The sequence below is a fragment of the Streptomyces sp. NPDC111507 genome (genome assembly GCF_055638955.1).
Window position 1 is genome coordinate 225,666 of the sequence record NZ_JBVKBU010000003.1, and the last position, 115,343, is coordinate 341,008.

80 protein-coding genes, 1 tRNA gene and 2 pseudogenes (2 of these 83 cut by a window edge) are annotated in these 115,343 nt (G+C 69.6%); 30 read left to right on the forward strand and 53 right to left on the reverse strand.

The window, feature by feature from the left end; translation table 11 throughout:
- Positions 1-486, forward strand: partial view of a sensor histidine kinase gene (locus ACZ7M2_RS13800; RefSeq protein WP_471595402.1) — the 3' portion only. The gene continues 633 nt to the left of window position 1, outside the view; 486 of the gene's 1,119 nt are visible here — the last part of the coding sequence; the start codon falls outside the window, past its left edge; its stop codon occupies positions 484-486.
- Positions 487-616: 130 nt separating this feature from the next.
- Here ACZ7M2_RS13800 and ykgO read toward each other — a convergent pair whose 3' ends face one another.
- The 3 genes from ykgO to rpmG form a co-directional block, all read right to left on the reverse strand.
- Positions 617-739: a type B 50S ribosomal protein L36 gene (gene ykgO, locus ACZ7M2_RS13805; protein WP_054230145.1), complete on the reverse strand. Its 123-nt coding sequence runs from the start codon at positions 737-739 to the stop codon at positions 617-619.
- A gap of 40 nt (positions 740-779) precedes the next feature.
- Entirely contained in the window at positions 780-1,040 is a 261-nt protein-coding gene (locus tag ACZ7M2_RS13810; RefSeq protein ID WP_471595403.1) for a type B 50S ribosomal protein L31, read from the reverse strand.
- A gap of 131 nt (positions 1,041-1,171) precedes the next feature.
- Positions 1,172-1,336: a 50S ribosomal protein L33 gene (rpmG, locus tag ACZ7M2_RS13815; protein ID WP_471595404.1), complete on the reverse strand. Its 165-nt coding sequence runs from the start codon at positions 1,334-1,336 to the stop codon at positions 1,172-1,174.
- 661 nt (positions 1,337-1,997) lie between these two features.
- Between rpmG and ACZ7M2_RS13820 the strand changes: the two genes are divergently transcribed.
- Both ACZ7M2_RS13820 and ACZ7M2_RS13825 read left to right on the forward strand, forming a co-directional pair.
- Positions 1,998-3,809 carry a hypothetical protein gene (locus tag ACZ7M2_RS13820; RefSeq protein WP_471595405.1) on the forward strand — a complete coding sequence of 604 codons (1,812 nt, stop codon included), beginning with the start codon at positions 1,998-2,000 and terminating at the stop codon, positions 3,807-3,809.
- 7 nt (positions 3,810-3,816) lie between these two features.
- A complete protein-coding gene (locus tag ACZ7M2_RS13825) occupies positions 3,817-4,947 on the forward strand; it encodes a serine/threonine-protein kinase (RefSeq protein WP_471595406.1) in 1,131 nt (376 codons plus the stop codon).
- A 103-nt stretch (positions 4,948-5,050) separates the two neighbouring features.
- Here ACZ7M2_RS13825 and ACZ7M2_RS13830 read toward each other — a convergent pair whose 3' ends face one another.
- Both ACZ7M2_RS13830 and ACZ7M2_RS13835 read right to left on the reverse strand, forming a co-directional pair.
- Entirely contained in the window at positions 5,051-6,292 is a 1,242-nt protein-coding gene (locus ACZ7M2_RS13830; protein WP_471595407.1) for a cytochrome P450, read from the reverse strand.
- Positions 6,293-6,490: 198 nt separating this feature from the next.
- Positions 6,491-7,225 carry an SDR family oxidoreductase gene (locus ACZ7M2_RS13835; RefSeq protein ID WP_471595408.1) on the reverse strand — a complete coding sequence of 245 codons (735 nt, stop codon included), beginning with the start codon at positions 7,223-7,225 and terminating at the stop codon, positions 6,491-6,493.
- Positions 7,226-7,362: 137 nt separating this feature from the next.
- On the opposite strand from ACZ7M2_RS13835, the gene ACZ7M2_RS13840 reads away from it, so the two are divergent.
- Complete coding sequence (locus ACZ7M2_RS13840; RefSeq protein ID WP_471595409.1) at positions 7,363-7,953, forward strand: TetR/AcrR family transcriptional regulator; 591 nt, start codon at positions 7,363-7,365, stop codon at positions 7,951-7,953.
- A 57-nt stretch (positions 7,954-8,010) separates the two neighbouring features.
- Here ACZ7M2_RS13840 and ACZ7M2_RS13845 read toward each other — a convergent pair whose 3' ends face one another.
- Positions 8,011-8,553, reverse strand: coding sequence for a nitrobindin family protein (locus ACZ7M2_RS13845; RefSeq protein WP_471595410.1), 543 nt, complete (start codon positions 8,551-8,553; stop codon positions 8,011-8,013).
- 101 nt (positions 8,554-8,654) lie between these two features.
- Here ACZ7M2_RS13845 and ACZ7M2_RS13850 point away from each other — a divergent pair, with 101 nt between their 5' ends.
- Positions 8,655-8,777 (forward strand): hypothetical protein, encoded by a 123-nt coding sequence (locus tag ACZ7M2_RS13850; protein ID WP_471595411.1) that lies wholly within the window; start codon positions 8,655-8,657, stop codon positions 8,775-8,777.
- Between the two features lie 66 nt (positions 8,778-8,843).
- Here the strand turns inward: ACZ7M2_RS13850 and ACZ7M2_RS13855 are convergent, their stop codons facing one another.
- The 4 genes and pseudogenes from ACZ7M2_RS13855 to ACZ7M2_RS13870 all read right to left on the reverse strand — a co-directional run.
- Complete coding sequence (locus ACZ7M2_RS13855) at positions 8,844-9,434, reverse strand: hypothetical protein (protein WP_471595412.1); 591 nt, start codon at positions 9,432-9,434, stop codon at positions 8,844-8,846.
- 212 nt (positions 9,435-9,646) lie between these two features.
- Positions 9,647-10,660: a helix-turn-helix domain-containing protein gene (locus tag ACZ7M2_RS13860; protein ID WP_471595413.1), complete on the reverse strand. Its 1,014-nt coding sequence runs from the start codon at positions 10,658-10,660 to the stop codon at positions 9,647-9,649.
- Between the two features lie 74 nt (positions 10,661-10,734).
- Positions 10,735-11,379 carry a class I SAM-dependent methyltransferase gene (locus ACZ7M2_RS13865; protein WP_471595414.1) on the reverse strand — a complete coding sequence of 215 codons (645 nt, stop codon included), beginning with the start codon at positions 11,377-11,379 and terminating at the stop codon, positions 10,735-10,737.
- A gap of 101 nt (positions 11,380-11,480) precedes the next feature.
- Positions 11,481-12,050, reverse strand: a pseudogene (locus tag ACZ7M2_RS13870) (amidohydrolase family protein); the annotation flags it as partial.
- A 797-nt stretch (positions 12,051-12,847) separates the two neighbouring features.
- Here ACZ7M2_RS13870 and ACZ7M2_RS13875 point away from each other — a divergent pair.
- Positions 12,848-13,132 carry an Atu4866 domain-containing protein gene (locus tag ACZ7M2_RS13875; RefSeq protein ID WP_352044772.1) on the forward strand — a complete coding sequence of 95 codons (285 nt, stop codon included), beginning with the start codon at positions 12,848-12,850 and terminating at the stop codon, positions 13,130-13,132.
- Positions 13,133-13,459: 327 nt separating this feature from the next.
- On the opposite strand, the gene ACZ7M2_RS13880 is transcribed toward ACZ7M2_RS13875, so the two are convergent.
- The 3 genes from ACZ7M2_RS13880 to ACZ7M2_RS13890 all read right to left on the reverse strand — a co-directional run bounded on the left by ACZ7M2_RS13880 (position 13,460) and on the right by ACZ7M2_RS13890 (position 15,871).
- Positions 13,460-14,332, reverse strand: a complete 873-nt coding sequence (locus ACZ7M2_RS13880; RefSeq protein WP_471595415.1) for a helix-turn-helix transcriptional regulator — start codon at positions 14,330-14,332, stop codon at positions 13,460-13,462.
- A gap of 120 nt (positions 14,333-14,452) precedes the next feature.
- Entirely contained in the window at positions 14,453-14,611 is a 159-nt protein-coding gene (locus tag ACZ7M2_RS13885) for a hypothetical protein (RefSeq protein WP_471596007.1), read from the reverse strand.
- Between the two features lie 201 nt (positions 14,612-14,812).
- Positions 14,813-15,871 (reverse strand): DUF429 domain-containing protein, encoded by a 1,059-nt coding sequence (locus ACZ7M2_RS13890; protein WP_471596008.1) that lies wholly within the window; start codon positions 15,869-15,871, stop codon positions 14,813-14,815.
- A 295-nt stretch (positions 15,872-16,166) separates the two neighbouring features.
- Between ACZ7M2_RS13890 and ACZ7M2_RS13895 the strand changes: the two genes are divergently transcribed.
- Both ACZ7M2_RS13895 and ACZ7M2_RS13900 read left to right on the forward strand, forming a co-directional pair.
- On the forward strand, positions 16,167-17,375 hold the full coding sequence (locus ACZ7M2_RS13895) for a L,D-transpeptidase (RefSeq protein ID WP_471596009.1): 1,209 nt from the start codon (positions 16,167-16,169) through the stop codon (positions 17,373-17,375).
- 224 nt (positions 17,376-17,599) lie between these two features.
- Positions 17,600-18,502 (forward strand): RNA repair domain-containing protein, encoded by a 903-nt coding sequence (locus ACZ7M2_RS13900; protein WP_471595416.1) that lies wholly within the window; start codon positions 17,600-17,602, stop codon positions 18,500-18,502.
- 1,055 nt (positions 18,503-19,557) lie between these two features.
- Here ACZ7M2_RS13900 and ACZ7M2_RS13905 read toward each other — a convergent pair.
- Complete coding sequence (locus ACZ7M2_RS13905) at positions 19,558-20,865, reverse strand: hypothetical protein (RefSeq protein WP_471596010.1); 1,308 nt, start codon at positions 20,863-20,865, stop codon at positions 19,558-19,560.
- Between the two features lie 619 nt (positions 20,866-21,484).
- Here ACZ7M2_RS13905 and ACZ7M2_RS13910 point away from each other — a divergent pair.
- On the forward strand, positions 21,485-22,948 hold the full coding sequence (locus ACZ7M2_RS13910; RefSeq protein WP_471595417.1) for a hypothetical protein: 1,464 nt from the start codon (positions 21,485-21,487) through the stop codon (positions 22,946-22,948).
- The gene (locus ACZ7M2_RS13915) at positions 22,945-25,602 is read left to right on the forward strand and encodes a phospholipase D-like domain-containing protein (protein ID WP_471595418.1); all 2,658 of its coding nucleotides are present in this window, start codon (positions 22,945-22,947) and stop codon (positions 25,600-25,602) included. The genes ACZ7M2_RS13910 and ACZ7M2_RS13915 overlap by 4 nt, the downstream gene beginning before the upstream one ends.
- 16 nt (positions 25,603-25,618) lie before the next feature.
- On the opposite strand, the gene ACZ7M2_RS13920 is transcribed toward ACZ7M2_RS13915, so the two are convergent.
- From ACZ7M2_RS13920 to ACZ7M2_RS13975, 12 genes are all read right to left on the reverse strand, one after another.
- A complete protein-coding gene (locus ACZ7M2_RS13920) occupies positions 25,619-26,509 on the reverse strand; it encodes a DUF429 domain-containing protein (protein WP_471595419.1) in 891 nt (296 codons plus the stop codon).
- 85 nt (positions 26,510-26,594) lie between these two features.
- Complete coding sequence (locus ACZ7M2_RS13925) at positions 26,595-27,035, reverse strand: NYN domain-containing protein (protein ID WP_471595420.1); 441 nt, start codon at positions 27,033-27,035, stop codon at positions 26,595-26,597.
- Between the two features lie 841 nt (positions 27,036-27,876).
- The gene (locus tag ACZ7M2_RS13930; protein WP_471595421.1) at positions 27,877-29,637 is read right to left on the reverse strand and encodes an Hsp70 family protein; all 1,761 of its coding nucleotides are present in this window, start codon (positions 29,635-29,637) and stop codon (positions 27,877-27,879) included.
- A complete protein-coding gene (locus ACZ7M2_RS13935) occupies positions 29,634-30,620 on the reverse strand; it encodes a hypothetical protein (RefSeq protein ID WP_471595422.1) in 987 nt (328 codons plus the stop codon). Before ACZ7M2_RS13935 ends, ACZ7M2_RS13930 begins: the two co-directional genes overlap by 4 nt.
- Positions 30,617-32,359 carry a hypothetical protein gene (locus tag ACZ7M2_RS13940; protein WP_471595423.1) on the reverse strand — a complete coding sequence of 581 codons (1,743 nt, stop codon included), beginning with the start codon at positions 32,357-32,359 and terminating at the stop codon, positions 30,617-30,619. Before ACZ7M2_RS13940 ends, ACZ7M2_RS13935 begins: the two co-directional genes overlap by 4 nt.
- Positions 32,359-37,824: a DEAD/DEAH box helicase gene (locus ACZ7M2_RS13945; RefSeq protein ID WP_471595424.1), complete on the reverse strand. Its 5,466-nt coding sequence runs from the start codon at positions 37,822-37,824 to the stop codon at positions 32,359-32,361. Before ACZ7M2_RS13945 ends, ACZ7M2_RS13940 begins: the two co-directional genes overlap by 1 nt.
- The gene (locus tag ACZ7M2_RS13950) at positions 37,821-38,813 is read right to left on the reverse strand and encodes a hypothetical protein (protein ID WP_471595425.1); all 993 of its coding nucleotides are present in this window, start codon (positions 38,811-38,813) and stop codon (positions 37,821-37,823) included. The genes ACZ7M2_RS13945 and ACZ7M2_RS13950 overlap by 4 nt, the downstream gene beginning before the upstream one ends.
- On the reverse strand, positions 38,810-40,870 hold the full coding sequence (locus tag ACZ7M2_RS13955; protein ID WP_471595426.1) for a hypothetical protein: 2,061 nt from the start codon (positions 40,868-40,870) through the stop codon (positions 38,810-38,812). The genes ACZ7M2_RS13950 and ACZ7M2_RS13955 overlap by 4 nt, the downstream gene beginning before the upstream one ends.
- 464 nt (positions 40,871-41,334) lie before the next feature.
- The gene (locus ACZ7M2_RS13960; RefSeq protein WP_471595427.1) at positions 41,335-42,405 is read right to left on the reverse strand and encodes a DUF3644 domain-containing protein; all 1,071 of its coding nucleotides are present in this window, start codon (positions 42,403-42,405) and stop codon (positions 41,335-41,337) included.
- A gap of 122 nt (positions 42,406-42,527) precedes the next feature.
- Complete coding sequence (locus tag ACZ7M2_RS13965) at positions 42,528-44,141, reverse strand: RNase H family protein (protein ID WP_471595428.1); 1,614 nt, start codon at positions 44,139-44,141, stop codon at positions 42,528-42,530.
- 180 nt (positions 44,142-44,321) lie between these two features.
- Positions 44,322-45,155, reverse strand: coding sequence for a hypothetical protein (locus ACZ7M2_RS13970; RefSeq protein ID WP_471595429.1), 834 nt, complete (start codon positions 45,153-45,155; stop codon positions 44,322-44,324).
- Between the two features lie 258 nt (positions 45,156-45,413).
- Positions 45,414-46,646, reverse strand: coding sequence for a ParB N-terminal domain-containing protein (locus ACZ7M2_RS13975; protein WP_471595430.1), 1,233 nt, complete (start codon positions 46,644-46,646; stop codon positions 45,414-45,416).
- A gap of 278 nt (positions 46,647-46,924) precedes the next feature.
- On the opposite strand from ACZ7M2_RS13975, the gene ACZ7M2_RS13980 reads away from it, so the two are divergent.
- From ACZ7M2_RS13980 to ACZ7M2_RS13995, 4 genes are all read left to right on the forward strand, one after another.
- The gene (locus ACZ7M2_RS13980) at positions 46,925-49,081 is read left to right on the forward strand and encodes an N-6 DNA methylase (protein ID WP_471595431.1); all 2,157 of its coding nucleotides are present in this window, start codon (positions 46,925-46,927) and stop codon (positions 49,079-49,081) included.
- 232 nt (positions 49,082-49,313) lie between these two features.
- Positions 49,314-50,573: a protein kinase domain-containing protein gene (locus tag ACZ7M2_RS13985; RefSeq protein ID WP_471595432.1), complete on the forward strand. Its 1,260-nt coding sequence runs from the start codon at positions 49,314-49,316 to the stop codon at positions 50,571-50,573.
- 140 nt (positions 50,574-50,713) lie between these two features.
- Positions 50,714-53,599 carry an SNF2-related protein gene (locus ACZ7M2_RS13990; protein ID WP_471595433.1) on the forward strand — a complete coding sequence of 962 codons (2,886 nt, stop codon included), beginning with the start codon at positions 50,714-50,716 and terminating at the stop codon, positions 53,597-53,599.
- A 23-nt stretch (positions 53,600-53,622) separates the two neighbouring features.
- Entirely contained in the window at positions 53,623-58,713 is a 5,091-nt protein-coding gene (locus ACZ7M2_RS13995) for a class I SAM-dependent DNA methyltransferase (RefSeq protein WP_471595434.1), read from the forward strand.
- 117 nt (positions 58,714-58,830) lie between these two features.
- Here the strand turns inward: ACZ7M2_RS13995 and ACZ7M2_RS14000 are convergent, their stop codons facing one another.
- Both ACZ7M2_RS14000 and ACZ7M2_RS14005 read right to left on the reverse strand, forming a co-directional pair.
- Positions 58,831-59,034: a DUF397 domain-containing protein gene (locus ACZ7M2_RS14000; protein ID WP_471595435.1), complete on the reverse strand. Its 204-nt coding sequence runs from the start codon at positions 59,032-59,034 to the stop codon at positions 58,831-58,833.
- Positions 59,031-59,846, reverse strand: coding sequence for a helix-turn-helix domain-containing protein (locus ACZ7M2_RS14005; protein ID WP_471595436.1), 816 nt, complete (start codon positions 59,844-59,846; stop codon positions 59,031-59,033). Before ACZ7M2_RS14005 ends, ACZ7M2_RS14000 begins: the two co-directional genes overlap by 4 nt.
- A 362-nt stretch (positions 59,847-60,208) precedes the next feature.
- On the opposite strand from ACZ7M2_RS14005, the gene ACZ7M2_RS14010 reads away from it, so the two are divergent.
- The 6 genes from ACZ7M2_RS14010 to ACZ7M2_RS14035 all read left to right on the forward strand — a co-directional run bounded on the left by ACZ7M2_RS14010 (position 60,209) and on the right by ACZ7M2_RS14035 (position 73,472).
- Positions 60,209-61,345: a hypothetical protein gene (locus ACZ7M2_RS14010; RefSeq protein ID WP_471595437.1), complete on the forward strand. Its 1,137-nt coding sequence runs from the start codon at positions 60,209-60,211 to the stop codon at positions 61,343-61,345.
- A gap of 121 nt (positions 61,346-61,466) precedes the next feature.
- Positions 61,467-61,943 carry an ATP-binding protein gene (locus tag ACZ7M2_RS14015; RefSeq protein WP_471595438.1) on the forward strand — a complete coding sequence of 159 codons (477 nt, stop codon included), beginning with the start codon at positions 61,467-61,469 and terminating at the stop codon, positions 61,941-61,943.
- A gap of 212 nt (positions 61,944-62,155) precedes the next feature.
- Positions 62,156-63,391: an AAA family ATPase gene (locus ACZ7M2_RS14020; RefSeq protein ID WP_403357285.1), complete on the forward strand. Its 1,236-nt coding sequence runs from the start codon at positions 62,156-62,158 to the stop codon at positions 63,389-63,391.
- A complete protein-coding gene (locus ACZ7M2_RS14025; protein WP_471595439.1) occupies positions 63,388-64,059 on the forward strand; it encodes a hypothetical protein in 672 nt (223 codons plus the stop codon). Before ACZ7M2_RS14020 ends, ACZ7M2_RS14025 begins: the two co-directional genes overlap by 4 nt.
- A gap of 255 nt (positions 64,060-64,314) precedes the next feature.
- On the forward strand, positions 64,315-71,217 hold the full coding sequence (locus tag ACZ7M2_RS14030; protein WP_471595440.1) for a DEAD/DEAH box helicase: 6,903 nt from the start codon (positions 64,315-64,317) through the stop codon (positions 71,215-71,217).
- On the forward strand, positions 71,214-73,472 hold the full coding sequence (locus tag ACZ7M2_RS14035) for a UvrD-helicase domain-containing protein (RefSeq protein WP_471595441.1): 2,259 nt from the start codon (positions 71,214-71,216) through the stop codon (positions 73,470-73,472). The genes ACZ7M2_RS14030 and ACZ7M2_RS14035 overlap by 4 nt, the downstream gene beginning before the upstream one ends.
- A gap of 33 nt (positions 73,473-73,505) precedes the next feature.
- On the opposite strand, the gene ACZ7M2_RS14040 is transcribed toward ACZ7M2_RS14035, so the two are convergent.
- On the reverse strand, positions 73,506-74,450 hold the full coding sequence (locus tag ACZ7M2_RS14040) for a serine/threonine-protein kinase (RefSeq protein ID WP_471595442.1): 945 nt from the start codon (positions 74,448-74,450) through the stop codon (positions 73,506-73,508).
- 230 nt (positions 74,451-74,680) lie between these two features.
- On the opposite strand from ACZ7M2_RS14040, the pseudogene ACZ7M2_RS14045 reads away from it, so the two are divergent.
- A pseudogene (locus tag ACZ7M2_RS14045) lies at positions 74,681-74,923 on the forward strand (IS701 family transposase); the annotation flags it as partial.
- A 593-nt stretch (positions 74,924-75,516) separates the two neighbouring features.
- Here the strand turns inward: ACZ7M2_RS14045 and ACZ7M2_RS14050 are convergent.
- Positions 75,517-76,284, reverse strand: coding sequence for an IclR family transcriptional regulator (locus tag ACZ7M2_RS14050; protein WP_471595443.1), 768 nt, complete (start codon positions 76,282-76,284; stop codon positions 75,517-75,519).
- 279 nt (positions 76,285-76,563) lie between these two features.
- Here ACZ7M2_RS14050 and ACZ7M2_RS14055 point away from each other — a divergent pair, with 279 nt between their 5' ends.
- The gene (locus tag ACZ7M2_RS14055) at positions 76,564-77,082 is read left to right on the forward strand and encodes a hypothetical protein (RefSeq protein WP_403357270.1); all 519 of its coding nucleotides are present in this window, start codon (positions 76,564-76,566) and stop codon (positions 77,080-77,082) included.
- A gap of 210 nt (positions 77,083-77,292) precedes the next feature.
- On the opposite strand, the gene ACZ7M2_RS14060 is transcribed toward ACZ7M2_RS14055, so the two are convergent.
- Complete coding sequence (locus ACZ7M2_RS14060; protein WP_471595444.1) at positions 77,293-77,613, reverse strand: helix-turn-helix domain-containing protein; 321 nt, start codon at positions 77,611-77,613, stop codon at positions 77,293-77,295.
- Between the two features lie 21 nt (positions 77,614-77,634).
- Here ACZ7M2_RS14060 and ACZ7M2_RS14065 point away from each other — a divergent pair, with 21 nt between their 5' ends.
- Together ACZ7M2_RS14065 and ACZ7M2_RS14070 are read left to right on the forward strand one after the other, a co-directional pair.
- Positions 77,635-78,636: a hypothetical protein gene (locus ACZ7M2_RS14065; protein WP_471595445.1), complete on the forward strand. Its 1,002-nt coding sequence runs from the start codon at positions 77,635-77,637 to the stop codon at positions 78,634-78,636.
- A complete protein-coding gene (locus ACZ7M2_RS14070; RefSeq protein WP_471595446.1) occupies positions 78,633-80,534 on the forward strand; it encodes a hypothetical protein in 1,902 nt (633 codons plus the stop codon). Before ACZ7M2_RS14065 ends, ACZ7M2_RS14070 begins: the two co-directional genes overlap by 4 nt.
- Positions 80,535-80,780: 246 nt before the next feature.
- On the opposite strand, the gene ACZ7M2_RS14075 is transcribed toward ACZ7M2_RS14070, so the two are convergent.
- Both ACZ7M2_RS14075 and ACZ7M2_RS14080 read right to left on the reverse strand, forming a co-directional pair.
- Positions 80,781-80,865, reverse strand: a tRNA-Leu gene (locus ACZ7M2_RS14075).
- Between the two features lie 208 nt (positions 80,866-81,073).
- Positions 81,074-81,523, reverse strand: a complete 450-nt coding sequence (locus ACZ7M2_RS14080) for a MarR family winged helix-turn-helix transcriptional regulator (RefSeq protein WP_471595447.1) — start codon at positions 81,521-81,523, stop codon at positions 81,074-81,076.
- 100 nt (positions 81,524-81,623) lie between these two features.
- Between ACZ7M2_RS14080 and ACZ7M2_RS14085 the strand changes: the two genes are divergently transcribed.
- Complete coding sequence (locus ACZ7M2_RS14085; protein ID WP_471595448.1) at positions 81,624-82,559, forward strand: LLM class flavin-dependent oxidoreductase; 936 nt, start codon at positions 81,624-81,626, stop codon at positions 82,557-82,559.
- Positions 82,560-82,582: 23 nt separating this feature from the next.
- Here the strand turns inward: ACZ7M2_RS14085 and ACZ7M2_RS14090 are convergent, their stop codons facing one another.
- The 3 genes from ACZ7M2_RS14090 to sucC form a co-directional block, all read right to left on the reverse strand.
- Positions 82,583-84,136 (reverse strand): aldehyde dehydrogenase family protein, encoded by a 1,554-nt coding sequence (locus tag ACZ7M2_RS14090; RefSeq protein WP_471595449.1) that lies wholly within the window; start codon positions 84,134-84,136, stop codon positions 82,583-82,585.
- Positions 84,137-84,375: 239 nt separating this feature from the next.
- On the reverse strand, positions 84,376-85,275 hold the full coding sequence (sucD, locus tag ACZ7M2_RS14095) for a succinate--CoA ligase subunit alpha (RefSeq protein WP_471595450.1): 900 nt from the start codon (positions 85,273-85,275) through the stop codon (positions 84,376-84,378).
- A 14-nt stretch (positions 85,276-85,289) separates the two neighbouring features.
- Entirely contained in the window at positions 85,290-86,420 is a 1,131-nt protein-coding gene (sucC, locus tag ACZ7M2_RS14100; protein ID WP_471595451.1) for an ADP-forming succinate--CoA ligase subunit beta, read from the reverse strand.
- A 144-nt stretch (positions 86,421-86,564) separates the two neighbouring features.
- On the opposite strand from sucC, the gene ACZ7M2_RS14105 reads away from it, so the two are divergent.
- The 5 genes from ACZ7M2_RS14105 (at position 86,565) to ACZ7M2_RS14125 (ending at position 94,586) form a co-directional block, all read left to right on the forward strand.
- On the forward strand, positions 86,565-88,250 hold the full coding sequence (locus ACZ7M2_RS14105; protein ID WP_471595452.1) for a thiamine pyrophosphate-binding protein: 1,686 nt from the start codon (positions 86,565-86,567) through the stop codon (positions 88,248-88,250).
- A gap of 10 nt (positions 88,251-88,260) precedes the next feature.
- On the forward strand, positions 88,261-89,520 hold the full coding sequence (frc, locus tag ACZ7M2_RS14110; RefSeq protein WP_054230194.1) for a formyl-CoA transferase: 1,260 nt from the start codon (positions 88,261-88,263) through the stop codon (positions 89,518-89,520).
- A 3-nt stretch (positions 89,521-89,523) separates the two neighbouring features.
- Positions 89,524-91,668 carry an acetate--CoA ligase family protein gene (locus ACZ7M2_RS14115; RefSeq protein WP_471595453.1) on the forward strand — a complete coding sequence of 715 codons (2,145 nt, stop codon included), beginning with the start codon at positions 89,524-89,526 and terminating at the stop codon, positions 91,666-91,668.
- A gap of 124 nt (positions 91,669-91,792) precedes the next feature.
- Complete coding sequence (locus tag ACZ7M2_RS14120; RefSeq protein ID WP_471595454.1) at positions 91,793-93,181, forward strand: OFA family MFS transporter; 1,389 nt, start codon at positions 91,793-91,795, stop codon at positions 93,179-93,181.
- Between the two features lies 1 nt (position 93,182).
- The gene (locus ACZ7M2_RS14125; protein WP_471595455.1) at positions 93,183-94,586 is read left to right on the forward strand and encodes an OFA family MFS transporter; all 1,404 of its coding nucleotides are present in this window, start codon (positions 93,183-93,185) and stop codon (positions 94,584-94,586) included.
- Positions 94,587-94,700: 114 nt separating this feature from the next.
- On the opposite strand, the gene ACZ7M2_RS14130 is transcribed toward ACZ7M2_RS14125, so the two are convergent.
- From ACZ7M2_RS14130 to ACZ7M2_RS14210, 17 genes are all read right to left on the reverse strand, one after another.
- Positions 94,701-95,867 (reverse strand): sugar phosphate isomerase/epimerase family protein, encoded by a 1,167-nt coding sequence (locus tag ACZ7M2_RS14130; protein ID WP_471595456.1) that lies wholly within the window; start codon positions 95,865-95,867, stop codon positions 94,701-94,703.
- Positions 95,868-96,023: 156 nt separating this feature from the next.
- Positions 96,024-97,424, reverse strand: a complete 1,401-nt coding sequence (locus ACZ7M2_RS14135) for a nucleotide pyrophosphatase/phosphodiesterase family protein (RefSeq protein ID WP_471595457.1) — start codon at positions 97,422-97,424, stop codon at positions 96,024-96,026.
- On the reverse strand, positions 97,421-98,590 hold the full coding sequence (eboE, locus tag ACZ7M2_RS14140) for a metabolite traffic protein EboE (RefSeq protein WP_351310958.1): 1,170 nt from the start codon (positions 98,588-98,590) through the stop codon (positions 97,421-97,423). The genes ACZ7M2_RS14135 and eboE overlap by 4 nt, the downstream gene beginning before the upstream one ends.
- Positions 98,591-98,593: 3 nt before the next feature.
- Positions 98,594-99,442, reverse strand: a complete 849-nt coding sequence (locus ACZ7M2_RS14145; protein WP_471595458.1) for a TatD family hydrolase — start codon at positions 99,440-99,442, stop codon at positions 98,594-98,596.
- Entirely contained in the window at positions 99,442-100,152 is a 711-nt protein-coding gene (locus ACZ7M2_RS14150; protein ID WP_471595459.1) for an EboA domain-containing protein, read from the reverse strand. The genes ACZ7M2_RS14145 and ACZ7M2_RS14150 overlap by 1 nt, the downstream gene beginning before the upstream one ends.
- Positions 100,149-101,129, reverse strand: coding sequence for a sugar phosphate isomerase/epimerase family protein (locus ACZ7M2_RS14155; RefSeq protein ID WP_471595460.1), 981 nt, complete (start codon positions 101,127-101,129; stop codon positions 100,149-100,151). Before ACZ7M2_RS14155 ends, ACZ7M2_RS14150 begins: the two co-directional genes overlap by 4 nt.
- Complete coding sequence (locus ACZ7M2_RS14160) at positions 101,126-102,109, reverse strand: SCO3242 family prenyltransferase (protein ID WP_471595461.1); 984 nt, start codon at positions 102,107-102,109, stop codon at positions 101,126-101,128. Before ACZ7M2_RS14160 ends, ACZ7M2_RS14155 begins: the two co-directional genes overlap by 4 nt.
- Positions 102,106-103,239: an inositol-3-phosphate synthase gene (locus ACZ7M2_RS14165; RefSeq protein ID WP_471596011.1), complete on the reverse strand. Its 1,134-nt coding sequence runs from the start codon at positions 103,237-103,239 to the stop codon at positions 102,106-102,108. The genes ACZ7M2_RS14160 and ACZ7M2_RS14165 overlap by 4 nt, the downstream gene beginning before the upstream one ends.
- A 118-nt stretch (positions 103,240-103,357) precedes the next feature.
- The gene (locus tag ACZ7M2_RS14170) at positions 103,358-104,701 is read right to left on the reverse strand and encodes a ThuA domain-containing protein (RefSeq protein WP_471595462.1); all 1,344 of its coding nucleotides are present in this window, start codon (positions 104,699-104,701) and stop codon (positions 103,358-103,360) included.
- Positions 104,702-104,717: 16 nt separating this feature from the next.
- Positions 104,718-107,222, reverse strand: coding sequence for a carbohydrate-binding protein (locus tag ACZ7M2_RS14175; RefSeq protein ID WP_471595463.1), 2,505 nt, complete (start codon positions 107,220-107,222; stop codon positions 104,718-104,720).
- An 80-nt stretch (positions 107,223-107,302) separates the two neighbouring features.
- Positions 107,303-108,307 (reverse strand): sugar phosphate isomerase/epimerase family protein, encoded by a 1,005-nt coding sequence (locus tag ACZ7M2_RS14180; RefSeq protein WP_471595464.1) that lies wholly within the window; start codon positions 108,305-108,307, stop codon positions 107,303-107,305.
- A 13-nt stretch (positions 108,308-108,320) separates the two neighbouring features.
- Positions 108,321-109,625 (reverse strand): Gfo/Idh/MocA family protein, encoded by a 1,305-nt coding sequence (locus tag ACZ7M2_RS14185; protein ID WP_471595465.1) that lies wholly within the window; start codon positions 109,623-109,625, stop codon positions 108,321-108,323.
- Between the two features lie 52 nt (positions 109,626-109,677).
- Positions 109,678-110,736 (reverse strand): substrate-binding domain-containing protein, encoded by a 1,059-nt coding sequence (locus ACZ7M2_RS14190; protein WP_352044747.1) that lies wholly within the window; start codon positions 110,734-110,736, stop codon positions 109,678-109,680.
- A gap of 42 nt (positions 110,737-110,778) precedes the next feature.
- The gene (locus ACZ7M2_RS14195; RefSeq protein WP_099919739.1) at positions 110,779-111,801 is read right to left on the reverse strand and encodes an ABC transporter permease; all 1,023 of its coding nucleotides are present in this window, start codon (positions 111,799-111,801) and stop codon (positions 110,779-110,781) included.
- Entirely contained in the window at positions 111,798-113,315 is a 1,518-nt protein-coding gene (locus ACZ7M2_RS14200) for a sugar ABC transporter ATP-binding protein (protein WP_471595466.1), read from the reverse strand. The genes ACZ7M2_RS14195 and ACZ7M2_RS14200 overlap by 4 nt, the downstream gene beginning before the upstream one ends.
- Positions 113,316-113,514: 199 nt before the next feature.
- Positions 113,515-114,696, reverse strand: a complete 1,182-nt coding sequence (locus ACZ7M2_RS14205) for an ROK family transcriptional regulator (protein ID WP_352044875.1) — start codon at positions 114,694-114,696, stop codon at positions 113,515-113,517.
- A 214-nt stretch (positions 114,697-114,910) separates the two neighbouring features.
- Positions 114,911-115,343 carry the 3' portion of a GntR family transcriptional regulator gene (locus tag ACZ7M2_RS14210; RefSeq protein ID WP_095851607.1) on the reverse strand. Its footprint extends 242 nt past the window's final position, so only the last 433 of its 675 coding nucleotides appear in the window; the start codon falls outside the window, past its right edge; it ends in the stop codon at positions 114,911-114,913.

The following is a 115,343-nucleotide window of genomic DNA, read 5'->3' on the forward strand; positions in this document are numbered from 1 at the left end:
GAGGGCGCCCGCACCATCCGTTCACTGAGCGTCGACACGCTCGACGAACTGCGTCACATGGTCGCGCTGTTGCGGGCCTCCGGGGGCCGCGTCGGCGAACTCACCCCGCAGCCCACACTCGCCGACCTGCACAAGCTCGTGTCGACCAGCGGCATCGAGACGATCCTGACGGGTGAACTCCCCTCCGCCATCGCCACCCCCGCGCAACGCGCCCTCTACCGCACCGTGCAGGAGTCCCTGACCAACGTACGCAAACACGCGCCCGGCGCCGCCGCCACCGTCCGCCTGTGGCATTCCGACGAGCGCTTCGGCGTCACGGTGACCAACAACGCCCCCACCCGCCCCTCCCTGCCCCTGCCCGGCTCACAGCAGGGTCTCGTCGGTCTCCGGGAGCGCGCCGAGCTCCTGGGCGGGGCGTTCGAGTCCGGGCCCACCCCCGACGGCGGCTACCGCGTGACGCTCCGCATCCCGACGGACACGGCCTGAGCCGCGACGCCGCGGCCCAGGCCTGATCCGAACGACAGGCCCTGGGGCAAAGGCTCACGCCCGTACCGCACGCCGGCTTCGGGCGTGCGGTACGGGCGTGGTGTGCGACGCTCGTCTGCCCGGGGCGGCGTCAGCCCTGACGGGCCTTGAAGCGCGGGTTCTTCTTGTTGACGACGAAGACCACGCCCCGTCGACGGACCACCTGAGCCCCCGGCTTGGACTTCATCGAACGCAAGGACTTGCGCACCTTCATGGATCTGTCCTCCTCGTGCTGTGAACTGTCGAACCCGCCGTCAGCGCCGCGGCGAGGCCGTACGGCCGTAACGCCGCTCGAAGCGCTCCACGCGGCCTGCGGTGTCCAGGACCCGCGAGGTCCCGGTGTAGAACGGATGGCTCGCCGACGAGATCTCGACGTCGATCAGCGGGTAGGTGACCCCGTCCTCCCACGCGATCGTCTTCGACGAGTGCGCGGTCGAACGGGTCAGAAACGCCATGTCCGCAGCCCGGTCACGGAAGACGACGGGGCGGGATTCGGGGTGGATGCGAGGCTTCATGAGGTTCCCTCTCTTGTGACGGTCGACGGTTCCGGCTTCGTGACGGCCGACGGTTCCGGTTCCGTGACGGTCGACGGTCCAGTGACGGTCGACCGTCCCGTGACGCTCCGCCCGGTGTCGCCGGGCTCGGCTCAGCGCTCCTCGCGGAACGGAACGTGCTCACCGACCACCGAGTCGTACTTACGCAGGACGAGCCGGTCGGGGTCGTTCCCGCGGTTCTTCCGTGTCACGTAGGTGACACCGGTCCCGGCTGTCGACCTCAGCGTGACGACGGGTCGCGCGCTGTTGCGTGCCATGAGGTCCTCCTTCCGCCCACATCACGCGATCTTGACTCGCGCATGTCAGCTACGTGTGCTGTAACAGCGGACCTGGTCGGCGCATTCCCGGGCGGCAGGGAGGCTGGGGTTGAGGCTGGGGTTGAGGCTGGGGGCGAAACGAAACAAGCCCCGCCTCCGGAACACAGGAGGCGGGGCTGTGGAGCGCCGGGCAGGCCTTGCACCTGCATCTCCCCGCAGGAAGCGGGGCATCTTTCCTTGGACCACCAACGCGAGGCCGACCGCCGAATTCTTCCGGCGGGCTGCTCAAGATCAATCATAGCGCAGCCGGAGCGGTGCATGACACCGCCCGGGTTGCCGCGTGTCCAGGAAGGTCCAGGAGCCATCGGCGGCGGTCGCCGCCGCGCGCCCGCTGGTCGAAGGGTGGCAGACCCGCGGGACGCCGACGGTCCCTCGCTTCCGAGTTCGCATGCGGGCCGGATCAGACCACTACCGCTTCAGGATTTCGACGGCACTCACGAAGTCGAGTGAGCCGAGGCAGTTGCCTCCGCGCACCGGCGCCCGTCCGAAGACACACATGCGCCGCGCGCGCCGCTACGCGCCCTTGCGCTCCTCCGGTGCGTCGCCAGAAGGTACCTGTTCCGAAGACCGAAACCGCACGGCGGGACGAACGGGGAGCGGTGTGAGTGAGCAGCCCGAGGCCGAGGCCAGTCTCAACGAGTTGAGGGACGGCCTCAAGGAGATACGCGAGGCACAGCAGCGCCGCGAAGGCGACCTGAAGACCCTGCACGACCGGTTCGGCACACTGTCCGGGGGCATGGAGGCCCTGCGCGGCAGAGCCAACGAACTCGCCCTTCAGGTCGAATCGGTGGGTTCCGCCACCGAAGAGCTGCGGGAGGGGCTGTCCCGGACCCGGTCCGAGCTCGGCCAGGTCAAGGCCGAACTCACGGACTTCCGGTCCCAGTACGAACGCGACCAGGCCGTCCTCGCCGCGCAGTTCGAGCTCGACCGGATCACCGAGGACTGGCAGCGCAGGTTCGGCAACCGGGAAAAGGTGCGCTCTCTCGCTCGTGGCCTGGTCAAACAGCTGACCCCGCAGCTCGTGAGGAGCGGGGCGCTGAGGACTGACAACCTCCGGCTCTTCGTGGAGCAACACCTTGTCCACGACCCCGACTTCTGGCTCGCCCACGCAACCCTGGCGGTCGCCGCCCGGCTGGACGGGGACGACGAAGTCCGGCTCACCGCGATGGGGCAGGCGCAGGGGCTCGACCTCGGCAAAGCCAACCTGTTCTTCTCACTCGCCGCGGCCAGGCTGGGCGAGCACGAACGGGCGGGGAACTGGATGGACGGCTACCTTCAGCACGCCGTCGACCCGGATCGGCTCGGCAGGGACTTCCTCGTGGTCCTCGACGCCGTCGCCAGCCGCGAACTCGGCGACCTCGCTCACAGCTACGCCCGGCAGGTGATGGTGCGCTGGGGCACCGAGGCGGCGGCGGGCGGGACGGCGGCCAGGGCGAGTGTGCGGCGGTGGACACCCCAGCTGCGCAAACTCCTCGCCTCACCCGGCGACCGGTTCGAGTCCCTGGGCCAGGCGTACGACGGGGACTGGCCGGCGCTCCTCGAACACTGGCGGCTCGCCACCGTCACCACAGGCACTCTCGCCCACCTCCGCAAGGAGTTCCCGCCCCCGAACCGCACGGCGTCCGCCTCCGGACGTGTCCGCTACGCCGAGACGGCCATCGACCGCCTCATCGGCCATCTCGAACCCGATGAGGCTGCCCTGCACACCAAGAAGGAGGCGCTGCTCCGGTTCATCGAGCACCGGGGCGACGAGAAGGCGGCACAGGAGGAGCACGAGCTGCGTCAAGAGGCGGACGCCGAGGTCATGGACTTCACGACGCTCCTCGACAACGCCGTTTTCAAACCGAGTCAGATCGCACTCGGAGACGACGCGCGCCGCCTCGCCCTCATGCAGATGCTGCCCAACCTGTGCACCGCCGCCGAGGAGCTGGTGGTGGCCTCGCTGAGCCACCGGCCTCCGAGCATCCGTATCGCGATCGACGGCTGGCACGCTCTGCTGCCGACCGACCCCGCCGCGTCCGTCGACGGGAAATCCCTGGCCGACGAGCTGGAGAGCGAACTGCTCGAACGTACGGAGGCGGAGGCCGCGGCTGTCGACCGCAACCTGCCGCGGCGCGTAGGGGGCACCGCCGGTGGACTGTCCGCCGTCGTCCTGGCCCCCTTCCTCCTCGGCGGCTTCTTCTTGGCACTCGCATTGCTGGTCGGCGCCTTCGCCGGGGTGTGGGGGGTGTTGGACGTGACGCGCGTACCGACCGAGCGCGGCAGGATCCGCGAGGCCGGCGTGGTGCGGCGGCGCAGTGCGCAGCGCCGGTTGCAGGATGTGCTGAGCCGGCGCATCGAGTTCTTCGCCGAATGGAACGAGCATGTCGCGCGGCTGCCCGAGCTGTGCGCCTGGGACCCGACGGGCAAGTGACGCAATCATGGAATCAGGACGTGTCCTCGACCGGCGCTACCAGCTGGAGTCGCCCCTCGGCCGCGGTGCACAGGGCTCCGTCTGGCTCGGACTCGACCTCCGCCTGAACCGGCCGGTCGCGGTGAAGGTGGCCACACTGCACCGTCACCCCGGACAGGGTGAGCACTCCGAGGAACTGAACCGGCGCGTCGAGCGATTCCGCAAGGAGGCTCAGGCGATGGCGCGCATCCGTAACCGGCCCCATGTCGCCGTCATCTACGACCACGGCGAGGACGGCGACATCCTGTACTCCGTCATGGAGTACATCGAGGGCAGGCCGCTCTCCGCCCACACCGGGCAGGGTCGGCACCTCACCCTGGAACAGACCGTGCGCTGGACGAGGCACATCTGTGACGGCCTCGCCGACGCCCACGAGGCGGGCGTGGTGCACCGGGACGTCAAACCCGGCAACATCGTCATCGACACCACCGGATCCGCCAAGGTCGTCGACTTCGGCCTCGCCCGCTTCGTCGACGCGTCCTCTACGCACGGTCCAGGGTGGGGCACCGTTCACTACGCGTCCCCCGAACGGCTCCGTGAGGAGTCCGGCAGCGCTCTCAGCGACCTCTACTCACTCGGCTGCGTCGTGTACGAGATGCTCACCGGCTGGTCTCCCTTCGGTCACATCTCGGATCCCTATGCCGTCATGTGGCACCACGTGGAGAAAGTGCCCGCCCCGCCGGGCGCGCTGCGTCCCGGCATCCCCAGGCCTCTCGACTCCCTCGTGCTGAGACTGCTGGAGAAGTCGCCCGGGAACCGGCCACCCGACGCCCGAGCCGTGGCCCGGGCGGTCCAGCAGATCGCGTACGTCTCGGACGACTCCGCGGATCCACACGTCGACACGCGCCATATCGCCGAGATCCAGACCTTGGAACGGTTCATCCAGCTGCACGCCGACGGCCCCCGGGCCATGGGCACGGACGTCCTCGACGCACGCGCCCGGCACGCCAGGCTCACCGGCGAGTCGGGCGACTCCCGAGGCGCCGCCGCACTCTGCCAGCGCCTGGGGCAGGACTGCGCGCGCCTGCTCGGCCCCGATCACCACCGTGTCTTCGAGGCCTACCGGGAGGCGTCGCGCTGGAAGGAGGGCACCGGCTGAAGCTCCGTATCTCCCTCGGTATGTCCCTTCCTGCGTCATGCCGGCGTCGAAGGGCTACGGGTTTTGGGCTATGGGCTATGGGCTATGGGCTATGGGCTATGGGCTACCAAGTGACCGGCAGCGCGACGACGCCGTACGCCATCGCGTCTTCCTTGAAGTCGATCTCCTCCAGCGTGGTGGCCAGTCGCAGCGTGGGCACGCGCCGGTAGAGCGTGCCGTAGACGACCTGGAGCTCCACGCGGGCGAGTTGTTGGCCCAGGCACTGGTGGACGCCGAAGGCGAACGCGTTGTGCTGGCGGGCGTCGCGGAGCAGATCGAGGCGGTCGGGCTCCGGGAAGGCCTCCGGGTCCCAGTTGGCGGCGGGGAGGGAGACGATGATTCCGTCCCCGCCTCGGATGACCTCGCCGCCGATCTCGATGTCCTCCAGGGCGATCCGGCGCTGGCCGGTGTGGGCGATGGTCAGGTAGCGCAGCAGTTCCTCGACCGCTGCGGCCACGACCTTGGGATCGTCCGTCTCGCGCAGCAGGGCGAGCTGCTCCGGGTGCTCCAGCAGCGCGAGGGTGCCCAGCGCGATCATGTTCGCGCTGGTCTCGTGCCCGGCGATGAGCAGGATGACGGCCATGAGGGACGCCTCACCCATGGTCAGTTCACCGGCCTTGACCAGCGCCGCCAGGTCGGACAGGGCGTCTTCGGCGGGGTTCTCCGTCTTGGCATGGATCTGCCGGGCCAGGTAGTCGCCGAGCGCGACGCTCGACTCGCGGTCCTGCTCGGCCGATGACGTCTGGCTGACCGCGACGGTGGCGTGGTGCTGGAAGAACTCGTGGTCCTCGTAAGGGACTCCGAGCAGTTCGCAGATCATCAGCGTGGGAATGGGCAGACCCAGCGCCTGGACCAGGTCGGCCGGCTTCGGCCCGGCCAGCATCGCGTCGATGTGCTCGTCGGTGACCTTCTGGATGGCGGGGCGCAGGGCCGCCATCCGCTTGGCGGTGAAGGAAGAGGTCAGCATCCGGCGGAGCCGGGTGTGGACGGGGGCGTCCGTGTTGAAGAGCGTGTCGGGGTGGTGGTGCGCGTTCTCCGCCATGGCCTTCTTCGGGAACGGAAAGCCGGGCCGCTTGTCGTCGACGCTGACGCGGGGGTCACCGAGGACGGCCCGCAGGTCCTCGTGGCGGGTGATGAGCCAGGGGGTGCTGCCGTCCCAGATCCGCACCTTGCTGATCGGCTTCTCCTCGCGGATCTCCGCGAGGACCGGCGGCGGCGCGAACGGGCAGGCGGCCGCCCTGGGCGGTACGAACTCGGGGATCTCTTCGGCGGCGCCGCTCGCGGTTCCGGTCAGTGTCTCAGCCATGTCACTCCTCGGTGGGGGGCTCCCACAGGGCGGGGAGCGGGGTCTCAGAGGGGCTCTGGGGCCTATGAGACCGGAGCGGACTGACGGCTACGGGCCACTTCACTGACGGGAACCTGACGTGACTCGGATCACGTGTACGCGCCCCACAACGCGGCGTCGGCAGGCCATGACGCGGCATGGCCTGGCGGCGAACGGACCTCAGTCCTGCGCGGTGGGACGCACCACGATGTCACCCACGTCGACACCGTCCGGCTGCTCGACGGCGAAGGCGACGGCGCGGGCCACCGCGGCCGGCGGAATCGCGATGCTGTCCATCTTTTCGACGATCTGCGCCTTCACCTCGGAATCCATGCGGTCGGCGAAGTCCGTGCGGACGAACCCCGGCGAGACGACGGTGACGCGCAGGCCCTCGCCGGCCTCCTGGCGCAGGCCCTCGGAGAGGGTACGGACGGCGTTCTTCGTGGCGGCGTACACCGACTGGAGCGGAGTGACGCGCAGTCCGGCGGTGGACACGATGTTGACGAAGTGTCCGAAGCCCTGCTCCCGGAAGACGGGCAGGGCTTCGGCGATCCCGTACAGCACGCCTTTGAGGTTGACGTCGATCATCTCCTCCCAGTCCTCGACGCGGAGGTCGTCCAGGGGGGAGATCAGACCGACTCCGGCGTTGCTGACGAGGACGTCGAGCTTGCCGTACCGCTCGCGGGCCAGCCGTACGAGGCCGGACAGATCCTCGCGCCGCGTCACGTCCGTACGGACCCAGGCGGCTTCGCCGCCCGCCTTTTCGATACGGGCGGCCACGGCCTCGAGACGCTCCGCACGGCGCGCCCCGAGGACGACCCGGGCGCCGCGCTCGGCGAGCAGGAGCGCGGTCGCCTCACCGATGCCGCTGCCGGCACCTGTGATCGCCACTGCCTTGCCTTCGATTCCCGACATGATCGACAGTCCTTCCGCAGGAGCAACGAGGACAGGTCACACCCATGCCCTAGAGTGAAAGTGGAGGCGCCGCCACTTCACCCCACCCTAAGTGGAGGCGCCGCCACTTAGCAACGGGAGAGCGAGGAGCGACGACGATGGCCCGCGAGGCAGAACGTCCACTGAGGGCTGACGCACAGCGCAACCGGGAGAAGATCCTGGCCGCCGCGGTACGCGTGTTCACCGAGGAGGGGCTGGACGCGCACTTCGAGCGCATCGCCAGGGAAGCGGGCGTGGGCACTGGCACCCTCTACCGCAACTTCCCGACCCGGGAGGCCCTGATCGAGGCCGCGTACCGCAACGAGGTGGCCCGGCTGTGCGAGGCCGTTCCCGGGCTCCTGGCGACGATGCCGCCCCGCGAGGCCCTGCGTGCCTGGACGCGTCGCTTCATCGACTACGCCACCGCCAAACTCGGCATGGCCGACGCCCTACGAGCCGTCGTCGCCTCGGGAACCAACCCCTACGCCGAGAGCCACGAGCTGATCCAGGCCGCGCTCACCTCCCTCATGAACGCCGGCACCGCCGCCGGCGCGATCCGCACCGACATCAGCCCGACCGACATGTTCGCCGCCCTCGCCGGCATCGCCCTCACCTCGGCCGGCCCCGGCCAACGCGAACAGGCGGAACGCCTCCTCGACCTCACCCTGGACGGCCTGCGCCCGACGCCGCCACAGGCGCCCGACAACTGACGGCGACGCCCCTTGCGGGTGCGGCCGGCGCAGGACAGGGCCTGGCCAGCCGCGCGCCTATGCCTTGCGCTGCAGCGTCGCTGAGAGGTGGTGTTGCAACGGCTGCCCCACCGCCGCGAGCTCGTGGACGAACGTGAGCGTGTCGTCGTCGGTCAGGACATAGGTCCGGCGCGTTGCGTTGACCTCCTTGGCCGTGGGCGTGAGGGCCACCTCGTGGGTGGAGAGGTCGACCGTGTTGTCGGCCGCTCGGCCGACGGCGATCTCGGCGATACCGGTGGGCTGGGTGATCAGTGCCTCCACCCGGCCGTCGGGCTGGAGCCGCCACCAGCCGCTCTCCCGAGCCGACGGGCGCAGCGGTGTGCCGTCGGCGTCGAGCAACCAGGCCCGGGCCTCGTACCGGAGGAAGGGGCGGCCGTCATGGCTGAAGGTGACTTCCTGCGCGTACGCGAACTCCCCGGCGAGCGTGGGATACCCGCCGTGACCCCGCCCGCGCCAGGCACCCAGGAGTCCGATCACCGGCGCGAGAAGCGCGTGCGGGGTGGGCGCTTCATCCGATCGGTGGACGTCGGGGTACGGATACTCCGGTGCGGGGTCGAACACGGTGTGCGCTCCTGGGATCGGGTCCGGTGCCGGGCCGAAGCCTAGGCCGTCGTTGTCGCTCCCCGCGGCGACGGCGCGAAGGACTGTCCGCCGACCCGTCCATGCCGGCAATCCCGGGGCACGCGATCTCGTCCGCGGACGGGGTGGACAGCACGGTCGCCGTGAACGCGGAGGGCGCGCCGTGGCGTACGTGGTCCGCCGCGCGCCGCGACGCCTGGAGCTGAGTCGCTGCGTGAACGACGTACAGCGAAGGCTGGTTGGGCGGCGAGACCACGGTCATGTGTCTGGGCTCAGCCCACGCTGGTGGACTTCGTACCGGACGGGGTAACGGCGTACCACGTCTTGCCCTTGGCCTGGCCGTTCGTCTGTCCGGCCTGTGTGTCACCCACGTACCGGTACAGCGGCCAACCGCCGAGGGTGAGCTGTTTCATGCCGTTCCGGTGGACCGTGCCGAGAAGGCTCTTCTCGACCCCCATGGTCTGTACGGAGTCCTGCACGATGACGGGGATCCACGTCTTCGTACACGCGCCGGCGCACGTCCACTTGGACGGATTCGCCTCGTCCTTGTCGTAGCGGTAGAGGGTCATCCCCTCGCCGTCGGCCACCACGCTGCCGATGTCGTTTACCGTCTTGGCCATCACCATGGTGGTCGTGGCCGTGTTGCCGCTGCCGGAGTCACCGCCGGCGGCCGGTGCGGACGGCGTGGGTTGCGAGGCGGCCGGAGCAGAGGTCGCGGACTCCGAGGCGGCCGTGGCGACCGGAACGGCGTTGCCGGCGCTCGTACCGGTGGACGCCTTCTCCGTCGAGCTGCCGCACGCCGCCAGAAGGAACGCCGAGGCGAGCCCTGCGGCAGAGAGGACGACGATGCGTCGCTGGATCACGGAGTTTCCCTTCGCCGGTCGTTCTCCTTACTCCCTCAGTACGTGGGGTAACTCCCGCCCGCTCAGCCATCGGTGGCACATGGCGAAGCCTTGACCGACTGCGACGGAGAACTCAGGAAGCTCGGTCGGCGGCCGGCCGACGCCGCCCGATCGTCGGCGACCATCTCCGCGACGACGCCACCGGCTTGCCCGTCGGCTGAGCAGGGAGGTGGTCAGTCCATCGGGGACCGGGTGGGCGTCTGCTCCCGCTCGGACAGTGCCTGGAGCCGGTACTCCCTCGGAGAGAGCCCGTACGCGGTGCGAAAGGCGCGGGTGAATTCGGAGGCGCGGGGAAAGCCCCAGCGGGCGGCGACGGCGTGGACCGGCGTGGTGCGCAGCGAGGAGTCGGCCAGGTCGCGGTGCGCGTTCTCCAGCCGCCGGCCGCGGATCCAGGCCGCGACCGTTTCGCCCTGCGACTGCTGCTGAAAGATCCGGTACAGGTAGCTGCGGGAGATGTGGTGCGCGGCGGCGATCGCGGACGGCGTCAGCTCCGGGTCGTGGAGATTCTGCCGGATGAACGCCTGGACGCGTTGTGCTGTGACCCGCTGGCGGGTCTCCTGCGGAAGGGCGGCCTCTGCGTCCAGCACTTGGGCGAACCAGGCCGACACCAGGTCGAGTACGACCGTACCCAGGCGTGGCGCGTCGGACGGCTGAAGGGTTTCGGCCTGCCGGTCCAGACCGACGAGGAATTCGGTCAGCAGAGCGCCGATACCCTCCCGCCCCGACAGCCCCCGGCCCAGCAACTCCCGGACGCGGTGCGGCGGCACGGGCAGCAACGCCTTGGGGAAGTCCACGCCGACCCCCTTGACGGCACGGCGATCCCGCTCGTCCGCCGGCCGGAGATCGTACGGCCGCGAGCCGTCGACCATGTGCAGGTCACGTGGGCCGAACGTGTCGGTCCGTCCGGCGTGCTCGAGAGCCAGACCTCCATCGAGCAGCAGCGTCAGGTGGTACAACTCGGGGTCGGACCGACGCACCATTTTTCCGCTCCGCCGGTAGCGGGTCGGCAGGAACGACGACGGCCATACGGTCACCGGCCCCAGCTCCATCAGCCGGTACTCCGCCCAGTAGTCGGCCGTGTGGGCACTGATCAGGTCGCTCGATCGTGTCCGGCCGACCAGTTCCCGCCAGTACTCGAACCTGTCCTCCGCAGGCACGTCCTCGCTTCGGAACACGGTCCCGATCATTCCGTCCCATCTCCCCTGACGCCTGGCCCCTGACCCCTGGCCCAGGGCCATGGCCGCCCGTGCCGACAGCTGACTTACTTGGGTGCGCGCATCAGCAGATGGCCCTGGCGGAACTGGCGTTCCTCCTCGCGCGGCGCACGCAGCATCCGGCCGACCTCGACGAACCCGGCCTCGCCCGCGAGCCCCGCGAGGTCGTCGATCGGCCATCGGTACGCCGTCACCACTTTGTGGTCGAACGCTGTGACCGGCTCACCCTCCGACTCGAAGAACGCGAGCGAGAGGTGGCCGTCAGGCGCGAGTACCCGCCGGAACTCGGAGAGGTACGAGGGCACCTCCTGCGGTGGGGTGTGGATGACCGAGTAGTAGGACACGATGCCGTTCAGCTTGCCGTCGGCCAGGTCCAGGGCGTCCATGGAGCCGACCTCGAACCGCAGGTCCGGGTAGGCCTCGCGGGCAAGATCGATCATCACCGGCGACAGGTCGACGCCGAAGACATCCAACCCCAGGTCCCGCAGGTGCGCGGTGATGCGTCCCGGGCCGCATCCCAGCTCCGCGACGGGCCCGGCGCCGGTGGTCCGTACGAGATCGGCGAACGCGGCGAGCATCGCGCGATCCAGCGGAAGAGCGTCGAGGTCATGACGGAAGAGTTCGGCGTAACGGACTGCGACGGCGTCGTAGGCATCCGCTGTCGCACCGAGATGCGAGGAGGGTTCAGTCACAAGCGAGGACACTAGCTCGTCACGTAGGGCCATCTCCTGGAGGGCAGAGAGGAGTTGGTGGATGCCCCGTTCCATGCGGAGGGGTCACGGGGCGGCGATGCTCAGGCGGCCGGGGTGTTCAGCACGTACTCGCGCGAGGCGTACACCTCGCTGCGCAGGGCGGCCAGGTTGACGTCGAGGACCTGCCCGTCCCACTTGCGGGGCTCGCCGTTGATGAGGACGGCGGTGATGTTGCGGGCGTCGGAGCCCAGCACGAGGGTGCCGATGGGGTCGTTGAGGGGCATGTTGTTGAGGTCCTCGGCCTGGACGACCAACAGGTCGGCCTTCTTGCCCGGGGTGAGTGAACCGGTGACGCCGGCCAGGCCGTTGGTGCGGGCACCCTGGAGGGTGGCGAAGTCGAGGACGTCGTGGGTGGTGATGCGGGAGGGCTGCTGGTCGGTGCCGTGGACGGCGTTGACCGCGCGCATCCGCTGGATGGCGTGCAGGGCCCGCATCTGCGTGAACATGTCGCCGGCGAGGGCGACTTCGACGTCGATGCTCAGGCCGGGGCGGATGCCGACGGACAGGGCCTCGTCGACGGCGGGTATCGCGGTCTCGAGGCCGATCTGTGTGTCGGACGTGGGGGCAAGGGCGACCGTGGTGCCGGTCTCCCCCATCGCCTTCCACGCCTCGGCCTGCTGCGACCAGGGCGCGGACCTGCTGGGGCCGGGTGAAGAGGGTGGCCAGGGCGGAGGGCACGTCTGTGGCGTCCTCGTCGGGGACGACGAGGAAGTCGGTGCTGTTGCCGGGGGTGAGGGTGGCGACGTATGCGGAACGGTGGCCACGGCCGCCGGCCGGCGCGACGGTGTCCACGACCGCGGGGGCGATGGTCATGGCGGTGCAGTCGACGACGATGGCGTTGTCGTCGCCCGCCGCGGTGACGATGGCGGGGCCGACCCCCACGACCAGGGAGCCGACGAACAGGAGGTCGGCGCCGGTCATGGTCCCGATCAGCGGGTCCATCGTCAGGATGCGGGCGTTGGTGAACAGGACGGGACGTCCCTCGTCGTTCGAGAGGATCTCGTCGAGGGCCTCGGGGTTCCAGTGCACGGTGCGGGTGATGCTCATTGCATGTTCCTCATTGCATGCTCCTCGGTGGAGTCGCCTCATCGGTGTCCCTGCTGAGCGTCGTGAGTGCCGGTGGAGGTCCGAGGCGAGAGTTCGGCGGCTGCAGCGGCTGCCTGACCACCAGGTTCGTTGCACGGTGGAATCGGAACCAGGCCGCCGTTGTCCCAGGTGTCCGGCACCCACGATCCGTCCCGCCGCGTACGACGAAGGAGCCATGGGAAGGTCTCGGACGGCCCGTGCCGCTGGCGCACCGCACGAAGGACTTCGTCGCTCGCGATGCTGGGTGCGCGGCACCCAGGAAGCTCTCACCTGGGGAGACGGCTGCCTGGTTGTCACCGGCCGCGGGGCGGACCGTAGAGCCATGACCAGCAACGACACGCCCCGTGACCCACACCCGTACGTCGGGATGTGGGTGACCGCGGACGGCTTCATCCGCCAGGAACTGCTGCCGAACGGCCGCTACGACGAGGCCCGCGGCGACCGCCGGAGCGCCTACACCGGCAGCTACACCGTCACCGGCAACCACCTCGACTACGTCGACGACACCGGCTTCACCGCGACCGGCGACGTGCGCGACGGCGTGCTCTTCCACGAACACCTGGTGCTCTACCGCGAGGGCGACGAGCGCGACCGGCGGCGAGCCTGAGCACGACCAAGATCCACCGCTCGGTCCCCGTGCCCTCCGCACCTTGTTCACCCCTTGACCGGCGGCCGACGCGGTTCGATGCCGAACAGGTACGGGCGTTCATCGACGCCGCCCACAGCCGGCACGGCCGCGTCGACGTCATGGTGAGACCCAGCGCCAGGGGCACTTCATCAGCGTCGCCTCGATCGGCGCCCACCAGGTCTCCCCGACCACGGCCGTCCGCAACGCCTCCAAGCACGCCGTGTGGGCCACCGTCTCCCCGGGCGTGACCGAGTCCGAACTCGTCGAGCCCATCTCCGACCCGGAGGGCCGCGAGACGATGCGTACCTACCGCAGCGTCGTCACCCCGGCCTCGTCCGTCGCGGCGGCGATCGCGTCCCCACGGACGGCCCGGGAACGGAGTTCCGCGAAGGCAGCCGCGGTGAAAGAGGCGGGCTCGGCCTGGTAGACGACCAACTGCTGATACGGAGCACCGTTGACCGTGAATGCCGAGAACTGGATCTCCAGAGCACCGACCTCGGAATGCGCGAGGTTCTTCGCCTGCTGGGTCTTGCCCTTCACCTCGTGCCGTGCCCACAGCTCGGCGAATTCCGGGCTCTTCGAGCAGAGCGTGTCGACGACCTCGGCGATCCGCGGGGAATCGGGGTCGTATCCGTAGGCCGCCCGGATTTCTGCGACGCAGGAGTTCACGGCCCTCCCCCGGTCCCGGTAGAAGCTGCGCCCGGCCGGGTCGAGGAAGACCATGCGGGCCAGGTTGTCGAACCGCTGGAATCCGCTGTGCAGGGCCGCGGCGAGCGCGTTGTGCGCCAGGACGTCCAGGGCGGGTCCCAGAACGAAGGCGGGGATGTCGGGCCAGTTGTCGAGCAGTTGGAGGAGCTGGGGGCTGATCCTGTCGTGACCGACGGAGGTGCTGCGGCGCTCCTGAGGGGCCCTGGTGAGTCTGCGCAGGTGGTCGAGTGCCTCGTCGTCGAGGTGGAGGGCGGCGGCGACCGCGCCGATCACCTGCGGCGAGGGACTGGTCTCGCGGCCCTGTTCCAGGCGCATGTAGTAGTCGGAGCTCACACCCGCGAGCATGGCGACCTCCTCGCGGCGCAACCCCGGTACCCGCCTGCGGCCGTGCTCCGGCAGCCCCACGTCCTGCGGCTTGAGCGCTTCACGCCGTGCCCTGAGGAACTCTCCCAAAGGAGTGCCGTCGCTCATGAACCCCACCTCATCGCGATCCGGGTCATGGCGTCATTCTCCTTCGCGTCCGCCCGGGCCGGGAGTCGTGATCCTGGCCCTGGCACACCCAGGAAACACCGGGCCGGCTCATATGCGGTCTCAGTCGGTGCCCATCATGGTGTCCTGCGCGGGCACGGGGCCGGCGCTCAGCGAGCCGAGCGGGGCGAGGGCGTCGGAGGACGTGCTGCCAGGTTCGGCCTGGTAGACGATGAGCTGCTGGGTAGGGGCGCTGTTGACGGTGAACGCCTCGTAGTGCAGTTCCAACCCCTGGGCCGCGTCGCCCAGCCCGAGGAGATCGCCGAAGTTCTGTGCTTCCCTGCCTCACCGCGCTCCACCGGAAGGTGGGTGCCACTTCGCCCTGCTGCCCATGAAACGAGCACATGCGCAGTGATGTGTCGAGTCGTCCAGCAACTCGGTTTCCTCGCATCCTGACGAAGACGCCCGCTGTTCGACGATCAGTCAGTAGCGAATCTCGATGAGGCGGCCCGCTGCGTCCAGCTCGGGCACCGTGGGAACCCGCTCTGCGATCCCGAGCGCGATCCGGTGCGCCGACCAGGCAGCGGCAGCGGCGTCGAGTACATCGTCCACGGCGATCCGATCAGCCTCTCCGAGCTCGTCCGGGAGCACGAGTCCGGCCTCGGCCAGCAGTGCGCGGCGCAGGTTCTGGCCGCGCCAGGTCTTCTTGGCGTACGCCAGTGGCACCCCGCCGGCCAAGGCATGGAACGACACCTCGGGGTGCACCTCGTGGATGCGCTCATCGGCGAGCCAGCACGCCCGGGCCTCGAGAAGTTTCGGGGCCAGCGCCCACGCCTGCCGGCTCAGCCGACTGCCGGTGAGCTCCTGGCACCGGTCTGCGGCCGCCACATAATCAGGCTCCTGCCATGCCGACCTGGGCGCGATCAAGAAAACGCTGCTGCGTCGTATCCCAAGCAGCGCCCTGGCCGCGAGATCGGCGGCACGCCAGCCCTTCTCGACAACACCCAGCGGCATGTCCACCGCGATCGCCCGTACCGCACCGGCACGCTCGATCAGCGTATCGAGGGATACGGCCACCAGGCTCCCCGCGTACCCGCCGTCCGTGAGCCGGATCCCCACCCACCCCCGCTTGCCGCAGGCGTCGATTCCCAGAACGTCCATCCCACCCCCACACGAACTCGGACCGAAAAGTAGCAGCGCCTCCGCTGCCGGCGACGGACGGGACGGCAGCTGTGACAGTTCGAACACGCCGACAGGCCGTCCGCCCGGCAGACCCCAGCGCAGCACCGTCGCCGAGTCAGGCACCTGCATGCAGCAGAAGCAGGAGATGCCGATCATGCCGACGTCGCCGTCACACCGCGGCTGCGCGGCAACCCGCTCCATGAGGTCGTCCAGATCCTGACCCTGCGGAACGCCGCCGATGTTGCAGTTGCCGACCATGACGCCGCCGGAGTCACCGGTTTTGCGCATGTCGCCGCTGACGTGCGCGCACCCCTCCCGGACGACGCGCGCGATGCCCTTGGCCTCGACGCCGGCCTCCAGCTCCGCGGGCTGTCGCCCGCGACCGGCACCACGCCCGTCGCAGCGTCACTGCCATGGTCCGCGCCCATCGGCGAGAGCAGATCGACTACGCGCCTTCCGGCCGCCGAGCAGAGCCTCGGCGACGTTCTCACTGCACGTGGAATTCGCCACAATTTACTCCCTCAAGTAGGGACGAATGCATAAATGTGGTTCTTTAGATCTGGTTGCACTCCTCAGGTAACCAGCTCCAGGGATTCAACGACCAGTGGCATGGGAGAAGCGTTTGATCACGGCACGTAAGCGACGCACCGGGCTGATGGCTACGGCCGGCGTACTCGGCGGCGTACTCGCACTCACGGCCCTAGGCGGCACCAGCAACGCTGCCACCAGCGACAACGGCCCGGGGAACGACCCGAAATCGCAGGCGCAGGCAGATCAGACGGGCACCCAGGACGCTTCCGATGCCCGAATAAAGATCACGCCCTGGCAAGGCACCCACAGCGTCGGGATCAACGACCCCGTCAAAGTCACCGTCAGCAACGGAAAGCTCACCAAGGTGACCATGACCGCCGTCGCGACCGGTGCCGAGGTTCCGGGCACCGTGTCCGCGGACGGGACGTCCTGGCAGCCGGACGGCCGGCTGGAGCGGGCCACCAGGTATCAGGTCACCGCGGAGGCCGAGGACGCCCAGAGCCGCTCCGTCACCGGGAACGCCACGATCACCACGGTCTCCCCGGCCAACAACTTCATCGGACACCTCTCCCCCGAGGCCGGCTCGACCGTCGGCGTGGGCATGCCGGTGACGATCAACTTCGACAAGGCGATCAGCAACAAGGCCGCCGTGGAGTCGGAGATCCAGGTCAGCTCCAGCAGCGGCCAGCAGGTCGTCGGTCACTGGCTCAACGACAACCGCCTGGACTTCCGCCCCGAGAACTACTGGAAGTCCGGCTCCACCGTCACCGTCGCGCTCAACCGCCACGGCATCCAGAAGACGGTCACGTTCAAGATCGGCCGGGGCCAGATCAGCACCGTCGACGCCAAGACGAAGCAGATGACCGTCGTACGGGACGGCAAGACGATCAAAACCATCCCGATCTCGTCCGGCAGCCCCGAGCACCCGACGTACAACGGTCAGATGGTCATCTCCGAGAAGTTCAGGCAGATCCATATGAACGGTGCGACCGTCGGCCTCACGGAGAAGGACGGCAAGCCCTCGTACGACCTCAAGGCCGTACCGCACGCCATGCGCCTGACCGACACGGGCACGTTCATCCACGGCAACTACTGGGGTGCCGACTCGGTCTTCGGCAAGGTCAACACCAGCCACGGCTGCGTGGGGCTGAAGGACGTCAGGGGCGGCGGCGATGGCAAGCAGCCTGCCGCGTGGTTCTTCGACCACTCGATGATCGGTGACGTCGTGATCATCAAGAACTCCGCGGACAAGACCAAGCTGGCCCCGGACAACGGCCTCAGCGACTGGAACATGCCGTGGAGCGAGTGGGTCGCGGGAAGCGCGACCCACTGACACCACGCGACTCCACGCACAGGAACCTGGCCCCCTTCCGCCACGGTCGCCCTCTGAACCCGTCGCCGCCTCCGATCGCCGATACGAGACGACCCGTCTCGGCATACAACACCGGCTCCGTCATGCACCGCACCTGATCCGTCACGGTACGAGTGGGGCAACCGTCCAGGGCAGGGTGAGCGGCACCCTGGAGGAGAAGGTGTGACGGCGGGAGAGGAGGCGTGATGCGAACCAGTGACGAGATCTATCACCGGGTCCGCTGGGACCCGCGGTTCGCCCCGGCCCGGTTCGTACTGGGGATCAGACAGCGCGGGGATGCCACCCAACGCATCCCGCTGCCTTCCTTCGTGCCCGGGGGCGACATCCCCTGGCACCGGGTGGTGTTCATCGAGGCGGACGGCGAGGTGATCTGGGACCGGTCCACGGGTGTGGACCGCATCGACGCGTCGGGCGCCGGCCGGGTGCGGGACCCGCAAGCGGGCCTGGGCTTCGGCGGGGGCGAACCCGTCGGCGTCCTCGGCGTGTCCCCGACGGCCGACACGGCGGTGGCCTGGATCCCGCCCGCGGAACTGTGGCCGCCGATCCAGGACATCCGCCGGGATTACGATCCGCAGATCCACCGCTGGCCGCCGCACGCCAATGTGCTCTTCGGCTTCGTGCCGGAGCCCGACTTCGAGCGGGCCGCCCCGCTGCTCGCCGCGGCGATGGCCCGGACGCCGGTCTTCACCGCCCGGCTGGACGGGCTACGCACCTTCCGGCACAGGGCGTACTTCACCGTGTGGCTCGACCCGACAGCAGCCGGCGAGGCGCCGTGGACGGACCTGCACCGCGTACTGCAGCAGCGGTTCCCGCGCTGTCGTGGGCCCGCCGAGAAGTTCACCCCGCATCTGTCCCTGGGCCGGACCCGGGATCCGCGGCGAGTCAGCGCCGACTGCGCCGCCCGGCTCGACGCCACAACGGCGACCGTCTGGGAACTCGTCCTGCTCTCACGCAAAGGCCACGGGCCGATGCGGCCACGAGCCACGGTCGCCCTGCGCACCGGCGACGTCCGCTGGCTGCCCGCACCCGGCCCCGATGCGCCGGACCCGGAGGACACCGCATGGCTCTCCGAGATCAACGACAGGTAAGGCCACAGCCAGGTGGGGCAAAGCGCCACCAAGGATTCAGGTCGCATGGGCGGAGCATTCGAGCCACCGCTGACGAGCATGCCCTGCAGGCGGATCCACTCCACCAGCCCGGACCCGCACAGCAGTTGGCCCGATCGCTGAGCCACCATAGTCACGGTCAGGCACACACAGGGTCTCAGCCAGTGCACCGCGCACCGCGCACGTCACCTGCGAGGTCTTCGACAGCACCGCGAAGAGGCTCCGGCCACGTCACGCGGGACGGCAAGTGCGTCCGGGCGGAACTGGAGCTGCCACCCGGATTCCATGGCCCCGTGGCCCAAGTACCCGGATGGCGCGGCGGGTCGGTGGTCGGCCGACCCATGCGCGAGGGGAGGCATCGGAGTGGCAACGGCGCGTGACGTCACGCTGCCACCGAAGGGCTGTCTCCGGCGAGACGATCAGGTCCAGCTGCCGCAGCGTGGGCCTGGGCGGCCGGTGGAGAAGTGCAGCAAGGAAAGCACGATCCGCCGGGGCGACCCGTGGCCTGTCGATCTGCCGCTACATGACAGCGAGTTGGTGGCTGAGCGTCAATTTCTCGATCTTCTTGTCCGCATCGCTCACCGGCGACGCGCTCCGGCCGACGCTCACAAGAAAGGCCCGCTCTACGAAGCCCTGGGCATCATCATCAGCTACGAACACGCAACAAGGACCGCAACCGTAAGGTTGAGGCCCTCGTCATCGTGTCGTCAGTGGTTGTGGGACGTTCACGAGATCCTTTGACCAGCCGCAACAGGGCTAATTGATGTTGAGGTTCCCGCGAGACGCAAGATCATCCCCCGAGAATATGCACACGCAATTGTTTTGACATGCACGCACTCTCTGCGTCTCACAGCCCGCACAGGCAGCATAAGCTGGAGAGTCCCATGCCCGATTGCACCTTGGACCAAGCTGGGCCGGTCGCGAAAGGCCAACATCACCCTCAGTTACGTCGACCGCGTGGCCGTAGGGCCACCATCGCGTTCGAGGTTTCGGGCAGCCCCGCACCACGCAGCACGTGAGTGCGAGCGCGCCTACGCCTACGCGGACAGCGCAGGGAACACGACCACCGAGCCGTCCTTGTTGCGGGCAATCTCAATCGCCACGTCTGTCGTGCGGCTGTTGACCATGACGCCGTCGCCCAGCTTGCGAATCCGGTTTGCCGCTCGCATCAGGCGATCGACTTCACCGGTCGTGAAGACGGGCCACAGACCTTGCGGACCTGCCAGCTCCAGCGCCGACAAGCGTTCCAGGACACCGGCAATGCTCCACTCCAGTTCGTCGAGGCGCTGCTGGTCGCGCTTGAGTTCGCGGGTGAAGTTCTCGAACAAGTTGTCAGGGTTGTCCTGGGCATGCTCGACAGCCTGCAGGACGACGACCCGCCTCTTCAGCGCAATGGCCAGGGCAGCGAGTTCGAGGTGGGCGCGGAACATGCCGCCATGCTCGTCGACGCCGGGGAACGACTTGGCCAGCATGCTGATCTCGACGGACTTGCCCTCGGGCAGCTTGTCGAGTGCGCTCTGCCACCGGGCAAGGCGGCGGTCAGCGGCGCCCAACGCCGTGTTGATGGCGTGCACTGCCGAGTCCAGTCCCAGGGAGACTCCGAGCTTGCCCTGGTCAAGCAGAACGGCGGTGGCTTTGTCGATGGCATCGCGGCAGCCGTCGAGTTCGCTGTGTTCATCTTCGAGCTTCTGCTCGTGCAGCTGCTCCAGCAGTTCTGTGATGTGTTCGATAGCCTGCTGGCGCTTGTAGTCGGCATGCGCGCTCATGCCCACCGCTACGGCCATGAGCATGAGCGGCGCGGCCACCGTGAGCGCCGCGCTGCCGGCGGCCGCGACGCCGGCTGTCGCACCGGCTCCGCCGACCGCGCCGGCTGCCGCCGCTTTACCGACTGGCACGAAGGTCGCATTGGCGGCGATGCCCGTCGAGTTCATGAGTGCACTGTGGATGCCACCGGCCGCCGCCTTCGACGCCATCGGGCGAACGATGCCCTGACCGAACTGGGCGGCGACCTTCGCTGGCACCACCATGCGATACAGGTTTTCGCCGGCTGCGGTCGCCCTGGCCGCCGTAAGGGAAGTTCGCGTCGATTGCGTGATGAACTGTGACAGGTGCTGCGCTAGGGGACTCGCGGCATCGAGTGGGATACCTCGGCTGCAGTCGAGCTTGTCGGGCCGCGGATGCACCTCAAGTGTGGCGATCGGCGCTGCGGCCAGGGCGGCCAGCACACCACGCAGCTCAGCCAGGCGCTCAGCCGTCATCGCCTCGCCTCCGGCCATTGCCGGCACCCGGACGTCACCGGTCGCCAGCGTCCACACCGGAACGACTGCCTTGCGATCGTCAGTCATCGTCTCCCCCTTGTTTTCCAACAACAGCCTACGGATGACGTCCGACAAGAACGGCATGAACCTCGTGTATGCAGCTACGGCGCCCCTCACCTGCAATGCTGGCCGGGACCGGCGGCTCGTGGTGCGGGCCGACGAGACCCATTGGGCACGCGGGAATCGCACGCTGCGAAAGATCGCGGACCTCCGGCGGCCGCGTAGCAGCCTCAGAGTCGCCCTCACCACAGCGCTCCCGCAGGGCATCTGGGATCCGGGAACTTGCAACCGCCCTGGATGTAGACGGCATAGCGGAGCCCGTTAATGCGCTGTCTGTCGTCGCTGCCCCATGGGGTTCGTGAATCGATCGCCTGCGTCAGCATCGAACTCAACTCGGGGGTTGCCGAAAGCCAAGTCGTGGACGGCCTTGAGGCGAGATCGGGCGCGTCCCGGCAACTTCCCGAATCCAGTCGACCGTACTGGCCTCTCGTCCGAAATCAACATCTATTCTGAGGCAGGGTCTGGTAGCTCCTGCCGATGCAACGCTCCGGCAGCCGACAAGGGGTGGCAAGTGACAGCGGATGTCCGTGGGCCGGCATGGGCACTCGAGGGATTGGGTGCGCGGTCCGGGCGCTATCCCCTGGCGGTGGAGGGCCCGGTGATGCGGGCGGTGGACCGGCTGGTTCCTGGAGTGTCCACGGTGACCCGCTACATCCGTTACCACTCGCTGTATGCGGCGATCGCGGCGCAGGCGGAACGGAACGCGTGGGACATCACCGCGTGCCGCCGGGCGGTCCGCCGCAGCGAGGTCCTGCTGGCGGCGCTCCAGCACCACACGGAGACAGAACCGGCGTGGCTTGCCCACGGGGTCGATCGGGTGCGGCGTTTCTGCACAGAGGAACTGGAACTCGCGAGAGCCGCCGACGAGGAGCAGCTGAGCCAGTCGTACTCCCCCCGCCGCTGGGGCTTTTGGGACCAGTACGGCGGACCCGCCACGGTGCTCGGCACCGTGGACGTCCGGGCCGGAGTGCTCAGACCCGGCCGGCACCCGTGCCCTCCCGCGGTCAAGGAGCTCTTCGCACCTCTGCTGTCTCTCGCGGAGCGGGACGTCGTGCCCGTCGCCGCCCTGGAGACAGCGGGGCAGGCGGCTCTTGGCGTCCCGAGTCCGGCAGAGCGGGAATGGCTGACGGACGTGCTGACCGCAACTCGCGGTGGAGGAACCCACGCGCAGGGGGACTGGGAGGCGTCCGACCGCACTCGGCGTGCGACCCTCCGTATCCTCGGCCGGGCGATCGATCTCCACGGTCATGAGGGCCACGGGTATCAGGAGACGCTGCGCTCCGCGGTCGCCTTCGGCGGCGAGGCGACAACGGATCCCGTTCTGGCGGCGATTCCCGAGACGGCCGGTTGGCGGGGAGTGCTGCTGCGCCATTACTCCGTCGGCGCCTGGCGTCGGCTGTGGGCGGCACTGGTGGCCGGTGTCGGCTCCAAGGACGGCGAGGCCGACCGGTCGGCCGAGGAACTGCGCGGCTGGCTGGCGCAACAGGCCCCGAATGCGAATGTACGGCGGGTCCTGAACGACCTGCCTCCGCTCAAGAACGCGGCAGGTCAGTTGTTGCCGGTCGAACGGCAACTCCTGACGCAGGGTGCCGATGCCCCGATGACCAATCTGCTGCTCCTGATGGTGGGTGCGCTGCGCTCCCGGGAGGGTCATCTACCAGACGACGTACGGGCCGTCTTCCTGGGCCGTCAGCGGCGCTGGGCCGAGTTCCTCGACCCGACGTGGGTCGACGGCCTCATCGACGACTACGCCGACCGGCCGGTCCGCGACCTGGCCGCTCGGCTGGTGGACGACATGCTCGCCCAGTCCCGCAGAGTCGCCCTCGCGAAGCTGCGCACCGACCTCGCGACCGGCGGGCTGAAGATCTTCTCCCGTCTGCACCTTCGCAACGAGCGTTATTTCAAGACCGGTGACGAAGGAGACTCCGACATCGGCACCCGCATCCCCCAACTGGGCTCCCTGGCAGTGCAGCTGGGGCTTTTCGCGGTCCGCGACAACTGCCACACCGTCACCGCGGAGGGACGGCGAATCCTGGAGACAAACCCATGAGCGCGGCACAGCACACCCGGTTCGCATCCCCCGTCACGCTGCTGAGAGAGTGGAGCGAACGCAGCGAGCAGCAGGCGCTGCACGAAGCACTCTTCCTCGGTTTCACAGTCGATCTCCCCTTCCTGGAGAAGGTCGCCATACCCGTCGCCCGTGGCCTGGGTGCCCGCACCGCGGTGATCGGTGATGCGGCCCAAGGGCTGTACGACCCGGTCGATGTGCGCATGGCCGGCCGCAGTTATCTGCACGGCCTGGCCTCCTGCCAGCGTGCGTTCCACCCCAAGGTCGTCCTTCTGATCGGAGAACACGCCTGCCGGCTCGCAGTGGGTTCGGGTAACCCGACGCTGTCCGGCTGGGGTGCCAACGACGAACTGTGGACGGTGGTGGAAACCGAGGACGACGACTCCCACGCGCTCTTGGCCGACCTCGCCGACTGGTTGGACGCACTGCCCTCCGCCGTGGAACTGGCCCCTTGGTCGGCGAGTCATCTGGCGGAACTGGCTGCCCTTCTGACCGAGCGGCATGTCAACGCCCCGGCCGGACCGGAAACCGGTGCCCGGCTTCTGCACAACCTCCAGGAGAGTCTGCTGGACCAACTGCCGCTCGGTCCTGTCGACGAACTGCACGCGTACGCCCCGTTCGTCGACGAGGCCGGTCATGCCCTCAGCGGGCTGCTCGGCCGTCTGACACCCCGCCGCACCATCCTCGGGCTCCAGCCTCGCTGGTCGAGCTACGACGCCGGAGCGATCAAGAGGGCACTCGGCGGCTTCGACGCGCAGATCCGTTTCCTCGAGGAGACTCGGATGCGGCACGGCAAATTCGTCGAGTGGCAGGCTGGCGGCCGCCGATACGCTCTCACCGGGAGCCCGAATCTCACCCGCGCCGCGCTGTGCACCAGCACCCGGGACGGCGGCAACTGCGAGCTCGCCGTACTCGCCGCCGACACCGCGCCGCTGCTTCCCGAGCAGGGGCGCATCACCTCACTCGCGAGCCTAACGGGCCGCACCATCCGGCCCTTCCAGTCCACCGGTCACACGCTCGTCCTGCTGGGCGCGAAGACGGACAGTGAAGGCCTGCACGTCTCTCTGGCGCACCCCCAGCCCCTGCCCGTGGTGATCAGCACGTCTCCGGACGGTTCACCGGGTTCCTGGACACGGACCGGAACCATTCCGGCGGGGGCGGCGGCCTGCTCCTTCCCGCTGCCCGAGGTTCCTGGTGCGGCGGTTCGCGCCACGTGCGCCCGTCCTGACGGCACCACAGCCGAATCCGCCGTCGTCTTCGTGTACAGCCCCGTGCACTGCGCACGGCGCCACAGCGCCGACAGCGTTCCCCGGCTGAGATACGACTACACGGCGCAGACCCTGTTCGCCGACGAGCGTGCCGCACGCCGTTTCGAAACCGATCTGCTGCGCCTGCGCGAACTCACCGCCGGAACGTCCGCTCCCCGGGTGAGCCCGGCGGGAGACACGACAACGGGCTCGGTGACATCGAGCGGCGTCGACCGCTGGGACGCCTACCTCGCCGACTGCCGCCGGATGATCGGGGCGCCGTTGACGGATCTGGCGTTCGGCACCTCGCCGCTCGACCTGCCGCAGGCACCCTCGTCGCGGTGGATCGTGTCGGCGGTCACCCTTGGCGTGCGGGAGGAGGACGACGAAGAGCACGAGGACGAGACGGAGGAGGTGGACCTCCCCACCACGAGCGCGCCGCTCGCCCCGTACGTCGCGCCAGAGCAGCGTGCCCGTTGTCGCGCCTGGGCCCAGCGCTGGGTCGCCGCGCTCACGGGCCCTGACGGTTCAGCCGCAGCACCGGTTCCGGTCCGGCTGCTCGTGGCCAGCCTGTACGTCCAGCTCCTGGCCGCCGGAGTCTGGGACGAGCAAGACCAGAGCTGGCGCGACGGACTCAGCCGCCTCCTCGAAGCACTCCGTTCCGAGGACCTGGCGGGCGAGGCGGACCACGATGCGCCGCCCGAGACCCGGCGACGGCTGGACGCGGTGGCGGCCGTGGTGATGACACTGCTCGTCCAGGACGCCACCTTCACCGGCGGCGGCGAGCACGACGTACTCGCGGCCCGCGCCTGGCACGGCGGCAAGGCGATGATCGCGCGTGCCGAGCCCGCCGAGGCGGAGGACCTGATGATCCCGCCGGAGCGGGCGCTCGCCCGCGTCGCGCCCTGGAGCGAGGTGGACAGACTCATCGCCCTGGCGCAGGAAGACGACCCCTACGCGGAGGCGATAGAGGGGCTCACCGCGGCCGGCTGGTCGGTCGCGTGCGAGGACGGGCTCTGGGAGATCACGGGCTCCTTCGGCAATCCACTTCCGGTCGTGGCCAAGGCGGCCGAACGACTCGGGCGGCAGCACGCCGACGGCGTGCTCGTGCGAGCTCGCAGCAAGAACCGCTGGGCCTTCATGGCATGGGCGGACCCCTACCTGGTCCTGCTGAATCCCCCGGCACGCGTCTGGTTCACCTACCAGGTACGCCCCCCTGCCACACCGGAATCACGGTTCAGCGGCGGCGATCTTTCCGCGGTACCCGGCCGCGTCGGTTCCCCGGCCCCGCTGCAGAAGGGCCCGCCGGAAGCTCTCAGGAAGATTCTCGCCGAAGTAGGTCTCACCTACCCGGAGTTGGTCAGTCGCCTGTTCACACTCGACACGTGACGGGGAAGGAAAGCGATCAGTGCCGTGAGGCCACCGGCGACGGAACGTCGAGCGGCTGATTTCCCTCGATTGACCTCGTCTCACCGTCACGCCGCTGCTCAAGGCGGGCAGGCGCGATGATGGTGGGAGCCTGTCCGGGAGGCAGGGAGTTGTCCGCTCCGAGCACTTGGCAGCGCGCCAGTCCGTGCCGGTACCACAGTGCCGCCGTCCACGCACAGAGCAGCGCGTCGATGAGGTCCTCCCGGTGCTTGTAGTCAGCCGCCTTCTGAGGTGAGGGCTCGGAGAGCAGTTGACGGGAGACCGGGTGGGAGGAGAGCAGGAGGGGCGGATCGGCGGTGGCCAGGCCCGCCATGTGCCCGATTAGCGTGTCGCACTCCGCCGCCCGTACCGCTCGCCACTGTGCCGTCGGAACTCGTGCCGGTCGGCGCTTGTACGTGGGGCGTTCCTGGTCGAAGCCCAGCTCGGCGGCTCCGACCAGGGTCGTGTACGGATAGCACTCGGAGAAGACCAGACCGCCTGCCGGCGGCCCGCCCCTGCCGTCGTCGTAGGACCAGCCCGACTCCTCCAGCCGTTCCCGCAGCAGCACTCCGGCCTGTCGGGGAGAGCTCTGATTGGTACTGTTCGCGCTCACCTTCCAACGGCCGTACCGCCGGCCGACCTCCCGCTCGCAGGGCCGCTGGCCGGCCAGGTTGTCGACGACCAGCGGTGCGTCGACGAATGCCAGGGTCGATCCGTCGACGGCTGTCCTGGCCAGCCACGACATCGTCTCGTCGAGGCCGCGGGTCCAGCCGCATTCGATCACGACGCCGTGCCCGTCGATGGTAGCCACGCCTGTTTCATTGGGCTTGGTGCGGGCTCCGCCCTGCGCCCAGGCGAGGTCGATGCCTATGAACCGTTCGATTCCCATGCAGCCGTGGTACCAGAGAACCCGCCTCTGATGTGAAGCGGGCCTCTTCCCTGCCGATCAGCCGGGGCCGCACCGGCCGAGGTGTTCATCTCTTGTAGCGCGCGATGTTGTTGAGCGGCGGGATCCGTGAGCTGAACACCCAGACCCCTTGGGAGAGCGTCGCGCCGAGCATGCGCCCGGAGGTTCGCAGCCAGGGGTTGGAGGCTTGGAGCGACGCGAAGTTGTCGTTCGAGACGATGACCCCGTCCACGGCGTGGGCAATGTCGACGACCAGTGCGTCTCCACGTCCCTCGGTACCCGCCGGCGGCTGCACCACCTGGCGTGCGTCGATCGCTGCCTGCACGGCCACTCGCTCCTCCTCGGCCACGTCGTGGCGGAGCGTCGCGTCGACGACGACGTGAATGTCCTGGTTGGGATAGCGGCGCTGTAGGGCGGCGACGCCCTGTTCCAGGATGGCGAAACGCGGTCGGCCACCGGCGGCCCGGCTGGCGCTGGAGATCCAGGCGAGGTTCGAGCCGTCGACCACCAGCGGACGGTTGTCCGCCGTGGCGGCGAGGCGCGCCAGGACCTCCGGGAGGCCTTGCCGCGCTTCGAGCCTGCCTGCGCCGGGGGGACGTCGGGCTTGGTCCGATGAGGATGCGTGGGCAGCGGGGCGCTGCGATGGGGTGCCCCGCGCAGGGACATCAGGTGAGCCAGCTCTTTCTCGACCTCGGGTGATGCCCCGGTCGTGCCGAAGCTCGACATCGGTTCGTTGAGAACGACCTCGCCTGTTTTGACGAGCGTCGCCTTGACTTCGAGCAACCCTTCCTTGGTGTAGGTGTAGTCGAGTTCGAACGTTCCGTCCTGCGCTGAGCACCGTCTCTTGTATTCAAGGGTGAGTACGGTGAGCCGGACATTGTCCGGGTGGTCGACCGGCTTGTCCGAGTCGCCCTCCCACGCCTCGACCTGGAGAGACGCCAGGTTGTCCTTCGTCGGCGTGTACGACTTCTTGCGGATCTGTGGAAGCGGCTGGTTCCGCGGGATGATGGTGCTGAAGCTGCGCCGGCCACCACGCTCGGTCGTCACCGTGCCCAGCGCATGGGAGTTGACCACCTGGACGATGCTGTCGAGTTCGCCGTTCAGGGAAGCGGCCGCGATCGCGTCATCGATCTCGTCTCTCCACCACTGGCCTCATCGGTCATCTCGTGCTGCCAGAGGACTTGGAGGAGGTCGAGGTGGTCCAGTTTTCGAGCCGTGGGCCCGGGCGAGGCGGGCGTGCAGACCCGCGGCGGCCATAGACGGGATCCACCAGCCCCCCGCTATCTGCCGCAGCAGTGGAGCGAGCTACTGGCGCGCCCGGAAATCACCCACCAGAGTCCAGAGGCTGGTCAAAGTCCCCCCGTCACGACGCCCTGCGGCTCGCCGTTGACCGTGACGGCCGTATCGGCCTCCACCATGCGCACAGACATGTCGATCGGTGCGGGGCGGGCGTTGGCTGATTCAGCTGCCGAGAGGTGTTGGACGTTGGAGGAGCCGTCGGCGAACGGGCGGACAGTGTGGGCCAAAAGACGGGTCAGTTCATCATCGAGCCCAGCCTGCAGTGGGGTCCCGTCGGGGCCGAAGGAATCGATCTCGCGCTCGGCGAGCTGCTTGCCGGTGGCCGCGTGGGTGGCGGTGAAGCGCAGGATGCCGCTCTCGTTGTAGCGGAACTTGATCTCGATCTTGTTCCGGCGGATGTCCTGTTCGCGGGCCGGGAGATCCACCTCGATGTTGGCCAGGGGAAAGGCACGGTCGCTGTCGGCCGGGTAGCCGACCTCGCCCTCGATCACCGGCACGCGCACGAAGGAAGCGCCCGGCGTGTCCGGGTAGAAGTTGCCCGAACCCTCCGCGGGGAGCGTGGCATTGCGTCGGATGATGGCGCGAAAACCCTTCTGTTCACCCGCGCTCACAGCCGTGCCCAGGTCGTAGCTGGTGACCAAGGAGAAGTCTCTGTCATCGCCGAGTTCGCCGTCGAGGGAGGCCGCGTAGATGGCCGCGCCTCGGGCAACGGCGGTCATGGGTCGGCACAGGCCGCTGTCCACGATGCGATCGTGGCCGAGAAGCTCACCCAGGGCATGACGCACCTGGGGGATCTGCGAGGTGCCGCCGATCATCAGGACGGAGTCGATGTCGTCCGAGGTGATGGCCAGATCTTCCAGAGCCTGCTGGACCGGCTCCAGGGCGCGGGTGATGAGCGAAGTGATCGCCTCGGTGTACTCGGCCGCGGTGATCCTGACCTCACGCCTCGAGATCGAGGGGGCGAGGCCGATCGGGAGGTCGAAGAAGAGCGCGCCGTCCACTGGCACGGAGGACAGGGCGATCTTCGTCAGCTCGACCGACCGGCGCCACCGGCGTCGTTCAGCCTTGGTGAGCCGGTCCGCGGTCAGGCCGATCTTCTGCTGGATCAGCTGGGCCAGCGCGTTGTCGAACTCCAGGCCTCCGAGGGCGGTGATGCCACGGGAGGTCTGCTCCTCGAAGAGGCCGTCGTCGTATTCGAGGACGGTGACGTCGATGGTTCCGCCGCCCCAGTCGAAGACGAGGAAGCGGCCGGGGATCGGGACGTCGTGGGCGTACGAGATCGCGGCCGCGGTGGGCTCGTTGAGCAGGGCCCGGACTTTCACTCCGCCGAGCGCTGCCGCGGCACGGGTGCGGTAGCGGGCGCCACCCGTGGCGTTGGCGGGGACCGTGACGACCGCGTCGGAGAGGTCGAGCAGCTGGGCGGAGACGCCTTCCTTCATCCGGCTGAAGAGGGAGGCGGCCGCGACCGTGCTGTGGAACTTCTCCGAGCCGACCCAGACGTGGTGCTCCTCGAGCTGGGCTGCGACCTCTAGACCGTCGGTGTCGCCGTCCTTCTCGGCACCGGAGCGGGTGCCGAGCATGCGCTTCACAGCGTCGAGCGGCTCGCTGGTGCCAGTCTTCGCCTCCCAGCCGAAGCAGAGGGTGCGCTGGAGGTCGCGGACGGACAGCGCGGAGGGGAAGAGCTGCTCGAACTCCGACATCCGCCACTGGGCGGGCACGTTGTCGCCGTCGACCGGCAGCACTTCGGTGGTGTGCCCGTTCCAGCGAGCAACAACCGAGTTACTCGTACCGAAGTCGATACCAAAACTCATCGCGTGCCTCTCTGGTTCATCTGCTTGCTGGCCGCAGCACGCAGCGACTGCCTATAACTCGTTGTCTTCGGCACGCGCCCACCTGTCGTCGCATCCGGTGAACCAGACGTAGACCAGGCACCGCCACGCGATCCCTCCTCGAGAATCTCCCTGGTTGGCGAATCCCCAGGCTCCTGTTGAACGCCAGGCGCCTGACCCCGATGAACCTTCTTCTCGTGCGGAGAATCACCAGGATCCCCATTGAGGCCTTTCCTCTGCTTTTTAGCTGCCTCCGTATGCGTGGCCCTGCGCTTCTGCCCCGGCTTCGCCTTCTCCGCTGCAGGTACCGGCAATGGATTCTTGGGAAGGGCTTTGAGCCATCCACGCTCAACAAGCTTTCCAGATTCACTGTCCACATAAGCCGGTGCTGCAACTTCGTATACAACCGGTCCACGGCTCATAGCCCCAGGTGGATCTTCCACTACATTGAACTGTGAATGATCATCGGCCTTCCAGATAATCTCCAGGCCTGCCCGCGACAACTCATGGTCGATTCGCGCCAATACCACCCTAAGACTCTTGGACTCCAAGGTCTGACGATGAATAGCAGCCAACTGGGCCAAATGCACTTGACGGGTCCTCATCCCTTCCATCACACCGCTCCGTACAGAATCGGCAATTTGAGGAAGGACACGTCTCATCAACTCGGACCGGATGACGCCGGCAGGATCACTCTCTGCCCCGTTACCCTCAAGAAGGGCACCCAAGGTCTCAGCTACGCGCTCCAGCTCCTCCTCCACCACAGGCAGGAGTGCTTCATTGATGGACTTGAGAATCGCCGGCGCATCCAGGGCTCCTGCAGCAATCTTAGGAATGTCGCTAGCAGTGAACTTCCAAGGTTGCATATCAGCTGATTTGAGTTCGTCGTTGCTGGAATACGGTTCCTGCCCAGCAAAGGATGCACGCTTTTTCCGGGCTTCGCGCGCCCTGCGACTTCCAGTCATGATGTGCTGCTCTCTGGGTCTTCAAGGGCTGCGGGGTCTTCAGCAGCCGGGGAAAGGTGTTCTGTCGCCCTGGTGATTATTTCTCGGGCCGCCTCGGTACGAGACCACTCGCGGTCGCTGTCCGTGGGCGGCTTGGTGAGCCTCTGCAGAGGCTCGGGCGGGAGTTCCAGCCGGTGGCTCGTGCCGGTGGGGTCCTTCCAGCGGTGTGGGGCGAGCGGGACGGCGAACCAGGGTACTTCCTGCTGCTCCCGCTCGGCCTTCTCGATCATGTCCTTGGCGCGGTTGATCCGGACGCGGCCGCTGTCGTCGAGTTCCTTCCTCAGGGCTCGCCAGGCCTTCTTCCAGTCGTCCGCCCCGTCGGGCACGCCGAGCACCAGATAAGGGTTGAGCGGCTGGTCGCGTTCTCCGCTGGGCCGGTCTTCCAGGAAACCCCGATTCTTCCGCAGCATGGCTACGGCACCTCCGCCGAGCTGGTCCCGCACCGGGGGACGGCCTTCGGCGTCCTGCTCCAGGAGTTTGAGGGACTCCGTCATCTCCTGGCCCGCGCGCAAGTAGGCCTGGACGTTCTGGGCCTCCCAGCGCGCCGGCTGCGAGTGGTGCCGGATCCTTGCGGCCATGGTGAGCGCCGCCTTCCTCCGCTGTTCCGCCGTCTCGTCGTCCCCGCGGAGGAGGGCACGGTGCATCTGCCGCACGGCTCTGATCAGGGTCCGGACGTCGATCCAGCCGTTGAACTTCTTGTTGCTCGCGCTGCGCAAGCGGGGGTGGATGCGCTCCAGGAGGACCCACAGCCTCTCGTCGGCGACGAGGTCGTCCGGGACTTCCCCGGTCCGCCGCACCTCGCGCAGGGCGTCCAGGAGCTTCTGCGTCGGCGGCAGGAGGTCGGTCCACTCCTCGGCGATGGCCTTCGCGTCGTTGGCCTGCAGCCTCACCAGCAGGCGCCAGTCCTGCGGCCAGTCACGGCCGGGTTCCGTTCCCGGGCCGGCTTCCCGGCGTTCCCGTTCCAGGGGCCAGGCCAACAGGTCCATCTCCTCGTCGGTGAGGGACGCCGGGTCCAGGCGGGCGCGGAAGTAGGCGGCACGGGAGGTGCCGTCGCGCTCAGGGACCGCGCCGATCCACTCCTCGTCGATGTAGTCGTCGAGAAGCGGCCGGGGAAGCTTCGCGAGGAGAGCCCTCTGCCGAGGGGCCGGCAGGTTGGTCTCCAGCAGGCGACGGTCGTCCTGGTAGATCTGCCACATGCTGCCCGGCTCCCCCAGGAGTGGCAGCGGCTTGTCCTCCAGCAGGGCGCGGGCGCGTTCGTGGAGGCGGCCGTTGAAGACGTCCAACCCGTGGTCTTGTGCCATGACGAGCAGGGAGACGCCCGAGACCGGGTCGTCCTGCCGGGACGCCGAATCGGCCGCGGCTCGCGCCAGCTTCTGCGCGGAGAGCGTTCCGGTCTTCGCCTCCAGAGCGTGGGGCAGCACGATTTCAGCGAAGGAGCAGGCGCGCTCCCAGGCCTCCCGGTCGGCGAATCCTTCCGGGACGGGCTCAGGCATGACCGGTTCCGGCGCCGGTTGCTTCTGCGGCGGAACGACCGGAGCGGGGCTGCCGACGGCTTCCGCGGCCTCCGGAGCTTCTCCGACGGTCCGACCCTGGGCGCGGGCCTGGCGAAGGGCGAGGCGGCGGGCTATCTCGCGCTGCCGCAGCTCCTCCAGTCGGGCCTGCTCGTCCTGGCCCGCCCCCAGTGGGTTTCCTGCCGTCATCAGAGCTCCTCCGCGAAGATGTGCGCTTGCTCGATCACCGCGGCAGGGGTCCGGTCCAGGCTGTAGGAGTCGGCGAAGGCGATCCTGTTGGCGAGACCACCGGCACGGACCTCGTTACGCATAGCTCGGAGCCGTTCGTTCCCGCACTCCTCGCTGGCGGACTCCAGCGGATGCTTGACGGCGACCGCGACGGGCTCGCCGGTGAAGTCCGAGGTGAAGAGCGCCACAGGTCCGGCAGCGGTCTCCTTCAGGCTGACGTTGGGCTCCTCGTCCGCCCAACCCTTCAGCAGGACGGCGTGCTCGCCCGGATCGACCTGCAGTTTCCGGCCGCGCAGGGCGTCGGTCAGGTCGCGAGCGAGCCGCCAGTCGTACAGCGGGTGGAGGCGCATGTTGGAGTAGTCGCGCAGGCAGGCGTAGCAGGAACTGCGGCAGTTCTGCGCATGATGGTCGGCCTCCAGGTCGTGCACGTACCGGTCCACCGCCTGGAGGAACTCCTCGATGTGTTCCTCCGAACCGAGGTAGGTGCTGAAGCCCGCGCCGTTGTCGAGGCTGTCCGCCAGGTAAGCCATGACGGGAGCGGCCACCGGGGCGTCCGAGCCGTGGATGCCGCTGAGGAGCTCCTCCGGCTGCACGTCCAAGTGCGGGGCGGCGGCACGGCGCAGCAAGGCCGCCAGCGAGTACCAGGCGGCGCGCCGGCCGTGGTAGGCCTCGGGGAAACCGTCTATCTGCTGGGACTTCGAGATGTCGAAGCGGAGGCCCCGGATCGTGTCAAGGGCGTCCTTGGCCCCGATGAAGAGCATGTCGGTGTGCTGGGTGGCGCCGAGGGCGATCTCCAGGTCGGCTTCCGCCTTGGGGTGGTCCAGAGCGACGTATCCGCGCCACGGGCCGGTGTTTTTGACGAACCGGAAGAGCTTACCGGCGTTGGTGTTGACGATGTAGCGGTCGCCGCTGCCGGTGTGGACGACCATCCAGTCGTCGGCGGCACGGTGGATGCGCGGGGCGGTCTTCTCCAGGTCGGTGGCGGTCCGTGCGCTGGTGGCGTTGGAGCCGAGCTCCCGGTAGCCGTCGTAGTCCCGTGCTTCGTGGGCAGCCCGGAAGCCTGCGGGCTCCCGAAAGGGGACGGCCTTGTAGTACTTGCTCTCCGCGCCGCAGGCAGGGCAAGTGCCGGCGCTCCCGGTTTCCGGGTCGACAGCAGCCTTCGGGTCCACGTGAGAGCAGATCCGGCACATGGCGACCAACTGTTCCGGTCCGAACGGGTCCTCGGCTGCCTGTACTCCGCGACCACTCGGGACGAGGGAGACCACTCCCCTGGCGCGGAGCAGACGGCCGTCCTGCGGGGTTTCGCTGCCCGGAGCGAACTTGCTGAGGGCGACGGCCAGATCGCGGTTGACGGAGTCGGCCGGGGGCCAGGGGAAGGTCTTCTGCGGGATGCTCCGGTAGAGGAGGCGGGAGCGGGTCGGGAAGCCGAACATGGGCAGGAGACCCGCCTCTGCCAGACGCTGGCTGAGGTCGGAGTGGCCGACCGTCCGGTCTGCCACCTCGTCGACCTGGCCGAGGAGTTCGTCGACGGCGGCCACCGGATCGATGGCGCCGATGCTCTCCGGTGTTCCAGCCCGGAGGGCGACGGCAGCGGCTCTGATGCGGTCCGAGTGCGCCGCGATCCAGCGGCGAACGGCGTCGCGATGCATCGGCCAGTCGGCGGCGAGACCGAACTGTCCGTGGACGTTGGCCGTCATGTCCGGCCCCTTCCGTCGCTCCTCGGGCTGCAGGGGCTCGAATGCCTGGCGCAGGACCTCTCCCAGCAGGACCCGCCGGAAGACGGAGACCATGCCGAGGACCAGGTAGGGCGGCGGAGTCGGGTCGTTGGTGATGGCTTCCGGGCGGGCGAAGTAGTGCTCGTCGTGACTGCGGCCACGGCAGACGGTGAGGGCCACGGCGACCGGGCTGTTGCGTCGGCCTGCGCGCCCCACCCGCTGCTGGTAGTTGAAGCGGGTGGGCGGCATGTTGGCCATGATCACGGTGTTGAGGGGGCCGATGTCGACACCGGCCTCCATGGTCGTGGTCACGGAGAGCAGTTCCAGGCCGTCCGCCTGCGGGACGTCGTTGTCGCCGAGGAAGACGTCCTGGAAGAGGCTCTGCCGGCGCTGGGCCTCCAGCCGGTCCGTCTGGCCGGTCAGCTCCGCGGTACGCAGGGGGAAGTCACCGGTGCGGTGGGCGGCCTTCCATGCGTAGTAGTCGTCTTCAAGGACTCCGCTGTACTGCTGGGGCACGGCGGGCAGTGGAGTCAGGCACTTGGTGCACACCCCCGCGCCCGGGTGAAGGTGTGGCCGGTGGCAGGAGCTGCACGTCCAGGTCTTGTTCTCGCCGGGGCGGAGCGCCACCTTCTCCGGCTTGATGACGTAGTCGACCACGGCGTCCTTCCAGACGCCGAGCACCTGGTCCTCAATCGTCTGCAGATTGGTGCCCTGACGTTCGGCGATCTGCTTCCAGAAACGCTTCAAAGGCGCAGGCGGCCTCTGCAGAGAGGCACGTATCCGGGTGAAGCGCCGCATCAAGCCGAGAATCCGCAGACTGGCACGCGCCACGGCCTGATCACCGTCCAGGCCGATCTCTACAGGCGAGCGGTCGTCGCGCAGGCAGAGCCAGCCGAGTCCGAGCGATTCGAAGTCACGGCCGCCACCGGAGAAGAGGCTTCCGATGGTCTCGAGGCGGAGGCGGGAGCGGATGCGGTTGAGCAGTTCCTCCTGTGCCTGGGTCTCCGCCACCGCTTCCCTGTCCCGCTCCCAGTTGTAGAGCGCGGTCCAGGGCTGTCCGGCCGAGGTCTGCTGGAGTGAGGCCGCGGGACCAGCGGGATTGGTGCCGTAATTCAGCAGCATGCCTTCGAGGTCGGAGGCGAGGTCATCCAGCGAGGGAAGTTCGGAGAACTTCCGCTCCAGGTCGGGCAGGAGTTCCGGTTCCGCGTCGAGGTCGTCGGCAAGGATTGCCTTCAAGCGCCCCCAGTCCGCCGGGTTGCGGTCCCGCAGCCGTTCCATGGCGGCACGGGCGCCCTCACGATCAACCGGCTCCCCGGCATAGTGAGCCTTCACCAGCTGAAGGTCTCCGAACGGATCCCCCTGATTCTCGACGGCCTGGGCGCTGAGCAGGCGGAGAAGGTCCTGGTGGTGGCGGAGGGCAAGACCACTGGCGAGCTCGGAAGCGTCGTCGCGGCTGTCGGAGAAGGCGATCGCCTTGCGCCGGCCGTCGGGAAGGTGGCCGAGGGCTTCAGTCACCAGCACCTGGTTGATCTTGTAGAAACCGGTGCGCATCCGCCGGACCGGCGCGTTGCGCAGCCGGTCAGGAGATTCCAGCGGGATGAAGCGGCCGTCCCTGTCGTACTTGATCTCCCAGTCGTCGCCGCAGGCGGGGCAACGGGTGGGGAAGGACTGCAGCCGGGCCGGGTCGTAGGCCGGCTTCTTGCTCTCCTTGTCCAGGGGCACGGAGATGTGGAATGACCATCCGGTGTGCTGGACGTCCCGATTCTCCAGGCGGCCGGTGGCAGGCTGATAGGCGCTGCGGCGGAACTCGAACTCGACCTGCGGTCCGCCGTCCGACAGGCCCGCGTGCCAGCTGGGGTCGTCGAGTCCGAGGCCTTTGGTGCGCGGCCAGTACACGACGTAGTTCGCCGCCGTGGGTGCGCCGCTGGCCTCGTCGGGGAGCAGGTCCAAGTCCGGGAAGTCGGTGTGGAGAGCACCGGTGAACTTACGCCGCTGAGTGTCCTTGGGGCTGGCGTACCCGCCAAGCATGAGGTCGCCGCAGGCCTGGCAGGAGAGAAGCTCCAGTACGCGGGCGCCGCAGGCGCAGCGGGAGGTGGGCTCGGCGAAGAGCCGGCCGACTCGCCGTTCGGAGCCGTGCTCCACGGGGATATCGGGGCACTGCGGGTCGGAGCAGGCCCAGATGCCCTCGATGTTCCGGAAGAAGAAGTGGGCACGAAGCTGGGGAAGTTCGGGGTCCTGGGCGGAGCCGAGTATGCGCAGAACGCCGTGGAGAGCGTCGTGGCGCTGTTCCTCGGGGACGTCCGGGAAGAGGTTCTTCGCCAGTTCGGGGGCGGGCAGAGCACGAGGCTTGCCGCCGGGAGTGAGTGCGCGATGGAGCGCCGGGCCGAGGCCGGTCTCCCGGGCCAGGGCGACGGCTTTGTCCTGGGTGACGGAGGCCTTCGCGGCTTGTGCGAGTCGTTCGGTGTGTGCGGCCAGGTCGCCCTCGCCGCGGATCTCCTCCGCCTTTCCAGGAATGATCACGCGCCGGGAGCCGGGCAGGGCGAAGAACCCGTCGAGGAACTCGTCGTCCCGGCCGGCCTCCAGGGAGGCGGAGGCGGCGAGCACACGCAGCTTCTCGGGGTTCTTGTCGAGGCCGAGGCGGTGGCGGAGGTTGCGCAGCAGGTAGGCCACCTCGGTGCCGGCCGTGCCGCGGTACATGTGGAGTTCGTCGAGGATCAGGGTGAGGCGGGCGTCCGGGGTCTCCTCCAGCCACTTCCTCGTGGCGCGGAAGATGTGCTCCTCCTGCTTGCGGAGCAGCATGATGTTCAGCATCGAGTAGTTGGTGACCATGATGTCCGGCGGCGCGGCCTGCATGTCCCAGCGGGCGTGCATCTCCGCTCCGCCGAGGCGCGGGATGAAGGGCTGTAGCTCCTCGCTGAGCTTCTCGTCGGCCTTGCGCTGCCGCTCCTGGACTTCCCTCAGGTACTGCCGGAGACGGAAGTTCGCCGGCTCGGAATCGCGGCTGCCGGAGACTGGGGTGGCTCCGGTGTAGCGGCCGAAGTAGAAGCGGTGTCCGTTGCGCTTCCGGTCCAGCCATGCGTGCGCCTCGCGGCTGTCCAGCGACTTCCGGAGCCGGACCAACTGGTCGTCGGCGAGGGCGTTGGTGGGGTAGAGAATCAGCACACGCATGGCGGCAGGGTGCCCGTGCTCGCTCTGTCGGCTGGGCACGTAGTCGCCGTCTTCCTGCCACCATTCCCGCTGCACCGCACGGGTGCCCTGCCAGTGGGCGGACTCGGCGACCAGGTCGGCGAGGACCGGCAGCAGGAAGGACTCCGTCTTACCGGAACCGGTGCCTGCCGTGACAACGAAGTCCTTGCCCTCGCCGGCTGCGACCAGGGCATCGTGCTGATGCTGGTAGAGGCTGGTCACGCCGCGGGGCAGCGTGAAGCGGGCGAACTCGGCCGCGTCGGGGTGCGCCCCTGCTTCGGCGAAGGACTCCGCGATGGTGACGCCCCGGGAGACATACTGCGGGCGCAGCTCGATCAGCGGGTCGCGCCAGGCCCCGTTGTCCCGGTCCAGGAGGTTGCGCCGTTCCTCCATGACGGAACGATCATCGACGCTGAACGGGGTGTCGTAGTAGCGGAAGAGTGCGCTGCGCAGGTCGTCGAAAGTGCCCATGACGTCCTGGACGTCGGTGTTCGTCAACGCCGCCGTCTGCTGTTCGACGCTCACTTGGTCCTCCCGCCGGTGGCCGCCACCAGTCGCGGCATAGTCTCCAGGTTCTGCTGCAGTGCGGCCGCGATCGCCTCGGCGAGCGCCCTCGGCACGTTGTCGTACGCGCGGGCCTGCGTCTGCTTGCCCACCGAGGGCGGGAAGCCGCTGCACAGGACGGCCGCGCGCTCGTGCAGGGCGGGCAGGGGCGCGTACCGGTCGACGATAAGTCGGCCGATGCCGGCGCGGCCCTTGCCGGATTCCGGCCGCCAGCGCATCGCGCCGGTGCGGTGGCGGGCGAGCTCCAGGTAGATGCCCGTCTCGCGTTCCACTGCGTGGAAGACGCCGTCGCGGCGGACACGGGTCAGGCGTGCGTAGTCGGCTCCGCGCCACCGGTACAGGCCGTCCTCGTCGTCCCTTGCCACGGGGACGAACCGTTGGAGGCGCAGCTCGTACTTCTCCAGCGTGTTGGCGGTGCTCCCACCGGGCGGTGCGGACTCGGGGCCCAGCGCCGCCTGCGGAAGCATCTCCGTCAACTGCAGAGCTGCGCAGGGAACGTAGCGGGCCCCGAGGAACTCCGCAGCTTCGTGCAGGGTCCGCGGGTCCTCGTACTGGAACAGGAGGGTGTCGGGCAGCGGGGCCTCACCGGCCTCCGGCCGGTGAGGGACGGTGATCAGCTCCATCCACTCCTGTGCCGCCTCCTCGACGCGCGTGCTGATCTGCGCGGTGCGCGCACCGGTCAGCAACGCGAGGCCGTCGGCATGGGGCAGCCTGGTCAGCACCGACGGGGCCACCGACCAGCGGTCGGCGCGCAGGCCCACATCGACGAAGCCGAGGGCGGCGGCCTTGCGCATCCAGTCCCAGTCGGCGTACTCCTTCAGCTCCAGGCCCCATGCCTGGGCCTGGCTGCGGACCCCGTCGCGCAGTGCGGACGCCTTGCCGCTGCGGCTCTCGCTCAGCCAGCGCAGGAGGATCCCACCGAACTCGTTGCTCCTCATCGGTACCGTCATCGGTCGAGCTCCTTCGCTGCCTGCACGTACGCGGCCCACGAGGGTTCGACGGACACCTGCTGGGCGTTGAGGACGGCGCGGGCCCAGGCCCGCGGGTTGCCGGCACTCTTCGGCTTCGGCGTTCCGCGGTTCACCGGGCGGCCCTTCCAGCGTCCGCTCCGCCGCTCCAGGAGCCAGCCACCGATGCCGTGGAAGTCGGCCTCGAAGCGGAGCGGGGCGGGGGTGTCGGGGAGACGTTCCGTCCACCAGCCCGGTTGCTCAGGGGCCTCCAACGTCCACAGCCGTCCGTCGGCTGCCGCGAACAGCACCTCGTCCGCGTCTCGACGGCACAACTCCATGACGGCTGCCGCGTCCTGGGTGGTGGCGCTCGTGCAGTCGGCGCCAGTGATGCCGGTCGGCAGGGTCTGCTCGACGAGGAGGGAGGGTGACTCCGAGGCCTTGCCGTCCACGACGGTGAAGCCGCAGACCTTGGTCATCTTCGGCTCGACGACGGCCTGGTCCACGGTGGCGAAGTCGATCTCCACGCCTGCGTAGCTCACCGTGTGGCGGCCCGGCTCCAGCCGGAGCACGGCCAGGGAGACGGGGCGGCCCGCGACGATCGCCTTCCTGAGCTCGGGCCGCTCCTTTCCGTCGATCAGGAGGGTGCCCGTGCCCTCCGTGGCGTCCGGGAGGACCACCTGGGGCTCGCCTCCCCGCAGGTACAAGTGGAAATCGAGTGAAGGCGCGAGCTTCAGTCCGCCCTCAAAGCGGAGCTTGAACTGGGCCGGGGGCTGCAGGAGGCCGACCGCGCCCTGGACCTCCTGGAGCGCCCGGCGCAGAGTGAGCGCGTCGTCGAAGGTGACGGGCTTGTGCAAGGACCAGCCCTGCGGCACCCAGGCCAGCTTGCTGGTGTCGGCGCTCCGGCCCGTGGTCGCGGCCTTGTCCAGCAGCCGCTGCACGTCCCGCTGCGCGGTCGGTGCGGCGAGCACCACGTGTGCCTCTCCCGGGCGGAAGCCGTCGGTGCCGGCCCAGACACCGAGCACGTCGTCCCGTGCGAGCACCAGGACGGAGCAGGAGGGGCGGCTGAGCACCAGGTTGTCCCCGTCGCGGCGGATTCCCCTGGCGAGGCTGTCCGCGCTCGGGGCGGACAGGCCCGTCACCTCGTAGTAGGCAGTGTCGCCAAGCTGCTCGAGGACGACGCCGCCCTTGAACTCAATGCGCTTCTTCTGCTCCACGGACCGCAGGCGCGCCACCCAACTGAGACGCCCCGCGTCCAGCCGCACCAGGAGTTCGGCCCGGGTGACACCGGTGGGCACCAGCTCGTCCGAACCGTCCCAGGAAGCGGCGTAGTTGCCGATCAGCTTGGCGAGGAAGGAGCGGAACTCCTCCTCCTGCACAGCGTTGCGGAAGCCCTTGGAGAAGTGCCGCTCCACGCCCCGGATCTCGATCTGGGCCAGCAGAGTCTCCCCCGGCAGGGGCCAGGTCGTGCCGTGCTCTCGCAACGACCGGAAGAACTTCGGCATGAAGGACCGGTCCGCGCCGCTGAGGAGCGCCTGAGACTGGGCGAACCCGATCATGCTGCGGTTGGAGGGCAGGTCGGCGGGGGCGGGAATGGTGCAGATGCCCCGCGCCCCCTTCTGGCTGTGCTGCCAGGAGGCCAGCACCTGCCACATGCGGGAGATGGGCTCGTAGTGGTGGCTGCCCAGTTGCTTCTCGTCGCCGGTCAGCAGCTCGGAGAAGCGGGCGTGGTAGGCGGTGGCCCGGTGGTTCCGGTCGTTCATCATCCGGGACGCGGCCATCACCGAGCAGGCCAGCAGCGGCAGGAAGACGGGCACGCCGTCCTTGTCCTGCTGCCGCTTGCGCCAGCGGTAGTCCTCCAGCGCGCTGTACGGGTCCGCGGTGCCCAGCCGCAGGAACCTGCCCACGCACGCGGCGAGAGGCTCCTCCATGCCGTATCCGTGCCAGAGCTCCTGCTCCACGTCGTTGTCGACGTAGAACAGCGTCGGGTGGCCGGCGTGCTGCCGTCCGAAGAACTCTTCGGCCAGCACTTCCTGCCATGCCTGATAAGAATGGTCCACTCTGTCCCCAAAAGAGAGGTTACGATGCCCCGTTCGTGAAATCCCCCGGGCATGGAACGGTCTTGCGCATCAGCCGAGCCCGCCGCGGGCAACGGGCCGCTGCCGAACGCCCAATGGCGCGCCGACCCCTTCGGCCGGGCAGCCCTCGACCGTCACCGCCCGGCGCGACGTAACTCCGCGCGACAAGCGAAGGCGTATCCCTTCATCCCCCACCACTCTTCACAAGCGGTCCATCGCAGTACCTGCACCGTGAGCCGGATGCCGGACATCGACTGCAGGTTCCCTGCAACCAAAGGCTACCTGTGAAGGCGATGTGTGCGACCCAGGGGGATTACCAACTGCTCTGCTGTCAGGGCGGCGCGATCCGGGAAGGCAAGGCCGCTGTGACACTTGCCGCCCGCCCCGGGCGATCGCCCCGGTGACTGCTGTCCCGCCCCTCCGATCCTCTCGAGAGGCGACGCCTTCTACGCTGCCTCCTTCGACGCGGCGGCCCCCGTCTTCATCCGCGGCTCCCTGCCGAAGAACGCGCGGTACTTCTCGACCGTCCCGATCTCCTTGAGGATCTTCTTTATCCATGCCTGGGTGTAGACGTATTCGTTGAAGGCTTCGTTGTACGTGCAGTACCTGGCGTTGGTGGCATACGGATCGCCGGAACCCTTGGCCGGACGGACCCTCAGCCGCTTCCACATCGTCACGTGCTCGTTGTATACGCTGAACCGGAACGGCAGCTGGTCCTCGACCCGGGCAGCGACCTGCGCCGGGCGCATCCTGTCCAGGTCCGACACTTCGACATGGCGGTCCCTAGTGATGACGGAACCATCCCGCCCGGCTTCAAGCATGGTGCGTCGCTCCTCCTCGCTCAGGTCGTCGAGTTTGACGAAGTTGACCGCCAGGTCGGCGTCCGTCTTGGAGCCGGTGATAGGCAACAGCCGTACGCGGTAGTCGTACCTGGGGTCGTCGAGGACGGACGGATCGATGCCCGCCTCGTACCTGGCCACCAGGTCACGGGGCTTCCTGGGCAGCTCCCTTGCGGCCTTCCGCATCTCCTCGTATCCGTCCGCGGTCAGCGCCTGGACGGAGAGCGGGAAGCGGAGTCGGTCGGCGAGGCTGTAGCCGCCGAAGTAACCGGTCATCTCCTGCTCGTAGTTGATCACATAGGCCTGCGCCCTGCCGCCCGTGACGATCCTCAGGTTGTGCTCGTAGCGGTGTTCCACCTTGTTGCGCAGGGCGACGAAGAGCTCCGCGTTGAGGCGCACCGTGTCGCCGCTATTGGGAAAGCGCTCCTTCAGACACTTCTCGAGATCCCATGCCTTGGGCTCGCCGTCGATCATCTGGTGGCGGCCAGTCTTGGGGTCCCGGTAGTGGTAGTCGATGTTGGCCTTGTGGAATTCCGCGTGGAGCAGGTAGTGCCAGGCCTTGTGCATGTGGGTGAGGAAGTCGCTGTAGTCGCCGCTGGAGCTGTTCCACTCGTCGAGCGCCTTGAGGGCGTGACGCTGGGACTCCATGAGGATGTGGTGCCAGCGGGGATGGGCCATGAAGAGCGTCGCTCACTTTCGTCCGGGGATGAGGAGATCGGTTCTCAGGGTGGTAAGGCTGTCCGCAGACGGCGTGCCGTGGGCTGCCCCGCGTCTCCTGAGGCTGTCCTCAGTCCATGGGTTCAGGCAGCAACCAAACCGAGCGAGCGCAGTATCCGCGCCTCCTCCTTCCTAGCGGCGGAGGAAGGGATTCGGCCATTGGCGCGGCGGAGGGCGAGGCGGGCGAAGGCGTCGGCGGTTTCGTTGAGCTCGTGTCCGATGTGGCCCTTCAGCCAGCGGACCTGGACGCGGTGGCGGTCGCGCAGCAGGCGGCCCATCAGCTGCCGGCTCTCCGGGAAGAGGAGGGTGCGGTGGGCGGCTGCCGGGTCGGCGGAGCGCAGGGCCGTGTCGACTGCGTCGACTGCCTCGGTGCTGTCGCACAGAAGGACTACGGGCGCGTCCTCGTGCTGCTCGAGGAGGCTGAGGGCGGCCGCGCAGATACCGATGACTTCCGCTTCGCCGCTGCTCGAGGCGAGGGAGTCGCCGTATCCGGTAGTCCCGTCCTCGGCAGCCCAGCCGTAGCCACACAGTGCGGACTCGTCACCGACGGCGGCATCGGCGACGGCCACGACGGCGGTGTCGGGAAGGTCGGCGAGCACGGCGTAGCGATCCTCGTCAGCCGGAAGCGTTGCCTTCGGTTGTTCGCCGTCGCCGCCCTCGGCCGTGTCGGCAGGATGGGCGTCGGTGAGGAGGGCGGCGAGAGCGCGGTGACAGTGCGGGCAGCCGTCGGCCCGTTCGGGGCAGTGCGCCTGGTGCCTCACGGTCAGCTCACGCACGCTGTGCCACATCTCGGGCTCGGCGTCGGCGAAGCGCGCCAGAGCCGCGGCGCGACACCGCTCGATGAGCCCCGCGAAGGGCTTGGTGGAGACGCAGGCCAGCATCCGGTCGTGGAGGTCCGTGGCCCGGAGCAGGGCTTCGCGTGAGCGGGCAGCGAGAACCGCTGTGTCCTGGTAGGCGTCGTCCAGAACGTCAAGTCGGGTGCGTCGTACGGAGAGAGAGCAGGCGAGTACGTCCCGTTCGGCCTGGGCGATCGCGTAGCGGCCCCAGGCCAGCGCGGCACGGGCATGGCGGCTCCACCGTTCGGCCACCGCGTCGTGCGTGAGGTACGGGTTCTCTTCCTCCTGGGCATCACGCAAGAGGGCTTGGACGAAGGCGTCGTCGTCGCAGCCTCGCAGTTCGCGCAGCGGCGCCGGCAGTTCGTAGCCTGCGGTTCTCCGGTCCCAGGCCCACCGGGCAAGGTCGCTCTCCGGCGCCTTCGGCGTGCCGTCCGGTAGTCCCCTGTCGCGGAGTTCCTGCCGCAGGGCCTCGGCGAAGGCAGCCGGGGATGTCGTGCGCGCCACCCTCAGCTCCAGCATGTCCACCCGCCGGGAGCAGCCGGCGAGGCGGCGGGCACGCTGCTCCTTGTACACCGCCTCCGCCTGCGACCGGGCCCGTCGCGCCTTGCGTGCGTGGGTTCGCAGCCGGCGCAGCCGCTCGGGGGGCTGAGCCGAGAGCTCCGCGCGCCGGACGGCCCCACGAGCGAGGACGTCGGCGTGGGCGAGAGCGACGGTGACGGGACCGGCGAGCGAAGCGTGTTCCAAGGCCGCGGCGGTCTCCGGAGCGCAGATCCCGTTCATTCGTGCGAGGACGGCCTCCTGCAGGGCGGTGAAGTCGTCGGCGAAGCGACGGATCAGCTCTGTGCGCTCGGTGATCGTCACAATGGCCTTCCAGGTCGCGGGTGGTGGTGTGGTCGAGGCCGCACATGATGTGGGATCGGTCGTGGATGGGGGCGGGCCCGTGGGCGGGGCATCGGCGTGCGGCCGATGACGGCGGAGGGGTGAGCCGCCGCCGTGCGGAGACGAGGAGGGCAGCCAGCAGGGTCCCGCCCGCGGTCCGGGCTACTGCACCTGGCCGGTGAAGATGGCCGTGCGGTACCAGCCGGACCCGGAGGTGTCGGTCGGCGTGAGCTCGATCTGGACGCTCCTGGCCGTCTTGGGGAACACGCAGGCCGCCTTCCAGGTCCCCGACTTGCCCGACAGCACGTGCGTGTCCGGATTGCCGCTGAAGCCGGCGTCCGTGTCGAAGATCTCGTCGGCTCCGTCCGGGCAGGACAAGCTGACCATGCTCAGGTCGATCGAGGACTTGGAGCCGTTCTGCAGGGTGACGGAGAAGGACAGGTAGGCCTTGCCGGACGGGCTGGCGTACTCGCCGGAGGTGCCCCGACCGAAGCCGCTCAGGTTCGCCTTGATGCCGTTGTTCCACGTGGCGGTCTTGTCCAGCGCGACGGTGAAGGTGTCACCGCCGGAGTCGTCCTGGGTGTTCTGCGCGTCCTCGGCGCTCTGGGTGTCCCGCGAGGCGCTGACGGTGGCCGCCGGCGTCGCCGTGTCGGTCTGGGTGCCGCTGATGCCGGAGCAGGCGCACAGGGAGCAGCCCACGGCCGCCCCGGCCACGGCGAGGACGGTCCTGCGCGAACGGGCCAGGGGCGCCGCGATCAGCGCGAGGAGCCTTGCGGCACCGTGGGTGCGCCGCGCTCCGCGCCGCGAGGGCCTTCTCCCGGCCGACGACTGAGCGGAGGTGGGCGACGTCTTCGGCGCCATCCCGGGCGCGCCCAGAGCCGGGGTCTGATCGGCCGCTGTCCGGTGCTGGGGACTTCCGGTGGATGTGGCGGGGACGGCGTACGGAGACGAAGGGGAGGGAAAGGACGGCGTGCCGGAGATGTTCGGGTAGCTCATGAGGCCATTCCTTGTATGGATGGGATGGAAGGAAACTGCCGGGTGGCGGGAGGAGAGGGCGCGCATGCTGACGGAAGCGGAGCCGCCCTGCCGCGCCCGGTCCGGACCGAGCCGGCCCCGGGCCCGGCATCGCAGCCTGGACGCCCACGCATGCGCGGGGGCGGGAGCCGTGGGTCGTGCCCGCAGATGGGACCTCGTCCCGAGAGGGGCGTCGGCTGAGAAGGTCTCGGCGTCAAAGAACCCGCGCCGCATGCCTGTTCAGCTCCGCATCCCCCGGATCTTCCGGCCCAACTCGCTGTTCGGGTCGAGGAGCGCGCCCGCGACGCGGCCGGCGGAGTCCTTCACGCCGCCACTGAAGTTGAGTCGGCCGGTGGAGCCGACGCTGGCGCAGACGCCGTCCCAGTAGACGGGTTCACGCTCCCAGCGGACCTCGGCAAGCAGGTGCTCGACCGTCTCGTAGTTCATGGCGTCGCCGGGGGCGCACCAGGGGGCGGCGCGGTGCAGCAGGACTCCGAGGCCCGCCATCACGGCCGGGGCGGTGATCGCGCTGCGCCGGGCGAAGTCCGGGAAGTGACCTCCGATCAGCCGGGACACCAGACGGACGACGACCGCCTCCACCTCGTCGGCGTCGGTGTTGGGCGGCAGGTCGTCCGCCTGGACGTTGGCCGCGGAGTACTGCACACCCTTGCTGCCGAAGACGGTGGTGACGATCAGCGTCCGCAGCGCGGACAGGGTCACGACCTCCTTGTCGGTCCTGGTGAGCTGCCGCTTGCCGGCGTTGACCAGCTTGCCGAACGGCATCCGCTGACCGTTCGACTCGACCTCGAGCTTCTCGCCGACGATGTAGGCGAGGCGGGTGGCGAGGTCTCGCTGGTCCATGGACATGGCCAGGTTCTTGGCGACGTCGATGCCCTTGACGTTGCGGTCGTAGAAGATCTGCCGCGCGTCTGCCGGGGAGATCCCCAGGTAGAGCTCGAAGGGGATGCGGACCCGCAGGCTGAGCTCGGTGTAGGTGAGGCCGAAGCATTCCGGGTCCTGGTAGATGTCGTGCCAGGCGGTGGTCTGGGTCTCGCCGTCGATGGCGATCACCATGGCGTCCGGGGCGACGGTCAGCGTCCTCAGGCCCGAGTCGGGGACCAGCTCGTCGCTCATCGCGGCGATCTCGCCCGCGTGCCAGAGGGTGATCGGGGGCGTGGACCAGGCGGAGCCGTGCTTGCCGAGGATGCCGGCGGCGATGTACTCGGCGTAGTCCGGGATGTTCTTGCCCTTCTGGGACTTCAGCGTCCGCTGCACGGTCGCGCGCAGCTCGGCGTGGCGCCGGTCGTGCCCGGACGCGGTCTTGAGGGCGCGCGGGTCCTCCTCCTGACGCGGTGACGGCACGAGACGTACGAGCGTCGCAAGCGACATGGTTCCGATGACCGCGTCCTCGCGGAACGGCATGACGGTGAGCGGGATTCCTTCCGGGGTGCCGCTCGGCATGGTCAGGCGCATGGGTGTCCCCCCCCTGGGTGGTGGTTGATCGGCCGTCGCCTGGCTCCGAGGTTCCACGGGTCCTTCGGCACCCCGCCGAGACGGGTGGGGCAGCAAGGGGTTGGGCGCTCAGAGACACGGCTATGGCAGGAACTCACGCTTCGCGCCGGGGAGCGCCGCTCACCGGCGGAAGCGTTCACATAGAAGCATAGCCATGAAAGCATTGTCCAACAGCTTCCCAGAGTTGACCCGTGCTGTAGGGTGTGACCACGCCGACCATCGGAGCCAGGACTACATCCATGTCGCAGCCACCAGCACCATCCGCCCAGGTGACAGCCGCCGAGATCTCCCGCATCGCGGGCGTCACGCGCGCCACCGTCAGCAACTGGCGCCGCCGGCACGAGGACTTCCCCGAGCCGTCCGGCGGCACGGAGAGCAGTCCGCTGTACGACCTGGAGTCCGTACGTGCCTGGCTCGCCTCGCGCGGTCACGCCTCGGCGGCGACCCCGTCGGAGGAACTGCGGACGACCCTCCGCCTGCACGCGCATAGCGGTGGCGGTACGTCGGATCTTCTGCTCCTCGTTCTCGCGGTGGCAGGCCGCTCGCCGGAGGAGTTCACTGCCGCCACGCAATTGCCGGACGCCGACCTCGCCGCCCGCGCACAGCGCGACGCGGCGTCCACGGCCGACGCCGTACCGGACGCGGAACAGGTCCGTTTCGAAACGGGCGACGCGGCGGTACTGCGCGCGTTGTACGCGTGTGTACGCGACGAGGGCGGTCAGGCCGCGCTGGGCGTGCTGGCGGAGCGGGAGCTGGAGGACAGCGCCGCTTCCGGCGCGTACCAGACCCCCGAGCCGCTCGCGGACCTGCTCGCTCGCCTGATCCCCGGATCCCCGGCCCGCGTCCTCGACCCGGCCTGCGGCAGCGGCACCCTCCTGGCGGCTGCCGCCCGCCGGGGCGTACGCGAGCTGTACGGCCAGGACACGCTTCCTGTGCAGGCCCGGCGCAGCGCCGTGAGCCTGATGCTGACGGCCCCGGAGGCCACGGTCGTCGTGCACGCCGCCGACAGCCTCCGCGCGGATGCCTTCCCCGGCCTGGTCGCCGACGCGGTGCTGTGCAACCCGCCGTTCGGCGTCCGCGACTGGGGTCACGACGAGCTCGCGTATGACCCGCGCTGGGCGTACGGCGTGCCGCCGCGCGCCGAGTCGGAGCTGGCCTGGGTACAGCACGCGCTCGCCCACCTGACACCCGGCGGCTACGCGGCCCTGCTCCTGCCGCCCGCCACGGCGGGCCGCGCGTCGGGCCGTCGCGTACGGGCGGAGCTGGTACGCGGCGGGGCCCTGCGCGCGGTGATCGCGCTGCCGGTCGGCGCGGCGGTGCCGCTGCACGTCGGTCTGCAGATCTGGGTGCTGCAACGGCCCGAGCCGGGCGGTCCGGAGCGCAAGTCGGTGCTGTTCGTGGACACGGCGGCGGACGCGGCGACGGCGGCCGGGCGCGGCGGAACGGCGGTGACCGCCCGAACACGGGGCGCGAGCCGGTCCCCCTCACCGGACTGGGCGGGGATCACGGCGCGTGCCCTAGGTGCGTGGCGGGCGTTCACGGAGAGCCCGGACACGTACGAGGGCGAACCCGGTGTCGCACACGCGGTCGGCGTGGTGGACCTGTTGGACGACGTGGTGGATCTGACCCCGGCGCGGCTCGTACGGGCGTCACGGGCCGAGGTCGACCCGGCGGAGCTGTCGGTGGAGGCCGACGCCACACGCCGGAACCTCGCCGAGGCCGCGAGGTCCCTCGCGCGGACGGCGGGTCGGGAGGGCTGGAGCGCGGCGGGCGCCTCGGCCCGCGAGTGGCGGACGGCCACGGTGTCCGACCTGTCGCGCGGCGGAGCACTCACCGTGCTGCGCACGCTGCCCGACAGCGTGCGCGGCAGAGGACAAGCCACGAGCGGCGGGGACGGGAGGCCCGAGACGCGGCCGGTGCTCACCGGCTCGGACATCGCGACCGGGTCAGGTCCTACGGGGGAGCCGATGGGGCTGTACGACGACACGGCACCCGTGATCGCCATCGGGGACGTCCTCGTACGAGCGATCGCGAGCGCGGACGGCCCCATGGCCCGAGTGGCGGGCGAGGAGGACGCCGGCGCACTGCCCGGCTCTCAGGTCCACCTCTTCCGGCCGGACCCGGCGCGCCTGGACGCCTGGTTCCTCGCCGGGTTCCTGGGCGCGGAGGAGAACATCGCGGGCGCGTCGACGGGCAGTACGGTGCTGACGGTCAGCCCGGGCCGGCTTCGCGTGCCCTTGCTGCCGCTGGAGGAGCAGCGGCGGTACGGGGAGGCGTTCCGTCACGTGCACGCGCTCCGGGCGGAGGCGCAACGGGCGACCCGGCTGGCGGAGGAGACGGCACGGTTGCTGTCGGGCGGACTCACGGGCGGCCAATTGCTGCCGCGTGGGAGGTGACCACCCGCTCATCGCGCGGAGAGTCACATTGATGAGCAACGGCCACAAGACGGCGGCCTGACTGCAGCCGACCCGCACCCAGCCGGAACTCTCCACACATTCTCCACCCCGAGAGGTTGACATCCCTATCCCGCAATACCCGTTCTCGGCCTCGACCGCATCCACTACCGTGTCTCCAGGTGCGCATCGCGGCTGATCAGACGCCCGCCACGACCGAATTCCGAGGACACACGTGCAGATCACGCCCCTGAACCCCGAGGACCCGCCCTCGCTGGGCGACTTCGAGCTCCTCGGCCGGATCGGCCAGGGGGGCATGGGCCAGGTCTTCCTGGGAGAGTCTCTCGGCGGTGAACCCGCCGCGGTGAAGGTGATCAAGCCTTCGATCGTCGACTCCGAGTCCCGCGGGAGGTTCGCGCAGGAGATCGAGGTACTCAAGACCATCTGGGGCCCGCGCATCGCGGCATTCCTGGGAGCCGACCCGGAAGCGGAACAGCCCTGGCTGGCCACCGAGTACGTGGACGGCCCGGACCTCGCCCGGCACGTCAAGACGCACGGACCGCTCCCGTCCGTCCTCACCGCCGCGCTCGGCGCGGTCCTCGCCGAGGCGCTGTCGGCCGTGCACACGCAGGGCCTGCTCCACCGCGACCTCAAGCCCGCCAACATCCTGCTCGGACCGAACGGCCCGAAGATCATCGACTTCGGACTGGCCGCCTTCACCGAGTCGCACGTCTCCCTCACCGCTCCCCACCAGATCGTCGGCACTCCGATCTGCATGGCCCCCGAACAGGCCGCCGGCGTGAAACCCCTGACGGCGGCCGTGGACGTGTACGCGCTGGGCGCGTCGCTGCTTTTCGCCGCAACCGGTCACTATCCGCACGAAGCGGCGACCCCTTATATGGTGTTCCACCTCGTCACCGACCCCGATACGGCCCCGGACCTGTCCGATACGCCCGGCGAACTGCTGCCACTCCTGACCGCCATGCTCGCCCAGAACGCGCAGGACCGGCCTTCGCTGACCGAGGTGGTGCAGCAGTGCCGCTCGGTGATCGAGAACCAGGGCATGAAGATCGCCCAGGCGCGTCGCAGGCTCACCGCGCACACCGCGGGACAACGGCGAAAGGGCGCACCCGCCGACGCCCCCAGCCTCCCCCCGCCCGCGCCTGTGCCCGCGAGCGACACGGAAACGAACACCGCTCCCGCCGCTCAGGACGTGTCGGCACCGTCCCTTTCCGACTCACCCGCTCCCTCCCCTACCGTGGTCGAGATCGTCCCCGACCTCAGCGACCCGTCGGTTCAGGACTCCTCCGACTCCACGGCTCCCACCAGGGAGGATCCTCCTGACGAATCCCGCCGCGCGCAGCCGGCGCCGGACCGCCCGCCCACGGTTTCCAGGCGGCCCCCGCCCGGAACGCACACCCTGCGGCACTCTCCGCAGGCTCGCAGGACGGCGGAACGCCTCCGAGCCACGTACGCGGCGAGCGCTCCCTTCTGAGACCCGCACCCGGCCTGCCGCACCGAGCCGCATGACCGCTCCTCCCGTCCGCGCGTCCCACCGCTTCGGCGGTGAGACCATCGGCCACCGCCGACAGCACGCACCCACCCCACCACCACGACCGTCCAGGAGACACTCGCGTGACCGCCGACTTGAGCACCGTTCCCGCGACGAGGGGCGAGGACGCCCAGTTCCCGCCGGGCGCCCAGATCCTCGTACGGGACGAGGTGTGGCTGGTCCGCAACGCGACGCGGACGGAGCACGACGGCGCCCGGATCGAGGCGGTCGGCGCCTCGGACTTCGTGCGCGACCAGGAGGCGGTGTTCTTCACCGGGCTGGACCGGATCGAACTGCTCGACCCGCGGCAGACCCGTCTGGTGCGGGACGACTCGCCGAACTTCCGCCGCTCGCGCCTGTTCCTGGAGGCGGTGCTGCGCAAAACGCCGCTGCCGCAGGCCGAACGTGGCCTCGCGCTCGCGGACTCGTTCCTCCTGGACTCGCTCCCCTACCAGCAGCGTCCCGCGCAACTCGCCCTCTCGGGCCGCAACCTGCGCCCCCGCGTGCTCATCGCGGACGTCGTCGGTCTCGGCAAGACCCTGGAGATCGGCCTTACCCTCGCCGAGCTGATCCGCCGCGGCCGCGGCGAGCGCATCCTCGTCGTCACCCCGCAGCACGTCCTGGAGCAGTTCCAGCACGAGCTGTGGACGCGGTTCGCGATCCCGCTGGTGCGCCTGGACTCGGTGGGTATCGAGCGGATCCAGCGGGAGATCCCCGCGGGCCGCAACCCGTTCACGTACTTCAAGCGCGTCATCGTCTCCATCGACACCCTGAAGAACACCGACCAGTACAAGCACCACCTGGAGCGGATCACCTGGGACGCGGTCGTCATCGACGAGTCGCACAACCTCATCAACAAGGGTTCCCTGCGCAACCAGTTGGCCCGCACGCTGGCCCCGCACACCGACGCCCTGCTGCTGGCCTCCGCGACCCCGCACAACGGCGACGCCCGCTCCTTCGCCGAGCTGATCTCCCTGCTCGACCCGGCCGCGATCCGCGACCCGGAGCACTACCGCGCCGAGGACATCAAGCACCTGTTCATCCGCCGCACCAAGGTCAGTCCCGAGGTGCGCGAGCAGATGAAGGGCCAGTGGGCGGACCGCGGCCCCTCCCGCTCGATCCGGGTGACGGCCACCCCCGCCGAGGAGAAGGTCTTCGATGAACTGGCCGCCGTCTGGCTGCCGTCCGACGGTTCGAAGTCGGTCAGTGACGTCCCCCTGTTCCCGTACACGCTGCTGAAGTCCTTCCTCTCCTCCCACACGGCGCTGAAGTCCACGGTCAGCACCCGCATCAAGACGCTGGAGAAGAAGGACACCCCGGAGGCGACAGCCGCCGAACGCACGGCCCTGCAACGGCTGTTGGAGCTGACCTCCGGCATGACGGAGGAGGACTCGGGCAAGTTCGGGGCCCTGCTGGAGCAGCTGCGGGAGATCGGGGTCGGGCCGAGGTCCGCCACCCGGGTCGTGGTCTTCTCCGAGCGCGTGCAGACCCTGGAGTGGCTGGCGAAGACCGTGCCGGGGGCCCTCGGCTTCAAGGGCAAGGCGGCCGAGGAGGCGGCCCGGGTCATGCACGGCGGCCTGTCGGACGAGCAGCAGATGCAGTGCGTGGAGGACTTCGGCCTCGCGGACACACCCGTACGCATCCTGTTCACCGGCGACGTCGCCTCCGAGGGCGTCAACCTGCACCGCCAGTGCCACCAGCTCGTCCACTACGACGTGCCCTGGTCGCTCATCCGCATCGAGCAGCGCAACGGCCGTATCGACCGCTACGGGCAGCCCCACCAGCCGCAGTTCCGGGCGCTGATCCTGACCAGCTCCCTCGACGGCGCCAAGGACGACACGCTCGTCGCCGAGCGCCTCCTGGAGCGCGAGGCGCAGGCCCACCAGTCGCTCGGCACGGCGGAGGCGGTGTCCGGCCTCTACCGGGCCGAGGCCGAGGAGAAGTCCCTCATCCAGGACCTGCTGCGGGGCCGCACCGTGGACGAGTCCCTGGACACCGACCGCGCCTCCGACACCGACGACGGCGTGGAGGACTTCCTCGCCGACTTCTTCGGCGCCGTGAACGACGAACCGGAGGGGGACGCGGCCACCACCGACGCGGGCGGCGGCGACGGCACCGGGGCGGTGCCCAGGGCGCACGTGCCCCGGCTGTTCTCCTCCGCCCGCGAGTTCCTCGACGAGGCGCTGCGCGAGGTCTACCCGGACGCCCACGACCGACTGGACCTGTCCGCCGACCCCGAGACCGGCCTGCTCTCCTTCGTCCCGCCCTCCGACCTGGTCCACCGCCTCAAGGCGCTGCCCCCGGACTACCTCCGCGAGCAGGGCCTGCGCGACCGGCTGAAGGTCACCTTCAACCGGCGGCTCGCCGACCTCAGCCTGACGCGCGCCCGCGCCTCAGCCACGTCGAGCTGGCCCGACATCTCCCTACTGACCGACCTGCACCCGGTCATGGAGTGGCTCACCGACAAGGTCCTGGTCCGCCTGGACCGCCAGGAGGCGCCGGTGCTGACCGCCGACGTGCCGGAGCCCACGTACCTCGTGCAGGGCATCTACTCCAACGCGCTCGGCCGCCCGACTGTCGTCAAGTGGATGGCGGTCACCGCGGACGGCGAGGTCGACGACGACATGGTGGCGGTACTGCGCCGCGCCCAGGTTGGCCCGACGATGGCGAACCCTGGCCTCGCCCACGACCCGGCCCGCCTCGCCGAGGCGATCCCCGGCGTCCTGGACACCGCGGAGGCGTTCCTGGAGCGGCACCGCGCCGCGTGGAACGAACCGCTCAGGGCCCCCATCGAGGAGTACAAGACCCGCCTGGGCTCCTGGGAGCAGCCGACGCTGACGGGCGGCGCTGCCGCGCCCACCGGCACCCGCGAACGCCTCGCCTCCCTCGCGGACTCCCTCCTCACCACCGGCCGCCCGATGCTGCGGGTGCTCGCCGTCCTGGCCCCCGCCACCGCCCACGCCGCCTGACCGACCCGCAGAGGTTCACGAAGATGACGTACGACAGCCTGGTCAACCGCGGCGACTACTTCTCCGCGCACTACCTCGCCGAGATCCTCCCCAAGGACCTCAAGTCCGGCCTGCTCGCCGAGTGGAAGCAGCGCGAGGAGGACGCCGCCGGCACCGAGCGGCCCGAGGGCGCCCTGCCGCTCACCCCGCGCGCGGGCCTGCGGGCGCTGCGCCGCCCCTACTTCGCGGCCCGCTCCTACTTCACGATGGACGAGGAGCGGGCGGCGACCGGCGACGACGCCGTGACGTACGACGCCCCCGAGTGGCGCGACCGTGTCCGCGCCCTCAACGAGGAGGTGCTGCGCGCCCTCGGCTTCGACGCCAAGCCGGGCACGCTCACTGTCGTGCGCGCCGACCAGTCCCACGAGGTGACGGTCGCGCACGCGGAGAAGGACCTCGTCGCCCTGGACTGCGGCTGGTCCGCCGAGCCCGACGACGCCCTGGACCCCGACGGCCCCGGACGCCTCCTGGACGAACTGCGCCTGGACGGCCAGCACACCGTCGCCACCGGCTCCAAGCTCGCCTCCTTCCTGTTCGCCTGTGAGGACGCCCCCCGCTACGCCCTGCTGCTGGTCGGCGGCGTGGTCGTGCTCGCCGACCGGGCCGCGTGGGGCGAGGGCCGCTATCTGGCGGTCTCGCTGGACGCGGCGCTGGAGCGCAACGACGTCAAGGCGGGCGGCGAACTCGACACGGTGGCCGCCCTGTTCGGCGCCGACTCGCTGCGCACCCCGGAGGAGGGTGGCGAGAACCCCCTCGCCTCCCTCCTCGACAAGTCGACCAAGCACGCGGTGGGCGTCTCCAGCGAACTCCGCGACGGCCTGCGGCTGAGCGTCGAACTGATCGCCAACGAGGTCCTGGACCGGCTGCGCGAGGCAGGCGTCCGCCCCGACGAGGTCAGGGAACTCCCCGAACTGGGCCGCCAGTTGACTCGCGAGTCGTTGCGCTACCTGTACCGCGTCCTGTTCCTGCTGTACGCGGAGGCCCGCCCCGAGCTGGGCATCCTGCCCTCGGACTACCCCGAGTACCAGATGGGCTACGGCCTCGGCCGCCTCGGCGAACTGATCGCCGAGCGCGACCTGGTCGACGAGAAGTCCCGCAAGGGCTTCTACCTGTACGAGTCGCTGGACCTGCTCTTCCGCAAGGTCCAGGAGGGCCACCGCCCGCGCCGCACCCACGGCGTGGACGCGGAGTCCGCCGAGGCCGTGACCGCGAAGACGTCGGAGGACATGGGCCTGCGCTTCGAGCCGCTGCACTCGAAGTTGTTCGAGTCGGACGCGATCCGGCTGATCGGCCGGAACACCGTCCCCGACCCGCGCGTCGACACGGAGGCCGGCGGCGAGGGCGAGCTGGGCGGAGAACCGGGCGGGGAGTGCTTCGTCGACACCCGCCTGCGCAACGAGACGCTGTACCGGGTGCTGCGCCTGCTGATGCTGACCCGCGGCAAGCGGCGCGAGCGCGGTGGCTTCATCTCCTACGCCCAGCTCGGCATCAACCAGCTCGGCGCCGTGTACGAGGGCCTGATGTCCTACTCGGGCTTCGTCGCGGGCGAGGAGCTGTACGAGGTCGCGAAGAACGGCGACCCGAAGGACGGCTCCTGGCTGGTCCCGGCGACGAAGGCCGACGAGTACCCGGACGAAGTGTTCGTCCGCCAGAAGGACGAGGACACCGGCGTGGAGGAGCGCGTGCGGTACGTGCCGGGCGCGTTCGTGTACCGCCTGTCCGGCCGCGACCGCCAGACGTCGGCCTCGTACTACACACCCGAGTCGCTGACCCGGGTGACGGTCCAACTCGCTTTGCAGCACCGCCTGGACCAGGACGACACGGTCACCGAGGCCCGCGAACTCCTCGACTGGAAGATCTGCGAGCCGGCGCTCGGCTCGGGCGCGTTCCTCAACGAGGCGATCAACCAGGTCGCGGCGGAGTACCTGCGGCGCCGCCAGGACGAGCTGGGCGTCGCCGTCGACACGGAGAAGTACGCGGTCGAGCTCCAGAAGGCCAAGGCGTACATCGCCCTGCACAACTCCTACGGCGTTGACCTCAACAACACGGCGGTGGAGCTGGCGGAGGTGTCACTCTGGCTGAACACCATGCACCCCGGCATGGAGGCCCCGTGGTTCGGCCTGCACCTGCGGCGTGGCAACTCGCTGATCGGTGGCCGTAGGGAGGTCTACTCCGCCGAGCGCCTGACCAAGGGCGGCTGGCTGGGTACGACCCCGGAGAGCTTCCCGCTGGCGGAGGCCCTGGCGGGCACCCAGCTCCCCGAAGGCGCGGTGCACCACTTCCTCCTCCCGGCGAAGGAGTGGGGCGCGGTCGCGGCCGAGAAGGAGGCCAAGGCGCTGGCCCCGGAGGAGTCGAAGGCGCTGGCCGCTTGGCGCAAGGCGATCACCAAGTCCCCCAGCCCCGCGCAGACCAAGCGGTTGCAGGGCCTGGCACGGCGGGCCGAGTACCTGTGGGGGCTGGTCGTGCGCCGGCTGGAGATCTCCGAGCGGGAAATCTCGCGGCGGATCGACCTCTGGGGCGCGGAGGACGGCTGGCTCCGCTCGCCCGAGGTCGCGGTCCCGAGGGAGAAGGTCAAGGCCGACCTGGAGGCGGTCGACACTCCCTACTGGCGCCTGAAGACACTGATGGACGCGTGGTGCGCACTGTGGTTCTGGCCCGTGCAGGACGCTGCGCAACTGGACGGTTCGCATGCGTCGTACGCGCGGGCGGCGGAGGTCGCTTCGCGGTCGGGTGAGTGGACGGTGTCGGCGGTCCCGGCCCAATCGGGCACGCCCACGCGGGAGACGTACGAGTCGGAGGACCTGTTCGGTGACGTCCAGGTCGTCGAGGTCAAGTCCAAGGGCGCGCGGGGCGGCAGCCGCAAGGAACAGATCCGCGGCGAGCGCCGCCCGGTGATCGCGCTGGCCTCACTGGACGACTGGCTCGACTTCGCCGAGTCGCTGCTGGGCACGCAGGACGTGGCTGCGGACTCGCTGGTGGCCCAGTTCGGCACGCTGGATGAGCTTGAGCGGTACGAGGACGAGCTGCCCGAGTGGATGGGCATGGAGCGGTTCTACTCGCTGGAGTCTCGATATCCCTGGGCAGGGGTGGCGCGGGATGTGGCTGAGCGGCAGGGGTTCTTTCATTGGGAGTTGGAGTTCGGTCAGGTCTTTGCGCGGGGCGGATATGACCTGCAAGTGGGAAATCCTCCCTGGGTTCGGCCGCGGTGGCAGGAGGATGTGGTCCTGGCTGAGACGGAGCCGTGGTTTGCACTCACAGAGAAGCCGAATGCGGAGGAATGGCGACTTCGGAAAGAAGACGTACTGGGCGCACAGGAGAACAGCAAGGTATTTCTCCTCGACGAGTTGGCTGCTCACGCGGGGGCCGTGGCCGTGCTAGGCAGCCCTGCCACCTATCCGCTCCTTCTCGGCACCCAGGGTGACCTCTATCGCGCATTCATGGCTCAGGTGTGGCAGCACATCGCACGGCTCGGCAGTGCTGGCATGATCCACCCGGACACACACTTCGGAGGCGTACATGAGGGCGTCATTCGAGCCGCAGCCTACGGGCATCTGCGAGTGCACGCGCAATTTGTGAACTCCGCTAACTGGGCGTTCGAAGACCTTTCCCGTTCCCAAGAATTCGGGATGCACATTTACGGCATCTCGCAGGAGCCCAACTTTCTACACGTCAGCCAACTCCGCGGAGCTAATGTTCTGATCGATTCGTTGACCCATGACGGAAAAGGCCCTTTGCCTGGAATCAAACATGATGGATCATGGGACATTCGACCCCACCGCGAACGCGTTGTACATGTAGACCCGGCCCTGTTGGCTAGTTGGCACGCATTGACGGGCTCAGTAGGTGGAGCAGCCCATACTCCCCTGCTATATCCGGTCCTCGTCAGCGAGCAAGGGGCAATCGAAGCGCTTGCCGCGCATCCCACCAGTATTGCCGACTACGACCCGATGATCTCAAGGGGATACGATGAAGCAAACGCGAAGAAGAACGGCCTAATCCGCTGGGGGAATCAGATGGTCCCTAAATTGACGGATGTGATCCTTCAAGGGCCCCACTTCTCCTGCGCGGCACCTTTCTCTAAGCAGCCAATGATCCCCTGCCGGAATCAGAGGCACTGGGACACTCTTGAGCCGACGGAACTTCCTGAAACCTACGTCCCCGTGACCAACTATGTACGGGCCACAGACAATGCGACGTACCAAGCGGCCCAGGACTCCTGGCTCGGAAAGCCATTCACCTCATTTTTCCGGCTGGCCTGGCGAGTCATGATCCCCTTCAACACCAGCCGCAGCCTTCAGGCCGCCCTACTCCCTCCCGGCCCAGCTCATATCCACGGCGTCCATTCGATGGCTCTGGCAGACAATCGCCTGACTTCTCTCAATGCAGGCTTCTGGGCCACTCTCCCCCTCGACTATCTCCTCCGCATCACAGGCAGGGCGAACCTAATGTCTGGCGAAGCCCTTAAAATGCCAGCCCCTGACACTACGCACCCCCTAGCCTCTGGCATTCTCCTGCGCACTCTTCGCCTGAACGCACTCACCGCCAGCTACGCTCCCCTCTGGGCAGAGCTGTTCGACCCTCGCTGGGAGAGCTACGAAGACTGGGCTAACCCCAACTGGCCTAGCCTAAAGCCTCTAGCCGCTGGTCTAAAGCGGACCTGGGAGTACACCACCCCGCTCCGCACCGAGCATGAACGCCGCGCCGCCCTCGTCGAACTCGATGCCCTCGTCTCTGTCTGGCTCGGCATCACGGCCGACCAACTCGTAGCGATCTACAAATCACGCTTCCCCCAGCTGTACGACTACGAGACGGCGACCTACTTCGAATCCAGCGGCCGAAAGATTGCCGCCGACTTCAATACCTTCGGCCACGGCCAGACCAAGCAGGACTACATAGACCTCCTGGCCCACCTAGAAAACCCGGAGACCACCCCACCCCCGGCTGGCTACACAGCCCCCTTCTATAAGGCGGACCGTGAGACCGAGATGCGTGCCGCACACGCGCACTTCCAAGCTCGTTTGGACAAGGAAATCGCCGCTGGCCGCTGGACTCCGCCTGGGGGCCGTGAAGCCTGAGTGCCGCTTCTCATAGCGAGGGTCGGCGCTTCCTGAAGGAAAGCGCCGACCCTCGCGAGCCGCCTCACGCCTCCGCTCGACCAACTACGAGACGGCTGGCTCTCGGCGGCAACGGGCTCACATCGCTTCAATCAACGCCGACCACGCCGCCGAGCCAACCCTCAGCACAGGCCCACACTCCAGCGCCTGCTTCGAGTCACGCACGTGGACGGCAGCATCGATGGCGACTTCGACGCACTCCCCGCCTTCCTCACTGCTGTAGCTGCTCTTGAACCAGCGCAGGGGGGCACCCTTTCTTGGCATTGCCTTGTCGGTGCTCACAGCTCTCCCAACAACTTCTCGACGTACGCGAGCGATTCGCGAGGCGTCAGCGCCTGGGCACGCAGCGTCCCGTACTTGGCCTCCAGGGCCCGGACCGGCTCCCGATCACTGTGCACCCGGCTGACGTTCTGTACCTCCACGTACGCGATCCTGCGCCCATCGTCCGTCTCGATCAAGGTGAACGGACCGGCCATCCCGGCGTTCTCCTCGCGATCCAGCGGCATGACCTGAACTTCGACGTGCCGCATGTGACTGACGAGCAACACCTGCTCCAACTCTCCGCGCAGTACGCCCCACCCACCAACGGGTCGGCGCAGCACGGACTCGTCGATGACGAAACTCATCAGCGGTGACGGCTTGCGGTGAAAGATCTCCTGCCGTGCCAACCTCGCGGCAACCCGCTCATCGACAACCTCGTCGTCCAGCGGAGGTCGCAGCACCCCGAACACCGCCCGCGCGTACTCCTCCGTCTGCAACAACCCCGGCACAGCCTGGTTGGCATAAACATGCAGCTCAACCGCCTCCGCCTCCAGCTTCGCCGCATCCCGGAAGAACGCCGGGTACCGCGCCCGCCCCACCTCCTCCTTCATCACCGTCAGCAGGCCGCCGGCCTCCAGGACCGCGTCCGCCCGGTCGATGAAATCCGGTTTCGGGATCCGTCTCCCCAGCTCCACCGAGGTGACCATGTCCTCGCCGTAGCCGAGCTTCGCGCCCAGCTCCGCCCGCGTCAGCCCCCGGCTCGTCCGCAGCAGCCGCACCTGCTGACCGAAGCACCGGAGAATGCCCGTCTCGCTCTCACCGTGAGCCGTCATGGTGACCTCATCTCGCCCACCCGCACAGTGGTGCCCACCCCTCGACCCGCCGCAGGCACCCCACCTGGCCGTCACTCACAACTCACTGTAAAGACACGCACCGCGGCTTTCGCGCCACTTGGCCCCGCTTCCCCCGTACCGCGTACGAGCGCCCGCCTCCCCTGTACAGCCCCCGGCTGTACACCCGCACCCCCGTGATCCGCCACGGCACCGGTCGCCTGACCACACGCTAAGGTTCCGCCTCAAGGGGAGGACAGAGCGGCCGTTGTACCGCTCGCCGAATCAACACGCGGAGACGGCAGCAGAGGTGGCCGCAAGCCCGCAGCTCAACCAACCGCGGAACAGCCAGGGGGGAACGCGCCATGACAGACGCGCCGACGCACGCTGCAGACTCCGACGCGGACAAAGCCGACGACGCCGCCGACCGGAAGGTCGTCGAGCAGGAGCAGGCCGAGATCAAGGACTTCGTCAAGGGCCTGAGCGCGGACGACATCAAGTCGGGCAACTGGTTCACCAAGCTCGCCGCTCATGCCATGAACTCGTACACCGAGAAGGTGGACTGGCAGTACTTCCAGGACCGGTACGCGGGTGTGCCCGCGGACGCCATCGTGGATCAGCGGATCAAGATGGCGTCCCGGTACGCCGCGCTCGAAGGCGGGCTCTCGGCCGGGGCCTACACGGCGACCGTCGCCGCCACCATCGGGAGCCTCGGCGGTGCGTCGCCGGCGACCGTCCCCGCGGCCGTGGCGACCATGATGGTCGACATCGCGTTCACCACCCAGCTCCAGCTTCGCCTGGCCTACGACGTCTCCGTGCTCTACCGGGTCCCGCTCGACGTGCACGACCCCGAGGACCTGTGGAAGCTCATCCGCGTGGCCTTCACCATCAAGAGCGGCGAAGCGGCCCGGGAAGGCGTGGCCAAGGCGGTCCCGGCCCTGGTGCGACCGCTGGTCAAGCGCTTCTACTCCGGATCGGCACTCACCGCGGGGAAGGCGCTCCCGGTCGTCGGGAAGCACCTCCTCCAGCGCAACGTCATCAAGATCGGCATCCCCCTGGTCGGCGTCCCCCTCGCCGTCCTGCTGAACCGCTACACCACGGTTCTCGCCGGCCGGCACGCGCGGGCCGTGTTCCGGAACGAGGCGCGAGTGATCGAACTCGCCGAGGGAATCAGCGAGCGCAGTCGGCACCCGCAGTTGATGCTGTGGGTCGCGTGGCTCGTGCTCAGGGCGAACGCGAACGCCAAAATAGCCGACGACGAGGCGCTGCTGATGCGGCATCTGGTGCGGCTGGTCCGGGAGCGGCACGAGGTGGTCGACGAGAGGCTCGCAAACGTCGTCGACATCGACCCCGCCGAAGTGTGGAAGCGCGTGGACGCCGAGCCGGGCGATCTCGGCGACGTCATCGACGCGGCGGAACGCGTGGCCACTGTGGACGGTGACGTCAACTCCCGTGAGAAGGCGGTCCTCGCGGAGCTTCGGGAGCGGTGCCGTCGGAGCTGACGCCGTCGTACGGCATCGCTCGCGCGACACTCACCCGCCACAGCCCGGCGCGGTGTACAGCGGACCGCCGTACAGGCGTCGCTCCTGGTGACACGCCCGACCCGGCCGCAACGCTGACCCCATGCACACGCCGCTCTTCCCTCCCCCCGACCCCACGGGGACCATCGAGTTCGCGATGTCGTTCACGTCGACCCCGCGAGGCGCCCGACTGGCGCGGCTGTTCGTCGCGCACTGCCTGGACGCCTGGGGCCACCCCTACGACTGCGAGGTCAACGAGACGCTGACGCTGATCACCGCCGAGCTGAGCGCGAACGCCGTACGGCACGGTCGGGTCCCCGGACGGGACTTCCACGTACGGCTGACCACCGAGGTCGGCGGTGAACTGCGGCTGGAGGTGTCGGACACCCGCGGCGAGCGCCGGCCCACCGTCGTCCCTCCCGCGGACACCGACGCCGAATCCGGCCGCGGCCTGCTCGTCGTGACGGCGCTGGCCGACGAATGGGGTGTCACGGACCGCCTTGGCGGCCCGGGCAAGACCGTCTGGGCGTCACTCAAGGCGGGCCGGCGCCCGACGAAGTCGACCCTGGCGGATCGGTGAGTCGATGTCAGCCGTGGCGGATACGCTGAGCCACGATCGTCCACGGCTGGTCGATCATCGTCCGTCCATGGACGCACGACACGACGGAGGAGGCGCGATGCCCGCTCACCGGGACGTCCGCGAGCAGCGCTCGTGCAGGAGCGCGCACCTCGCGACGCCGCCGTCCGCGCCGGCGTGTCCGCCGCACCGTGCATCGACTCGATAGGTTGCCCATGCCCGGCCGTCTGCTAGAACTCCACGTCGAGCACTTCCGCAGCCTGCGGGATGTGACCGTGCCGCTCGGTCCCCTCACCGTGCTGGTGGGCCCGAACGGCGCGGGCAAGTCCAATGTGCTGAAGGTCTTCGACTTCCTCGCCGACATCATCCGCACCGACCTCCAGCCGGCGCTGGACTCACGCGGCGGGTTCGACGAGGTGGCCTTCTGGGGCGGGAGCAGGCCGCCGACCTCGATGCGCATCCAGCTGAAGGCCACCTGGACCAGCAATTCGACGCTCAAAGCGCCGGACGAGTACAACCTCGTCATCCGCCGCCGCTCCCTGCCGTCGAACCGGGACGGCAGAGGGACGCGGTACACCCTGTCGCGTGAGGAGAGCTTCGCGTTCAAACGCAAGCAGGGACGCGGCCGGCGCATCACCATCTCCGGCGAGGAAGCTCGCGTCGTCGACGAACGGGCGGGACAGACGAAGGACAGCGGCAGCTTCGGTATCCGCAGGCTCAGCAGCGGTCTGTCCACGCTGCCCCGGCTCGGTCCCGCCGACGGCGGCGACGAGGTGACACGGGTCGCGGACCGCCTGTCGTCGTTCCGGGTCTTCGACGTCGACGTGGCGGCAGCTCGTCAGCCGACACGGCTGCGCGGCGCGGACTTCGCCACGCTCTCGCCGCATGCCGAGAACCTGGCCGGATTCCTGATCCACCTGAGCGGCCGCGAGGAGATCTGGGACGATTTAGTCGCCGACGCCCGGACCGTCCTGCCGCAGTTGGAGAGCATCGAGTTCGAGGAGGTCGGCGGCTCTACAGACCAACTGACCGTCGTCCTGCGTGAACACGGCCTGCGCCGGCTCACCCCGCTCGCCGACGCGTCGTACGGCACGGTCCGTCTGCTGGGACTGCTCGCCCTGCTGTACGACCCGAACCCGCCGGCGTTCACCTGCATCGAGGAGATCGACCACGGGCTGCACCCGCAAGCCCTGGAACTCGTCGTGCAGCGGCTGCGCGAAGCCGCCGAGCGGACACAGTTCATCGTGGCCACCCACTCGCCCGCGCTCGTGAACCGGCTGCGTCCCGAGGAGTTCGTCGTGTGCGACCGCGACGAGGACGGCGCGTCGATCATCCCGGCCCTCACCGTCGACGAGGTGAAGGAGATCGTCGAGGAGTCCGGTGAACAGCCGCTCGGGGAACTGTGGTTCTCCGGGGTGCTGGGCGGCGACCTCACCGGGGGCGAGCTGTGACCCCGAGGGGGCGGCAGGGCGGCGGGCGGGCGTCACGGGAGCAGGAACGGGGCGTCATCGTACTGGCCGGCGAGGACCAGAACGACTGCGAGATCATGGCCGCGCTGATACGCGCGCACCGGCCCGACCTGAGCGCTGCGGCCAAGCTGGTCCGCATCAACGACCCGGTGCGGCTGCGCAGGAAGTCCGGCCCGGACCTCGCCGCCGCGGTGAGGGCACTGACCGGAAAGGCGCGGGCCAAGGCGCGGCAGCAGCGCGCCGAGTTGCTCGGGTTCGTCGTCCACGAGGATCTGGACGGGTACGCCGATACCCAGTACGACCGGATCCGCAAGACACTGACCGACGAGTTCGGGCGCCAGTGTCACGAGTTCCGGACGGCCCTCGCGCTCGCCGCCTGGGAGAGCGAGGGTTGGCTGCTGCTCTTCCCCGAAGCCTTCCCTCACGTCCGTCCGCGCTGGAAGGTCCCCGACCGTCTGCTCGACAAGGACACCGGCCGCGTCAAGGACGCCAAGGAGGAGCTGAAGCGGGGGCTCGGCCTGCCGGTCTTCCGGGAGAGCGACGGACCCGCGGTCGCCCGCGAGGCGCTGAAGTACCGGCTCATCCCTTCTCCGCGCGGCGCCAATCGCTCGTACGCGGACTTCGTCGGGGACCTCACGGGCTGGAACTGACCGCCGGAGCACCCCAGCGCCGCTGCTGGGCGGGACGGGAGCGGGTCCTGACCACGAGAGCGCGCGTCCGATCGACGCGATCGCTTGCGGCATTCGCGCAGTTGACGCCCTTTGTGAAGTCCGGGATTCGACCAGGTGGGTGTCGTTGTCCGAGGTGGGCGGTATTTTTGACGCTGATCGTCACGGTGCCTTCGCCGACTGTCACGGCGCGACGCATCGGGCGGTCCCGGTAACCGACTTGCCCGAAAGGTCCTCGTGAAGCCCACCCTGGCCGCCGCGCAGCTCCGCGGCAGTCTGACGCAGTACCTCACGACGACGTACGCGCTGGCCGACGAGGACACGCGGCTCGCGCTGGAGCGGTTCCTCGGGGATCCGGAGACGGGTATCTTCCGCGGTCCGTACCTGCGGATCAGGACGCCGTTCCACCCCGCCGGCGACGGGTGGCAGTCGGCGCTGGAGTGGCAGCCGTCGTTCACGCCGTGGCGGCACCAGGCGACGGCGTGGGAGCGGCTGAGCACGTACAAGGGCGCCGCCGAGCCGACGCTCGTGACGACCGGCACCGGGTCCGGCAAGACGGAGTCGTTCCTGATTCCCGTGCTCGATCACTGCCGGCGACAGAAGGCGCTGGGGCGGCGTGGGGTGAAGGCCGTGCTGCTGTACCCGATGAACGCGCTCGCCACCGACCAGGCGGGCCGTATCGGCGACTACCTGGCGCAGCCCGAACTGGCGCAGGTGACGGCCGGTCTCTACATCGGAGACAAGCCGGACACGGACTTCCGGCGGGTGATGACGCGGCGCGAGGAGATGCGCCAGTCGCCGCCGGACGTGCTGATCACCAACTACAAGATGCTGGACCTGCTGCTGCAGCGGGCGGAGGACCGCCCGCTGTGGGAGGGCGCGGAGCCCGCGTACGTGGTGCTGGACGAGTTCCACACCTACGACGGCGCGCAGGGCACCGACGTGGCGATGCTGCTGCGGCGGCTGGCAGCGGCCGTGGGCGCCTCGGAGCCGGGCCGGCCGCTCGGTGCCATCTGCCCGGTGGCGACCTCGGCGACCCTCGGCGAGGGCGGGGGCGACACCGGCGGCATCCTCACTGTCGCCGAGCAGGTGTTCGGGGTGCCGTTCGGACCGGACTCGGTGGTCGGTGAGGAGCGGCTGAGCGCCGACGAGTTCGTCGGAGACGTCGACTACGAGCTGCCCGAGCCTCCCGGACCCAAGGAGGTCATCGAGGTCTCGGGCGGGCCGGGCGTGGAGTCCGACCCGGACCGACTCGACCTCGACGGGCTCGCCGAGCGGCTCCTGGGGCGGCGCGGCATGGACGCCTTCCAGATCGGACGCCTGCTGAAGAAGCACGACTTCACCCACGGTGTGCTCGCGCTGCTGAACGGCGAACCGCTCGACGAGTGGGGGCTGCGGGACCGTATGGCCCGCTTCGGGTACGCGTGGGCGCGCACCGCGCGGGAGAACCCACGGCTCGCGCTGGAGGCCTTGTCCCGGTTCGTGGCGCTGCTGTCCTCCGCGCGGGACCCGGAGTCCGACGAGCGCAGGCCGCGTCCGCTGCTGCACATCGAGGCGCACCTGTGGGTCCGGCCGGTGGGGCGAGTGCTCAGCGGGGTGAGCGGCCGGCCGGAGTTCCGCTGGTACGAGGACGAGCGGGCCCTCGCGCGGCGTTCCGCGCTGACCGCGGCCCCTATGTCAGAGGACCTGTCCGACAGCGACGAATGGCCGACGGCGGACTCCCGGCGGCCGCAGGCGCTGCCCGGTTCCGACACCGTTCAGCGGCCGGCGCAGACTCATCTGCCCGCGATCTACTGCCGCGTGTGCGGCCGGTCGGGCTGGGCGACGCTCTCCCCGGAGGCCGATCCGCAGAAACTGGAGACCAGCCCGCCGAAGATCTGGTCGGCGTCCGTCGGACGGGACAAGCGGCGGCTGCGGTACTTCATCTCGGCGACCCCGGCCGAGGCGAAGGACGCTCTCGCGGCGCTCACCGGGGACGTGCCGAAGCAGGCGGGCGGCGTCGATCCGATGTCCGTGGTGGTGCTGGACGGGGCGCAGGGCAGCTACCGCCTGCCGGTCGCCGAGGACGGAGAGGGGCTTCAGGACGCCTGGTTCGCGCGGGCGATCCTGGACAAGAAGACCGCCGACCAGGCCGCCAAGGACGACACCTGCCCGGCCTGCGGCACGGACAACGGCATCAGGTTCCTGGGCACCGCGCTCGCCGCGCTGGCCTCCGCCACCGTCACCCAGCTGTTCACCGGTGGCCACGAGATCGCGCTGGCGCCGGAGGAACGCAAGACGCTGCTGTTCAACGACTCCACGCAGGACGCGGCGCACCGGGCCGGCTATGTCGCCAACGCCTCGTACAAGTTCTCGCTGCGCTCGCTGCTGGCGCACCAACTGGACGACACCGGTACGCCGGTTCCGCTCAACGACCTCATCGGCGACGTCCTGGACTCCGTGGACGACCCGCAGACGCTGGCCGCGGTCGTCCCGCCGGACCTGCACGACGAACCGGGCGTGGACCGGCTCCTGTCGGGGCGCGGCACCGGGGACGCGCGGACCTGGAAACTCATCGGCGAACGGCTCGCCTTCGCGACGGTCATGGAGTTCGGGCTGCGGTCGCGGCTCGGGCGCACCCTGGAGCTGACCCGGACCACGGCCGCGGAGGTGGTGATCGCCGAACCGGACCGGATCGTCGCGCTCGCCCGTGACCTGCACCTCACGCTGCCAGGACAGCTGGGGTTGGACGGCGGCCTGCCCACGCCCGAGCGGTATCTGGCGTACGTGCGGGGACTGCTGGAGCGGATGCGGCTGCGCGGCGGCGTGCGGCACCGGTGGCTGGACACCTGGATCAAGGAAGCGGGCGTCAACCAGTACCTGATCTCCGGACAGCGGCCAGAAGGCATGCCTGCCTTCCCCGAGGGGTACGTGGCACCGCCGAGGTTCCTGCTCGCCGGTCCCAAGGAGAAGACGAAGTTCGACACGATCACCGGTCGCGGCAACTGGTACCAGGACTGGGCAGGGCGCTGCCTCGGCCTGGACGCGGCGCAGGCGACCGAGTACCTGCGCAGGCTACTGCCGGTTCTCGCGGACGAGGGCGTGCTGTCGGCGCGCACCGCCAAGGACCGCACGACCCGCGTCTACGGGCTGCAGCCGGGCCACATCCATGTGCGGCTGCTGGCGGACGACCTGGTCAACAAGGCGTTCGTGTCCTGCGAGGAGTGCGGGTGGCAGCAGGTGGTGCCGCCCGAGCGGCGTACCCGCTGGTACGGGCACCCCTGCCCGCGCTGGCGCTGTACCGGCCTCCTCGCCCCTCCCCAGTACGGCATGTCGTCGACCGGGGCGGGCAGCGGCGGCTTCGGCGGGAAGCTGGAGCGTGACTACCGGGCCGACTACTACCGCCGCCTGTATCTGACCGGCGGCACCTACCGGGTCGTCACGGCCGAGCACACCGGCATGCTGACCCGGCCCGAACGGGAGCGCGTGGAGCGGACGTTCCGGCAGGGCACCCACTACACCGATCCCAACGTGCTCTCCTGCACGCCCACCCTGGAACTGGGCATCGACATCGGCGACCTGTCGGCGGTGCTGCTCGGCTCGCTGCCGGGCGGCCCGGCGAACTACGTGCAGCGGGCCGGACGCGCCGGACGCAGGACCGGCAACGCCCTGGTGGTCGCCTTCGGCGGACGCCGGGCCCGCGACCGGTACTACCTGGACGACCCGACCGAGATGATCGCCGGTGACATCGTGCCGCCGGGCTGCTACCTGTCGGCCGTCGAGATCCTGCGCCGCCAGTACACGGCGCACCTGCTGGACCGAGCGGCGCGCGGCGAGCTGACGACGGCGGACGGCGAGCCGCTCATGCCGGTGCCGCGCCTGTCGTCGGCGCTGTTCGGCACGACCGGCTGGTGCCAGGACCTGTCGGAGGCGGCGCTCACCCACGGGGCGCGGCTGGTGGAGGAGTTCCTGGCGCTGTTCCCGCAGGCGCCCGGCGGTCCGGACGACGACCGGGGAGTGTCCGCGCACGCGGCGGACGAACTGCGCGCCTACGCCACCGGCGGCATCGCGCGCGCCCTTCAGGAGGCGGAGGAGGAGTGGACGGTGCGCCGCGAGGAACTGCGTCGCCGCATCGCCGCCATCGACGCCGCGGTGGACGGGCTGCTCGCCGAGGACCGTGAACAGGGCGCCGAGCGGCGCGAGTTGCTCGCCGAGCGGCGTGCCACGGGCGAGCTGCTGCGCGAGCTGAGCCAGACCAGCGCGCACGGCACCCTCGTCGAACTGGGTCTGCTGCCCAACTACAGCCTCACCGACACGACGACCTCGCTGGAGGCCACGCTCTACTGGAAGGAGGCCGCCGGGGACGACGAGGGCCCGGAGGCCCCGGAGGGCGACGACGAACGCCGGGAGTGGGTGTACCGCAGCGAGATGCGCGACTACGAGCGCTCCCGCAAGCTGGCCCTGACCGAACTCGCGCCCGGCAACAGCTTCTACGTCAACGGCTACCGGCACGTCGTGCGCGCCCTCGACATCGGCAGCCCCGAGCGGCGCGCCTGGGCGGTGTGGCGTCTCTGCCCGGCCTGCGGGTACGCGCGCACGCACGGCGATCCGAAGAACGACACCTCACCGTGCCCGCGGTGCGGGTCGCGCGAGATCGCGGACGCGGGCTGTGTGCACCATGTGCTCGAGCCCCGGCGGGTGATGTCCCGGGACAAGCGGGACGACGCCCGGGTGCGGGACGACCGTGACGAGCGGGACCGGAGGCGGTACGCGGTCCTCACCACGGTCGACATCGACCCGGCGCATCTGACGACCGGATCGTGGCGGCACGACACCGCGGTCTTCGGAGCGGACTTCACACGCAAGGCCGTCGTCCGCACCCTCAACCTCGGCGTCGACCGGCAGGACGGCAGCAGCACGGTTCCGCTGGCCGGGGACGACGTACGGCTCAATCCGTTCTACGTGTGCACGAGTTGCGGGGGCGCGACGGCCGACGGGCGGCCGGTCGTCGACCAGTCGCAGCACGCGCTCACCGCCTCCCTCGCCCGGTCGACGCGTGCGAGCGCCCACCACCAGCTGTGGTGCCCGCGCCGACGGCTGCGCGGCAGCGGGGAGGAACAGGGCGCCGGTCTGGACGTGCCGCTGCTGCTGGCGCACGAGCTGACGACGGAGGCCGTCCGCATTCTGCTGCCGGCGTCCGTGGCGCGGGCCAAGGAGCGGCTGGCCTCGTTCACCGCCGCGCTGTTCGCGGGCATAGCGGCCCGCTACGGCGGGGACCCCGACCACATCGACATCACCGCCGCGTCCATGCCGGACGGTGAGGACCGTGACTGGCCGCGCCGGTTCCTCGTGGTGTACGACCGGCTGCCCGGCGGCACCGGGTACCTGCACCGGCTGGCGACCTCCGACGGCTTCCGCGAGGTTCTGCTGAAGGCCCGTGAGGTGATCGAGGGCTGCGGCTGTCTGGAGAAGGGGCTCGACGGCTGTCATCGCTGCCTGCTGCGTCGCGTGCCCCCGGCCGACTACGACAAGGTCAGCCGCAACGAGGTCCGGCAGATGCTGGACGAACTGCTCGGCGCGGACGGTGAGCGCTGGCGCACCTCGCCCGTCGCCACCACTCAGCACATCCCGATGCACCGGCAGGCCGAGAGCGATCTCGAAGTCCTGTTCATCGACACGCTGCGGGAGTGGGCCGTGCTCCCGGAGAGCCGTGCGAGCGGTGACGCCTACATAACGCCGGCCGGCACCCACGCGCTGGACCTGCGGCTGACCGCGGCCGACGGCACCACGCTGAGCTGGCGGGTGTCGCAGCAGCGCGTCCTCGACGGCACCCGCCCCGACGTCCTCTTCGAACGGGTCGACGCGCCCGGCCCGCGCGTGGCGCTCTACCTGGACGGCTACGAGTTCCACGCCGGCCGGGAGCACAACCGGGTCGGCGACGACGCGGACAAGCGCACACGGCTGCGCGCGGAGGGGCTCAGGGTCTTCCAGCTCACCTACGGCGACGTGAGGGAATGGCAGCGCCGTGTCCGGGACACCGGCTACGCGGGCGCCGGCCCGGCCGACCCGGTGTGGGAGCCGTACGGCGACCAGGCCCGTGGCAAGGCCCGCGACTACTACGCCAAGGTCCGGCGCGGGCTGCCCGGTGAACTCGCGGAGACTGTCTGGGTCAACCCGGCCGTGCAGCTAGTGGAGTATCTGCGCCGACCGGACGCCGAGCGCTGGCAGTGGCGGGCGGAGGCGGCCCTGGCGGGCTTCATGGGCGACGGTGCGCGCCCCGTCGCGCTGCCGCCGGACGTGCTCGGCGAGCAGATCACTGTGGCGCTGCGCGGCGGAACGCCCACGGGGCCGCGCGGCCCAGTGCAGCTGTTCACGGTCACCGACCGCTCGGGGCTGCCCCTGGTCCTCGCCGCGGACGGCCGGCTGAGGCCCCCCGCGTGGACCGGTGTCTGTCTGCTCGACGACGCACCGGGCGTGCATGCCCAGGAGGAGGCCCACAAGCGCCGCTGGCGAGCCTGGCTGTACTGGTCCAACCTGCTCCAGTTCCTGGACAGCGGCGGCGGTGACGCCGTGCAGCTCACGACCGGTCGCCTCGACGGGTTCCCCGTCGAGACCCTGGCGGTCACCGGCGGCAGCGGCGTCCTGGACAGCGTCCGCGCCACGTTCGCCCCCGTCGCGACAGCCGACGCCACTCCCTCGCCGGCCGAGACCGTCGCGCCCCTGCCGCAGGCGCCGGCCGCTGCGGAGACGCCCGCCGCGGGCGCCCGGGGCGCGGCATGGGTCCGGGTCATCGAATACCTCGACCCGGACGAGCCCGGGCTGCTCGCACTCGCCGAGGCCCTCGCCGCGCGCGGTGTCACGGTGCCCGAGGACGGCTACGAACTCGACGAGAACGGTTGGCTGGCCGAGCTGGCCTGGCCCGCCGCACGCGTCGGTGTCGTCCTCGCTCCCCGCCCGCCGGAGGGCGAGGACGAGGATCCGGAGGCAGTCGACCGCGACCGTGCGTTCGCCGCGGCCGGTTGGGAAGTGCGCCCCACCACCGGCTGGACCGCCGACGACATCGCCGACCGCCTCGACGGCGCACCACCGTCCAGCGACCGGGAACGTCCCGGCCGGCCTGACGGCACCACCACGGACAATGGACAGGAAGATCGACCGTGACCGGCAAGAACGTGACGCTGCGCCTGCTCGACAAGGCGGACCGCGAGATCCTCAAGCTCCCCCGCCCGGTCAAGGGCGCCATCTACGACTTCCAACACAAGTTCAAGACCAACCCCGACTCGGCGGGACTGCGTCTCAAGCAGCTGCAGGGCCACGACAAGCTGCACTCGGCACGAGTCAACGACGAATATCGCGCGCTGCTGCTGCGCCTGGCCGACGACGACTGGCTGATCGTCTCGGTCAAGCACCGCAAGGACGTCTACGAGCACCTGGACCGGCTCACGTACTCGGTCAACCGCATCACGGGCGGCATCGAGTACGTGGACCTGCAGGTCGTGCAGGAGGAGGTGCTCAGTCCCGCGGCCCCGCGGGCCACCGCACCCACCGAGCCCGTCCGTCCCGCCGAGCCGGCCGCTCCACAGCCGCTGTTCGCGAAGTGGTCCGAACAGCGGCTCACCGACCTGGGTGTGGCCCCGTCGCTGGTCCCGGTCATCGCCGCGCTGACCACCGAGGACCAACTCCTCGGGCTCGTCGAGTACGCGCCGCAGCTCACCGGCGAGGTGCTGCTGGCGCTGTACGACGGCAAGGAGTACGACGACGTCCTCGAACAGGTCACCGCCCCCGTCGCGGCGCCGGAACCGGTGGACCCCGAGGACTTCCGGGCTGCCGCCGAACGTCCCGCCACCATCGTCACCACTACCGACGACGCGCTGCGCGAGGCGCTGGAAGGTGAGGACTTCGGGCGCTGGAAGGTCTTCCTGCACCCCACCCAGGCCAAGCTGGTCACGCGGGACTACAGCGGTCCCGCGCGCGTGGGCGGCGGGCCCGGCACCGGCAAGACGATCGTGGCCCTGCACCGTGTCAAGCACCTGGTCGAGCGGCTCCCCGTCGGCCGGACCAAGCCGGTCCTGCTGACCACCTACAACAAGAACCTCGCCGCGGACCTGCGTTCACGGCTTCTCGCCCTGGGTGGCGAGAACCTGCTGTCACGTGTTGAGATCAGCCACGTCGACCAGCTGGCGCTGCGTACCGTCCGGGAGGCGGAGCCGGGCAATCGCAAGCGGATCGTCGACGAGTCTCAGGCGGTCCGCGAATGGCACTCGCTCCTGGACGAACTCGGCGAGGACGCCTGGGACGCGGAGTTCCTGCACGACGAATGGACCCAGGTGATCCTCGGCCAGGCCGTCACCTCCCGCGCCGACTACTTCCGGGCACGCCGCGCCGGACGCGGACGCACCGTCAGTCGGTCCGAACGCGCCGAGATCTGGCAGCTCGCCGAGCGCTTCACTCAGCGCCTGGACCGGCTCGAAGTACAGACCTGGGACCAGATCGCGGAGCGGGCGGCTCAGCTGGAATCGGAGCGCGCCCGGCGCATCCAGGCCATCGACCGTCAGCGGGAGGAAGCGGGCGGCCTCGACAACGTCCACATGGCCGACGGTTCGGGCGGCTGGCTGCGCTACCGGTACCGGCACATCGTGGTGGACGAGGCTCAGGACCTGCGGCCCGCCCACTGGAAGATGCTGCGTGCGATGACCGCTCCGGACCGCAATGACCTCTTCCTGGTCGGCGACACCCACCAGCGCATCTACAAGAACCAGGTGACCCTCGGCAGCCTCGGTATCAACATCCGCGGCCGGTCGTCGAAGCTGTCGCTGAGCTACCGCACCACCCGGCAGATCCTGCGCTCCGCGCTGAACGTGCTCGGCGACGAGACGTATGACGACCTCGACGGCAGCAGCGAGACGCTGGCCGGGTACCGGTCCGTGCTCAGCGGCGCCGTGCCCGACCTGCACCGGTTGGGCGACTGGGCCGAGGAACGCGAGGCGATCGCCGCGCTGATCGAATCCTGGGGCCAGGTGCCGCACGAGCAGATCGCCATCGCCGTGCCCACCAACCAGATGGCGAGTGAAGCCGCGTACACACTGGCTCAGCATGGCATCCGGGCACAGGAGATCGGCCCGGACGGACCCCGCGGCGACAGCGGCGTCCACATCGGCACGATGTTCCGGTTCAAGGGGCTCGAGTACCAGCGCATGATCATCGCCGGGGTGACCGACGGGCTGGTGCCACGAGCAAGCGTCCAGCAGCGGCGGACCACGGACCCGGCGCGCTACCGGACGGAGATGCAGCGCGCCCGGTCCCTGCTCTTCGTGGCGACCACGCGCGCCCGAGACAGCCTGGATGTTTTCTGGCACGGGGAGCCGAGCCCGTTCCTCAAGGAACTGATCGAGGTCCGGCCACCGGTCGCGGCATGACCGGCCCCGGGATCGTGCCGCAGTGAGGTTCCGCTAACGCGGCACGATCGGCCCTTGGGGCACGAGGAACGGCCGCCGGGGATCCTCTGGCCGCATCCTCCGGGCCGCGAGGGCCGGATCAGGGGCCGGCAGGTACGGGGCGAGTGCCGCGTACACCTCCACCGCACCGCAGGGACGATCCTCGGGACGCTTGGCGAGCAGTGCGTGCACCAGCTCCTGAAGCGCGGCCGGGGCATCGACACCGCAGTCGGCCAACCGGGGAGGAGACGCGGTGAGGTGCTGAGTCACCAACTCGGCGATGCCCTCGCTGGAGAAGAGAGGGTGACCGGTGAGCATGTGGTGCAGCAGGCACCCCACCGCGTACAGGTCGCTGCGGCCGTCCAACGGCCCTTCGCCGGACAGGAGTTCGGGCGAGGCATAGGACACGTTGCCGAGCGTTTCGCCCGTCATGGTGAGCTGCGGGTCGGTGTTCGAGAGAACCTTCACGAGACCGAAGTCGAGGATCTTCACCAGACCGCTGGTGCGGACCATGACGTTCTGAGGCTTGAGGTCGCGGTGCACCAGGTCGGCCGCGTGCGCGGCGGACAGCCCTGAGCACAGTTGCGCGGCCACGGAGACCGCGGCGGGCAAGGGCAGGCGCCCGCCGTCGGCACCATCGATGACGTTGTCGAGGGTCGTCCCGTCGACGAGCTGCATCACCAGGCAGCAGACCTCCTCGGTGACGGCCGCGTCGTAGACGGTGGTGATGTTGGGGTGGTCCAGACGAGCGGCGGCCTTGGCCTCCCTCTCGAAGCGCGCCAGGGCGGTACGGCGCCAGTCGGGCAGGGCCAGAAGATCTGCGGCGACGGTCTTGACCGCGACTGGGCGCTCCAGATATGTGTCCGTCCCCTGCCAGACGTGCCCCATCGCCCCTCTGCCCAGAATCCGGTCCAGCCGGTACCTGCTGCGCAGAACCTTGCCTGCGGCGAACTGCTCCACGTTCTCTTCCTTCGATGAGCCAGAGCGGTATGTCAGTGCACGGACTGCCTGGTCGGAGGCCCGCCGTCGACAGCCCGCACGGAACAAGTCAACCAGCCTCGTACGCACACCGGAAAACCCTCAGGGGCCACGGAATCCCGCACGGACCCCACGAACGTGACGCCAGGTAGCCCAAGGCGAGGCGGCAGGCTGCCGGGCTGCTCCTGCCCCGCCATCGCAACAAGACGCTTGGCAAGGGTGACCTTGGCTTTCGCACCAAACTGCAGATCGCGGCCACCCGGGCCAAGGCGGCCGGGCTGGTCTTCCGCGCGGTGGCCGTCTACGGCGACCAGGACAGCTTCCACTCAAGCCTGCACGCCGTCGGCCTGCCGTTCGTGATGGCTCTCAAGCCCCGGCACGGCACCTGGGCCTACGGCCCCGACGCCCACACGCCCGTGGACGCCGCCCGCCTCCTGGCCTGGCGGGATGAGGACCGCCAGCTCATCTCCGCGATAAGACCCTCGTCGGCACGGGGTAAAACTGGCCGGTTAAGCGGCCACATGTCAGGATCGGCACGTGTCTGAGTTCCTGAACGCCACCAAGAGCGGTGGGCGCCCTACCGTGCCGACTCCCAGGATGCGTCGGGTGGTGTTCGTCGCGGTGCTGAGCTCGGAGCGGACACTCGCGCTGGTACCTGACGAATCTCCCGGATGCCCGGCTCGATGGGGGCTTCCCTCAGGATCCGCCCGGGCTGCGGGGCCCTACCGTGATGCGGCGATGCGAGTACTCCGCAACGTGGTCGGCGCGATGCCGACGCGCGGGGGCACCATTGAGGGGTGCCGTTGGGCTCAAGTTCCTGTGCCCGTCGGCCAGAGCCGTCGAGAGGCGCACGTGTTCATCTTTCGCCTCATGGTGGCCGGCGGCCCGCCGAAGCGTCTGCCCGGGAGGAGGCCAGTACGCTGGGCGGGACCGGACCAGTGGCCGGAGTTGTGCGCTTACTGTGATCTGCCCGATGTAGATGCGCTGTTGACGGGATACCTGGAGGGGTGGATCCCGGACGGGCGGATCACGTTGGGGCCTTGATCGCTCACACCGCCCTGGCGATTGCGGTGGCGGTCTCCTGCAGAGCCATGGCGACTGCGGGCATATGCTGTTCTCGCAGGCGTACGGCGGGTGCGTGCACGGAGATCGCGGCGAGTGGCTCCCCGATGCGGTTCCGGACGGCCACCCCTACACTGTGCAAGTCGTGTGCGCTTTCTTCGAGGTCTGCCGCCCATCCCCGGACTCTGATTTCCTCTAGCTCTACCTCAAGCAGCGGCCACTCGGTGATGCTCGCTGCCGCCGTTGCGGCGAGTGCGGCCGGAAGAGTTGCGCGTACCTGTACCGGGTTGCGGAGCGCAAGAAGGGCCTTGCCCGCCGCTGTAACATGCGCGGGAAGAGACTGGCCAAGCGGAACGCTGACGCGCAGAACCTGCCGGCACTCGACTCCGTCAAGCAGCCGGACGACAGCGGCGTCCAAGCTATACAGGCACACCGTCTCCTGCAGCTTCTCGGACAATTCTTCAAGGGGTCGGCGGGCCTGCCTCCGGACGTCCAGTTGGGCGATGGCGTCCAGGCCCATGCGTACGAGTTGCGGCCCCAGTGAGTATCCGCGCTGCCCCCGATCGTGACGCAGGAAGCCCGTGTGCGTCAGGGTGACCAGGATGCGGTGCACGGTGGAGCGAGACATGCCCAGTTCCCGGGCAGTCTCCATGACACCGATTTCTCCCCGGTCATGAGCCAGGACAAGAACATCCAGAGCCTTCGTCACCGACGCCAAGGCCTCGGTCGCCGACAGATGATTGACATCCACCATGAAGGAACCGTAGCGCCCACAAGCTCCCATGGACCGGGAGCTTCGACAGAATCCACACCGTCAGATTTCTGCGGCGCCACGACTCACGGATCAAGCACGGCTTCGCGGAATTCCGACGAGTCACTTCTCGCCAAGGGAGGTCGATTTCTGCGATAACTCCAACTGGACTTACCGCACTTGGGTGCGCTGCTGACCGTTTGGTGTCACCTCACGGGAACTCTGTGCGTGCCACAGTGTGCCGTCCCTACACTGGCAGCGGCCTTCCTTGAGGAGCTCACCATGGCGGGATACCGGACAGGCGCGCCTGCGTCGAGCAAAGGTGTCTATGTCGGCCTGGCCCGACACGCCGTGGAGGAACTGATCAACTCACTGCGCGGCGAGCTGGCCACACTCGAGGCGGTGCTCGCGATGATGCGCCAGGAAGTCGAATCCGCCGATGTTCACGAAGATGAGCCGGCCACCGAGGAGGACACGGTAACCGCCCAGCCCTCCGGGGAGGTACCGTCCGAAGATTCTGTCGCCGACGAGGATCCGTCGACAGAAGAGGCGCGTCCGAGCTCTGGTACTCAGACCCTGGGGCCGCCGCGCAACGGAAGCATGCGTGATGCGATCCTCACGCTCCTGTGCGCCACCCAAGAGGCGATGTCGATCACCGATATCGCGGCGGCCGTACGCCCGGGAGCGGACGCGACGGTCCGCTCGTCCGTGGGGAAAACCCTCAACCGCATGAAACAACTTGGTGAGGTGGAAAACGTAGCACCAGGGATGTTCCGGGCCGTGCTGTCCCGAGTTGCTTGATCCACCTGAGAACGATCTAACCCAACAAGCAGGCCTCCCTCGATTATCGGTCGAGGGAGGCCGCCAAAACGCACGAACGGACGCTTCTCCTACCAAGGTTCCGGTCCGTCGTGCACGTTCACTCTAGCGCCGCCGACAGTAGCGCTAGAGAGAATCTGCGCCGTCATGCGATGGACCGTGCACGACTGACCCCAAACAGGCAATTGAGGATCAGTCATGGGCACATTGAGTCGTATTCGCTCCGGGCCAGAGCGCCAGGCCCAGAGCGCGCTCCAGTCGGCAGATCGTCAGGACATCCGGCCAGCTGGCTCCCGCCAGCAGATCACCGATGGTCTGTCTGCCGACGTCGCTCTGGGTAGCCAGTGCGCGCAGCGAGAGACCCGGTCGCTCCCTCAGGGCGGCGGCGAGGCGGCGGGCAATCGTCTGGACCACCGCGGCGGCGGGCTCCCCGACGATCCGGGCATCCGGCCACTCGTCCGGGTCGACGGCGTAATTCCGTGGCGGCGCCGTGCGCGCTCGGCCTCCGGTCATAAAGATGCGCTCCTTCAGATCATGATCGACACTGACAGCAGCGGCCGGTTAACCGGCCACATGTCATGGGCCTTGCGCCTGGAGGTCGCTGTGTCGAATCGTCTGCTGGCGTACTCGCCGAAACCGGAGACGGTGCCGCCTGCCCAGTGGCGCCGCATCGCGCCGGTTGTCCGCTCGCTGGGATTCCTGGCCGTTGCGGCCGGGCCCTACGGCCCAGATGTGATCATGACGCCGCTCGCGCGACTGGTCGCCTGGGTCGAGGCTCAAGGCCTCCCGCTCGAACCCTCGGTGATCCTTGACCAGAGCGCCGTCGAACGGTTCATCCTCGTCGGCTGCCGCGACATGGCCGCCAACAGCAGGCGGACCTGCAGTAGCCAGCTGCGCCGGGCTTCCGAAGCGCTCCTGCTGGATCAGCTCGGACAGCATCCGCAGATCCGGCTGAAGGCGGCCGCGACCCCGGTGACTCCCTACCCGCAGGCGGAAGTCGCCCACTGGCTGATCTGGGCGCAGAGCCTGCCCACCGCGGCCCAGCGGCGCAATGCCTGTCTGCTCTTCTGCCTCGGTGTCGGGTGCGGCCTCGCCGTCGAGGATCTTGTGTACGTTCAGGGACGGGACATCCACGCGGGCCCCACCGGGCGGGCACTGGTCAAGGTTCACGGGCGTCGGCCGCGCACCGTCGTGTGCCGTTACGCCTACGAGGAACTGCTCCTGGCGGAGGCTGCAGACATCCCGGCAGACGCGTACGTGTTCCGGCCGGACTGGCAGGACCGCACCAGCAAGCACATCGCATCGGATTGGCTGGCCAAGTACCCACGGATCATCGGCCGTTGCGACGGTGCGGTGCTGCAGACCCAGCGGCTGCGCACGACCTGGATCGTCGATCTGCTGAACGCGGGCATTCCGCTGAAGGTGATCCTCAAAGCGTCGGGGCTCGCGACGCTGCACAGCCTCTCGCGCTACCTCGTCTTCCTCCACGACGTACCCGAAGCAGAGGCATCCGATCTGTTGCGGGGAGCGGCGTGAGCAGGAAGAACCCGGAGAACAAACCCTGCCGGCGCACCGGCCTCGCCCTACGCCCTGCACCGCAGGCCCCCGGCCGTACTCTCAACGACCGCGTTGTGAACCAGGTCTTCGACCTCGTGCGCCACAGCGGAGTACTGGAACGCCTTCCCTCCAACGAGCACCGGCCAGGCCCGAAGGGCTTCCCGTTCCGCACCGTGCTCATCGGCCTGATCCTGTCGCAGTACATGGGCAAGAGCGCGAACATCGACGATGCGTGGGAGACACTCTTCTTCGCACTGTCTCCAGGGTCCAAAGCCCTCCTTGACGTCCCCGACGTCGACCTGCACATCCCCGAGGGCGCGACCCGAGAAGAGATCGACCGCGTCGCGCACCACCAGTACGCAACGTCGAAGCGTGTCTACCGGTCCTGGGCCTCGATGACCCGGCGCCTCGACCCGGCACCACACGACCGCCGCAAGCGGCTGTCGCTCAGCGAGGCCAAGAAGATCCGACGGAAGTGGAATGCCCGCGCCAACCAGGACACCGTGCGCAATCTGGAGGCCATCGCCCAGGATCTGATTCTCGCTCCGGTGATGGCTTCCTACCGGCGCGGCGACTTCGCTCGATGGCCTGGCCACATCGCGGTCGACGACACTCCGGTTCCGGTCTGGGGCAAAGAGCCGGACTACCACCAGGACCGGGCCTCGCTTGAGATCACCGCCGGGATGTACGTGAAGGGAGGAACGCAGAAGAAGTCGGGGCCCGGCGACAAAGCTGCGGCCTCCACGAACACTGGCACCCGGCGCGGCGCGGCGAACAAGCCAGGTACTCGCAAGACCCAGCCGGCACAGGCGAATGAGGCCAAGGCGCGGGACAAGAGAGAGTTCCGCTACGCCATGATGGCCGCGTTCCCGGGCCATGGCCATGGCGACCTCGCTGGCGCCTACCCGGCGGTCTGCCTCGGCATGATCCTTCACACCCCGGGCACCGAACCCGGCCCGGCCGCCCTGCGCGCCATCCAGCCGGCGTTCGAACGAGGCCTGGTCAAAGACCTGTTCTGCGCCGACCGGGGCATCACCCAGGCCAAGCCTCACAACCTCCACCTGCAGCTGCTCAAACTCGGCCTCAACGCGGTGAAGCACTACAACGACGACAAGGTCGACCGGCAGGGGGAGTTCCGCGGCATGCAGCTGATTGGCGGCGAGTTCTACTGCCCGCTGATGCCCACCCCGCTCATCACTGCGGGCGCCACATACATCGACAGCCGCACGGACGAGGACCGCGCCTACGCACTCAACTTGATCCAGTCCCGGAAGGACTACCAGACCAAGGTCAAGGAGTACGGGCCCGCAGGGGACCAGCGTCGGCAGTGCCCCGCCCTCGGGTCGCACGCCACGGTCACCTGCTACCGCCGGCCCCAGCCACGCCCGTCCACCGTCGTCGACCTCGACGCCCCCACTGTCCGTGCCCCGGCAGCCCTGCCCACTATCCCCAAGCCCAAGCGGGACACCCGCATCTACCCCGACATCTGCAGGGGGAAGAGCATCACCGTCCCAGGCACCGTGTTGGCCAAGTGGCGGCAGAAATACCCCCTGTTCACCCCTCTGTGGCAGGAAGCTTGGTCCGGTCTGCGCAGTCAGAACGAGGGCGGCAACGGCAACCTCAAGAAGTCCGCCCTCGACAGCATCGACAATCCCCAGCTCCGCCTGCCGCACGGACGCGTCGCACAGACCCTGCTCAATGCCGTCATCATCTTCGTGGCGAACCTCAGAGCCATCCGACGGTTCCTCCGCGACCAAGGCATCCAGCCCCGCAAAGCCAGCACGCAGAGCGTCGCAACCCCACTCGGTGTGCCCTCCGATACACCCCGGGCGCGACCGCTTTCGACCGAGCAGGTCGAGCCTCCGCCACGCGAGTGACACACCTCCGCCGCGCCCCGCCCCCTGAAAACCCCACATGCCTGCGCCACGGCTATCAGCCGTCGCGCAGGCATGTCCTGTTTCCGCAGGTGGGAGGCGCAGTACCTGGACCGCCACCGCCCCACCCCCTCACCGAGCCGATCACGCGACCCGAAGGCCTCCGGAACGACGAAAAACCGGTGAGTCACATGACTCGACCGGTAATTCGTGAACGCTTCGGGACGATCTCGTGAACGTCCCTGGTTGTGTCCGAGGGGGGACTTGAACCCCCACGCCCGATAAAGGGCACTAGCACCTCAAGCTAGCGCGTCTGCCATTCCGCCACCCGGACTAGGTGTCTGCCGCCTGACCGGGGGTGTTCCCCGCGGCGACATGGACAACAATACCAAGGTTTCGGAGTGCCTTTCACCTGCATATCCGGGCCGTGGGAGCACCTGCGCGAGGCTGAACGAGGGGGCATCCGGCGACTTACCGTGGGCGCCGCAGCGATCACCGAGGGTGAGCAGAGCTGAGAGCTGAACCGTCCCGGACCCGCGCCCTCACTCCGCGTTCCGACGCTCCTCCACGACCAGGATCCGCAGGGCCCGCACGAGCGCGGCCGCCTCCTCCTCGTCCAGCGGCTCGAGAAAGCGCCGCTCCATCGCGAGCCGCGCACCCTCGGCCCGGTCGAGGCAGTCCCGGCCCGCGGGCGTCAGCTCCACGATGTTCTTGCGCCGGTCCTGAGGACTGCGGCGCCGCTCGACCAGCCCCTGATCCTCCAGGCCGTCGATGAGCGCGACCATCGTGGTGCGGTCGACGCCGAGCCGTCCGGCCACCTCGACCTGCGACAACGGGTACTCGGCGACGAGCACCGCCAGCACCGCCAGCTCGTGGCCGTCGATCCCGAACGGCGCCAGCGCCTGCACGGACGCCCGCGCCAGCCGCTGCTGGGCGTGCTTGAGCAGATAGCCGAGCCGGGACTCAAGGGGCACGGGAGGGACATGACGCATGGAAGGTACGGGAGGTACGGAAGGGCGCTCACCGGTCATGCCGAGAACTGTACCCAAAGCTGATTGTCAGTATCGCTGATGATTGTCTACGCTGAGCGATATGAGCGATCAACGCGTGCGCTTCGGTATCAAGACCACCCCCATGCACGTCTCCTACGACGACAGCCGCCGCGTCTGGCAGGAGGCCGACGCCCTGCCCGAGATCGAGGACGCCTGGCTCTGGGACCATCTGCTTCCGCTCCGCGGCCCCAAGGACGGCCAGATCCATGAGGGTTGGACGCTGCTCAGCGCCCTGGCCGCGCAGACCGAGCGGCTGCGGCTCGGGCTCCTCGTCACCAGCAACCGCATCCGGCCGCCCGCCGTCCTCGGGAAGATGGCCTCGACCGTGGACGTGATCTCCGGCGGTCGGCTGGTCATGGGCATCGGTGTCGGCGGCACCCACCAGCCGCCCGGCACGGGCGGGATCGCCGGCGAGAATCCGGCCATCGCGGAGTACGAGGCGTACGGGATCTCCCTCGTCCCGCCGGGCGAGGGGGTCGCCCGGCTCGGCGAGACGGTCGAGATCCTGCGCCGGATGTGGACGCAGGACGGCCCCTTCGACTTCGAGGGGCGTTACTACCGGTTGCGAGGCACGCGGAACGGGCCCAAGCCGGTGCAGCGGCCCGGGCCACCCCTGCTGATCGGCGGCTGGGGAACTCGACTGCTGCGGCTCGTCGCCGAGCAGGCCGACATCTGGAACATCCCCGGACCGCCGCACAACAACGTCGGGTTCGTCGCCGAGCGCGGTCGGGTGCTGGACGCGCACTGTGCGGACATCGGACGGGATCCGCACGAGATCACCCGTTCCGTACAAGTGGTCGTCTCGTACGACGATCCCGCCGCCACCCGCGCCACCGTCGCCGACCTCTTCGGCATCGGCGTGAACCATGTCGTGCTCAGTCTGCCCCAGCCCTACCCACCAGGTGTCGCCCGCTGGCTGGTGGACGAGATCATCGCGGGAGTCCGCAGGGGTCCGAGAGAGCAGGCGGCGCCCTGAGGCGGGTACCGCCCGCCCTCACCTCACGGAACGAGCTGGTACTCGGGGAAGTTGCCCGGCAGCCGCTCCCCCGCCGGCCCCTGTGTGACGGCGCGCACGAGCAGCTCGCCGCCGACGAAGGCACCGCGCCAGGACGCGCCGAGGCCGCCGAAGAGCTCGTCGCGGTCGCCGCGGGAGCGGGGCTTGCCGCGGCCGACCTTGAACGCGCGGATCTGCGGGGCCAGTCGGGCGTACGTCGCCTCGTCGTCCGTGGACAGCGTGGCGACGAGCGCGCCGTTCGACGCGTTCATCGCGGCGAGCAGCTCCGCCTCGGTGTCGACCAGGACGATGGTGTCGACCGGGCCGAAGGGCTCTGCGTGGTGCAGCGGTGAGGAAGGCGGCGGGTTCAGGAGCGTGACCGGCTGGACGTACGCCGCCGTGTCCTGGCCGGGCAGGAAGCGTGCGTCGGTCAGTTTGCCGCGGTGCAGCGGGACGGCGCCGCGGTCGATGGCCTCGGCCACCTGGTCGTGCAGCTCCTTCGCCTTGGCCGCGTTGATGACGGGCCCGAAGTCCAGCGCGGGGTAGGCGTCGTCGGGGTGCTCGACGGCCAGTGGGTGACCGACCCGCAGGGTGCGGACGGCGGGGAGGTAGGCGGCGAGGAACTCGTCGAACAGCGAGCGCTGGACGACGAAGCGCGGGTAGGCGGTGCAGCGCTGTTTGCCGTAGTCGAAGAGCTTGGGGATGACGGCCGTCAGTGCGTCCCAGTCCGTGTGGTTCCAGATGCCCCAGGTGTTGAGTCCTTCCTGTTCGAGTACATGCCGCTTGCCCAGGTCGGCGACGGCGGTGGCCACCGCTGCGCCCGTGTCACGGCCGCCGACGAAGGAGACGCAGCCGATCTCGGGCGCGCGGACCAGCGCCTCCGACAGCTCGCCTCCGCTGCCGCTGACGAGGGTGACGGGAATCCCTTCGCGTGCGGCGAGCGCGCCGGCCAGGGTGAGGCAGGCGACGCCGCCGTCGGTCGGGGTCTTGGCGATGACCGCGTTCCCTGCCAATGCCTGTACCAGCATTGCGTGAACGAGCACGCTCATCGGGTAGTTCCAGCTCGCGATGTTGGACACCGGCCCCTCGAGCGGAGTCCGGCCGTCCACCATGGGCTCGATGCCGTCGACGTACCAGCGCACGCCGTCGATCGCCCGGTCCACGTCGGCCTGCGCGAGTCGCCAGGGCTTGCCGATCTCCCAGACGAGGAGGAGGGCGAGCAGCTCGCGGTGCTCGGTCAGGGCGTCGAGGGTGGCCGCGACGCGCGCCCGTCGTTCGGCGAGCGGGACATGGCGCCAGGCCCGGTGCTGGTCGAGTGAGGCCCGTACGGCCTGGTGGGCGGTTGCGGCGTTCAGCCGGGGCGGGCCCGCGATGGGGCTTCCGTCGACCGGGCTGGTGGCGGGCAGTGCCCGGCCGTCCGCCCGCCAGGAGGCGTCCCAGAGATTGAGGACGCGGTCCTCCTGGAACGCCTCGGGGGCGACGGCGAGGCAGCGCTGCCAGGCGTCGGCCCAGGACGTACCGGACTTCAGGACGAGGGGGGTGTTGAGGGTGGATGCCATTCGGATGTCTCCGCTCTCGGTGCACAGTCGGGGGCGGGAGGTGCCTGGCTCCTGCCGAGCTGCATGGTGCACGGGCCCGGACGAGGAGTGGTCGCATCCGTGCGGAGGAGGACGGTGGTCGCGTCCGCACGGAGGGAAGGGTTCGTACGCGCAGGGTGGTCGCCTACGTAGGGAGGAAGGTACTGAGGAGGCTCCGCTCGTGACAGTCACCTCACATCAACTATGAGTGACGTCTCATCTCACCCCTGCGCGGCGACACGCTCCGACTCCAAGCGGGTCAGCACCAGCCGGGCCGTCTCGGTCGGCGTGCCGCCCACCCGTACTCCGGCCGCCTCGAGGGCCTCCTTCTTGGCCCGTGCGGTGCCTGCCGAGCCGGAGACGATCGCGCCCGCGTGGCCCATCGTCCTGCCCTCGGGCGCGGTGAAGCCGGCGATGTAGGCGACGACGGGCTTGGTGACGTGGTCGCGGACGTACGCGGCGGCCCGCTCCTCGGCGTCGCCGCCGATCTCGCCGATGAGGACGACGAGTTCGGTGTCCGGGTCGTCCTGGAAGGCGGCCAGGCAGTCGATGTGGGTGGTGCCGACCACGGGGTCGCCGCCGATGCCCACGCATGTCGAGAAGCCGATGTCGCGGAGTTCGTACATGAGTTGGTAGGTCAGCGTGCCCGACTTGGACACCAGGCCGATGCGCCCCGGCTTGGTGATGTCGGCGGGGATGATGCCCGCGTTCGACTGCCCCGGAGTGATCAGGCCCGGGCAGTTGGGGCCGATGACGCGGGTGCCCTGCGTGGCGGCGTACGCGTGGAAGGCGACGGAGTCGTGGATGGGGATGCCCTCGGTGATGACGACGGCGAGCCCGATGCCCGCGTCGGCGGCCTCGGTCACCGCGGCCTTGGCGAACGCGGGCGGTACGAACACTACGGTGACGTCGGCGCCGGTCGCCGCCATCCCCTCGCGCACCGAGCCGAAGACGGGCACCGCACGGTCGTCGAAGTCGACGGTCCGGCCCGCCTTGCGCGGGTTGACCCCGCCAACGACGTCCGTGCCGGCGGCGAGCATCCGCCGGGTGTGCTTCATGCCCTCGCCGCCGGTCATGCCCTGGACGAGAACCTTGCTCTCCTTGGTGAGAAAGATGGCCATGTCCTGTTCCTCCTTCAGCCGGTGGTGGCGAGCCGGGCCGCGCGGTGTGCGGCGTCGTCCATGGTGGTGGCCTGCTGGACCAGGGGGTGCGCGCGGCCGTCGAGGATGGCGCGGCCACGGACGGCGTTGTTGCCGTCGAGGCGGACCACGAGGGGTTTGGTCAACCGCACGGTCTCCAGCGCCCGCACGATGCCGTCGGCGACCGCGTCGCAGGCCGTGATGCCGCCGAAGACGTTGACGAAGACCGATTTCACGGCCGGGTCGGAGAGGATCACGGAGAGGCCGTCGGCCATGATCTGTGCGGAGGCCCCGCCGCCGATGTCGAGGAAGTTCGCCGGGCGGGCGCCGCAGCCCGCGACCACGTCGAGCGTCGACATGACGAGGCCCGCGCCGTTGCCGATGATGCCGACCTCGCCGTCCAGTTTGACGTAGTTGAGGCCCTTGGCCGCGGCCGCCGCCTCCAGGGGGTCGTCGTGCGCGGCCTCCTGATCACCCCAACGTGCCTGGCGGAAGCGGGCGTTGTCGTCGAGGGTGATCTTGCCGTCCAGGGCGAGGATCTGTCCCCGGGCGGTGCGTACGAGGGGGTTCACCTCGACGAGCACGGCGTCCTCGCGGGTCAGCACCTCCCAGAGGCGTACGAGAACGTCGACGGTCTCCGGGGGCAGCCCCGCGGTCTCGGCGATCTCGGTCGCCTTCGCCGAGGTGACGCCCACGGCCGGGTCGACGGGAACACGCGCCACTGCCTCCGGGCGGCTCGCGGCCACCTCCTCGATGTCCATGCCGCCCTCGGCCGACGCGATCGCGAGGAAGCGTCCGGCGGCGCGGTCGAGGACGTATCCGACGTAGAACTCGCTCTCGATGTCGACCGGTTGGGCCAGCATCACCGTGCCGACCGTGTGGCCCTTGATGTCCATACCGAGAATCTGACGTGCTGTTAGCTCGGCGGCGGCCGGGTCGGCGGCGAGTTTGACGCCGCCCGCCTTGCCGCGTCCACCGGTCTTCACCTGGGCTTTCACGACGACTCGGCCGCCGAGCCGGCGGGCGATCGCGCGTGCCTCCTTGGGCGAGTCCGTGACCTCGGCCCTCGGCACCAAGATGCCGTGTTCCTCGAAGAGTTCCCTTGCCTGGTGCTCGTACAGGTCCATCACCGGCTCCTGACTGAAAGTGCCGCACGCCCCCTGGACACCACCCACCGGATGCGGGATAACAAGCTTCATACAGTATTCGTCGACTGTATGCAATGTACCGCGAGAGCGTTCCAACCCCCTACGAAGGGACAGGACTTCGCCATGCCCGACGACATCAGCCAGGACTCCATCTCCGGTGGGCATCTGGTCGCCAAGGCACTCAAAGCAGAAGGTGTGGAGGTCATCTACACCCTGTGCGGCGGCCACATCATCGACATCTACGACGGCTGCGTCGACGAAGGCATAGAGGTCGTCGACGTCCGTCACGAGCAGGTCGCCGCCCACGCCGCCGACGGCTACGCACGCATCACCGGCAAGCCCGGATGCGCCGTCGTCACGGCGGGGCCCGGTACGACCGACGCCGTGACCGGCGTCGCGAACGCCTTCCGCGCCGAGTCCCCGATGCTGCTCATCGGCGGCCAGGGGGCGCACACCCAGCACAAGATGGGGTCCCTGCAGGACCTGCCGCACGTCGACATGATGACGCCGATCACCAAGTTCGCGGCGACGGTGCCGGACACGGCGCGCGCCGCCGACATGGTGTCGATGGCGTTCCGGGAGTGCTTCCACGGCGCGCCCGGCCCCTCCTTCCTGGAGATCCCGCGCGATGTCCTGGACGCCAGGGTGCCGGTGGAGAAGGCCCGGATCCCGGCCGCCGGCCACTACCGGGCCTCGACCCGCTCGGCCGGAGACCCCGAGGCGATCGAAAGGCTCGCCGACCTCCTCGTCCACGCCGAGAAACCCGCGATCCTGCTGGGCAGCCAGGTGTGGACGACGCGCGGCACCGCGTCCGCCATCGAGCTCGTCCGCACCCTCAACATCCCGGCGTACATGAACGGCGCGGGGCGCGGCACGCTGCCGCCCGGGGACCCGCACCACTTCCAGCTCTCGCGCCGGTACGCCTTCTCCAACGCCGATGTCATCGTCATCGTGGGTACGCCCTTCGACTTCCGCATGGGCTACGGCAAGCGGCTCTCCCCGGACGCGACCGTCGTGCAGATCGACCTCGACTACCGGACCGTCGGCAAGAACCGGGACATCGACCTCGGCATCGTCGGCGACGCGGGTCTGGTCCTGAAGTCGGTCACCGAGGCGGCCTCCGGGCGCCTCAACGGCGGCGCGTCGAAGCGCAAGGAGTGGCTGGACGAGCTACGGGCCGCCGAGCAGACGGCCATCGAGAAGCGGCTGCCCAGCCTGAGGTCGGACGCCTCACCGATCCACCCGTACCGCCTGGTCAGCGAGATCAACGACTTCCTCACCGAGGACTCGATCTACATCGGGGACGGCGGCGACATCGTCACCTTCTCCGGGCAGGTCGTCCAGCCCAAGTCACCCGGGCACTGGATGGACCCGGGCCCGCTCGGGACGCTCGGCGTCGGCGTCCCGTTCGTGCTCGCGGCCAAGCAGGCACGGCCCGACAAGGAGGTCGTCGCCCTCTTCGGGGACGGCGCCTTCTCCCTCACCGGCTGGGACTTCGAGACCCTCGTCCGCTACAACCTCCCCTTCGTCGGCATCGTCGGCAACAACTCCTCCATGAACCAGATCCGTTACGGCCAGGCTCAGAAGTACGGCCTGGAGCGCGAGCGGGTCGGCAACACCCTCGGCGACGTCCACTACGACAAGTTCGCGCAGATGCTGGGCGGTCACGGCGAGGAGGTCCGCGACCCCGCCGACATCGGCCCGGCGCTCCAGCGCGCCCGGGAGTCGGGCAAGCCGTCGCTGATCAACGTCTGGGTCGACCCGGACGCGTACGCCCCCGGAACCATGAACCAGACGATGTACAAGTGAGGTGCCCCCGATGACCCCGATCACCCCGATCACCGGAACGTCGACCAAGGCTCTCGAAGGCGTCCGTGTCCTCGACATGACGCACGTCCAGTCGGGTCCGTCCGCCACGCAGCTGCTGGCCTGGCTGGGCGCGGACGTCGTCAAGCTGGAGGCGCCGACCGGCGACATCACCCGCAAGCAACTGCGCGACCTTCCCGACGTCGACTCCCTCTACTTCACGATGCTCAACTGCAACAAGCGGAGCATCACCCTCAACACCAAGACCGAGCGCGGCAAGGAGATCCTCACCGAACTGATCCGGCGCTCCGACGTCATGGTCGAGAACTTCGGACCCGGCGCGGTCGACCGCATGGGCTTCACCTGGGACCGCATCCAGGAGATCAATCCGCGGATCGTCTATGCCTCCATCAAGGGGTTCGGGGACGGCCCGTACACCAACTTCAAGGCGTACGAGGTCGTCGCGCAGGCCATGGGCGGGTCGATGTCGACCACGGGTTTCGAGGACGGGCCGCCGCTGGCGACGGGGGCCCAGATCGGTGACTCGGGCACGGGCGTGCACGCCGTGGCGGGGATTCTCGCGGCGCTGTACCAGCGGGAGAACACCGGGCGCGGGCAGCGGGTCAACGTGGCCATGCAGCATGCCGTGCTCAACCTCTGCCGGGTGAAGTTGCGCGATCAGCAGCGACTGACACATGGCCCGCTCGCTGAATATCCCAACGACGACTTCGGCGTCGAGGTTCCCCGCTCCGGCAACGCGTCCGGCGGCGGCCAGCCGGGCTGGGCGGTCAAGTGCGCTCCGGGCGGCCCCAACGACTACGTGTACGTCATCGTGCAGCCCGTCGGCTGGAAGCCGATCACCGAGCTCATCGGACGGCCGGAGCTGGCGGACGATCCCGAGTGGGCGACCCCGGAGGCCCGGCTGCCGCAGCTCACCAAGATGTTCCAGCTCATCGAGGAGTGGTCGGCCACGCTCCCCAAGTGGGAGGTGCTGGAGAAGCTCAACGCCCACAACATCCCGTGCGGCCCGATCCTGTCCACCAAGGAGATCATCGAGGACGAGTCGCTGGTCGCCAACGAGATGGTCGTGTCGGTGCCGCACCCCGAGCGGGGCGAGTTCGTGACCGTGGGCAGCCCGCTGAAGCTCTCCGACTCCCCCGTGGACGTGACCAGTTCGCCGCTGCTCGGCGAGCACAACGAAGAGGTCTACATCGGCGAGCTCGGCCTCGGCGACGAGGAACTTCGCCTGCTCAAGTCGAACGGAGTGATCTGAGTGATGGCCGAAGACCGGATGGTGAGGGTGCGCGCGCTCCTCGACGCCGTGCGGGCCGAGGGGCGGAGCGCGCTCACCGCGCCCGAGGGAAAGGTGATCGCCGACGCGTACGCGATCGCCGTCCCCGGTGAGGAGCTGGCGACGGACGTCGACGAGGCGGTGGCGTACGCGGCGCGCTTCGGCGGGCCCGTGGTGATGAAGATCGTCTCGCCGGACATCCTGCACAAGACCGACGCCGGCGGCGTGATGGTGGGTGTGGAGGGCGCGGCGGACGTACGCGCCGCCTTCCACAAGGTCGTCGAGAACGCGCGGGCCTACGACCCGCGGGCCCGCATCGAGGGCGTCCAGGTCCAGGAACTGCTCCCTCAGGGGCAGGAGGTCATCGTCGGGGCGGTGACCGACCCGACCTTCGGGAAGGTCGTCGCCTTCGGGCTCGGTGGGGTGCTGGTGGAGGTCCTGAAGGACGTCACCTTCCGGCTCGCCCCCGTGGACGCCGACGAGGCGCTGTCGATGCTGGACTCGATCAGGGCGGCCGAGATCCTGCGCGGGGTGCGTGGCGCGCCGCCGGTGGACCGGTGGGCGATCGCCGAGCAGATCCGCCGGGTCTCCGAACTCGTCGCGGACTTCCCCGAGATCGCCGAGGTGGACCTCAACCCGGTGATCGCCACTCCGCAGGGCGCGGTCGCCGCGGACATCCGGGTGATCCTCGCGGACTCGGTCCCCAAGGAGCGGCGAAAGTACACGCGCGAGGAGATCCTCACGTCGATGCGGCGGCTGATGGAGCCCTCGTCCGTGGCCGTGATCGGTGCCTCCAACGAGCAGGGCAAGATCGGCAATTCGGTCATGCGCAACCTCGTCGACGGGGGCTTCTCCGGCGAGATCCACCCGGTGAACCCCAAGGCCGATGACATTCAGGGCCGCAAGGCGTACAAGAGTGTCACCGACGTTCCCGGTGAGGTGGATGTGGCGGTCTTCGCGATCCCCGCCAAGTTCGTGGCCTCGGCCCTGGAGGAGGTGGGACGCAAGGGGATCCCCAACGCCGTACTGATCCCCTCCGGGTTCGCGGAGACCGGCGAGCACGAGCTCCAGGACGAGATCGTGGCCCTCGCCGAGCGGTACGGGATCCGGCTGCTCGGGCCGAACATCTACGGTTACTACTCGACGTGGCAGGACCTGTGTGCCACGTTCTGCACACCGTACGACGTGAAGGGCAGTGTCGCGCTCACCTCACAGTCCGGTGGCATAGGGATGGCCATCCTGGGCTTCGCGCGCACTACGAAGACGGGTGTTTCCGCGATCGTCGGGCTCGGCAACAAGTCGGACCTGGACGAGGACGACCTGCTCACCTGGTTCGGTGAGGACCCGCACACCCAGTGCATCGCGATGCACCTGGAGGACCTGAAGGACGGCCGCGCCTTCGTGGAGGCGGCGCGCGCGACGGTCCCGAAGAAGCCGGTCGTCGTCCTGAAGGCGGGGCGTACGGCCGCCGGGGCGAAGGCCGCCGGCTCTCATACGGGCGCGCTCGCGGGCGACGACGCCGTGTACGAGGACATCCTGAAGCAGGCCGGCGTCATCCGGGCTCCCGGACTGAACGAAATGCTGGAGTACGCGCGCGCGTTGCCCGTACTTCCCACCCCCAAGGGCGGCAACGTCGTCATCATCACGGGTGCGGGCGGCAGCGGTGTGCTCCTGTCCGACGCGGTGACGGACAACGGTCTGTCCCTGATGGAGATCCCGCCGGACCTGGACGCGTCCTTCAGGGCGTTCATCCCGCCGTTCGGGGCCGCGGGCAACCCGGTGGACATCACCGGGGGCGAGCCGCCGTCGACGTACGAGGCGACGATCCGGCTTGGCCTGGAGGACCCGCGCATCCACGCGCTCGTCCTCGGCTACTGGCACACCATCGTGACCCCGCCCATGGTCTTCGCCGAGCTCACCGCGCGCGTGGTGGCCGAATTCCGTGAGCGCGGCATCGAGAAGCCCGTGGTGGCATCGCTCGCGGGTGACGTCGAGGTCGAGGAGGCCTGCCAGTACCTGTACGAGCGGGGGGTCGTGGCGTACCCGTACACGACGGAGAAGCCGGTGGCCGTGCTCGGCGCCAAGTACCGCTGGGCGCGGGCGGCGGGCCTGTTGGGGGGCGGTTCATGAGGTGAACCAGGGCGGGGGCGGCCGACGGTGCGCGTCGGCCGCCCCCAGGACCCGTGCGCACACGAAAGGCATTTGGACAGGGGGCGCTGGCCAGATCTTTCGACGCGAGGGGTGCTGAACCGACATGACAACCACCGACCTACCGACATCCGTCCACTACAGGGAGGTGACGGATCGCAACGGCCGCCTGTACCGCATCGGTGAGACCGATCGGGACATCATGGGGCGACCACGCTGGACCATGGTGCTCTTCCCCTGGATGGGGATGCTGGGCATCAGCTCCTCGGAGTACGCGTTCACCTCCGCCGAGGACACCCTGCACGACGCCCATCTCTGGGGCAGTGGGCACATCTTCTGGCTGATGGGCGTCTGGATATTCTTCCAGGCCGCCGTCGCCTTCCCGGCCGGGCAACTGCGTGAGAGCGGACGGCTGCCCGCACGGTACGCCATGATGCTCGGCGCGCTGGGCACGGTCCTGGGGTACCTCTCGCTCGCGTTCGCGCCGCATGTGACCGTCGCGTACATCGGCTTCGGCATGTTCAGCGGTATCGGCGCCGGCCTGGTCTACGCGACCTGCGTGAACATGGTCGGCAAGTGGTATCCGGAGCGCAAGGGCGGCAAGACGGGCCTGGTCAACGGCGGTTTCGCCTACGGCTCGGTGCCCTTCGTCTTCCTGTTCACCTCGTACATGGACCTCGGTAACTACCAGGGCGTCCTGGTGACGGTGGGCCTGGTCTGCTGTGCCGTGGTCGCCTTCGCGGGCTGGTTCTTCAAGGACCCGCCCAAGGGCTGGTGGCCCCCGCACGTGGATCCGCTGAAGGTGTCCGACGACCCGAGGATCCGCCGGGCGCTGGAGAAGAACCCGCCGGCGGTGAAGCAGTACACCCCCAAGGAGGCTGCCCGTACGCCCGTTCTCTGGATGATGTGGTTCTGTCTGCTGTGCACCGCCGGGATCAACATCTTCGGCATCGCCTTCCAGGTGCCGTTCGGCAAGGACATGGGGTTCGCGGGCGGGATCGTGGCCACCGCAATGTCCCTGAAGGCGATCGTCAACGGCACGGGACGCGGCGTGATCGGCTGGATCTCCGACCGCTTCGGACGCCGCAACACACTGATCATCGTCTGTCTGGTGCTGGGCTCCGCCCAGTTCGGGGTGCTGGTCTCCGGCCAGATGGGCAGCATGCCGTTCTTCCTGTTCTGCTCCATGGTCTCCGGATTCGGCGGCGGGGCGATCTTCCCGCTCTTCGCGGCCATGACGGCGGACTACTTCGGCGAGAACAACAACGCGTCCAACTACGGCATGGTCTACAGCTCGAAGCTGATCTCGGGCCTCGTGGGCTCGGGCATGGGCGCGGTCGTCGTCGGCGCGTGGGACTACCACGGGGCCTTCGTGCTCGCGGGCTCCATCGGCCTCGCCTCCGCCGTGCTGGCGCTGTTCCTCAAATCACCGGGCCGCCCGAAGGCCCGCAGCATCGTCCCCAACCCGCAACCGCTCGGCGAGGAGATGGCGTGACATGACGACAGAACCCATCGCCACCCAGGGCGCGTCGGCCACCGCCGGCGCCTCGAACCACTCGTACCGCGAAGTCACCGACGCCCGGGGCCGTGTCTACCGGATCGGTGAGACGGACCGCGACATCCTCGGCCACTCCCGCAAGTTCATGGTGTATCTGCCGTGGATCGCCATGATGGCCATCAGCGTCTTCGAATACGCGTACGGCTCGGCCGAGGACACGCTGTCCCACGCCCACGGCTGGACGCAGAGCAACACCTTCTGGATATTGAGCGTCTGGGTCTTCTTCCAGGCCGGCATCGCCTTCCCGGCGGGCTGGCTGCGGGAGCGGGGCATCCTCACCGCCCGCAGGGCCATGTACATCGGCGCGGTCATGTGTGTGATCGGCTTCCTGGCCCTCTCGCACTTGAGTAACGTGCTGCTGGCCATCCTGGGGTTCGGCGTCATCGGCGGTCTCGGCTCCGGCCTGGTGTACGCGACGTGCATCAACATGGTCGGCAAGTGGTTCCCCGAGCGCCGTGGCGCGCGGACCGGATTCGTCAACGGCGGATTCGCGTACGGCTCCCTGCCGTTCATCTTCATCTTCAACTACGCGTTCGACACCGGGAACTACCACCGTGTCCTGGACCTCATCGGCTGTTACGTGATGATCGTCGTGCTGTCCTGCGCGTTCTTCTTCAAGGACCCGCCGAAGAACTGGTGGCCCTCGGACATCGACCCGCTGACGTACGGCGGCAACAGCAAGACCTCCGCCGCCCTCGCCAAGAACCCTCCCGCGGTGAAGCAGTACACGCCCAAGGAGGCCATCAGGACGGGTGTGCTGCCCCTGATGTGGATCACGCTGGTCATGACCGCGGGCGTGTCGATCTTCGGGATCTCCTTCCAGGTCGACTTCGCCAAGGAGGTGGGCTTCGGCCCGCTGGTGGCGGCGTCCTCCATGGGCATCATGGCCGTCATCAACGGCATCGGGCGGGCCGTGGTGGGCTGGCTGTCCGACACCTGGGGCCGCAAGCTGACCCTGGTGTTCGTCATCGTCGTGCTGGGTCTCGCGCAGTTCGGCGTGATCTGGGCCGGTGACATCAAAAGCGAGTGGCTGTTCCTGTTCTTCGCCTTCCTCTCCGGGTTCGGCGGCGGCGCGTTCTACCCGATGTTCGCGGCCCTGACCCCGGACTACTTCGGCGAGAACTACAACGCCACCAACTACGGCCTGGTGTACAGCGGCAAGCTGATCAGCGGTCTGTTCGGCGGCGGTCTCGGCTCGATGGTGGTCGCTGCCTGGGGCTACAACGGCGCGTACGCACTGGCCGGCGGTATCTCGATGCTGGCGGCGGCGATCGCGTTGCTGCTGAAGCAGCCGGGGCGCGACGGCGAGGTGCGCACTCCGCAGCCGCAGCCCGCGAGCTGAGAGGTCTCCTGGTCAACGGATTGAGAGCTTCTCCTCCCGGCACGGAGCACGGATCGGGCGGCCCTCCCCACGTGGCGCGTTGTGGGGAGGGCCGCCCGGTGCACCGCCGCGAAGCTAGTGACGCCGCTTGCGGAGGGCCGCGAGGTTGTCGTAGCCGATCTTCGCGTGCGTGAGTGACTGGCCGGGATCCGTGGCGCTCGGGGCGTTGTCCTGCTCGACCATCGGATTGTGGTAGTTCCGGTCACCGACGCGCGAGAAGAACGTGGTGTAGTCGATGACGCCGGTGCCGAAGGGCACCATGTCGTAGCCCATGCCGTTCGTCGTGTTGACGACGCCGTCCTTGGCGTGGAAGAGCGGGTAACGCTTGTTGTTGCGGACGACGAGCCCGGCGGGATCGAACACCTTCTCCCGCGTGGAGCCGTCGTGGGCCGTGTACGTGTGGAACTTGTACTGGGCCACGTGCGCCCAGAAGATGTCCATCTCCAGCCAGACCACCTTCGGGTCGGTGATCTTCAGGAAGTACTCCAGCTTGCGGATGCCGGAGCTGCGGGTCGGATTGCCCTGGGAGTCCAGCGGGCCCCCGTCGAGCAGGAAGCCGTACGCCGCGTCGTGGTTGTGGGTGTACAGCTTGAGGCCCTCGCGGCGGGCGATCTCGCCGAGCGCGTTCCACTTGTCGGCGGCCACGTCCCAGTCGGCGCGGTAGGCGCTGCCGGTGGGGTCGCCACCGGTGCCCATGTGCGCCATGCCGAGGATGTTGGCGATCTCCAGGTGCTTCTTGAAGGTGTCCAGGTCTGCCGTGGTGAGGGGCCAGGACGGGGGTATGAAGCCGTGGTTGCCCTGCGCCCGCAGGCCGTAGTCGTCGAGCCAGGAACGCAGCAGCTTGGCGCCCTGCACGGACTCCAGGCTCGCGCCGCCGGGAGCGTTGGCGTGCTGGCCGTATCCGGCGAACTCCACCTGCCGGTAGCCGAAGCGCGAGAGCTGCTTGAAGACCTCGCGGAATCCGGAGGGCAGGTCGGTGGCGAGCGGGTCGCGGCCCGTGGCGTCCCGGACGGTGTAGAGGATGATGCCGCGCTTGTTCGCGGGGACGAGGACGTCACCGCCGTGGTCGTGGTCGTGGCCTCTGCCCCGGTCCTGGGCCAGGGCGGGCGAGGCACCGAGGACGGGTGCCGCGATCGCCGCGGCCGCGGCGGCGGTGCAGGTGCTCAGAAAACGGCGGCGGTTGAGGCCGAGAGTGCGGCGCAGGGCTTCGCCGGTCGCGGGTTCGTCGTTGAAGGCGGTCACGGTTTCTCTCTTTCGGATCGGTGTACGGCTTTGACGGGTGCCGTTGAGGCTGCTGCTCGTGCGCAGGTCAGAGGCGTGCGAAGCACTCGCCGGACGCGTTGTCAGTGGCTCGTGCTTCACTTTCCGTAGTTGCTCGTCACGCCTCGTCAGGTCTCGTCAGGTGAGGCCGGCCAGGTCGAGCAGCAGGGATTTCACTTCGGTGGCCGCGATGCGGCCGGGAGCGGTGCGGGGGGTGGAGCAGATGAGGAGCGGACCTTCGTCGTCGCCCGTGGGAAGGCGGCCGTGGCTGCCGCGAATAGGTGAGGGGTCCAGCGGCACGACCGCCATGCGATAGCGCAGTCCGAGCTTCTTGCGGGCCAGTGCCGTGGCCGCCTTCACCTTGACGTAGGGGTCGAGGGGATCCATGAAGAGTTCGACCGGGTCGTAGCCGGGTTTGCGGTGGATCTCGACGAGCTGCGCGAAGTCGGGCGCGCGGGCGTCGTCGAGCCAGTAGTAGTACGTGAACCAGGCGTCCGGCTCCGCGACGGCGACGAGTTCGCCGGAGCGCGGATGGTCGAGGTGGTGGGTCTTCTTTCCCTCGTCGTCGAGGAGCCGCTCGATGCCGGGCAGGTCGGCGAGGGCTGCCTTGGTGGTCTCCAGGTCCTCGGGGCGGCGCACGTAGACATGGGCGATCTGGTGGTCGGCGACCGCGAAGGCTCGGGAGGTCATCGGATCGAGGTACTCCATGCCGTCCTGCGTGTGCACTTCGAGGAGTCCGGCGCGGCGCAGGGCGCGGTTGATGTCGACAGGGCGGTCCGCGCGGGTGATGCCGTACTCGGAGAGCGCGACGACGGTGCGGCCTTCCGCCTTCGCGTCGTCGAGGAGGGGAGCCATGGCCGCGTCGAGGTCCGCGGCCGCCTGGAGGGAGCGCGGGTCGTCGGGGCCGAAGCGCTGGAGATCGTAGTCGAGGTGAGGGAGGTAGCAGAGGGTCAGGTGCGGCCGGCGGGTGCGGTTGATGTGGCGGGTCGCGTCGATGATCCAGCGGCTGGAGACGAGGTCGGCGCCGGGACCCCAGAAGTGGAACAGGGGGAACGTGCCGAATTTCTCGGTGAGTTCGTCGTGCAGGGCCGGGGGCCTGGTGTAGCAGTCGGGCTCCTTGCGGCCGTCGGCGTAGTAGACGGGACGGGGAGTGACGGTGATGTCGGTGTCGGCGCCCATGGCGTACCACCAGCAGATATTGGCGACCGTGTAGCCGGGATGCGCGCGCCGGGCGGCGTCCCACAGCTTGTCGCCGGACACCAGGCCGTTGTGCTGCCGCCACAGCAGTACGTCGCCGAGCTCGCGGAAGTACCAGCCGTTGCCGACGATGCCGTGCTCGGAGGGGTGGGTGCCGGTGAGGAAGGTGGACTGGGCGGCGCAGGTGACAGCGGGCAGGACGGTGCCGAGCGGGGCGCGGAAGCCGGACTGGCCGAGGGCCTTGAGGTGGGGCATGTGGTCGAGGAGACGGGGGGTGAGGCCGACGACGTCCAGGACGAGGAGAGGAATGGGGCCGGACGGCTCCTGGGGTGGTGGGGTCACGGCAGCTCCTTCAGGCCAAGATCCGTCAACAGGTCCCGGGCGAGGGTGAGTTCGGCGGCGATGCCATCGGCGAGCTGGGCGCGGGCACGGGGGCGCAGCTCCGGCGGGAGTGCCTGCCAGGTGTAGGTCTCGACCTCCAGGTGGTGGGTGAGGGGGTGCGGACCGCCGACGAGTCGGGTCAGTGCGGCCCGCAGGACGGGGAGTGTGGAGGTGAGGGGTGCGGCGGGGGCCGCGTGCAGCGGGACGTGGAAGTGGGCGCGCCACGGGGAGGCGTCGGGCAGGGCGTCGCCGGCGAGGGCCTCGCCGAGGTCGTCGGTGCCGCGCAGGCCCGCGGCGGTGAGGGTGCGGGTCTGGTGCAGGAAGCGGGGTTCGTCGAAGGCGGCGAGGGCCGCGCGGACTTCGGGGAGATGGGGGTGTTCGGCGTGCAGGGCGGCTGAGAGCTGGGATTTGACGATGGGGACGCGGGCCTGGGCGAGCGCGTCCAGGGCGGTGTGCGGGTCTTCGAAGGAGGTGGCGAGATGACAGGTGTCGACGCAGATGCCGATGCGGTCGTGACCGATCGCGGTGAGCGGGGCAAGGGCGTCACGGGTGGTCTCGACGGTGCAGCCGGGTTCCGGTTCCAGGCCGATGCGCAGGGAGCGGCCGGTGAGCTCGTGGAGGGCGTCGAGGCGTTCGGCGAGCGTGGTCAGTGCGGTGTGCGCTGCCGTCGCCCGCTCCTGGTCGTATGCGGTGCGCCAGGCGAGGGGCAGGGTGGAGATGCTGCCTTCGGTGACGTCGTCGGGCAGGAGCTGGGCGAGGACTCGGGCCAGGTCGGTGGTGTGGGCGAGGCGTTCGGGGTCGGCCCAGTCCGGCTGGTAGACGCGGTACTTGACCTCTTCGGCGCCGAAGCCTTCGTAGGGGAAGCCGTTGAGGGTGACGACTTCGAGGCCGCGGTGTTCGAGTTCGGTGCGCAGGCCGCGCAGCGCGGAGGGGTCGGTGACAAGGGCGTGGGCGGCGTCTCTGGCCAGCCACAGGCCGATGCCCAGGCGGTCGCGGCCGAGGCGGCGGCGGACGGGCTCGCAGTGGTCGCGGAGCTGGGCGAGGACGCCGTCGAGGGTTTCGGCCGGGTGGACGTTGGTGCAGTAGGCGAGGTGGACGGTGGAGCCGTCGGGGTGGCGGAAGCGCATCGCTCACTCCCCGCCGCGCAGGATGGAGTTGCCTTCGTGGGTGACGTCGGGGGTGGTGACGTCGAGGCTCAACCGGCCGCTGAGGCCGTAGAAGGCGACGGGGTTGCGCCACAGCACCCGGTCGACGTCGTCCTCGGTGAACCCGGCGGCCAGCAGGGCGTCGGCGACGCGGCGGGTCTTGAGGGGGTCGCTTCTGCCCCAGTCCGCAGCCGAGTTGACGAGCACCCGCTCCGGCCCGTACTCCGCCAGGACGGCGACCATGCGTTCCTCGTCCATCTTGGTGTCGGGATAGACGGAGAAGCCCAGCCAGCAGCCGCTGTCCTTGGCCTCCTTGACGGTGTTCTCGTTGAGGTGGTCGACCAGGACGCGGTCCGGGGACAGGGCGGACTCCCGGACGACGTCGAGGGTGCGGCGCAGGCCGGCCTGCTTGTCCCGGTGCGGGGTGTGGACGAGCGCGGGGAGCTCGTGGTCTGCGGCGAGTTGCAGCTGGGCGGCGAGGGCGGTGTCCTCGGCGGGGGTCATCGAGTCGTAGCCGATCTCGCCCACGGCGACGACCTGGTCCTTGACGAGATAGCGCGGCAGTTCGTCGAGGACGGGGACGCAGCGGGGGTCGTTCGCCTCCTTGGGATTGAGGGCGAGCGCGCAGTGGTGGGCGATGCCGTACTGGGCGGCACGGAAGGGTTCCCAGCCGAGGAGGGAGTCGAAGTAGTCGAGGAAGGAGGCGACCGAGGTGCGGGGCTGGCCGAGCCAGAAGGAGGGCTCGACGAGGGCGCGGACACCGGCGGTGTACATGGCCTCGTAGTCGTCGGTGGTCCGTGACGTCATGTGGATGTGGGGGTCGAAGATGCGCATCAGGACTCCTTGCCGGATGTGCGGGAGGTACCGCACGGGCCCGCGGGGGCGGCGGTGGGCTCGGTCAGGGCCAGGACGCGGTGCAGGTCCTCGGGGACGGGACGGTCCGCGGCGGTGCGTTCCCGTGCGTAGTCACCGAGCATCCGGGCGAGTTCGGCGTCCGCGTGGGCGCGCGGCGCCAGGTCGGCCACGACGTCCACGGGTACGCCGGTGAACAGGCACTTGAGGACCGCGTGCCGCCAGGTGTGGGCGTCCAGGTGGCGGGCGGCGTACGGGCCGAGGGCGGCGGCGACGAGCCGGGTGTCGTTGGTGCGCAGGGCGTCCTCGACGAGGGGCAGCGCGTCGGGGCCGGGCACGAGGTGGGGCAGGGCGTGCAGGACGGCCCGGCGTTCGGCGGCCGTGCCCTGCCGGTAGACGCGGGCGAGTGCGTCCGGGTCGGCGCGGGCGGCGTGCAGGAGGAGCACGCGGGCGGCGTCGGCGTGTTCCGGGCCGCAGCGACGGCCCGCCTCGGCGATGCGCAACTCCCAGACGGAGATGGGTCCGTGGGTGCCGGGGTGGTCGGCGGCCTCGTCGAGGGCCTGGTCCAGCCAGGCGCGGGCGGGCGGAGCCAGGGAGGTGTTCAGGCGGGTGTGCAGGGCGGCGAGGGCGGTGGCGGGTTCGGCCGGGTGGTTCGCCGTGCTGCCGTGGGATGCGTGCGGGTGCTGGTTCACGGGGTGCTCCCTTCGGCGCCGCCGTCGGGGATCGCCCGGGCCGCGCGGTGGAGGAACGGGAGGGACTGTGCGGCGAAGTGGGGGCCCGCGTGGGAGTGACGGGGCAGTTCGACGACGGTCAGCGCCTGGTAGTCGGTGGCGGCCAGGGCTTCGAGTACGGGCGGGAAGTCGATCTCCCCGTCCCCGAAGGGGAGGTGTTCGTGGTGGCCGCGGCGCATGTCCTCGATCTGGACGTGCCGCAGCCAGGGGGCGGCGGCGCGGACGCAGTCGGCGGGTGGCAGGGGTTCCAGGCACTGGCAGTGGCCGATGTCGAGGGTGAGGCCGAGGGCGGGCGGGTCGCCGAGGATGCGGCGCAGGTGGTGGAAGTCGGCCAGGGTGGCGAGGAGATGACCTGGTTCGGGTTCGACGGCGAGCGGGACGCCGGCGTGGGTGGCCGCGTCCAGCACGGGAGTGAGTGCCTCGGCGAGGCGCTTCCAGGCGGTGTCCTCGGCTGCGTCGGCCGTGGCGGCGGGACGGGCCGGGTCGGCTGGGTCGGCCAGGTGGGTCGGGTCGGCCGGGAGTACTCCGCTGAAGCAGTGGACGGCGTGGGCGCCGAGGTCGGCGGCGATGCGGACGGCGCGGACGAGGAGGTCGACGCGGCGGGCCCGGTCGGCCGGGTCCGGGTCGAGGAGCGAGGGGCCGTGCTTGCGGCGCGGGTCGAGCACATAGCGCGCGCCGGTCTCGACGGTGACGCCGAGTCCGAGGGTGTCCAGCCTGCGGGCCACCTTCCGGGTGCGGGCGGCGACGTCCGGGGCCAGGGGGTCCAGGTGCATGTGGTCGAGGGTCAGGCCGACGCCGTCGTAGCCGAGGTCTGCGAGAAGGGCGAGGGCGTCGTCGAGGCGGAGGTCGGCGAGACCGTTCGTGCCGTAGCCGAAGCGGAGGGGGTGGGCGTTCGTGGCGTGGGGCCGGGGGCTCGTGCGGTGGGATGCCGGGGTCATGTGACGCTCACCTTCCTCGCGAATCTGCGGGCCGCCGGGGCGAGGGCAGCCGTGACAAGGGCGGAGGCGAGGGCGCCGGAGCGCGCTGCGAGGGCGGCCTGGAGGGGGATCATCGCGCGGATTCCGCCGCCGACGGCTCGCTGGGTGAGCGGGGGTGAGGGGTTGAGGGCGGCGTGGAGGAGGGGGCGGCCCGAGGTGGTGACGAAGGCGGCGGCGAGGACGGTGCGCAGGGCGTCCGCGGCGGGGTGCCGGGAAGGGACCGCGGCGGGGTGCCGGGAAGGGACCGCGGCGGGGTGCCGGGAAGGGGCCGTGCCCGGGGCTCCCGGGGGCCTCGTCAACGTCCAGGCGAGCATGCCCGTCGTGGTGAGCGCGGCGAGCGGTGCGAGTGGCGAACCGCCCCGGGTCTCGCCGCGGGACACCGTGGTCACCGCGAGGGTGTGGGTGGCCAGGGTCAGGGCGGCGGGCAGGGCGGGGCGGGCGCTGCCGCCGGTGGCCGTCGCGCCGAGGAGCAGGTCCAGGCCCCGCGCGGTGGCCATCGCCGCCGGCCCGGCGGGGGTTCGCTTGAGCGCGAGGTCGTACGCCCAGACGGTGGCCGCGAGGGGGGCCGCGACGGCGAGGGCCGGGCGTCCGGCGCGTGCTGCCAGGGCCAGGCCCGCCGCCGTGAGGGCGCCTGCGGAGACGAGGGCCGCGGACGGGCGGACACGTCCGGAGGGCAGTGGGCGGTGTGGGCGTTCGAGGGCGTCCTCGGCCTGGTCGGCCCAGTCGTTGAGGGCCATGCCCGCCTCGTACAGACAGAGAGAGGAGGCGATGGCGAGCAGGGTGTGGGGGTTGGGGCGGGTGCCGGTGGTGGCGGCGCCGGCGAGGGCGTCGCCCGGGACGGTGAACAGGGCGGGCAGGCGGAGGAGTTCGGCCCAGGCCCTGGCCCTGGCTCCGGCCCCGGCCCCGGTCGGTCGGTCCGGCCTGGGCGAGCGCGTCGTCATCGGGTCTCCCCGGGGAGTGCGCGGAGCCGCCCCGCGAGCCCCGCCAGGGCCGCGTACTGCTCACCCAGCGCCGCGGGCCCGTCGCCCACCGGGTCCTTGAAGTAGAAGCCGAGTTCGCTCAGGGGGCCGGAGAGACCGGCCTCGTGCGCGCGGGACACCAGGCGCGCGAGGTCGAGGACCAGGGGCGCCGCCAGTGCGGAGTCGCAGCCCTGCCAGGTGGTCTGCAGGATCATCCGGGTGCCGAGGAAGCCGTCGAAGGCGATGTGGTCCCAGGCGGTCTTCCAGTCGCCGAGGGCCGGTACGTCGTCGATGTGGACCTCGCCCTGCGGGGCCCCGCCCAGGGTGTCCGCGAGGACCCGTTCCTTGCCGGCGTTCTTGGCCGCGGCGGCGGCCGGGTCGGCGAGGGAGGCGCCGTCGCCGCCGCCGAGCAGGTTGGTGCCGGACCAGGCACGGACCTCCAGTGCACGCTGCGCGAACATCGGGCCGAGCACCGACCGCAGCAGGGTCTGGCCCGTCTTGCCGTCGCGGCCGGCGTAAGGGAGGCCGCAGGCGCGTGCCGCCGAGGCCAGCGCCGGGTGGTGCAGGCCGGTGGACGGGGTGAAGTTCACGTAGGGGCAGCCGGCCGCCAGCGCTGCCGCCGCGTACAGCGAGCTCGGGGGCAGGGCGGAGCCCACGGGCGCGGGTTCGGTGGAGGCCACGTTCAGCACCACCGCACGGGTCAGGCCCCGTCGTCGTACGAAGTCGCGCAGATCGGCCGCGAAGGCGTCCACGAGCTCGGAGTCGTCCCGTGTGTCGCCGGGGGCGGGGCCGCCGGGGCGGATCTCCGCGTCGGCGGCCTCCAGTTCGGCCGCGATCGCCGAGGGGAGGCCGGGTGGGAGCACGCCACCGGCGGCCAGGGCCTCGGCCCGTTTCGGCAGGGGGCAGTCCACGGTGTCGTGGCCGCCGAAGACGAGGGAGGACAGGGTGGGCAGGCCGCACTCGGCGAAGAGGGATGTCTCGGTGACCATGCCCGTCGGGGGGTGCAGGCCGGCGGTGAGGGCCGCGCAGCCCGCGATGACGGTGGTGGCGACGGAGCCGCGGGCTCCGATCAGCCACACCCCCACCCGAGGTTCGGAAAGGGACGCGGGCATGGGGGACATGGGCAGCCTCCTTGTCGTACGTCAGCCACACAGGAGTGAGGAGAGAGGAGAAAGAAGCGAGGTGGGCGAGACGGCGGGCGGGGGTCCGGCGTCCCCCGCCCGCCGCCGGTCAGTCGCCCTTCGTGGGCAGTTCCTTGATCCGGACGTCACGGAACGACACCTGGTCGTCGGCTCCGTGGTTCTGGAGGCCGATGTGTCCGTCGCGCAGGCTTCGTACCGGATCGGTGTTGGTGAAATCGTTGATCTTCACGCCGTTGAGCCAGACGCGGAGGTGCTCGCCCTCCACGCGGATCTCGTACGTGTTCCACTCCCCCGGCGGGTTCAGCGCGCGGTCGCGCTTCTTCACGTCGGCGGACTGGAAGCTGTACACGGCCCCGGTGGTGCGGTCGGGGGCGTCGGTCGCGTCGATCTGGATCTCGTAGCCGTTGTTGACGGCCGACCAGGGGTCGTCGGACTCCGGAAACCCGACGAACACTCCGGAGTTGTCGTCCCCGGCCACCCGCCAGTCCAGCTTCAGCGAGTACGAGCCGAATCCGGAACCGGCGTACCAGAGCATCCCCAGGCCGTCGTGCGACGTCAGCGTGCCGTCGTCGCTCAGCGAGAACGCCCCCGGGCCCGCCTGTCTCCACGCCGCCAGCGACCCGGCCGTGCCGTCGAAGAGCGGCCGGTAGCCGTTCTCCGGGCGGCAGTCGGCCTGGGCGGCGCCGATGGCGTACCGGATGCCGCCCAGCAGGTGCTGCCGGAAGGCGGGTTCGGCGTACGACTCCTTGGTGTGGCCGCCCCCGGTGTAGAAGGCGCGGCCGCCCCGGTACTCCTGGCACCAGGCGATCGGATGGTCGCCGCTCATCGTGCCGCCGCTGTACGAGGACTCGTCGAGCGAGGCGAGGACGTGGGCTCGCTCGCGCGGATTCGAGCGGTAGTTGTACCACTCGTCCGTGCGCTCCCAGGATCTCGGGAGCTGCGAGGTCGCCGGGTGGGAGCGGTCCTCGACGGTGACCGTCGCGGGCTGGATCGCGGGGTGCGACTGGAAGTACGCGCCCGCGAGGCCGCCGTAGAAGGCCCAGTCGTACTCGGTGTCGGCGGCCGCGTGGATGCCCACATAGCCGCCGCCCCGCTTGATGTACCGCTCGAAGGCGGCCTGTTGGGAGGTGTCGAGGACGTCACCGGTCGTCGAGAGGAACACGACGGCGTCGTATCGCGCCAGGTTGCGTGGCGTGAAGGCGCCCGCGTCCTCCGTGGCGTCGACCGCGAAGCCGCCCGTGGCCCCGAGCTCCCGTACGGCCGCGATCCCCTCGGGGATCGAGTCGTGCCGGAAGCCCGCGGTCTTCGAGAAGACCAGCACCCGGCTCCTGTCGGTACCGTCCGTGCCCTTCGACGCCGCCGGTCCCGACACACAGCCGAGGAGCAGGGCGGCAGCGGCGCCCACGGTCAGCAGGCGTGCCGATGTGCGCATGACCGTCACCCCCCCGTCAGCTCGTCGTGAAGGTGAAGTCGTCCACGTCGTAGAGCGCTCCGGTGCCGCTTCCCTTGAAGACGAGGTAGAGCGTGGTGGTGCCGCTCGGGGCGTGCGCGAGATCGGCGCTCACGTCCTGGAAGGTGTCCCAGCCGCCCGTCACCGGTACGGTCGCCCGGCCCAGGACGCGGCCGGTCGGGGAGCCCGCGCGGATCTCGAGGGTGCCGCCCGCGCCGGCGGAGGCGACGCGTGCCGTGATCTTCTGGGCGTCACTCAGGGAGTAGGGCGTGAAAGAGATCCAGTCGCCGTTGTCGATGTCGCCGACGGTCTTTCCGCCGTGCGCGGTGGTCTTCGTCTGGACGGTGATGCCGGAGGCCTTGCTGTAGTGCTCGGCCTGGCGGTGCTTGGGCTGGAGCACGTTCTGGTCGTGGGTGGTCAGCGGGGCCTGGCCGCCGCCTCCGCCGTCGGTGTACTCGGCGTCGAGGACTCCGAAGATGTTGGCGTCCTGGTCGTGGCCGCCGTCGGCGCTGGTCTGGAGGGTGCCGGAGCAGCCGTTCGCCGAGGTGAGCGGGTGGCCGTGGCTGTCGTGACCGAGGATGAAGGTGACCTTCACCTTGGCGCAGTCGATCGCTCGGCCGTCCTCGGGATCGGTGACCTTCACCTTGAACGGTACGGGGTCACCGAAGCTGAACAACTGACCGTCACGCGGTTGCTCGATCACGACCTTGGGTGCGGTGTTGCCGACCACGATCTGCACGCTGGCGCTGCCGGTGCGGCCGGTCGCGTCCTTGGCGGTCACCGTCGCCGTGTAGGTGCCGTTCGTCCTGTACTTGTGGGAGGGGTTCGCGGCCGTCGACGTACCGCCGTCGCCGAAGTCCCAGCTGTAGGTGAGGGCGTCGCCGTCCGCGTCGGACGAACCGGCCGAGGAGAAGCTCACCTTGAGCGCGGCCTGTCCCGAGGTGCGGTCGGCCGCGGCCTGCGCGACGGGCGAGTGGCCGTCGGTGGCGTTCTCGATGCGGTAGAGGCCCGAGTTCTCGTCGCCGCCGAACCAGGCGGTGCCGTAGTCGAGGACGTACAGGGCGCCGTCCGGTCCGAACGCCATGTCCATCACCTGCGTGCCGGTCCACGGGACGGAGTTGATGGACTGCACCGTGCCGGCGGAATCGCTCGCGATCCGCTTGATCCAGCGGCGGCCGAACTCTCCGGCGAAGAAGTTCCCGTCGTACGCCTGCGGGAACTTCACGGGCGAGTCGAGCGAGGCGTCGTAGTGGTAGACCGGGCCGCCCATCGGGGACTCCGAGCCGCTGCCGAACTCCGGGACGGAAGCGCCGTCGTAGGGGATCCAGGCGGGCTGCGCCGGGGGCAGGTCCGTCAGTCCCGTGTTGTGCGGGGAGGTGTTCTTCGGGGCGTTGCAGTCGAAGGCGGCGCCGGAGGTCTTCGTCGCGAAGTCGTAGTCCACGTAGGCGTCGTTCTTGCCCGTGCAGTACGGCCAGCCGAAGTTGCCGGGGCCGGTGACGCGGGCGAACTCGACCTGGCCGCCGGGGCCGCGTGCCGGGTCGGCCGCGCCCGCGTCGGGGCCGTAGTCACCGACGTAGACGATGCCCGTCGCCTTGTCGACGCTGAAGCGGAACGGGTTGCGGAAGCCCATCGCGTAGATCTCGGGGCGCGTCTTGTCCGTGCCGGGCGGGAAGAGGTTGCCGTCGGGGATGGAGTACGAGCCGTCCGCGTCGACCTTGATGCGCAGGATCTTGCCGCGCAGGTCGTTGGTGTTGCCGGCCGAGCGCTGGGCGTCGAAGACCGGGTTGCGGTCGGGGCGCTCGTCGATGGGCGTGAAGCCGTCGGACTGGAAGGGGTTGGAGTCGTCTCCGGTCGACAGGTACAGGTTCCCCGCCGCGTCGAAGTCGATGTCGCCGCCGACGTGGCAGCAGATGCCGCGGGTGGCCTGGACGTCGAGGATCTTCTTCTCGCTGGCGGTGTCGAGGGTGCCGTCCGTCTTGAGGACGAATCGGGAGAGACGGTTGACGCCGTCGAAGGGGGCGAAGTCGGCCGCCGTGCCCGTCTCGGGGGCGTCGCCCGCCGGGGTGTTCAGGGGCGGCGCGTAGTAGAGGTAGATGAAGCGGTTGCCGGCGAAGCCCGGGTCTATGCCTACGCCTTGCAGGCCTTCCTCGTCGTGCGTGTAGACGTCGAGCTTGCCCGCGAGCTTGGTGTTTCCGGCCGCGTCGGTGAGGCGGAGTTCGCCGTCGCGCGAGGTGTGCAGGACCGAGCGGTCGGGGAGCACGGCGAGCGACATGGGCTCGCCGACCTCGGGCTCGCCCTTGGCGAGGGTGACCTGCTGGAAGTCCTCCGCCGCTGCCGTGTTCCCCGGGTCGGCGACGGCTGCGCCGGCCGGGGGTGCGCTGAGGGTGAGCGAGGCCGCCGCGAGCAGCGCGCCGCTCAGCAGGGCGAGCGCTCGGCGCAATGCGGGGCGTCGTCTGCGGGTCTCGGTTCTGTCGGTGCGGGTGGCGCGGTCTTTCCCGTGCACGAATGCCTCCAGAAAGGGGCTGGTTGTACGAGCGGGTGCTTGCGCCGGGGTGCGCCGTCACCCCGGAGACACAGGAGAAGTCAGTCGTTGCTGCCGAACGCCGCGTCGAAGGATGCCGACGGCGGCTCGAAGTCGTACGCCTTGAGTCGGGTCAGGGCCTCGGGTGCGCCCTGGAGCCGGTCCATGCCGGCGTCCTCCCACTCGACCGAGACGGGGCCCGTGTAGTCGATGGAGCGGAGCATGCGGAAGACGTCCTCCCAGGGGACGTCGCCGTGCCCGGCCGACACGAAGTCCCAGCCGCGCCGGGGATCACCCCAGGGCAGGTGCGAGCCGAGCCGGCCGTTGCGGCCGTCGAGCCGCTTGCGGGCTTCTTTGCAGTCGACGTGGTAGATGCGGTCGCGGAAGTCGTAGAGGAAGCCGACCGGGTCCAGGTCCTGCCAGACGAAGTGCGAGGGGTCGAAGTTCAGTCCGAACGCCGGTCGGTGGTCGACTGCCTTGAGCGCGAGCTGTGTTGTCCAGTAGTCGTAGGCGATCTCGCTCGGGTGGACCTCGTGCGCGAACCGCACGCCCTGCGCGTCGAAGACGTCCAGGATGGGGTTCCAGCGCGTCGCGAAGTCCTCGTAGCCGCGCGCGATCATCGACTCGGGGGCGGGCGGGAACATCGCGACCAGGTGCCAGATCGCCGAGCCGGTGAAGCCGACGACGGTGTCGACGCCGAAGGCCGCCGCGGCGCGCGCGGTGTCGGCGATCTCGGCGGCGGCCCGCTGCCGTACGCCCTCGGGTTCACCGTCGCCCCAGATCCGGGCGGGCAGGATCGCCTGGTGCCGCTCGTCGATGATGGCGTCGCAGACGGCCTGGCCGACCAGGTGGTTGGAGATCGCCCAGCACTTGAGGCCGTACTTGTCGAGGAGCGCGTGCCGGGAGTCGATGTACGAGGGGTCCGTGAGCGCCTTGTCGACCTCGAAGTGGTCGCCCCAGCAGGCGAGTTCGAGGCCGTCGTAGCCGAAGTCACGGGCGAGGCGGCAGACCTCTTCGAGGGGCAGGTCGGCCCACTGGCCGGTGAAGAGTGTGAAGGTGCGCGGCATGTCCGGGGCCTCCTCAGACCGCGATGGGTGTGTAGACGGAGTTCTTCTCGGCGCTCTCCTCCACCGCCGCGAGGACGCGCTGCACCCGCAGCCCGTCGGCGAAGGACGGTTCGGGGCGCCGGCCTGCGGCGATGGACCGCACCAGGTCGCGGGCCTGGTGGGTGAAGGTGTGCTCGTAGCCGAGGCCGTGGCCCGGCGGCCACCAGGCTTCCAGGTAGGGGTGGTCGGGCTCGGTGACGAGGATCCGGCGGAAGCCCGCGTGCGTGCCGGGCTCGGTGTGGTCGTGGTACGAGAGCTCGTTGAGCCGTTCCAGGTCGAAGGCGAGCGAGCCGCGCTCGCCGTTGAGTTCGATGCGCAGCGAGTTCTTGCGCCCGGTCGCGAAGCGGGACGCCTCGAAGGAGGCGAGCGCACCGGAGGCGAAGCGGCCGGTGAAGAGGGCGGCGTCGTCGACGGTGACCGTGCCGACACCCCCCGCCCGCGGGCTCGTCCCCGATACGGCGGTCAGGCCGCTCGAGACTCCGCCCGGCAGCGGGCGCTCCCGCACGAACGTCTCGGTGAGCGCGGAGACCCCGACGACCGGCTCGCCCGCCAGGTACTGGGCGAGGTCGACGATGTGGGCCCCCAGGTCGCCGAGCGCGCCCGACCCCGCGAGTTCCTTGCGCAGCCGCCAGGTGAGCGGGAACTCCGGGTCCACCAGCCAGTCCTGAAGGTACGTCACCCGTACGTGCCGCAGGGCTCCGAGCCGCCCCTCCGCGACCATCTTCCGGGCGAGTGAAGTCGCGGGCAGCCGACGGTAGTTGAAGCCGACCATGGACATCTGACCACGGGCGAAGGCTGCCTCGGCGGCCTCCGTCATCGCCTCCGCCTCCTCGACCGTGTTCGCGAGGGGCTTCTCGCACAGTACGTGTTTGCCGGCGGCCAGGGCGGCGAGGGCGATCTCGGCATGGCTGTCGCCGGGGGTGCAGATGTCGACGAGGTCGACGTCGTCCCGGGCGATCAGAGCCCGCCAGTCGGTCTCGGCCGCCGCCCAGCCGTGCCGGTCGGCCATGGCCCGCACCGCGCTCGCGTCCCGGCCGCAGACGGCGGCGAGGACCGGGCTGCGCGGCAGGTCGAAGACGCGGCCCACGGTGCGCCAGCCCTGGGAGTGGGCGGCGCCCATGAAGGCGTAACCGACCATGCCCACCCCGAGCGTCGGCTTGGCCGCCTTCGCCCCGGCCGCCTCGGCTCCGGGCCTGGAAGCGAGCCCCGCCTCCGGCCAGGGCCCGGCAACGAACCCCGCCTCCACCCCGGCTGCCTCGCCCTGGTGCGGCTGTCCCATACGGATGTCCTCCTCGTCGTCGTGACGCTGTGGGGGGTGTGAGCGGGGCGGATCACCTGAAGCCGGTGGCCATGTACTGGCCGACGTTGTCCTTGTCGACGACGGCCGAGTAGAGCGTGAGCGAGACCGGGATCTCGAACTCGGCGAGCCCTCCGATCCCCTTGCCCTGACCGAGCGCGCGGGCGAGGTCGATCGCGGAGGCGGCCATGGTCGGCGGGTAGAGGACGGTGGCCTTCAGGACGCTATTGTCGGCCTGGATGGCCTGGAAGGCGGAGAGCGCGCCCGCGCCGCCGACCATCAGGAAGTCCTCACGCCCGGCCTGCTTGATGGCGCGCAGGGCGCCCACGCCCTGGTCGTCGTCGTGGTTCCACAGAGCGTCGAACTTCGACTGGGCCTGGAGGAGTTGGGCCATCTTGGCCTGTCCCGACTCGACGGTGAAGTCGGCGGCCTGGCGGGCGACCTTCTTGATGTTGGGGTAGTTCTTCAGGGCCGCGTCGAAGCCCTGGGTGCGCTGCTTGGTGAGTTCCAGGTTGTCGAGCCCGGCGAGTTCGATGACCTTGGCGTCCTGCTTGTCCTTCAGCTTCTCGCCGATGTAGTGGCCGGCACTGAGGCCCATGCCGTAGTTGTCGCCACCGATCCAACAGCGGTACGCCTGCGGGGTGTTGAAGATCCTGTCGAGGTTGACGACCGGGATGCCCGCGCGCATCGCCTTCAGGCCGACCTGGGTGAGCGCCTTGCCGTCGGCGGGCAGCACCACCAGGACGTCGACCTTCTTGTTGATCAGTGTCTCGATCTGGCCGATCTGCGCGGCCGTGTCGTTGGAGCCCTCGGTGATCTCCAGCGACACGTCCGAGTACTTCTTGGCCCGGCTCTTGGCGTTGTCATTGATCGCGTTGAGCCAGCCGTGGTCGGCCTGCGGACCCGCGAAACCGATGGTGACGTGCTTGCCGGGCTTGTCGTCGGCGGCCGGCCGGGTGTCCGCGGCCGCCTTCTCGTCCTTGGTGTCGTTGCTGGTGCAGCCGACCAGGAGGGCGCCGGCCGAGGCGGCGGCGGTCCCGAAGAGGAGGCCTCTGCGGCTCGTGAAGCTGGTGGAACTCGTGGATTCTGGCATGGCGGTGGGCCCTTCCCGTGTCAGGCGCTGCTTGCTCCGGTGTCAGGTACTGCTTGCTGCCGTACGCCGCTGGACCAGGACCGCGGCGACGATGATCGCGCCCTTGGCGATCTGCTGGACGTCGCTCTGCAGGTTGTTCAGCGCGAAGATGTTGGTGATCGTGGTGAAGATCAGGACACCGAGCACCGAACCGGTGATGGTGCCGCGGCCCCCGCTGAGCAGGGTCCCGCCGATGATCGCGGCGGCGATGGCGTCGAGTTCGTACAGGTTGCCGTTGGTGTTCTGGCCGGAGCCGGACAGGATGATCAGCAGGAAGGCGGCGATGCCGCAGCACAGTCCGGAGAGCAGGTAGAGGTACAGGCGCTGGCGCCGTACGTCGATGCCGGCCAGCCGGGCTGCCTCCGCGTTGCCGCCGACGGCGACCGTGCGGCGGCCGAAGGTGGTGCGGTTGAGAATCAGCCAGCCGATGATCGTGACGACGGCGAAGACCAGGACCAGCGGCGGGATGCCGAGGATGTACGAGTCGCGTTCGCCGAGTTTCAGGATCCCGTCGATGGTGACGATCTGGGTCTTGCCGTCGGTGATCTGGAGGGCGAGGCCGCGGGCCGAGGCGAGCATGGCGAGCGTCGCGATGAACGGGACCATCCCGCCGTACGCGATGAGCAGGCCGTTGACCAGACCGCAGCCCACACCGACGAGCACCGCGGTGAAGAGGATGCCCGCGAAGCCGTACTCCTGGGTCGCCACCGTCGTGGCCCACACGGAGGACAGGGCGACGATCGCGCCGACGGACAGGTCGATGCCGCCGGAGGTGATGACGAAGGTCATGCCGACGGTGACCACGCCGATCACCGAGGCCTGGGTCAGGACGAGTTGGAGGTTTCGGGTGTCGAGGAACTCGTCGGGCTTGGTGATACCGCCGATGACGATCAGGGCGACGAGCACGCCGAGCAGCGAGAGGGTGCGGACGTCGGCGCGGGCCGCGAGGGTGCGCCACGCGGGGAGTTCGCTCATCGGCGGCACTTTGTCGGTGCTGCCCCGGGGCGGGGACACGGGCTGCGTCATGACGCCGGGCTTCCTTCCATGACAAGGTCGAGTACGCGGTGTTCGTCGAGCTCCTGGGCGGGCGCCGCGTGCACGACGCGGCCCTCCCTGAGCACCAGCACGCGGTCGGCGAGTCCCAGCACCTCGGGCACCTCGCTCGACACGAGCAGGACGGCGAGGCCTTCGTCGGCGAGGCGCCGGATGACCGCGTACAGCTCGGCGCGGGCGCCGACGTCGACACCGCGGGTGGGTTCGTCGAGCAGCAGGACGCGGCAGCCGCGCAGCAGCCAGCGGGCCAGGACGGCCTTTTGCTGGTTGCCGCCGGACAGCGTCCGGATCGGGACGGACGGGTTGTCGGGGCGCAGCGACAGCTCGCGTGTCGCGGCGCGTGCGGCGCCTCGCTCGGCGCTCCGGTCGATCCAGCCCCCGCGTGAGAAGCGGGACATGGAGGACACGGACACATTGCGGGTGACGGACTCCAGCATCAGCAGGGCCTGCGCCTTGCGCTCCTCGGGGGCGAGTCCGAGTCCGGCGCGGACGGCGGCGCGTACGCTGCCGGTGCGCAACGCCCGCCCATCCACCATGACTTGACCGGCTGTCGGCTTGCGGGCCCCGTAGATCGTCTCCAGGATCTCGGAGCGCCCGGAGCCGACGAGACCGGCCAGGCCGACGATCTCGCCGGGGCGCAGTTCGAGGTCGAGGGGCTCGAACTCGCACGCGCGTGCCAGTCCTTGGACCCTGAGCACCGGCTCGGACGAGGGTCCTCGCGTGGGCCGTTCCGGGAAGACGTACTCGACGTTGCGGCCCGTCATCAGCGCCACCACCTCGCGCGTGGGGGTGGATTTCGCGGGCAGTCCGCCCGCCACCGCGCGGCCGTCCTTCAGTACGGTCACCCGGTCGCCGATGCGGCGGATCTCCTCCAGCCGGTGCGAGATGTAGACGACGGCGACGCCGTCCGCGGTGAGGTCGCCGACGGTACGGAAGAGGTTGTCGACCTCGTCGGGGTCGAGGGCGGCGGACGGTTCGTCCATGACGATGAGGCGTACGTCGTGGGAGAGTGCCCGCGCCATGGAGACGATCTGCTGCTGGGCGGCCGACAGCTCACCGACGAGGCGTGCCGGGTCGATCTCCGGATGGCCGAGTCGGCGTAGCAGCTGCGCCGTCGATGCTTTGGCCGCCTTTCCCCGTACGACGAAACCGGCGGCGGTGGGTTCATGGCCGAGGTGGACGTTCTCGGCCACCGACAGGCCCTCCACCAGGTCCAGTTCCTGGTAGATGGTGGCGATGCCGAGGCGCATGGCGGCGATCGGGGAGCGGAGCGTGACGGGTTCGCCGCGCCAGCCGATGGTGCCGCCGTCGGGTTGGTGGGCGCCGGCCAGGACCTTGATGAGGGTGGACTTCCCGGCCCCGTTCTGGCCGAGCAGGCAGTGGACCTCGCCGGCCTGGACGTCGAGGTCGACGCCGTCGAGGGCCCGGACTCCGGGGAACGACTTGGTGATGCCGGACATGGTGAGCAGCGGTGGTTCTGGTGCCATGACGGTTCCCCTTGGCGGGCGTGCGGGCCGGTTTCAGGGCGGTGCGCTCGCGGAGCGGGCGTTTTCGGGCAGGGCAGAGCAGGGTGCTGTACGGGTGGGGTGTTGGGTGGGGTGTTTGAGTGAGATGACCTTTGGTGCGGCTCCGGCAGGAGTGCTGCGTGCGGTTCTGCCAGGAGTGGTTCGTGCGGCTCTGGCGGGGTTACGCGGGCGAGAACAGGTGGTCGCTGATGAGCCGGGCCGCGCCGATGACCCCGGCGGCCGGCCCCAACTCCCCCAGCACGATGGGTAGGTTGCCGGTCGCCAGCGGCAGCGACTGGCGGTACACCTGGGTACGGATCGCGGCGAGCAGCGTGTGGCCGAGGCCGGTGACACCGCCGCCTATCACCACCAGGCCGGGGTTGAAGAACGAGACGAGGCCGGCGATGACCTGCCCGGTGCGGTTGCCGCCCTCGCGGATCAGCCCGAGGGCGGTGGCGTCGCCCGCGGCGGCCGCGGCGGCGACGTCGACGGCGCTCAGCGTGCCCGCCGCCTCCAGCCGCGCGGCGAGCTCCGCCGAAAGCCCCTGCTGGGCGGCCTCCGTGGCGTCCCGGGCGAGCGCGGCCCCGCTGAAGTGGGCCTCCAGGCAGCCCCGGTTGCCGCAGGCGCACGGACGCCCGTCGGGCACGGCCTGGATGTGCCCGATGTCGCCGGCGCTGCCCGTCGTACCGCGGTAGACCTCACCGCCGACGACGATGCCGCAGCCGATGCCGGTGCCGATCTTGACGCAGAGGAAGTCGCCCACGGAGCGTGCGACGCCCGCGTGCTGTTCCCCCATCGCCATCAGGTTCACGTCGTTGTCGACCATGACGGGGCAGCCCAGGTCCTGACTGAGCGCCTCGCGGACCGGGAAGCCGTCCCAGCCGGGCATGATCGGCGGTGCGACCGGAACGCCCTCGGGGAAGCGGACCGGACCCGGGACGCCGATCCCGGCGCCGTCGAATTCCTCCGCGAGCCCCGATGACCTCAACTTGGCTGCCATCGCCAGGACTTGCTCGAAGACGGCGACCGGTCCCTCGCGGACGTCCATGGGCTGGTTGATGTGCCCCAGGACCTCCAGTTCCGCGTTGGTGACGGCCACGTCGATCGAGGTGGCCCCGATGTCGACGCCGAGGAGGCGCAGCGCCGGGGCGAGCCGGATGTTGTGGGAGCGGCGTCCGCCGCGGGATGCGGCGAGGCCGTCGGCGACCACGAGCCCGGTCTCCAGGAGCCGTTCCACCTCGACGGCCAGTTTCGACCGGGAGAGGTCGATCTGGTCGCCGAGCTGGGCCCGGGAGTTGGGGCCACCGTCGCGCAGCAGGCGCAGCAGTCGCGCCTGGTGCGCGTTCGCGGGTCGTGCCGTCATACGTCTCACGAGCCCCTCCCCGCCTCAATCGGCCAGTGTCCAACGGGTTTTGGCCACATCACCGTGGCTTGCTTTCGATGGAAACGTAGCAGCGGCTGCCGGGAGTGGGAAGAAGTTGCGCAGAGATTGCCGTCAACTTTCTCCACTGAGTGGACAAAGAGAGACCCGGACGCGGCCGGTCCGGGTCACAGGGGGAGCGCACGAATGAGGTGGGTTACTTCTCGCGCTCGTGGTACGTCTTGCGCGTGTGCTCCGTGTGGGCGCGCATGACCTGGGTGGCGCGGGGTTCGTCGCGGGCGGCGATGGCCGCGATGAGGTCGCGGTGCTCGATCCAGGACTGGTGGCCGCGCTGCCGGGCGACCGGCGTGTAGTACCAGCGGACCCGGCGGTCGACCTGGGCGGCCAGCTCGGCGAGGACCGTGTTGCCCGCGAGCTCCATGACCTTCGCGTGGAAGCGGGCGTTCATCGCGACCGCGCCGTCCACGTCGTCGGCGGCGACCGCGCGCTCACCCTCGGCGCACAGCTCCTCGAGCGCGGTGATGCCGGCGGTGCCGGCGTTGGCGGCGGCGAGCCGGGCGGCCTCGGCCTCCAGCAGCGTACGGACCGTGAGGAGCTGGTCGGCCTCCTCCTCGGTCGGCTCGTGCACG

Excerpts from the sequence above, each read along its gene's own strand:
- ACZ7M2_RS14185 (WP_471595465.1), bottom strand. The coding sequence starts at position 109,625 with ATGGGACAGCCGCACCAGGGCGAGGCAGCCGGGGTGGAGGCGGGGTTC.
- ACZ7M2_RS14090 (WP_471595449.1), bottom strand. The coding sequence starts at position 84,136 with ATGGCATCCACCCTCAACACCCCCCTCGTCCTGAAGTCCGGTACGTCC.
- ACZ7M2_RS13975 (WP_471595430.1), bottom strand. The coding sequence starts at position 46,646 with ATGCGCCTGACCATGCCGAGCGGCACCCCGGAAGGAATCCCGCTCACC.
- ACZ7M2_RS13980 (WP_471595431.1), top strand. The coding sequence starts at position 46,925 with ATGTCGCAGCCACCAGCACCATCCGCCCAGGTGACAGCCGCCGAGATC.
- ACZ7M2_RS14155 (WP_471595460.1), bottom strand. The coding sequence starts at position 101,129 with ATGACCCCGGCATCCCACCGCACGAGCCCCCGGCCCCACGCCACGAAC.
- ACZ7M2_RS14160 (WP_471595461.1), bottom strand. The coding sequence starts at position 102,109 with ATGACGACGCGCTCGCCCAGGCCGGACCGACCGACCGGGGCCGGGGCC.
- ACZ7M2_RS14080 (WP_471595447.1), bottom strand. The coding sequence starts at position 81,523 with ATGCGTCATGTCCCTCCCGTGCCCCTTGAGTCCCGGCTCGGCTATCTG.
- ACZ7M2_RS14125 (WP_471595455.1), top strand. The coding sequence starts at position 93,183 with ATGACGACAGAACCCATCGCCACCCAGGGCGCGTCGGCCACCGCCGGC.
- ACZ7M2_RS13850 (WP_471595411.1), top strand. The coding sequence starts at position 8,655 with ATGCCGGCAATCCCGGGGCACGCGATCTCGTCCGCGGACGGGGTGGAC.
- frc (WP_054230194.1), top strand. The coding sequence starts at position 88,261 with ATGACCCCGATCACCCCGATCACCGGAACGTCGACCAAGGCTCTCGAA.
- ACZ7M2_RS13950 (WP_471595425.1), bottom strand. The coding sequence starts at position 38,813 with ATGACGGTACCGATGAGGAGCAACGAGTTCGGTGGGATCCTCCTGCGC.
- ACZ7M2_RS14065 (WP_471595445.1), top strand. The coding sequence starts at position 77,635 with ATGATCGACACTGACAGCAGCGGCCGGTTAACCGGCCACATGTCATGG.
- sucC (WP_471595451.1), bottom strand. The coding sequence starts at position 86,420 with ATGGACCTGTACGAGCACCAGGCAAGGGAACTCTTCGAGGAACACGGC.
- ACZ7M2_RS14020 (WP_403357285.1), top strand. The coding sequence starts at position 62,156 with ATGCCCGGCCGTCTGCTAGAACTCCACGTCGAGCACTTCCGCAGCCTG.
- ACZ7M2_RS14195 (WP_099919739.1), bottom strand. The coding sequence starts at position 111,801 with ATGACGCAGCCCGTGTCCCCGCCCCGGGGCAGCACCGACAAAGTGCCG.
- ACZ7M2_RS13900 (WP_471595416.1), top strand. The coding sequence starts at position 17,600 with ATGCGAACCAGTGACGAGATCTATCACCGGGTCCGCTGGGACCCGCGG.
- ACZ7M2_RS13970 (WP_471595429.1), bottom strand. The coding sequence starts at position 45,155 with ATGAGCTACCCGAACATCTCCGGCACGCCGTCCTTTCCCTCCCCTTCG.
- ACZ7M2_RS13940 (WP_471595423.1), bottom strand. The coding sequence starts at position 32,359 with ATGACGGCAGGAAACCCACTGGGGGCGGGCCAGGACGAGCAGGCCCGA.
- ACZ7M2_RS14015 (WP_471595438.1), top strand. The coding sequence starts at position 61,467 with ATGCACACGCCGCTCTTCCCTCCCCCCGACCCCACGGGGACCATCGAG.
- ACZ7M2_RS14055 (WP_403357270.1), top strand. The coding sequence starts at position 76,564 with ATGGCGGGATACCGGACAGGCGCGCCTGCGTCGAGCAAAGGTGTCTAT.
- ACZ7M2_RS13835 (WP_471595408.1), bottom strand. The coding sequence starts at position 7,225 with ATGTCGGGAATCGAAGGCAAGGCAGTGGCGATCACAGGTGCCGGCAGC.
- ACZ7M2_RS14145 (WP_471595458.1), bottom strand. The coding sequence starts at position 99,442 with ATGCGCATCTTCGACCCCCACATCCACATGACGTCACGGACCACCGAC.
- ACZ7M2_RS14105 (WP_471595452.1), top strand. The coding sequence starts at position 86,565 with ATGCCCGACGACATCAGCCAGGACTCCATCTCCGGTGGGCATCTGGTC.
- ACZ7M2_RS14165 (WP_471596011.1), bottom strand. The coding sequence starts at position 103,239 with ATGCCCGCGTCCCTTTCCGAACCTCGGGTGGGGGTGTGGCTGATCGGA.
- ACZ7M2_RS13995 (WP_471595434.1), top strand. The coding sequence starts at position 53,623 with ATGACGTACGACAGCCTGGTCAACCGCGGCGACTACTTCTCCGCGCAC.
- ACZ7M2_RS13875 (WP_352044772.1), top strand. The coding sequence starts at position 12,848 with ATGACCAGCAACGACACGCCCCGTGACCCACACCCGTACGTCGGGATG.
- ACZ7M2_RS13915 (WP_471595418.1), top strand. The coding sequence starts at position 22,945 with ATGAGCGCGGCACAGCACACCCGGTTCGCATCCCCCGTCACGCTGCTG.
- ACZ7M2_RS13880 (WP_471595415.1), bottom strand. The coding sequence starts at position 14,332 with ATGAGCGACGGCACTCCTTTGGGAGAGTTCCTCAGGGCACGGCGTGAA.
- ykgO (WP_054230145.1), bottom strand. The coding sequence starts at position 739 with ATGAAGGTGCGCAAGTCCTTGCGTTCGATGAAGTCCAAGCCGGGGGCT.
- ACZ7M2_RS13840 (WP_471595409.1), top strand. The coding sequence starts at position 7,363 with ATGGCCCGCGAGGCAGAACGTCCACTGAGGGCTGACGCACAGCGCAAC.
- ACZ7M2_RS14010 (WP_471595437.1), top strand. The coding sequence starts at position 60,209 with ATGACAGACGCGCCGACGCACGCTGCAGACTCCGACGCGGACAAAGCC.
- eboE (WP_351310958.1), bottom strand. The coding sequence starts at position 98,590 with ATGCGCTTCCGCCACCCCGACGGCTCCACCGTCCACCTCGCCTACTGC.
- ACZ7M2_RS13930 (WP_471595421.1), bottom strand. The coding sequence starts at position 29,637 with ATGAGTTTTGGTATCGACTTCGGTACGAGTAACTCGGTTGTTGCTCGC.
- ACZ7M2_RS13935 (WP_471595422.1), bottom strand. The coding sequence starts at position 30,620 with ATGACTGGAAGTCGCAGGGCGCGCGAAGCCCGGAAAAAGCGTGCATCC.
- ACZ7M2_RS13905 (WP_471596010.1), bottom strand. The coding sequence starts at position 20,865 with ATGACTGACGATCGCAAGGCAGTCGTTCCGGTGTGGACGCTGGCGACC.
- ACZ7M2_RS14085 (WP_471595448.1), top strand. The coding sequence starts at position 81,624 with ATGAGCGATCAACGCGTGCGCTTCGGTATCAAGACCACCCCCATGCAC.
- ACZ7M2_RS14005 (WP_471595436.1), bottom strand. The coding sequence starts at position 59,846 with ATGACGGCTCACGGTGAGAGCGAGACGGGCATTCTCCGGTGCTTCGGT.
- ACZ7M2_RS13895 (WP_471596009.1), top strand. The coding sequence starts at position 16,167 with ATGGCTACGGCCGGCGTACTCGGCGGCGTACTCGCACTCACGGCCCTA.
- sucD (WP_471595450.1), bottom strand. The coding sequence starts at position 85,275 with ATGGCCATCTTTCTCACCAAGGAGAGCAAGGTTCTCGTCCAGGGCATG.
- rpmG (WP_471595404.1), bottom strand. The coding sequence starts at position 1,336 with ATGGCACGCAACAGCGCGCGACCCGTCGTCACGCTGAGGTCGACAGCC.
- ACZ7M2_RS14115 (WP_471595453.1), top strand. The coding sequence starts at position 89,524 with ATGGCCGAAGACCGGATGGTGAGGGTGCGCGCGCTCCTCGACGCCGTG.
- ACZ7M2_RS13810 (WP_471595403.1), bottom strand. The coding sequence starts at position 1,040 with ATGAAGCCTCGCATCCACCCCGAATCCCGCCCCGTCGTCTTCCGTGAC.
- ACZ7M2_RS13830 (WP_471595407.1), bottom strand. The coding sequence starts at position 6,292 with ATGGCTGAGACACTGACCGGAACCGCGAGCGGCGCCGCCGAAGAGATC.
- ACZ7M2_RS14205 (WP_352044875.1), bottom strand. The coding sequence starts at position 114,696 with ATGACGGCACGACCCGCGAACGCGCACCAGGCGCGACTGCTGCGCCTG.
- ACZ7M2_RS14190 (WP_352044747.1), bottom strand. The coding sequence starts at position 110,736 with ATGCCAGAATCCACGAGTTCCACCAGCTTCACGAGCCGCAGAGGCCTC.
- ACZ7M2_RS13920 (WP_471595419.1), bottom strand. The coding sequence starts at position 26,509 with ATGGGAATCGAACGGTTCATAGGCATCGACCTCGCCTGGGCGCAGGGC.
- ACZ7M2_RS14170 (WP_471595462.1), bottom strand. The coding sequence starts at position 104,701 with ATGCGCACATCGGCACGCCTGCTGACCGTGGGCGCCGCTGCCGCCCTG.
- ACZ7M2_RS14050 (WP_471595443.1), bottom strand. The coding sequence starts at position 76,284 with ATGGTGGATGTCAATCATCTGTCGGCGACCGAGGCCTTGGCGTCGGTG.
- ACZ7M2_RS13960 (WP_471595427.1), bottom strand. The coding sequence starts at position 42,405 with ATGGCCCATCCCCGCTGGCACCACATCCTCATGGAGTCCCAGCGTCAC.
- ACZ7M2_RS13825 (WP_471595406.1), top strand. The coding sequence starts at position 3,817 with ATGGAATCAGGACGTGTCCTCGACCGGCGCTACCAGCTGGAGTCGCCC.
- ACZ7M2_RS14200 (WP_471595466.1), bottom strand. The coding sequence starts at position 113,315 with ATGGCACCAGAACCACCGCTGCTCACCATGTCCGGCATCACCAAGTCG.
- ACZ7M2_RS14060 (WP_471595444.1), bottom strand. The coding sequence starts at position 77,613 with ATGACCGGAGGCCGAGCGCGCACGGCGCCGCCACGGAATTACGCCGTC.
- ACZ7M2_RS13860 (WP_471595413.1), bottom strand. The coding sequence starts at position 10,660 with ATGATCGGGACCGTGTTCCGAAGCGAGGACGTGCCTGCGGAGGACAGG.
- ACZ7M2_RS14120 (WP_471595454.1), top strand. The coding sequence starts at position 91,793 with ATGACAACCACCGACCTACCGACATCCGTCCACTACAGGGAGGTGACG.
- ACZ7M2_RS14180 (WP_471595464.1), bottom strand. The coding sequence starts at position 108,307 with ATGCCGCGCACCTTCACACTCTTCACCGGCCAGTGGGCCGACCTGCCC.